The sequence below is a fragment of the Streptomyces sp. NPDC056479 genome (genome assembly GCF_042795335.1).
GTDB lineage: Bacteria > Actinomycetota > Actinomycetes > Streptomycetales > Streptomycetaceae > Streptomyces.
Window position 1 is genome coordinate 289,897 of record NZ_JBHTRZ010000006.1, and the last position, 115,343, is coordinate 405,239.

Annotated in this window: 97 protein-coding genes (1 of these 97 running past the window's edge); 37 read left to right on the forward strand and 60 right to left on the reverse strand. The window is 71.0% G+C overall.

Annotated features, from left to right (window positions below):
* Positions 1–112: 112 nt before the first annotated feature.
* Entirely contained in the window at positions 113–307 is a 195-nt protein-coding gene (locus ACFQ6S_RS24760; protein WP_383413676.1) for a DUF397 domain-containing protein, read from the forward strand.
* On the opposite strand, the gene ACFQ6S_RS24765 is transcribed toward ACFQ6S_RS24760, so the two are convergent.
* Positions 258–2,738: a tetratricopeptide repeat protein gene (locus ACFQ6S_RS24765; RefSeq protein WP_383413679.1), complete on the reverse strand. Its 2,481-nt coding sequence runs from the start codon at positions 2,736–2,738 to the stop codon at positions 258–260. The genes ACFQ6S_RS24760 and ACFQ6S_RS24765 overlap by 50 nt on opposite strands.
* A gap of 216 nt (positions 2,739–2,954) precedes the next feature.
* Here ACFQ6S_RS24765 and ACFQ6S_RS24770 point away from each other — a divergent pair, with 216 nt between their 5' ends.
* On the forward strand, positions 2,955–3,452 hold the full coding sequence (locus ACFQ6S_RS24770; RefSeq protein ID WP_383413682.1) for a DUF2165 domain-containing protein: 498 nt from the start codon (positions 2,955–2,957) through the stop codon (positions 3,450–3,452).
* 6 nt (positions 3,453–3,458) lie between these two features.
* Here the strand turns inward: ACFQ6S_RS24770 and ACFQ6S_RS24775 are convergent, their stop codons facing one another.
* The 4 genes from ACFQ6S_RS24775 to ACFQ6S_RS24790 all read right to left on the reverse strand — a co-directional run bounded on the left by ACFQ6S_RS24775 (position 3,459) and on the right by ACFQ6S_RS24790 (position 8,849).
* Entirely contained in the window at positions 3,459–4,619 is a 1,161-nt protein-coding gene (locus ACFQ6S_RS24775) for a DUF418 domain-containing protein (RefSeq protein ID WP_383413685.1), read from the reverse strand.
* 91 nt (positions 4,620–4,710) lie between these two features.
* Positions 4,711–5,262, reverse strand: a complete 552-nt coding sequence (locus tag ACFQ6S_RS24780; protein WP_383413687.1) for a hypothetical protein — start codon at positions 5,260–5,262, stop codon at positions 4,711–4,713.
* Positions 5,263–5,343: 81 nt separating this feature from the next.
* A complete protein-coding gene (locus ACFQ6S_RS24785; RefSeq protein ID WP_383413690.1) occupies positions 5,344–7,941 on the reverse strand; it encodes a bifunctional FO biosynthesis protein CofGH in 2,598 nt (865 codons plus the stop codon).
* 59 nt (positions 7,942–8,000) lie between these two features.
* Positions 8,001–8,849: an LLM class F420-dependent oxidoreductase gene (locus ACFQ6S_RS24790; RefSeq protein ID WP_383413693.1), complete on the reverse strand. Its 849-nt coding sequence runs from the start codon at positions 8,847–8,849 to the stop codon at positions 8,001–8,003.
* 221 nt (positions 8,850–9,070) lie between these two features.
* Here ACFQ6S_RS24790 and ACFQ6S_RS24795 point away from each other — a divergent pair, with 221 nt between their 5' ends.
* Complete coding sequence (locus tag ACFQ6S_RS24795; protein WP_383413696.1) at positions 9,071–10,588, forward strand: CehA/McbA family metallohydrolase; 1,518 nt, start codon at positions 9,071–9,073, stop codon at positions 10,586–10,588.
* A 46-nt stretch (positions 10,589–10,634) separates the two neighbouring features.
* On the opposite strand, the gene ACFQ6S_RS24800 is transcribed toward ACFQ6S_RS24795, so the two are convergent.
* Complete coding sequence (locus tag ACFQ6S_RS24800) at positions 10,635–11,516, reverse strand: LPXTG cell wall anchor domain-containing protein (RefSeq protein WP_383413699.1); 882 nt, start codon at positions 11,514–11,516, stop codon at positions 10,635–10,637.
* Positions 11,517–11,636: 120 nt separating this feature from the next.
* The gene (locus tag ACFQ6S_RS24805; RefSeq protein ID WP_383413701.1) at positions 11,637–12,464 is read right to left on the reverse strand and encodes an endonuclease/exonuclease/phosphatase family protein; all 828 of its coding nucleotides are present in this window, start codon (positions 12,462–12,464) and stop codon (positions 11,637–11,639) included.
* Between the two features lie 111 nt (positions 12,465–12,575).
* Here ACFQ6S_RS24805 and ACFQ6S_RS24810 point away from each other — a divergent pair, with 111 nt between their 5' ends.
* Entirely contained in the window at positions 12,576–12,968 is a 393-nt protein-coding gene (locus ACFQ6S_RS24810) for a nitroreductase/quinone reductase family protein (protein WP_383413704.1), read from the forward strand.
* 15 nt (positions 12,969–12,983) lie between these two features.
* On the opposite strand, the gene ACFQ6S_RS24815 is transcribed toward ACFQ6S_RS24810, so the two are convergent.
* From ACFQ6S_RS24815 to ACFQ6S_RS24840, 6 genes are all read right to left on the reverse strand, one after another.
* Positions 12,984–13,781 carry an alpha/beta fold hydrolase gene (locus tag ACFQ6S_RS24815; RefSeq protein ID WP_383413707.1) on the reverse strand — a complete coding sequence of 266 codons (798 nt, stop codon included), beginning with the start codon at positions 13,779–13,781 and terminating at the stop codon, positions 12,984–12,986.
* A 62-nt stretch (positions 13,782–13,843) separates the two neighbouring features.
* A complete protein-coding gene (locus ACFQ6S_RS24820; protein ID WP_383413710.1) occupies positions 13,844–15,307 on the reverse strand; it encodes an aldehyde dehydrogenase family protein in 1,464 nt (487 codons plus the stop codon).
* Positions 15,304–17,034, reverse strand: coding sequence for an amidohydrolase family protein (locus tag ACFQ6S_RS24825; protein WP_383413713.1), 1,731 nt, complete (start codon positions 17,032–17,034; stop codon positions 15,304–15,306). Before ACFQ6S_RS24825 ends, ACFQ6S_RS24820 begins: the two co-directional genes overlap by 4 nt.
* A 94-nt stretch (positions 17,035–17,128) precedes the next feature.
* On the reverse strand, positions 17,129–18,247 hold the full coding sequence (locus tag ACFQ6S_RS24830; protein ID WP_383413716.1) for an LLM class flavin-dependent oxidoreductase: 1,119 nt from the start codon (positions 18,245–18,247) through the stop codon (positions 17,129–17,131).
* A gap of 98 nt (positions 18,248–18,345) precedes the next feature.
* The gene (locus ACFQ6S_RS24835) at positions 18,346–19,116 is read right to left on the reverse strand and encodes an SDR family NAD(P)-dependent oxidoreductase (protein WP_383413719.1); all 771 of its coding nucleotides are present in this window, start codon (positions 19,114–19,116) and stop codon (positions 18,346–18,348) included.
* Positions 19,117–19,126: 10 nt separating this feature from the next.
* Complete coding sequence (locus ACFQ6S_RS24840) at positions 19,127–20,065, reverse strand: TIGR03619 family F420-dependent LLM class oxidoreductase (protein WP_383414534.1); 939 nt, start codon at positions 20,063–20,065, stop codon at positions 19,127–19,129.
* 284 nt (positions 20,066–20,349) lie between these two features.
* Between ACFQ6S_RS24840 and ACFQ6S_RS24845 the strand changes: the two genes are divergently transcribed.
* A complete protein-coding gene (locus tag ACFQ6S_RS24845; protein ID WP_383413722.1) occupies positions 20,350–21,240 on the forward strand; it encodes a hypothetical protein in 891 nt (296 codons plus the stop codon).
* Between the two features lie 49 nt (positions 21,241–21,289).
* Here ACFQ6S_RS24845 and ACFQ6S_RS24850 read toward each other — a convergent pair whose 3' ends face one another.
* A complete protein-coding gene (locus ACFQ6S_RS24850) occupies positions 21,290–22,522 on the reverse strand; it encodes an amidohydrolase family protein (protein ID WP_383413725.1) in 1,233 nt (410 codons plus the stop codon).
* A gap of 410 nt (positions 22,523–22,932) precedes the next feature.
* Between ACFQ6S_RS24850 and ACFQ6S_RS24855 the strand changes: the two genes are divergently transcribed.
* The 3 genes from ACFQ6S_RS24855 to ACFQ6S_RS24865 all read left to right on the forward strand — a co-directional run bounded on the left by ACFQ6S_RS24855 (position 22,933) and on the right by ACFQ6S_RS24865 (position 27,846).
* Complete coding sequence (locus ACFQ6S_RS24855; RefSeq protein WP_383413728.1) at positions 22,933–25,902, forward strand: BTAD domain-containing putative transcriptional regulator; 2,970 nt, start codon at positions 22,933–22,935, stop codon at positions 25,900–25,902.
* Positions 25,903–26,119: 217 nt separating this feature from the next.
* Positions 26,120–26,299, forward strand: coding sequence for a hypothetical protein (locus tag ACFQ6S_RS24860; protein ID WP_383413731.1), 180 nt, complete (start codon positions 26,120–26,122; stop codon positions 26,297–26,299).
* Between the two features lie 188 nt (positions 26,300–26,487).
* Positions 26,488–27,846, forward strand: coding sequence for an O-antigen ligase family protein (locus tag ACFQ6S_RS24865; protein ID WP_383413734.1), 1,359 nt, complete (start codon positions 26,488–26,490; stop codon positions 27,844–27,846).
* A gap of 30 nt (positions 27,847–27,876) precedes the next feature.
* Here ACFQ6S_RS24865 and ACFQ6S_RS24870 read toward each other — a convergent pair whose 3' ends face one another.
* A complete protein-coding gene (locus ACFQ6S_RS24870; RefSeq protein ID WP_383413737.1) occupies positions 27,877–29,442 on the reverse strand; it encodes a FadD3 family acyl-CoA ligase in 1,566 nt (521 codons plus the stop codon).
* A 91-nt stretch (positions 29,443–29,533) separates the two neighbouring features.
* Between ACFQ6S_RS24870 and ACFQ6S_RS24875 the strand changes: the two genes are divergently transcribed.
* From ACFQ6S_RS24875 to ACFQ6S_RS24885, 3 genes are read left to right on the forward strand one after another with little or no spacing between them, the layout of a single operon-like run.
* Positions 29,534–30,682 (forward strand): lipid-transfer protein, encoded by a 1,149-nt coding sequence (locus ACFQ6S_RS24875; protein ID WP_383413739.1) that lies wholly within the window; start codon positions 29,534–29,536, stop codon positions 30,680–30,682.
* 7 nt (positions 30,683–30,689) lie between these two features.
* Positions 30,690–31,106, forward strand: a complete 417-nt coding sequence (locus ACFQ6S_RS24880) for a Zn-ribbon domain-containing OB-fold protein (protein WP_383413742.1) — start codon at positions 30,690–30,692, stop codon at positions 31,104–31,106.
* Positions 31,103–31,873, forward strand: coding sequence for an enoyl-CoA hydratase/isomerase family protein (locus tag ACFQ6S_RS24885; RefSeq protein ID WP_383413744.1), 771 nt, complete (start codon positions 31,103–31,105; stop codon positions 31,871–31,873). The genes ACFQ6S_RS24880 and ACFQ6S_RS24885 overlap by 4 nt, the downstream gene beginning before the upstream one ends.
* A gap of 1 nt (position 31,874) precedes the next feature.
* On the opposite strand, the gene ACFQ6S_RS24890 is transcribed toward ACFQ6S_RS24885, so the two are convergent.
* The 3 genes from ACFQ6S_RS24890 to ACFQ6S_RS24900 all read right to left on the reverse strand — a co-directional run bounded on the left by ACFQ6S_RS24890 (position 31,875) and on the right by ACFQ6S_RS24900 (position 35,974).
* Positions 31,875–32,387 (reverse strand): hypothetical protein, encoded by a 513-nt coding sequence (locus ACFQ6S_RS24890; RefSeq protein WP_383413746.1) that lies wholly within the window; start codon positions 32,385–32,387, stop codon positions 31,875–31,877.
* A 236-nt stretch (positions 32,388–32,623) separates the two neighbouring features.
* On the reverse strand, positions 32,624–34,990 hold the full coding sequence (locus ACFQ6S_RS24895; protein ID WP_383413748.1) for a PQQ-binding-like beta-propeller repeat protein: 2,367 nt from the start codon (positions 34,988–34,990) through the stop codon (positions 32,624–32,626).
* 225 nt (positions 34,991–35,215) lie between these two features.
* Positions 35,216–35,974, reverse strand: a complete 759-nt coding sequence (locus ACFQ6S_RS24900) for a VOC family protein (RefSeq protein ID WP_383413751.1) — start codon at positions 35,972–35,974, stop codon at positions 35,216–35,218.
* 122 nt (positions 35,975–36,096) lie between these two features.
* Between ACFQ6S_RS24900 and ACFQ6S_RS24905 the strand changes: the two genes are divergently transcribed.
* The gene (locus tag ACFQ6S_RS24905; protein ID WP_383413754.1) at positions 36,097–36,744 is read left to right on the forward strand and encodes a TetR family transcriptional regulator; all 648 of its coding nucleotides are present in this window, start codon (positions 36,097–36,099) and stop codon (positions 36,742–36,744) included.
* Between the two features lie 111 nt (positions 36,745–36,855).
* Here the strand turns inward: ACFQ6S_RS24905 and ACFQ6S_RS24910 are convergent, their stop codons facing one another.
* Positions 36,856–37,308, reverse strand: a complete 453-nt coding sequence (locus ACFQ6S_RS24910) for an Lrp/AsnC family transcriptional regulator (RefSeq protein WP_383413757.1) — start codon at positions 37,306–37,308, stop codon at positions 36,856–36,858.
* Positions 37,309–37,390: 82 nt separating this feature from the next.
* Here ACFQ6S_RS24910 and ACFQ6S_RS24915 point away from each other — a divergent pair, with 82 nt between their 5' ends.
* On the forward strand, positions 37,391–38,014 hold the full coding sequence (locus ACFQ6S_RS24915) for a LysE family translocator (protein ID WP_383413760.1): 624 nt from the start codon (positions 37,391–37,393) through the stop codon (positions 38,012–38,014).
* A gap of 21 nt (positions 38,015–38,035) precedes the next feature.
* Here ACFQ6S_RS24915 and ACFQ6S_RS24920 read toward each other — a convergent pair whose 3' ends face one another.
* Together ACFQ6S_RS24920 and ACFQ6S_RS24925 are read right to left on the reverse strand one after the other, a co-directional pair.
* Entirely contained in the window at positions 38,036–38,521 is a 486-nt protein-coding gene (locus ACFQ6S_RS24920; RefSeq protein ID WP_383413762.1) for a nitroreductase/quinone reductase family protein, read from the reverse strand.
* Positions 38,518–39,711, reverse strand: coding sequence for an acyl-CoA dehydrogenase family protein (locus ACFQ6S_RS24925; protein ID WP_383413765.1), 1,194 nt, complete (start codon positions 39,709–39,711; stop codon positions 38,518–38,520). Before ACFQ6S_RS24925 ends, ACFQ6S_RS24920 begins: the two co-directional genes overlap by 4 nt.
* Before the next feature lie 105 nt (positions 39,712–39,816).
* Here ACFQ6S_RS24925 and ACFQ6S_RS24930 point away from each other — a divergent pair, with 105 nt between their 5' ends.
* The 3 genes from ACFQ6S_RS24930 to ACFQ6S_RS24940 are packed head-to-tail and all read left to right on the forward strand — an operon-like array spanning position 39,817 to position 42,142.
* Positions 39,817–40,995, forward strand: coding sequence for an acetyl-CoA acetyltransferase (locus ACFQ6S_RS24930; RefSeq protein WP_383413768.1), 1,179 nt, complete (start codon positions 39,817–39,819; stop codon positions 40,993–40,995).
* A 34-nt stretch (positions 40,996–41,029) separates the two neighbouring features.
* A complete protein-coding gene (locus ACFQ6S_RS24935) occupies positions 41,030–41,455 on the forward strand; it encodes a pyridoxamine 5'-phosphate oxidase family protein (protein ID WP_383413771.1) in 426 nt (141 codons plus the stop codon).
* A 27-nt stretch (positions 41,456–41,482) separates the two neighbouring features.
* Entirely contained in the window at positions 41,483–42,142 is a 660-nt protein-coding gene (locus ACFQ6S_RS24940) for a pyridoxal 5'-phosphate synthase (protein ID WP_383413773.1), read from the forward strand.
* On the opposite strand, the gene ACFQ6S_RS24945 is transcribed toward ACFQ6S_RS24940, so the two are convergent.
* From ACFQ6S_RS24945 to ACFQ6S_RS24965, 5 genes are all read right to left on the reverse strand, one after another.
* Complete coding sequence (locus tag ACFQ6S_RS24945; RefSeq protein WP_383413776.1) at positions 42,139–43,713, reverse strand: alpha/beta hydrolase; 1,575 nt, start codon at positions 43,711–43,713, stop codon at positions 42,139–42,141. The genes ACFQ6S_RS24940 and ACFQ6S_RS24945 overlap by 4 nt on opposite strands.
* Before the next feature lie 185 nt (positions 43,714–43,898).
* Positions 43,899–44,771 (reverse strand): GNAT family N-acetyltransferase, encoded by an 873-nt coding sequence (locus ACFQ6S_RS24950; RefSeq protein WP_383413779.1) that lies wholly within the window; start codon positions 44,769–44,771, stop codon positions 43,899–43,901.
* 148 nt (positions 44,772–44,919) lie between these two features.
* A complete protein-coding gene (locus ACFQ6S_RS24955; protein ID WP_383413783.1) occupies positions 44,920–45,546 on the reverse strand; it encodes a GNAT family N-acetyltransferase in 627 nt (208 codons plus the stop codon).
* 35 nt (positions 45,547–45,581) lie between these two features.
* A complete protein-coding gene (locus ACFQ6S_RS24960) occupies positions 45,582–46,019 on the reverse strand; it encodes a Zn-ribbon domain-containing OB-fold protein (RefSeq protein ID WP_383413786.1) in 438 nt (145 codons plus the stop codon).
* Positions 46,019–46,465 carry a DoxX family protein gene (locus tag ACFQ6S_RS24965; protein ID WP_383413789.1) on the reverse strand — a complete coding sequence of 149 codons (447 nt, stop codon included), beginning with the start codon at positions 46,463–46,465 and terminating at the stop codon, positions 46,019–46,021. Before ACFQ6S_RS24965 ends, ACFQ6S_RS24960 begins: the two co-directional genes overlap by 1 nt.
* A gap of 159 nt (positions 46,466–46,624) precedes the next feature.
* Here ACFQ6S_RS24965 and ACFQ6S_RS24970 point away from each other — a divergent pair, with 159 nt between their 5' ends.
* On the forward strand, positions 46,625–48,265 hold the full coding sequence (locus tag ACFQ6S_RS24970) for a subtype B tannase (protein WP_383413792.1): 1,641 nt from the start codon (positions 46,625–46,627) through the stop codon (positions 48,263–48,265).
* A gap of 200 nt (positions 48,266–48,465) precedes the next feature.
* Here the strand turns inward: ACFQ6S_RS24970 and ACFQ6S_RS24975 are convergent, their stop codons facing one another.
* From ACFQ6S_RS24975 to ACFQ6S_RS24985, 3 genes are read right to left on the reverse strand one after another with little or no spacing between them, the layout of a single operon-like run.
* Entirely contained in the window at positions 48,466–48,999 is a 534-nt protein-coding gene (locus tag ACFQ6S_RS24975; protein WP_383413795.1) for a hypothetical protein, read from the reverse strand.
* A gap of 21 nt (positions 49,000–49,020) precedes the next feature.
* Entirely contained in the window at positions 49,021–49,899 is an 879-nt protein-coding gene (locus ACFQ6S_RS24980) for a hypothetical protein (RefSeq protein WP_383413797.1), read from the reverse strand.
* Positions 49,900–49,916: 17 nt separating this feature from the next.
* A complete protein-coding gene (locus ACFQ6S_RS24985; RefSeq protein WP_383413800.1) occupies positions 49,917–51,020 on the reverse strand; it encodes an AAA family ATPase in 1,104 nt (367 codons plus the stop codon).
* A gap of 509 nt (positions 51,021–51,529) precedes the next feature.
* On the opposite strand from ACFQ6S_RS24985, the gene ACFQ6S_RS24990 reads away from it, so the two are divergent.
* From ACFQ6S_RS24990 to ACFQ6S_RS25015, 6 genes are all read left to right on the forward strand, one after another.
* Positions 51,530–52,723: a flavin-containing monooxygenase gene (locus ACFQ6S_RS24990; RefSeq protein ID WP_383413803.1), complete on the forward strand. Its 1,194-nt coding sequence runs from the start codon at positions 51,530–51,532 to the stop codon at positions 52,721–52,723.
* Between the two features lie 152 nt (positions 52,724–52,875).
* Positions 52,876–54,402: a flavin monoamine oxidase family protein gene (locus ACFQ6S_RS24995; protein ID WP_383413805.1), complete on the forward strand. Its 1,527-nt coding sequence runs from the start codon at positions 52,876–52,878 to the stop codon at positions 54,400–54,402.
* Between the two features lie 159 nt (positions 54,403–54,561).
* The gene (locus tag ACFQ6S_RS25000; protein ID WP_383413808.1) at positions 54,562–56,787 is read left to right on the forward strand and encodes an acetate--CoA ligase family protein; all 2,226 of its coding nucleotides are present in this window, start codon (positions 54,562–54,564) and stop codon (positions 56,785–56,787) included.
* 46 nt (positions 56,788–56,833) lie between these two features.
* Positions 56,834–57,673, forward strand: a complete 840-nt coding sequence (locus tag ACFQ6S_RS25005) for an enoyl-CoA hydratase/isomerase family protein (RefSeq protein WP_383413811.1) — start codon at positions 56,834–56,836, stop codon at positions 57,671–57,673.
* A 149-nt stretch (positions 57,674–57,822) separates the two neighbouring features.
* Positions 57,823–60,135: a hypothetical protein gene (locus ACFQ6S_RS25010; protein ID WP_383413814.1), complete on the forward strand. Its 2,313-nt coding sequence runs from the start codon at positions 57,823–57,825 to the stop codon at positions 60,133–60,135.
* Between the two features lie 72 nt (positions 60,136–60,207).
* Entirely contained in the window at positions 60,208–60,819 is a 612-nt protein-coding gene (locus ACFQ6S_RS25015) for a flavin reductase family protein (RefSeq protein WP_383413817.1), read from the forward strand.
* Positions 60,820–60,866: 47 nt separating this feature from the next.
* Here ACFQ6S_RS25015 and ACFQ6S_RS25020 read toward each other — a convergent pair whose 3' ends face one another.
* On the reverse strand, positions 60,867–62,174 hold the full coding sequence (locus tag ACFQ6S_RS25020; protein WP_383413820.1) for an MFS transporter: 1,308 nt from the start codon (positions 62,172–62,174) through the stop codon (positions 60,867–60,869).
* A 71-nt stretch (positions 62,175–62,245) separates the two neighbouring features.
* On the opposite strand from ACFQ6S_RS25020, the gene ACFQ6S_RS25025 reads away from it, so the two are divergent.
* Complete coding sequence (locus ACFQ6S_RS25025) at positions 62,246–63,289, forward strand: GlxA family transcriptional regulator (protein WP_383413823.1); 1,044 nt, start codon at positions 62,246–62,248, stop codon at positions 63,287–63,289.
* A 56-nt stretch (positions 63,290–63,345) separates the two neighbouring features.
* Here the strand turns inward: ACFQ6S_RS25025 and ACFQ6S_RS25030 are convergent, their stop codons facing one another.
* The 3 genes from ACFQ6S_RS25030 to ACFQ6S_RS25040 all read right to left on the reverse strand — a co-directional run bounded on the left by ACFQ6S_RS25030 (position 63,346) and on the right by ACFQ6S_RS25040 (position 66,587).
* Complete coding sequence (locus ACFQ6S_RS25030) at positions 63,346–64,395, reverse strand: alcohol dehydrogenase catalytic domain-containing protein (RefSeq protein ID WP_383413826.1); 1,050 nt, start codon at positions 64,393–64,395, stop codon at positions 63,346–63,348.
* The gene (locus ACFQ6S_RS25035; protein ID WP_383413829.1) at positions 64,395–65,546 is read right to left on the reverse strand and encodes an acyl-CoA dehydrogenase family protein; all 1,152 of its coding nucleotides are present in this window, start codon (positions 65,544–65,546) and stop codon (positions 64,395–64,397) included. The genes ACFQ6S_RS25030 and ACFQ6S_RS25035 overlap by 1 nt, the downstream gene beginning before the upstream one ends.
* 126 nt (positions 65,547–65,672) lie before the next feature.
* On the reverse strand, positions 65,673–66,587 hold the full coding sequence (locus ACFQ6S_RS25040; RefSeq protein WP_383413832.1) for an SDR family oxidoreductase: 915 nt from the start codon (positions 66,585–66,587) through the stop codon (positions 65,673–65,675).
* A 97-nt stretch (positions 66,588–66,684) separates the two neighbouring features.
* Here ACFQ6S_RS25040 and ACFQ6S_RS25045 point away from each other — a divergent pair, with 97 nt between their 5' ends.
* Entirely contained in the window at positions 66,685–67,611 is a 927-nt protein-coding gene (locus tag ACFQ6S_RS25045) for a cyclase family protein (protein ID WP_383413835.1), read from the forward strand.
* A gap of 448 nt (positions 67,612–68,059) precedes the next feature.
* Here ACFQ6S_RS25045 and ACFQ6S_RS25050 read toward each other — a convergent pair whose 3' ends face one another.
* The 3 genes from ACFQ6S_RS25050 to ACFQ6S_RS25060 form a co-directional block, all read right to left on the reverse strand.
* The gene (locus ACFQ6S_RS25050; protein ID WP_383414537.1) at positions 68,060–68,521 is read right to left on the reverse strand and encodes an ATP-binding protein; all 462 of its coding nucleotides are present in this window, start codon (positions 68,519–68,521) and stop codon (positions 68,060–68,062) included.
* 508 nt (positions 68,522–69,029) lie between these two features.
* A complete protein-coding gene (locus tag ACFQ6S_RS25055) occupies positions 69,030–69,905 on the reverse strand; it encodes an acyl-CoA dehydrogenase family protein (protein WP_383413838.1) in 876 nt (291 codons plus the stop codon).
* Positions 69,906–69,908: 3 nt separating this feature from the next.
* The gene (locus tag ACFQ6S_RS25060; RefSeq protein ID WP_383413841.1) at positions 69,909–71,042 is read right to left on the reverse strand and encodes an acyl-CoA dehydrogenase family protein; all 1,134 of its coding nucleotides are present in this window, start codon (positions 71,040–71,042) and stop codon (positions 69,909–69,911) included.
* Positions 71,043–71,166: 124 nt separating this feature from the next.
* On the opposite strand from ACFQ6S_RS25060, the gene ACFQ6S_RS25065 reads away from it, so the two are divergent.
* On the forward strand, positions 71,167–72,675 hold the full coding sequence (locus ACFQ6S_RS25065) for a class I adenylate-forming enzyme family protein (RefSeq protein WP_383413844.1): 1,509 nt from the start codon (positions 71,167–71,169) through the stop codon (positions 72,673–72,675).
* Between the two features lie 216 nt (positions 72,676–72,891).
* On the opposite strand, the gene ACFQ6S_RS25070 is transcribed toward ACFQ6S_RS25065, so the two are convergent.
* Positions 72,892–73,404 (reverse strand): EF-hand domain-containing protein, encoded by a 513-nt coding sequence (locus ACFQ6S_RS25070; RefSeq protein WP_383413846.1) that lies wholly within the window; start codon positions 73,402–73,404, stop codon positions 72,892–72,894.
* Between the two features lie 162 nt (positions 73,405–73,566).
* Complete coding sequence (locus tag ACFQ6S_RS25075; protein WP_383414539.1) at positions 73,567–73,947, reverse strand: STAS domain-containing protein; 381 nt, start codon at positions 73,945–73,947, stop codon at positions 73,567–73,569.
* 356 nt (positions 73,948–74,303) lie between these two features.
* Between ACFQ6S_RS25075 and ACFQ6S_RS25080 the strand changes: the two genes are divergently transcribed.
* Both ACFQ6S_RS25080 and ACFQ6S_RS25085 read left to right on the forward strand, forming a co-directional pair.
* Complete coding sequence (locus ACFQ6S_RS25080; protein ID WP_383413849.1) at positions 74,304–74,888, forward strand: sigma-70 family RNA polymerase sigma factor; 585 nt, start codon at positions 74,304–74,306, stop codon at positions 74,886–74,888.
* Entirely contained in the window at positions 74,885–76,276 is a 1,392-nt protein-coding gene (locus ACFQ6S_RS25085) for a maleylpyruvate isomerase N-terminal domain-containing protein (protein WP_383413851.1), read from the forward strand. The genes ACFQ6S_RS25080 and ACFQ6S_RS25085 overlap by 4 nt, the downstream gene beginning before the upstream one ends.
* A gap of 165 nt (positions 76,277–76,441) precedes the next feature.
* Here ACFQ6S_RS25085 and purU read toward each other — a convergent pair whose 3' ends face one another.
* Positions 76,442–77,323 carry a formyltetrahydrofolate deformylase gene (purU, locus tag ACFQ6S_RS25090; protein ID WP_383413853.1) on the reverse strand — a complete coding sequence of 294 codons (882 nt, stop codon included), beginning with the start codon at positions 77,321–77,323 and terminating at the stop codon, positions 76,442–76,444.
* Between the two features lie 93 nt (positions 77,324–77,416).
* Complete coding sequence (locus ACFQ6S_RS25095; protein WP_383413856.1) at positions 77,417–77,917, reverse strand: hypothetical protein; 501 nt, start codon at positions 77,915–77,917, stop codon at positions 77,417–77,419.
* 117 nt (positions 77,918–78,034) lie between these two features.
* On the opposite strand from ACFQ6S_RS25095, the gene ACFQ6S_RS25100 reads away from it, so the two are divergent.
* Positions 78,035–79,342, forward strand: a complete 1,308-nt coding sequence (locus tag ACFQ6S_RS25100; RefSeq protein WP_383413859.1) for an ABC transporter substrate-binding protein — start codon at positions 78,035–78,037, stop codon at positions 79,340–79,342.
* A 40-nt stretch (positions 79,343–79,382) separates the two neighbouring features.
* Here ACFQ6S_RS25100 and ACFQ6S_RS25105 read toward each other — a convergent pair whose 3' ends face one another.
* Positions 79,383–81,143 (reverse strand): hypothetical protein, encoded by a 1,761-nt coding sequence (locus tag ACFQ6S_RS25105; protein WP_383413862.1) that lies wholly within the window; start codon positions 81,141–81,143, stop codon positions 79,383–79,385.
* Between the two features lie 201 nt (positions 81,144–81,344).
* Complete coding sequence (locus ACFQ6S_RS25110) at positions 81,345–82,730, reverse strand: transcriptional regulator (protein WP_383413864.1); 1,386 nt, start codon at positions 82,728–82,730, stop codon at positions 81,345–81,347.
* 316 nt (positions 82,731–83,046) lie between these two features.
* On the opposite strand from ACFQ6S_RS25110, the gene ACFQ6S_RS25115 reads away from it, so the two are divergent.
* The 3 genes from ACFQ6S_RS25115 to ACFQ6S_RS25125 all read left to right on the forward strand — a co-directional run bounded on the left by ACFQ6S_RS25115 (position 83,047) and on the right by ACFQ6S_RS25125 (position 86,153).
* The gene (locus ACFQ6S_RS25115; RefSeq protein WP_383413866.1) at positions 83,047–83,709 is read left to right on the forward strand and encodes a bifunctional DNA primase/polymerase; all 663 of its coding nucleotides are present in this window, start codon (positions 83,047–83,049) and stop codon (positions 83,707–83,709) included.
* Positions 83,710–83,790: 81 nt separating this feature from the next.
* Positions 83,791–84,564 (forward strand): ABC transporter ATP-binding protein, encoded by a 774-nt coding sequence (locus ACFQ6S_RS25120; protein ID WP_383413869.1) that lies wholly within the window; start codon positions 83,791–83,793, stop codon positions 84,562–84,564.
* The gene (locus ACFQ6S_RS25125; RefSeq protein WP_383413872.1) at positions 84,561–86,153 is read left to right on the forward strand and encodes a transporter; all 1,593 of its coding nucleotides are present in this window, start codon (positions 84,561–84,563) and stop codon (positions 86,151–86,153) included. Before ACFQ6S_RS25120 ends, ACFQ6S_RS25125 begins: the two co-directional genes overlap by 4 nt.
* A 23-nt stretch (positions 86,154–86,176) precedes the next feature.
* On the opposite strand, the gene ACFQ6S_RS25130 is transcribed toward ACFQ6S_RS25125, so the two are convergent.
* Positions 86,177–87,064 carry an alpha/beta fold hydrolase gene (locus ACFQ6S_RS25130; RefSeq protein WP_383413875.1) on the reverse strand — a complete coding sequence of 296 codons (888 nt, stop codon included), beginning with the start codon at positions 87,062–87,064 and terminating at the stop codon, positions 86,177–86,179.
* 686 nt (positions 87,065–87,750) lie between these two features.
* On the reverse strand, positions 87,751–88,443 hold the full coding sequence (locus ACFQ6S_RS25135) for a metal-dependent transcriptional regulator (RefSeq protein ID WP_383413878.1): 693 nt from the start codon (positions 88,441–88,443) through the stop codon (positions 87,751–87,753).
* Positions 88,444–88,720: 277 nt separating this feature from the next.
* Here ACFQ6S_RS25135 and ACFQ6S_RS25140 point away from each other — a divergent pair, with 277 nt between their 5' ends.
* Positions 88,721–89,476 (forward strand): SIS domain-containing protein, encoded by a 756-nt coding sequence (locus ACFQ6S_RS25140; RefSeq protein ID WP_383413881.1) that lies wholly within the window; start codon positions 88,721–88,723, stop codon positions 89,474–89,476.
* 37 nt (positions 89,477–89,513) lie between these two features.
* Here the strand turns inward: ACFQ6S_RS25140 and ACFQ6S_RS25145 are convergent, their stop codons facing one another.
* From ACFQ6S_RS25145 to ACFQ6S_RS25155, 3 genes are all read right to left on the reverse strand, one after another.
* Positions 89,514–90,959, reverse strand: coding sequence for a PAS domain-containing protein (locus tag ACFQ6S_RS25145; RefSeq protein ID WP_383413884.1), 1,446 nt, complete (start codon positions 90,957–90,959; stop codon positions 89,514–89,516).
* Between the two features lie 514 nt (positions 90,960–91,473).
* Positions 91,474–92,856: a serine/threonine-protein kinase gene (locus ACFQ6S_RS25150; RefSeq protein ID WP_383414541.1), complete on the reverse strand. Its 1,383-nt coding sequence runs from the start codon at positions 92,854–92,856 to the stop codon at positions 91,474–91,476.
* 250 nt (positions 92,857–93,106) lie between these two features.
* Positions 93,107–94,207, reverse strand: coding sequence for a citrate synthase 2 (locus ACFQ6S_RS25155; protein ID WP_383413886.1), 1,101 nt, complete (start codon positions 94,205–94,207; stop codon positions 93,107–93,109).
* A 318-nt stretch (positions 94,208–94,525) separates the two neighbouring features.
* On the opposite strand from ACFQ6S_RS25155, the gene pdxH reads away from it, so the two are divergent.
* Complete coding sequence (pdxH, locus tag ACFQ6S_RS25160) at positions 94,526–95,215, forward strand: pyridoxamine 5'-phosphate oxidase (RefSeq protein ID WP_383413889.1); 690 nt, start codon at positions 94,526–94,528, stop codon at positions 95,213–95,215.
* A gap of 103 nt (positions 95,216–95,318) precedes the next feature.
* On the opposite strand, the gene ACFQ6S_RS25165 is transcribed toward pdxH, so the two are convergent.
* The 8 genes from ACFQ6S_RS25165 to ACFQ6S_RS25200 all read right to left on the reverse strand — a co-directional run bounded on the left by ACFQ6S_RS25165 (position 95,319) and on the right by ACFQ6S_RS25200 (position 105,441).
* Positions 95,319–95,942: a TetR/AcrR family transcriptional regulator gene (locus ACFQ6S_RS25165; RefSeq protein ID WP_383413891.1), complete on the reverse strand. Its 624-nt coding sequence runs from the start codon at positions 95,940–95,942 to the stop codon at positions 95,319–95,321.
* Complete coding sequence (locus ACFQ6S_RS25170; RefSeq protein WP_383413894.1) at positions 95,930–96,664, reverse strand: enoyl-CoA hydratase family protein; 735 nt, start codon at positions 96,662–96,664, stop codon at positions 95,930–95,932. The genes ACFQ6S_RS25165 and ACFQ6S_RS25170 overlap by 13 nt, the downstream gene beginning before the upstream one ends.
* On the reverse strand, positions 96,661–98,238 hold the full coding sequence (locus ACFQ6S_RS25175) for a 4-coumarate--CoA ligase family protein (protein WP_383413897.1): 1,578 nt from the start codon (positions 98,236–98,238) through the stop codon (positions 96,661–96,663). Before ACFQ6S_RS25175 ends, ACFQ6S_RS25170 begins: the two co-directional genes overlap by 4 nt.
* A 36-nt stretch (positions 98,239–98,274) precedes the next feature.
* Positions 98,275–99,414, reverse strand: a complete 1,140-nt coding sequence (locus ACFQ6S_RS25180; RefSeq protein WP_383413899.1) for an acyl-CoA dehydrogenase family protein — start codon at positions 99,412–99,414, stop codon at positions 98,275–98,277.
* Positions 99,415–99,496: 82 nt separating this feature from the next.
* The gene (locus tag ACFQ6S_RS25185) at positions 99,497–101,341 is read right to left on the reverse strand and encodes a biotin carboxylase N-terminal domain-containing protein (RefSeq protein WP_383413901.1); all 1,845 of its coding nucleotides are present in this window, start codon (positions 101,339–101,341) and stop codon (positions 99,497–99,499) included.
* Between the two features lie 10 nt (positions 101,342–101,351).
* Positions 101,352–102,950 carry an acyl-CoA carboxylase subunit beta gene (locus ACFQ6S_RS25190; protein WP_383413903.1) on the reverse strand — a complete coding sequence of 533 codons (1,599 nt, stop codon included), beginning with the start codon at positions 102,948–102,950 and terminating at the stop codon, positions 101,352–101,354.
* Complete coding sequence (locus ACFQ6S_RS25195; protein ID WP_383413906.1) at positions 102,947–104,650, reverse strand: acyclic terpene utilization AtuA family protein; 1,704 nt, start codon at positions 104,648–104,650, stop codon at positions 102,947–102,949. The genes ACFQ6S_RS25190 and ACFQ6S_RS25195 overlap by 4 nt, the downstream gene beginning before the upstream one ends.
* Entirely contained in the window at positions 104,647–105,441 is a 795-nt protein-coding gene (locus ACFQ6S_RS25200; RefSeq protein ID WP_383413908.1) for a TIGR03084 family metal-binding protein, read from the reverse strand. Before ACFQ6S_RS25200 ends, ACFQ6S_RS25195 begins: the two co-directional genes overlap by 4 nt.
* Before the next feature lie 246 nt (positions 105,442–105,687).
* Between ACFQ6S_RS25200 and ACFQ6S_RS25205 the strand changes: the two genes are divergently transcribed.
* Positions 105,688–106,629 carry a hypothetical protein gene (locus ACFQ6S_RS25205; RefSeq protein ID WP_383413911.1) on the forward strand — a complete coding sequence of 314 codons (942 nt, stop codon included), beginning with the start codon at positions 105,688–105,690 and terminating at the stop codon, positions 106,627–106,629.
* Positions 106,630–106,674: 45 nt separating this feature from the next.
* On the opposite strand, the gene ACFQ6S_RS25210 is transcribed toward ACFQ6S_RS25205, so the two are convergent.
* From ACFQ6S_RS25210 to ACFQ6S_RS25220, 3 genes are all read right to left on the reverse strand, one after another.
* Entirely contained in the window at positions 106,675–107,682 is a 1,008-nt protein-coding gene (locus ACFQ6S_RS25210) for a DMT family transporter (RefSeq protein ID WP_383413913.1), read from the reverse strand.
* A 132-nt stretch (positions 107,683–107,814) separates the two neighbouring features.
* Entirely contained in the window at positions 107,815–108,948 is a 1,134-nt protein-coding gene (locus tag ACFQ6S_RS25215; protein WP_383413916.1) for a lipid II:glycine glycyltransferase FemX, read from the reverse strand.
* 142 nt (positions 108,949–109,090) lie between these two features.
* A complete protein-coding gene (locus ACFQ6S_RS25220) occupies positions 109,091–111,994 on the reverse strand; it encodes an FAD-binding and (Fe-S)-binding domain-containing protein (protein WP_383413919.1) in 2,904 nt (967 codons plus the stop codon).
* Positions 111,995–112,155: 161 nt separating this feature from the next.
* On the opposite strand from ACFQ6S_RS25220, the gene serC reads away from it, so the two are divergent.
* Positions 112,156–113,274 (forward strand): phosphoserine transaminase, encoded by a 1,119-nt coding sequence (gene serC / locus ACFQ6S_RS25225; protein ID WP_383413922.1) that lies wholly within the window; start codon positions 112,156–112,158, stop codon positions 113,272–113,274.
* 92 nt (positions 113,275–113,366) lie between these two features.
* Here serC and ACFQ6S_RS25230 read toward each other — a convergent pair whose 3' ends face one another.
* Both ACFQ6S_RS25230 and ACFQ6S_RS25235 read right to left on the reverse strand, forming a co-directional pair.
* Positions 113,367–114,188, reverse strand: coding sequence for an ABC transporter permease (locus ACFQ6S_RS25230; protein ID WP_383413925.1), 822 nt, complete (start codon positions 114,186–114,188; stop codon positions 113,367–113,369).
* Complete coding sequence (locus ACFQ6S_RS25235; RefSeq protein WP_383413928.1) at positions 114,185–115,159, reverse strand: ATP-binding cassette domain-containing protein; 975 nt, start codon at positions 115,157–115,159, stop codon at positions 114,185–114,187. Before ACFQ6S_RS25235 ends, ACFQ6S_RS25230 begins: the two co-directional genes overlap by 4 nt.
* An 87-nt stretch (positions 115,160–115,246) precedes the next feature.
* Here ACFQ6S_RS25235 and ACFQ6S_RS25240 point away from each other — a divergent pair, with 87 nt between their 5' ends.
* A protein-coding gene (locus tag ACFQ6S_RS25240; protein WP_383413931.1) for a TetR/AcrR family transcriptional regulator crosses the window boundary here: on the forward strand, positions 115,247–115,343 show its start. It continues 695 nt past the right edge of the window; 97 of the gene's 792 nt are visible here — the first part of the coding sequence; it begins with the start codon at positions 115,247–115,249; its stop codon lies off the right edge, out of view.

Consider the following 115,343-nt stretch of genomic DNA (forward strand, 5'->3'; position numbering starts at 1 on the left):
CGCCTTCACGGACGATTCGTGGGCGGCGTTCGTCCGGTCCACAGCGCGCCGTTGATCGTGTTGGCAGGCATATGGTCCGGCCAGACGGGCATGTCACCCCTGGGAAAGAGACATGAGCCCCAAGCCTGAGTGGTTCAAGAGCAGCTACAGCAGCAACGACGGCCCCGATTGCGTCGAGGTCGCCATATCCCCCGCCCCGACCAGCCCCACCGTCCACGTCCGTGACTCCAAGGACAAGGACGGCGGGCGGCTCGTGTTCACGGACGGTTCGTGGGCGGCGTTCGTCCAGTCCACGGCCCGCCGTTGATCAAGCGGGCCGCGAGAGTCTCGTCCGCCACCGCCCTGTCGTCCGCACCGAGCCGGCGGTGCACGGTCGCCCGCCGTTCCAGTGCCCACGCATATGAGGGGTTGAGCTCCAGAGCGCGGTCCAGGTCGGCCAGCGCCTCCTCGTAGCGGCCGAGCTTGGACAGGGAGGCACCACGGCTCGCGAACGCCGACGCGTACTCGGGGTCCAGAGCCAGGGCTCGGTCGTAGTCGACGAGAGCCTCCTCGTCACGGCCGGCCCCGCGGAGTGCGTCACCGCGCTCACAGCGGCCCCAGGCCCAGTCGGGTTGCAGGGCGAGAGCCCGGTCGAGGTCCGTCAGCTGGCTGACACGGTCCCCGTGGGCGCGCCACAGGCGGGCTCGGCGGGCCAGCGCCCAGGCGTAGTCCGGCTTGAGTTCGAGGGCGCGGTTCAGATCCGCGAGGGCCTCGTCGAGTTCACCGCGCTTGAGGCGGGCAGCGCCCCTGGAGGCCCAGGCGAATTCCTGGTTCGGGTCGAGCCGGATGCCCCTGTCCAGGTCCTGGATCGCCTCGTCGTAGCGGCCCAGGATCCGTTGGTGCTCACCGCGCAGGAACACGTTGTACGGGTTGTCCGGCTCCAGTTCGAGAACCCGGCGGAGGTCGTCGAGGGCGCCTCGGTAGTCGCCGAGCGCGCTGCGGGTCAGGACCTTGCCTCGGTAGGCCCGCACCAGGTCCGGATCGAGAACGAGGGCGTGGTCGTACTCCTCCAGCGCCATCGGGTGGTCACCACCCCGCGCCAGTGCATCGCCCCGCGACGCCCGCGCCTGCGCCAGCCACGCCTCGTCGCCGCGGGCGCGGCTCAGCAGCAGCCGGAGCACTTCGGCCGCCCCACCCGTCGCATGTGCCTCCGTCAGCCCGTCTCCCCACATCCGTACCGCCGGGACGTCCGCGTCCTCACCCACCTCGACGAGGAGCCGCACCCACGGCCGCAGAATGTCGTCTCCGTGGTCACAGGCGGTGGCGATGTCCGTCAGGGCCGTGGTCATCGCGGCACGAGGCCCTGCGCACAGGGAGTGATACGACTCCGCGAGCCGAAGCTCCCGCCAGTCCACCTCTGTCCAGAACTCGCTCGGGTCCAAATGGGCTTCGGCCTGTTCCCGCCACCTCGTGAACGTCTGCGCGATACGTCGGTGGTGTTCTGTCCAGCCCCTGGGTGACTGCCTGCGCTGCAGCCGCAGCATCGGCACGCGTACGAGGTCGTGGTACCGCATCCGGTTCCCCCGCTCGCTGACGAACGGCATCCCCTGCAGCCACGCGTACAGCTCGTCGAACTGCTCTTCCGGGCAGTCGACCACCGCACGGAACACATCCGCGTCCAGTGTCCGCGGCAGGGCACAGGCCAGTGCGGCCGCCCTGCGCAAGGGATCCGGCTCCCACTTCAGGAACCGCTCCACGGCCGTTCCGCTCGGATCCCCCACATCCGCCGGTTCGGCGGGGTGCGTCTCCGCGAGGGTGGAGACGAGTACCGGGAGCCCTCCGGTGAGCCGCAGCACCTCCGCGACGACCGGCTCATCGCGCACGCCCCTGTCCGCGAGCAGGTCCCGCGCCTCCGCTTCCGTGAAGGGCCCGAGCGGTATGTCCGCCACGAAGTCCGCGAAGCCGCCCCAGCGGGTGGCGAGGGGGAGCTGTCCGGCGGTGACCACGACGACGTCGGCCGACAACTCGCCGTACCGGTGCGTCGTCATCAACTCGTGGAGCCATCTGTCGAGAAAGGGTCCTGTTCGCTCGTACGTGTCGAAGAACAGGACGATCGGCACGGCCGACGCGGTCTGTGAGAGCTCACTCAGGAGCACGGGCGTGAGGATGGTCTCCGGTGACAACACCAGCTGGAGATCCTCCTGGTTGCGGAAGCGTGCGCTGAGGCCCGCTCTCAACCGGTCGGCGCCGCGCGCGAGTTGTGCGGCATCGAGGACACCCGCGAAGGGACCGACGCCCGGCACCATTCCCAGCCCCACCAGACCGGCCCGCGCCACCGCCATGCCGGTCGCCGACACTCCCTCCGGTTCCGATTCGAGCAACGCGACGGCGGCAGCCTCCGCCTCGTGCCGCCGTTCCCGGTGCGCGGCGAGCAACCGGTCCAATTCCTTGAACCGATGCCCGTGGGCGCCGAACTGACGGCTGAGTGTCGCCATGGCCTCCGGCACGCTGCCGACACCTTCGTCGACCCACGCCGTGAGCGCCCCCCGCTCACCGGCGATGTCCTCCAGCTCCCGGATCAGGAAGGTCTTTCCGACCCCGGCGTTGCCGTGCACATGAAACAGAAACCGGTGCCGCTCGTCCTCCGGCGGCACGTCGAAGTTCTCCCGGAACGCGGCCCGTTCGGCTCCTCGCCCCACGAACCCGGCCCGTCTGCGCTGCCGGATCAGCTCCTGCATCGACGGCCGCGCCTGCGCCATCCCGCGTCCCCTCTCCTCGGCCGACCGCTGCGCCCATTCTGTCTCAACTCCCTTGACGGGGCCGATGAGTGGGGAGCCGGCAGCTTCGGAGGATCGCGGACCGAAGCCTTCCAAAACCGAAACATCGAGCCCGGCTCCCACTGTGTTGCGCCAACTCCCGACGGAAGTGGCGCGAGGCGTTCCGAACACAGCGCCCGCACAGGGAAGATGACCATCATGCCTATGACACCCCCACGCCCCGCCCTCCACCTCGCCGCCGCCCTCCTCACGGCGTCCGTCGCCCTCTACATCGCCCTGGTCGCCTTCGGGAACATCACCGACTTCGGGACGAATCAGCAGTTCGTGCAGCATGTGCTGGCGATGGACACCACGTTCAAGGACGACGACCTGATGTGGAGAGCCGTCACCAGCAAGGGACTTCAGGACGCGGCGTACGTCGCGATCATCGTCTGGGAGACCGTCGCCGCCCTCGTGCTCATATTCGGGACCTGGCTGTGGTTCCGCCGGGACGACGCCCGCGCCCGCCGCTTCTCCACGTACGGCCTGCTGATGCTGATGCTGCTCTTCGGCGCCGGGTTCATCGCGATCGGCGGTGAGTGGTTCTCGATGTGGCAGTCCGGGGACTGGAACGGGCTCGACGCCGCGACCCGGGTGTTCCTGTTCAGCGGAGTCGTGCTGATCGTCAACCACCTGCCGCAGCAGCCGTCCGCCTGACGCGTATCAGTGGCGCAGGGCCCATTTCTGGACGGTCTCCAGGGGCCCTGCCGAGAACCGCCTCAGCCACAGCGTGGAGCCCACCATGAGCACGGCGCAGACGCCGGCCCACAGGCCCACCACCCACCACGGCCCCGAGTCGCCCAGCCGTTCCGCCAGGCCCAGCCCGATGCCGTAGGAGACCAGGGCACACAGCAGGTTCTGCAGGACGTAGCCGGACAGGGCGGTCCGGCCGACGGAGGTCAGGCCCGTCATCAGCGGGCCCGGCCGCCGCACCCGGTCGACCACGGCACCGATCAGCCCGATGTACCCGAGGGCCAGCAGCGGGGCGGTGCCGTACCTGGCCAGCAGGAACAGGTCCGGGCCGGCCAGCGTCGCCGCCACGTTCAGGGGCAGCCCGAGGCCGATTCCCCACACCAGGAGGCGGGAGCGCAGCCGGCGCCCCGTCTCGTCCGCGCCGAACGCGCCCGCCCGGAACAGCCGTACGCCCAGGAGGAAGAGGAAGACGAGGAGGAAGAAGGTGAGCACCGGTTCCATGCGCAGGACGATCGCGTTCTCCAGGCGGAAGGCGATCTGGTCCAGGTAGCTGCCGTGCGCGTACAGGTCGACGACTTCCCCGGAGACCGCTGCGCCGTCGCCACTGTCGGCGAGCGTGAGGGCCGCCGTCAGCAGGCCGATCACCGTCAGATGGATCCCCGCCGCCCACCACATCACCCGCCGCTGTGCCCGCTCGGAGCGGGTCAGCAGCCGGGCGACGAGCAGCGCGGTGACCGCGTACCCCATCAGTACGTCCCACGCGAAGACCAGCACGAAGTGCACCGTGCCCTCGCCGAACAGGAACAGCGCCCGCCACCGGTAGCGCCCCGGCCACGGCTGCCCGCGCCGCTCCGCAGACGCGTACTGGATGGCCAGGCCGACCCCGAACAGGATCGTCAGCAGCGACAGGAACTTGCCGTTCGCCAGCACGCCGAAGGTGCCTTCGACGGCCCCCGTGGACATCCCGGATTGCTGGGCTCCCCACTCCGCGCCCGGTCCGGTGAAGATCCACACGTTCGTCATGAGGGTGCCCAGGATGGCGGCACCGCGCAGTACGTCGAGGAGGGGAAGCCGGCGTCCGGCGGGCGTGGCCTGCGGTGTCTGCGGGACTCGCGCGTCCGTGTGTGTCATGCACTCATCGTCTCGGCGGTATCACCCGGGATCGTCATGAGCGAAGGCGAACCTGTCGTACATCGAAGGATGCAGCGGGCTCCCGCGACTCCTACTCGACCACGACCACGGTCGTACCCGTCTCCCCGAACGTCCACAGCGCCGCCCCGTCGGCCGCGCGCATGCGGACCCCGCCGGTCTGCTTGCCCTCGGCGGGCGGGGGCGAGGAGCCGTCCACGGCGTTGGAGAAGGCGATGGAGATACCGGACTTCGCGGCGAAGTAGACGATGTTCTCGATCTGCACGCCGTCCGAGCCCGTGGTGGCCATGGTCCGCGACGACACCGCGTAGCTGCCGGGGTCCGGGCTCACCGTGCCCGGCCAGACGGCGAACGTACGACGGGCCGCCTCACTCGCGTCGACCAGCCAGACCCGCTTCTGGCCGACGGCGTAGACGATCCGGCGACCCGTGCCCGAGCCCTTGGGCACGGCGGCGGGCGCGGCGGACTTCGTCGGGGCGGGGCTCGCGCCGTCGGACGCCGACGCGCTCGGGCGGGCCGACGCGGCCGTGGGATGCGGCCCCTTGTCGGCCTGCACGGCGAGGACGGTGACGGCGGCTATCGCTCCCACCGTCAGACCGGTCACCCAGACCTTGGGAGCAGGCACGGGCACGCATCTCCTCAGCTAAGGCACCCCTCCAGCGGGGGTCGGATCATCGTACCGAGCCCCGCGGCAGGGTCTTCCTCCTCAGTCCAGTACCGGCAGCAGCTCCGGCAGATGCCCGTCCGAGGCGGTCGCCGCCCGCTGCCGCTCCTGGGGCACCTCGCCGTACAGCGTGGTGCGGGGTTTCGCCGGGCGTCCGGCGGCCTCCGCGACGGCCACCAGGTCACGGACCGACTTGTAGGAGCCGTACGACGAACCCGCCATCCGCGAGATCGTCTCCTCCATCAGTGTGCCGCCGAGGTCGTTGGCGCCGGAGCGGAGCATCTCGGCCGCGCCCTCGGTGCCCAGCTTGACCCAGCTGGTCTGGATGTTGGGGATGTGCGGGTGCAGCAGGAGCCGGGCCATGGCCGTCACCGCGCGGTTGTCGCGGATCGTCGGGCCGGGGCGGGCGATGCCGGCCAGGTACACCGGTGCGTTGGTGTGGATGAACGGCAGGGTCACGAACTCCGTGAAGCCGCCCGTGCGTTGCTGGATGCCGGCCAGGGTGCGCAGGTGGCCGAGCCAGTGGCGGGGCTGGTCGACATGGCCGTACATCATCGTCGACGACGACCGGATGCCCAGTTCGTGGGCCGTCGTGATCACCTCGATCCAGGTCGCCGTCGGCAGCTTGCCCTTGGTCAGGACCCAGCGGACCTCGTCGTCGAGGATCTCGGCGGCGGTCCCGGGGATGGAGTCCAGGCCCGCTTCCTTCGCCGCCGTCAGCCACTCGCGGATGGACAGGCCGGTGCGGGTGGCGCCGTTGACGACCTCCATGGGCGAGAAGGCGTGCACATGCATGCCGGGGACGCGCTCCTTGACCGCCTTCGCGATGTCGAAGTAGGCCGTGCCGGGCAGGTCCGGGTGGATGCCGCCCTGCATGCAGACCTCCACCGCGCCCACGTCCCAGGCCTGCTGGGCGCGGTCGGCGACCTGGTCCAGGGAGAGGGTGTAGGCGTCGGCGTCCGTCCTGCGCTGGGCGAACGCGCAGAAACGGCAGCCCGTGTAACAGACGTTGGTGAAGTTGATGTTCCTGGTGACGATGTACGTCACGTCGTCGCCGACCGCCGACCTGCGCACGTCGTCGGCGATGCGGGTGAGCGCGTCCAGTGCCGGGCCGTCCGCGTGCAGCAGCGCCAGCGCCTCGGCGTCGGTCAGCCGGGTCGGGTCGTCGGCGGCGACCCGCAGGGCCTGGCGCACGTCGGTGTCGATGCGCTCCGGCGCCATCCCGGGGGCGGCCGCCTCGCGCAGGGCGCCCCAGTCGCCGTACACCTCGTCGAAGTCGTCGCGGCGGTCGGACGTACGGCCCTCGGTGTCGATGGTGGCGTGCAGGTCCGTACGGCCGGCCGACACGAAGGCCTCTTCGGGCTCCTGCCACGGGTGGCCCTCGACCACGGCGTCGGGGCGCGCGAGGCCCGTCTCGGGGTCGGCGAGGGCCCGTACGTGCGGCAGCAGCCGGGGGTCCATCCAGGGCTCGCCGCGCTGGACGAACTCGGGGTAGACGCACAGCCGTTCCCGCAGCTCGAAGCCGGCGTCCGCCGACTGCCGCGTCAGCTCCTCGATCTGCGGCCAGGGGCGCTCGGGGTTGACGTGGTCGATGGTGAGCGGGGAGACGCCGCCCCAGTCGTCGATGCCGGCCGCGATCAGGCGGGCGTACTCGCCCTCGACGAGGTTGGGCGGGGCCTGGATGTTGCCGGCCGGGCCCATGATGAGCCGGGCCACCGCGACCGCCGCGACCAGTTCGTCCAGCTCGGCGTCCGGCATGCCGCGCATCGCGGTGTCCGGCTTGGCGCGGAAGTTCTGGATGATCAGTTCCTGGACGCCGTGGTACGCCCGCGAGACCTTCCGCAGCGCGAAGAGGGACTCGGCGCGCTCCTCGTACGTCTCGCCGATCCCGATCAGGATCCCGGAGGTGAAGGGCACGGAGGAACGGCCCGCGTCCTCAAGGACGCGCAGGCGGACGGCGGGTTCCTTGTCCGGGGAGCCGTGGTGCGGGCCGCCGGGCTCGGACCACAGGCGGGTGGCCGTCGTCTCCAGCATCATGCCCATCGACGGGGCGACGGGCTTGAGGCGCTGGAAGTCGGTCCAGGACATGACGCCCGGGTTGAGGTGCGGGAGCAGCCCCGTCTCCTCCAGGATCCGGATGGAGATGGCGCGGACGTAGGCGATGGTGTCGTCGTAGCCGTGCGCGTCGAGCCACTCGCGCGCCTCGGGCCACCGCTCCTCGGGCTTGTCGCCGAGGGTGATGAGGGCTTCCTTGCAGCCGAGGGCCGCGCCCTTGCGGGCGATGTCGAGGACCTCGTCCGGGGACATGAACATCCCGTGCCCGGCGCGGCGCAGCTTGCCCGGGACGGTGACGAAGGTGCAGTAGTGGCACTTGTCCCGGCACAGCCGGGTGAGGGGGATGAAGACGCTCTTCGAGTAGGTGATGACGCCGGGCCGGCCGGCGGCTTCGAGGCCCGCGTCCCGTACCCGGCCGGCGGACGCGGCGAGGTCGTCGAGTGCCTCGCCGCGGGCCTGGAGCAGCACCGCCGCCTCGGCGACGTCGAGCGCGACGCCGTCCCGGGCGCGTTTGAGGGCGCGACGCATGGAGTTCTCGGTCGGGCCGGGTGTCGAGCCGGTTCCGGAGGTCGCGGAAGTCGTCATCCTTCGAGCATACGAGCGGGGTGAACGGGACAATTGAGCACCGGGGGCCTATCGCTCTCTCACAGGAACGGGGCGTACTCGTCCAACACCCGCAAAACCTCCGCCTCCCCCGCCGGAGGCAACTGCACCACGACCTCCTCGATCCCGAGCTCCGCGTAGTGCGCGAGCTTGCCGGGGTTGGGGAACACGGCGTACGGCACGACCTGAAGCGCGTCCGCGTCGCGTCCGGCGTCGGTCCAGACGGTCCGCAACCGGGGAATACTTTCGGACAACCCCCGCCCACCGATCGGCATCCACCCGTCCGCGTACTCGCTGATGTGCGTGAACAGCTTCGGCCCGGCCGCTCCACCGATGAGTGTGCGCGGACCGTTGACCTTCGGACCGCGCGACTTCTGTATGGGTTTGGGGTAGGCGAAACTGGCGCGGACCGACCCGAACTCCCCCTCGTACGAAGCGGGTTCGTCGGTCCACAGGGCCCGCATCAGGGCCATCCGGTCCCGGACGAGTTCACGCCGGGTCCGCCACTCCACCCCGTGGTCGGCGGCCTCCTCGACGTTCCAGCCGAAGCCGAGGCCGAGGGTGAAGCGCCCGCCGGAGAGGTGGTCCAGGGTCGCGATCTGCTTGGCCAGGTCGATCGGGTCGTGCTGGGCGACCAGCGTGATGCCGGTGCCGAGGCCGAGCCGTTCGGTGACGGCGGCGGCCTGGCCGAGGGCGACGAAGGGGTCGAGGGTCCGGCCGTACTCGGGCGGCAGCTCACCGCCGGCCGGGTACGGGGTGGCCCGCTCGACCGGGATATGGGTGTGCTCGGGCAGGTACAGCCCGGCGAACCCGCGCTGCTCCAGCTCACGGGCGAGCCGGAGCGGGGTGATGGTCTCGTCGGTGAGGAAGATCGTCACGGAGATGCGCATGACCGCATCTGTACCGCGAGAACGTCACGATGTCGATACCGACCGGTCGGCCTAAATCGATCCCCCGCGACCGGCCGGGTTACGTCAGCTGACGATCGGCTGCTGATTGGCTGCCGATTCCCTTCCCTTGCCCGGCCGTTCACGGCTCAATACGAAAGTTGCACGCACCACCACTGCACCACCCATGCCCTGTCACGCACGACGACCTGGGGAGCAGCAGCATGTGCGAGGACGACCACGCCGGCCTGGGCAGACGCGCCCTGTTCGTGACGGGCGCCGCGGCCGCGCTTACGTTGGGAAGCGTGACCTTTGCGAGAGGGGCGGACGACATGCACGACGCCGAGACCCGTACGGTCCGCGGGACTCTGCCGCCCGGAGCGCCCGACTTCGTGTACCTGCCCGTCGAAGTCCCCGAAGGGGTCAGGGAGATCAAGGTCTCCTACACCTACGACCGGCCCTCCGTCCCGGCCGGCACCACCGGCAACGGCCTCGACATCGGCATGTTCGACCAGCGCGGCACCGAGCTCGGCGGCAAGGGCTTCCGGGGCTGGTCGGGCGGTGCGCGCACGGAGTTCTTCATCCGCGCGGACGAGGCGACGCCGGGCTACCTTCCCGGGCCGATCGAGGAGGGCACCTGGCAGATCGCCCTCGGTCCCTACACGGTGGCCCCGCAGGGCCTGGCCTACGAGGTCACGATCACGCTGACGTACGGCGAGCAGGCCGAGGCCGTCGAGCCGACGTACCCGCCGGAGCGGGCGAAGGGCCGGGGCCGCGCCTGGTACCGGGGCGACTGCCATCTGCACTCCTGGTACTCCGACGGCCGCCGCACCCCCGCAGAGATCGCGGCCCTCGCGCGTGAGGCCGGGCTGGACTTCATCAACAGCTCCGAGCACAACACGAACTCGGCGCACGCGCACTGGGCCGACGCGGCCGGCGACGACCTGCTCGTGATGCTGGGCGAGGAGGTCACGACGCGCAACGGCCATGTGGTGGCCCTCGGTGTCGAGCCGGGCACGTTCATCGACTGGCGCTACCGGGCCCGGGACAACCGCTTCGGCAAGTTCGCCCGCCAGATCCGCCGCTCCGGCGGCCTCGTCGTGCCGGCCCACCCGCACGCCACCTGCGTCGGCTGCAACTGGAAGTTCGGCTTCGGCGAGGCGGACGCGATCGAGGTCTGGAACGGGCCGTGGACGCCGGACGACGAGGTGGCCCTCGCGGACTGGGACGGCATGCTGGTCGCATCGGTGCGCGAGGACGCCCGCGACTGGATCCCGGCGATGGGCAACAGCGACGCCCACCGCAGCCCCGACCCGGTCGGCTCCCCGCAGACCGTCGTCCTCGCCGACGACCTCTCGCGCGAGGCGATCCAGGAGGGCATCCGGGCGGGCCGCTCCTACATCGCCGAGTCCAAGAACGTCTCCCTCACCTTCACGGCGTCCGGCGGCCGGGGCCGCCAGGCGGGCATCGGCGGCCGCCTGGAGGTCGACCGGGACACCCCGGTCACGATCCGCCTGGAGGCCTCGGGCGCCCCACGCTGCACGGTCCGCTTCGTCACCGACCAGGGCGTGCTGTTCACCAGCGCCCCGCTGCCGGTGGCGGGTTCGGGCGTCGTGGAGTGGCGCACGACGCCTTCGTACGCGGCGTACGTAAGGGCGGAGCTGCGCCACGAGGCCGCGGCGGGCCCGCTGCCGGGCGCACTGGCGGCGTTCACGAACCCGATCTTCCTGGGGCGTTCGTAGACCGGAGGTCATCCCGACGCCGGGGCAGGCCGGACTCACCTCGCGGTCAGCCCCGGCCTTCGCCCGCCCTGCGACGCCGTACCGCGTACACCGAGCCGACCCCCACGGCGACGGCCGCACCACCCGCGAGAGCGAACAGCGGGAGCGCGGAGGAGGAGCCTGTCTCGGCGAGGCCGCCCGTAGGGGCGGTGCCCGCGCCCGTGGAGACGGTGGCGGTCGGCGGCGTCGAAGGTGCCCCGTCTCCATTGCCCGCGTCGGACTCGTAGATGCCGAAGCCCTCCCAGTCTCGCGCCCATCTGCACTCGCCGTTCGCGTCCAAGCGCCTGAGGTGGGCCATCACATCGCCCTCCCCCTTGCCCTCGTCCTTCGGAAGCCCCGAGTTACCGAGGGGTACGCCCTCGTTGACGCGCAGGCGGAGCCGGAACGTCAGCGTCTCGTGCGGGGCGATGTCGGCCGTGGCGAGGACGCCCTCGTAGTCGTCCGGGAAGGGAATGTCGACCCAGGCCCGGGACTTCGGATCCTGACGCTGCATGTCCACATACTCCGGACTTTCCGTGGGCATATCAGGCATCTTGTCGTATGCCACCTTGTTGAGACTGACCTCGACGTCCTCCAAGGCCTTGTCCGTGATGTTCAGGACCTTGAGGGTGAGGCCGTGCCAACCACTGCCGACGCCTATCCGTCCAGGCAGGCCGTCGAGCGTCGCCCGCATGCTCGGGTCCTCTTGATCGCTGTAGCAGTCCCACGGGTCGTTCGACGCCTGGGGTGAGGACGGGGACGCCGAAACGGACGCGGAAGGCGAGCCCGTAGCGGGTGTCGCCGATGCCGACGCCGAGGGTGTCGGCGACTCGGCGGCGTATGCCGTGGCGCCGGTCAGCAGCGCTGTCGGAACCAACGCGGCGGCGAGCAGAGTCTGACGGGTTCTCATGTGATCAACCTCGGAAGCAGGGGCCATTGGTACCTGTGTGACCCTCGTGATCACCCGTCCGTTGTGACGGCCCACCATTCCGTCATCAGATGTTTCCCTGAGCCTCGACTTCGAGCGCGGTCAGGGCGTCGGTGTGTCCCCCAGATCGGCGACGACCGCCGCGTGGTCGGACGGCCAGACCCCGTCGACCGGCCCGTCCCCCGCCCGCCGAACGGCCCGCACATGCCCCAGCCCGCCCCTCCCCGGCGGCCCCACATGGATGTAATCGATCCGCGCGCCCGGCAGCAGGGCCGCCGCGGCATACGGGTTCGCGGGATCCCAGGTGACGGCGGGTGCGTTCGGGGCGGCGTACTGCCAGGCGTCGAGGAAGACTTGGCGGGGGACGACCGGGGCGGTGCGGTAGCCGCCGAAGAGGCGGATCTCGTCGGAGTCCGGCCAGGCGTTGAAGTCGCCGGTGACGATGGCGGGGAAGGGCGAGTCGCCCCGGTTCTCCGAGACGAACTCGGCGAGGGCGCTGACCTGGCGGCAGCGGACGGCCGAGGCGTGCGGGGCGGAGGTGAGGTGGGTGGTGAAGAAGGGGATGTCGTAGGACGGGGTCGCCAGGCGGGTGAAGAGGGCGAGGCGGCCGTCGTCGACGTCGGAGGGGGCCGGCAGGCGCAGCGTGCGCCGGTCCGTGACCGGCCAGCGGCTCAATACGGCGTTCCCGATGTCGACCGTGGGGTCGCCGATCCGGCGGCGCCAGCGCTCGGGGGCGGGTGAGGGGGCCCAGGTCCAGTGCAGGCCGAGTTCGCCGGCCAGCCACTCGGCCTGGTTCTCACCATCGGCGGCCCACACCTCCTGCAGGCCCACGACGTCGGGCCGCAGATCGCGCAGCGCGGCGAGCACGGCCTTCTGCCGGGCCTCCCAGGGGCCGAAGCGCCACCACAGGTTCCAGGTCACCACGCGCATGGGCCACCGTCTCTCGTAGAGGAACCGTTCGAGGTTCCGCTGCCCGTTCGATCCCCTGTGAGAGACATTGAAGAGCATCAGCCTCACTACGAGACAGGAGAACCGCAAACCATGTCCGACCGCGCAGAGACCAGGTACCGGACCGTCAGGGCCTTCCAGCGCCGGCTCAACGCCGTGATGCGCCGCCTGCCGACCCAGACCCTGCTGGAGACCACGGGCCGCACCTCCGGTCTGCCGCGCCGCACGCCGCTCGGCGGACGCCGGGTCGGCAACGCCTTCTGGCTGGTGTCGGAGTTCGGGGAGCGATCCCAGTACGTGCGCAACATCAAGGCCGATCCGCGGGTGCGGGTGCGGATCAAGGGACGGTGGCACACCGGCACGGCACAGCTGCTGCCCGACGACGACCCGATCGCCCGCCTGCGCACCCTGCCCCGGTTCAACAGCGCCGGCGTGCGGACGTTCGGGGCGGATCTGCTGACGATCCGGGTGGACCTCACCGACTGACGCGTACGGCGCCGGTCAGGCCGGCGCCCGCTCGCACAGCTCCGTCACCAGCCGTCCGACGTCCCGCGGCGCCCGCAGCGTCGGGAAGTGGTCGCAGTCCGGGTGCCGGACCAGCCGGCAGCCGGGGATACGGGCGGCCATCGCCTCGTTGCAGCGGATCACCTCGGGCTGGTCCCGCTCCCCGAGCAGAAGCGTGCAGGGCAGGTCGAGTTCGCCCAGCCGGTCGAAGGCCCGCCCGCCCTCGGTCTCGTGGCCGTAGGTCGTGAACCACGCGGGAATCGCCGCCCGCAGCAGGGACTCGGCCTCGGTGTCGGGGTCGGGGCCCGCCGCGCCCCAGGTCCGCAGTGCGAAGGCGACCAAGCCGTCCATGTCACGGGCGGTGGCCAGCCGGCCGATCTCCTCGGTCACCTCCGGCGCCTCCAGGCCGTCGTAGCCGTTGACGCCGGGCACCAGCAGCCCCAGAGCCGCCACCCGGCCGGGGTCGCTCAGGGCCAGGTCGATGGCCGTCCTGGCGCCCATGCTGGAGCCGACCAGGACCACCCGGGGCAGTTCGAAGTGGTCCAGGACGCTCCTGAGGTCGTCGAGCTGGGTGTAGGAGCCGGTGGGCGCCGGCGACCGCCCGAAGCCGCGGGCGTCGTACCGGATCACCCGAAGACGTCCGGCCGCAAGACCGGGCAGTACCGGCTCCCACAGCCGGGAGTCGCCGACCCCCGAGTGCAGCAGCACCACGGGCGGTCCGGCCACGTCCCCGCCGTCCGCGCCCGCGTCGTCCACCCAGACCTCGCCGCCCTTGACCTGCACCATGTGTCCCATACGGAAGACTCTGCCCGGCACACGGCTCCCGTGACAGCCTGCGTCCGGTCAATCCGCGCGGCTCACCCCGGCCACACGATCGCCTGCACCTCGCTGTACGCGTGCAGGGCGTACGACCCGACGTCCCGCCCGACCCCGCTCCTCTTGAACCCGCCGAAGGGCGCCTCCATGTTGCGCCCGACGGTGTTCACGCCGACCCCGCCGGCCCGCAGGCGGCGGGCCACCCGGAAGGCACGGGCCACGTCGCCGGACCAGACGTAGTCGATCAGGCCGTAGTCCGTGTCGTTGGCGAGGGCGATGCCCTCTTCCTCCTCGTCGAAGGGGATCACGGAGACCACCGGCCCGAAGATCTCCTCCCGGGCGACCCGCATATCGTTGGTGCAGTCCGCGAGCAGCGTCGGAGCGACGTAGAAGCCCCGTTCGTACGGCGGCCGTTCACCCCCGGCCACCACCATCGCGCCTTCCTTCCGGCCCGTCTCCACGTACGACTCCACCCGCTCCCGGTGCTCCGCCGAGATCACCGGCCCGACGACCGTGGACGCCTCGCGCGGATCCCCGAGAGGCAACCGGCGGGCGTACGCGGCCAGTTGCTCGACCAGCCGGTCGTACACGCCGCGCTGGGCCAGCACCCGCGTCGGTGCGGTGCAGATCTGCCCGCTGTAGAAGGAGAACGTCGTGCCGATCCCGGCCACCGCCGACCCGAGGTCCGCGTCGTCGAAGACGACCGCCGCCCCCTTCCCGCCGAGCTCCATCAACTGCCGTTTCATGTCCCGCCCGCACGCCTCGGCGATGCGCTGCCCGACCGCGGTGGACCCGGTGAAGCTCACCATGTCGACGTCCGGGGACGACACGGCCGCCTCGCCCACCTCCGCCGATCGCCCGGAGACCACGTTGACCACACCGGCCGGCACCCCGGCCGCCTCCAGCGCCTCCGCCATCCGGTAGACGGACAGCGGATCCTGCGGGGCGGGCTTCACCACCACGGTGTTGCCCATCGCCAGCGCGGGTGCGATCTTGCCCGCCGGATTGGCCCACGGGTTGTTGTACGACGTGATGCAGGTGACGACCCCGACGGGCTGCCGTACGGCCAGCGCACCCATCACACCGGCCTTCGCTATCGGTCCGGCCTCGTTGATCTGCGGCGCGATCGCCCACTCGGCGGGCTCCACCTGTGCGTACCGCCGGAACCGGGCCGCCCCGACGCCGACCTGCATGCCGCGGGCCGTGCCCATCGTCGCGCCGGTCTCGGCCTGGGCGAGTTCGGCATACGGCACGAGTTGGGCGTGGATGATGTCCGCCGCCCGCGCCAGCACGGCCGCCCGCTCCTGAGGCGTCGTACGCGACCACGGCCCGAAGGCCTCGCGGGCCGCGGCACAGGCCGCGTGCACCTGGTCCCGCGAGGCCTCGGGAGCCCGGCCCACGGTCTCCTCGGTGGCCGGATCGACGACGGCGTAGTGGCCGCCGTCCGGCTCGACCCAGGAACCGCCCACGAACAACCGCTGCCGGTCGGGCCCCTTGAAGCTCACCGTGTCGCCACCGTCCTGGTGTCCCGCCCCGAGCGCAGCACACGCCCCGGCACGGCCCCGGTCACCACGTCGTCCCGGATCGCCTCGACCCCGTTGACCCACACCGCCCGCACCCCGATCGCCCTGGAGTCCAGCCGCGGGCTGTCACCCGGCAGGTCGTGCACCAGGGTGGCCGTGCCGGCGTCGATCCGCTCCGGGTCGAAGAGCACCAGGTCCGCATGGAAGCCCTCCTGGATCCGGCCGCGTTCGCGCAGCCCGAAGAGCCGTGCGGGGTCGTCCGTGAGCATCTTCACGGCCTGCTCCAGGCTCGTGAGCCTGCGCCCGCGCAGACAGTCCCCGAGGAACCGGGTGGTGTACGGCGCCCCGCACATCCGGTCCAGATGCGCCCCGGCGTCCGAGCCGCCCAGCATGACGTCCTCGTGCTGCCAGGCCTCGGCGCGCAGGGCCCAGGAGGCGGGGTCGTTGTCGGTGGGCATGGGCCACAGGACCGTACGCAGACCGTCGGCGGCGCAGATCTCGACGATGCACTCGAAGGCTTCCTGGCCGCGCTCGCGTGCGATGTCCTGCACGACCCGTCCGCTCAGCCCTCGGTTCGTCTCGCTGTAGGTGTCGCCGATGACGTACCGCCCGAAGTTGGTCAGCCGCCGGAAGACGCCTGCCTCCTTGGACCCGGCGTGCCGCAGCAGCTCGGCCCGCACGTCGGGATCGCGCAGCCGGGCGATCCGCTCGGGCACCGGCAGCCCCAGGACCGGCCCCCAGCCGGGGATCAGGTTCAGCGCGCAGAAGGTGCCCAGCGACATGTTCATCGGCGTCAGGATCGGCATGGTCAGCGCCACGACCCGGCCGCCCGCCTTGCGCGCCCGCTCACTGGCCAGCAACTGGCGGGGCACCCGCTCCGGTACGGCCGAGTCGATGGTCAGCACGTTCCAGTTCAAGGGCCGCCCGGCGGCGGCGCTCATCTCCACGAACAGATCGATCTCGGCGTCGCTGAACTGATCCAGACACCCGGCGACGATCGCCTCGATCTGCGTCCCCTCGTGCTCCCCGACGGCTTTCGACAGCGCGAGCAGCTCGGCGGGCCCGGCATGCCGGGAGGCCACGGGCTTGCCGTCCCCGTCGGAGTGGGTGGACGACTGGGTGGTGGAGAACCCCCAGGCGCCGGCGTCCATGGCGTCGTGCAACAGCCGCACGATCTGGGCGAGCTGCTCCTTGCTGGGCTGCCCCCCGACGGCGTCCGCCCCCATCACGTACCGCCGCAGCGCGCAGTGCCCCACCATGAACCCGGCGTTGACCGCGATCCGCCCTTCGAGCGCGTCCAGATACTCCCCGAACGAACTCCAGCTCCAGGGCGCCCCTTCTTCGAGCGCGACCAGCGACATGCCCTCGACCTTGGACATCATGCGCCGGGTGTAGTCGGCGTCGGCGGGACGGTCCGGGTTCAACGGCGCCAGCGTGAACCCGCAGTTGCCGCCCGCCACGGTGGTCACCCCGTGGTTGAGCGACGGAGTCGCGTACGGGTCCCAGAAGAGCTGGGCGTCGTAGTGGGTGTGGGGATCGACGAACCCGGGGGCGAGAACGAGCCCACCGGCGTCCTCACTGCTACGGGCATCTTCGGTGACGGTGCCGATGACGGCGATACGACCGTCGCGTATGCCGACGTCGGCGGTGTAGCCCGGCGCGCCCGTCCCGTCGACGACGGTCGCGCCTTGGATGACGTGATCAAGCATGGGTGCACCTCTTGGAGTTGCGGTGATCCGACCTACCCAGGGGCGCGGGGAACTGCGCGACCAGCCCCCACACACCCGCAGCCGCCGTACGACCTCAGACAGCCCCCCGGAACCGCGAAGTCCGATGAACAGGATCCGTGTCGATCTTGGGAATGACGTGCTCCCCGATTAACCGAATCGTCTGCAACGTCTCCTCCTTGGGCACCCCCACCGGCAACCCGAAACTCAACTGATCCGCCCCGGCCTGCTCCCACCGTTTGCACTGACGCAGCACCTCGTCCGGATCCCCGCAGATCACGAGCTCCTCTTCGATCAGCAGCTCGACGAACTCCGCGGTGTACTCGGGCAGCGTCTCCGGCCACTCGGGGAAGCCCTCGGGCCGCGGGAAGGTGTCGTGGTAGCGGAAGACGAGGGACGGCAGGTAGTGCAGGCCGCCGTTGACCGCGATCTCGATCGCCTCGGCGTGCGTCGGCGCACAGATCGCCGTGGTCGTCACCATGACGTTGTCGTTGACGAAGTCGCCGATCGGCTCCGCGTTCACGATCGCCGTCTTGTACTGCTCCAGCACCCACTCCATGTCGGAGACCTTCTGGATGCTGAAGCCGAGGACTCCGAGCCCCTTCTTCGCGGCCATCGAGTACGAGGGCGGCGACCCGGCGGCGTACCACATCGCGGGGTGCGACTTCCCGTACGGCTTCGGCAGGACCTTGCGCGGCGGCAGCTGCCAGTGCTTGCCCTGGAAGCCGACGTACTCGTCCTGCAGCCACATCTTGGGGAACTCAGCGATCGTCTCCTCCCAGATCTCCTTCGTGTAGTTCATGTCGGTGATCCCGGGGAGAAAGCCGAGGATCTCGTGCGACCCGGCACCGCGCCCGCTGCCGAACTCGAAGCGGTTGCCGCTGAGATGGTCGAGCATGGCCACCTTCTCGGCGACCTTCACCGGGTGGTTGACCTGCGCGAGCGGGTTGAAGATCCCGGAGCCGAGGTGGATCCGCTCGGTCGCGTGGGCCAGGTATCCCAGGAAGACGTCGTTGGCCGAGAGGTGCGAGTACTCCTCCAGGAAGTGGTGCTCGGACGCCCACGCGTACTTGAAGCCGGACTTGTCCGCCTGGATGACGTACTCGGTCTCCTCCATCAGCGCCTTGTGCTCGGCGAGCGGGTCGGTCTCGGCACGCTTGCCCACGTATCCCTGTACAAAGAGCCCGAATTCCAAGGCGGTTCACCGTCCCCGGTTCCGAAGTTTTCTGACACACCGTCAGTTTTGAACGACTGTGGCACCACCCACATTGAGGGTCAATACCTGATGACCAGTCAGATGACGCTGACCCCCGCCAGCCACCCTCCGTCGATCACGAACGGCTGCCCGGTGATGTAGGAGGAGTCGTCGCACGTGAGGAAGAGGGCGAGGCGGGCCACCTCCTGAGGGCGCCCGATCCGGCCGAGCGGCACGAGCTTGCGGTACAGCTCATCCAGCGCGCGACCGGTCTCCTCCGCGTCCGCCGCCGGGTCGAGCTGGGCCGGATTGGACATCGCGGTGTCGATGGCGCCGGGGCACATCGCGTTGACCCGGATGCGCCGGTCCGCGAGTTCCAGGGCGGCGACGCGGGTGAGGCCGAGGATGGCGTGCTTGGTGGCGGCGTAGGAGCCCACGGCCGCCATGCCGGTCACGGCCGTGTAGGAGGCGGTGTTGACGATCGTGCCGCCGTCCTCCATCACCGGCGCCACGGTCCTGATGCCGAGGAAGCAGCCGACCTGGTTAACCTGCACGACCTGCATGAACTCGTCGAGGGGTGTGTCCAGGAGGGAGTTGAAGCGCAGGATGCCGGCGTTGTTGACCAGGCCGTCGATGCGGCCGAAGGCGTTCTTGACGGCGCTCACCGCCGACCGCCACTGGTCCTCCTGGCGCACGTCCAGGTGGACGTAGCGGGCGCCCAGCTCCTCGGCGAGCGCCTCGCCCTGCTCGTCCAGGACGTCGGCGAGCACGACCTCGGCCCCTTCCGCCCTGAACAGACGGGCCTCCTGCTCCCCCTGTCCGCGCGCCGCCCCGGTGACGATCACGACGCGCCCGTCCAGCTTGCCCATGCCGTACTCCTCAGAGATGGGGCGCCACGTCGGCACCGAAGGCGGCGATCTGGTCGATGAGTTCACCGCGGCCGCGGCAGCGGAACCGCACCTGGATCTGGTGCACGCCCATCGCGCGGTACGCCCGCAGGGACTCCGCGAGCCGGTACGGGGAGCCGGCGAGGGTGCGCCGGCCGACGTCCCAGGCGGGCACGCCGACATACAGCGGCTCGGTGATGGCGCCGACGGTGATCGGCTCCTCGACTCCGGCCTCGGCACGCAGCCGTTTCAGCTCGGCGATCTGCTGGGGCAGCCGGTCGCGGGGGTCGCCCTGGGGCAGCCATCCGTCGCCCTTCAGCGCGGCCCGGCGCACGGCGGCCGGGGACGATCCGCCGACCCAGACCGGGACGCGTTCCTGGGCGGGTCGGGGCAACTGGCCGAGCCCCTCGAAGTCGTAGAGCTTGCCGTGGTGTTCGGGGAACTCCTCGGGCCCGAGGGCGGCGCGCAGGGCGTCGATCGACTCGTCCAGCACGGATCCACGCCGCTCGAAGTCGACGCCGAGCACCTCGAACTCCTCGCGTACGTGCCCCGCTCCGACGCCGAGGATCAGCCGACCGCCGGAGAGGTGGTCGAGGGTGGCGTACTGCTTGGCGGTCAGGAGGGGGTGCCGCAGCCCGACCACGGCCACATGGCTGAGCAGGCGTATGCGCTCGGTGGCGGCCGCGAGGAAGGCGAGGGTGGCGACCGGGTCGTACCAGACCGTACTCATGGCGGAGGCCAGGCGGCGCGGGATGGCGACGTGGTCGCAGCTCGCGAGGTAGGCGAAGCCGGCGCGGTCCGCGGCGCGGGCGATGGCCACCAGGTCCTGCGGGCCGGCGGCGGCCTCCCAGGGCTCGGCGTAGATCGTGCTCTGCGACTGGACGGGGAGCTGGATGCCGCACAGCGTCCGCCCGTCCGGCGGGACTTGGATGGACACACACCCTCCTCGATCTGACGATCCGTCACATTCAGGCTCGGGCGCCATCGTCCGGGCTGGCGCCGCAAGAGACAAGGGGTGGGGTCGGACAAGGGGACGGACAAGGGCGGTTCACTCCGTGCCGAAGATGCCCCGAATATCGCGATCTTCGTGCGATTGGTCGCAGGTCGTCGCGTTCATGTCTCAGGCATGTCACCGGGTGAGGGCGGCCCGCGGGGGGTTCGTACTGGGTGGCGGCTGCCCGGGAGGTCCGGGCACCGAGACACGGGGAGACCGAAATGATCCGCAACCGCATCGCCGCGATCGCCGCCACCACAGCCGCCGCGGCCCTGCTGCTGACCGCCTGCAACGGCACCGGCGGCGACACCTCCGCGGGGGCCGCCGCGGGGTCCGCCCTGGCGAACCTGAGCTTCAACAGCGGTACCGCGGAGAAGAACAACGCGGCCCCCGGCACCGGCGACTGGGCCACCACCCCGGGCAAGCCCGCGAGCAAGCCGGTCGCCAAGAAGTGGGTGCAGCTGAGCGCGTCGCAGGCGGGCGACCTGAACCCGGTCGTCGTCAACGGCGCCGGCTTCACCCTCTACCGCTTCGACAAGGACACCGCGAACCCGTCCAAGTCGAACTGCGCCGGCGAGTGCGCCACCACGTGGCCGCCCGTCCTCGTCGCCCCCGGCGGCAGGATCTTCATCGACGGCGTGAACAAGTCCGACGTCGGCGTGGTCAAGCGCGACGACGGCAATCTGCAGGTGACGATCGGCGGCTGGCCGGTCTACCGCTTCAGCAAGGACCTGAAGCCCGGCGACACCAACGGGCAGGGCGTGGGCGGCACCTGGTTCGGCGTGACGCCGGACGGGCAGAAGGCCGGCGCCGCCGAAGCGCCGGAGCAGGAGCAGGAGCAGGAGCAGGGCGACGGTGGCTCCGCTGCCCCGGCGAGCAGCGTCACCCTCTCCGACGAGGTCAACTTCGGCGACCCCTCCGAGGGTCTGGCCGGTTCCGGGTGCCAGAACGTCGGCCGCGACGACTCGGCCTCCTCCCTCCAGGCCTCCGGCACGCTGAAGATCTGGTCCGAGAAGGACTGCAAGGGCGAGTCCAAGGTGGTTCAGGGCAACATCGCCGACCTGAACTCGATCGGCTTCGACGACGAGATCTCGTCGGTGTTCCTCGGCTGACGCCACCGCTGCGCACGGGCCGCGGACCCCCGCCGGGACCGCGGCTCCCTCATGCGCCGCCCGGCCACAGCCCGTCGTCCGTGAGCCCCAGCAGCTCGATCGCGTTGCGCCGCACGATCCGGTCGACGACGTCGGCGTCCAGGTGCCCCATCTGCGCCTCGCCGACCTCACGGGACTTCGGCCAGGTCGAGTCGGAGTGCGGGTAGTCGGTCTCGTAGAGCACATTGCCGATGCCGATGGAGTCGAGGTTCTTCAGCCCGAAGGCGTCGTCGAAGAAACAGCCGTAGACATGGTCGGCGAAGAGCTCGGACGGCGGCCGGTGCACCTTGTCGGCCACCCCGCCCCAGCCCCGGTTCTCCTCCCACACCACGTCCGCGCGCTCCAGGATGTACGGGATCCAGCCGATCTGGCCCTCCGCGTACATGACCTTGAGGTTGGGGAAGCGCTCGAACTTGCCGCTCATCAGCCAGTCGACCATCGAGAAGCAGCAGTTGGCGAAGGTGATCGTCGAGCCGACGGCGGGCGGGGCGTCGGCGGAGGTGGAGGGCATCCGGCTGGACGAGCCGATGTGCATGGCCACGACCGTGCCGGTCTCGTCGCAGGCGGCGAGGAAGGGGTCCCAGGCGTCGGTGTGGACGGAGGGCAGCCCGAGGTGCGGGGGTATCTCGGAGAAGGCGACGGCGCGCACGCCCCGTGCCGCGTTGCGGCGGACCTCGGCGGCGGCCAGCTCGGCGTCCCAGAGGGGGATGAGGGTGAGGGGGATCAGCCGGCCCCGCGCGTCCGGGCCGCACCACTGCTCCACCATCCAGTCGTTGTAGGCCTGGACGCACAGCAGGCCCAGCTCGTGGTCGGCGGCCTCGGTGAAGGTCTGGCCGCAGAAGCGGGGGAAGGTCGGGAAGCAGAGCGCGGACTGGACGTGGTTGACGTCCATGTCGGCGAGGCGGGCGGGGACGTCGTACGAACCCCGGCGCATCTGCTCGTAGGTGATGACCTCGAGCTTGATCTCGTCCCTGCTGTAGCCGACGGCGGTGTCGAGCCGGGTGAGGGGACGTTGCAGGTCCTCGTAGACCCACCAGTCGCCGACCGGTCCGTCGTCGCCCGGCCGGCCCATGACGGGCTTGAACCGCCCGCCCAGGAAGGTCATCTCCTTCAGCGGCGCGCGGACGATCCGCGGACCGATGTCCCGGTACTTCTTCGGAAGCCGGTCCTGCCACACGGTGGGCGGCTCCACCGTGTGGTCGTCGACGGAGATGATCAGGGGAAACGTCGTCTCGGTGTCCATGGCGCTCACGGTAGCGCCGATCTGACGGTCCGTCAGCTACGCGCGAGCGGCCGCCGTCGTGCGAAGAGCGCGTGAGGGCCTTGTGATATCCCGCGCGTCCAGCTGTGATCACCCTCTCCGGAGCTGACGCATCTGCCATGAACAAGGCAAACTGGCGGGGATGTAAACGGGTCCTGGGCCCTGCCGTTTGGATCAGCCCGGCTGCGAGGATCGGTTTCCTCCTGGCCGAGCCGAGCGGGGGCATGGGGGTGCCCCCGCGTGAGCCGGTTCGAGCGTGGGGGAGCGTGCAGCCGCAAGGCGGAGGAGGGAGTCGACGCGGAGCGTCGGCGACCGACGACAACGCGGCGAATGTGCGTGCCAGGGCCCGCGACGCCGGGATGATCCAAACGACAGGGCCTAGGGGGACTGCGATGGACGGAGTACCGCGAGTGCCGGAGCAGAGGCGTCCCGGCTCCGCGCAAGGTGCGGCGGAGCCGGCGGCGGACTTGTGCTTCGGCGTGCTCGGTCCGGTGCGTGCCTGGCGCGGCGAGGAACAGCTGGCCACCGGGTCCCCCCAGCAACGCGCCCTGCTCGCGGCCCTGCTGCTGCGCGAGGGCCGCACGGCGACCGCGGCGGAGCTGATCGACGCCCTGTGGGGCGAGGAGCCGCCCTCGCAGGCGCTGGCGGCGGTACGGACGTATGCCTCCCGGCTGCGCAAGGCGCTGGACGCCGGGGTCCTGGTGAGCGAGTCGGGCGGCTACGCGGTGCGGGGCCTGGCCGAGGGCGCGCTGGATCTGGCGGTGGCGCAGGACCTGGCGACGCAGGCGGAGAAGGCCCGGGGCGCCGGGGATCTGTGCCATGCGCGGGAGGTGCTGGGGCGGGCGCTGGCGCTGTGGGACGGCGAGGCGCTGGCGGGGGTTCCCGGGCCGTACGCCGAGGCCCAGCGGGTCCGTCTGGAGGAGTGGCGGCTCCAACTCCTCGAATCCCGCCTCGACATGGACCTGGAGCAGGGCTGCCACGCGGAGGCGGTCTCGGAGCTGACCGCGCTGACGGCGGAGCACCCGCTGCGTGAGCGGCTGCGCGAGCTGCTGATGCTCGCGCTGTACCGCAGCGGCCGGCAGGCGGAGGCGCTCGCCGTGTACGCGGACACGCGGCGGCTGCTCGCGGACGAGCTGGGCGTGGACCCGCGGCCGGGTCTGCGGGAGCTCCAGCAGCGGATCCTGCAGGCGGACCCCGGCCTCGCGGAACCGTCCGCGCCGGTGGCCGAACCGGCGGCGGCCCCGGTACGCCCGGCCCAACTTCCGGCGACCGTCCCGGACTTCACCGGGCGTTCGTCCTTCGTGCGCGAGCTGGGCGAGGTGCTGGCGTCCGCCTCCGGGACCGAGGGCCGGGTGATGGCCGTGTCGGCGCTGGCCGGCATCGGCGGGGTCGGCAAGACGACGCTCGCCGTGCATGTGGCGCACCAGGCCCGCGCGGCCTTCCCCGACGGGCAGCTCTACGTCGACCTCCAGGGCGCCGGTCCACGCGCGGCGGAACCGGAGACCGTGCTGGGGTCCTTCCTGCGGGCGCTGGGCACCGCGGACTCGGCGATGCCGGATTCGCTGCAGGAGCGGGCGGCGCTGTACCGCTCGCTGCTGGACGGCCGCCGGGTGCTGGTCCTGCTGGACAACGCCAGGGACGCGGCCCAGGTGCGGCCGCTGCTGCCCGGCACGGACGGCTGTGCGGCGCTGGTGACGTCCCGGGTGCGGATGGTGGACCTCGCGGGCGCCCATCTCGTGGACCTGGACGTGATGTCCCCGGACGAGGCGCTCGCCCTCTTCACGAAGATCGTGGGCGAGGAGCGGGTGGCGTCCGAGCGGAAGGCCGCGCTGGACGTGGTCGCGGCGTGCGGCTTCCTGCCGCTGGCGATCCGCATCGCGGCGTCCCGGCTGGCGGCCCGCCGCACCTGGACGGTGTCGGTGCTGGCGGCCAAGCTCGCGGACGAGCGGCGCCGGCTGGACGAACTCCAGGCCGGGGACCTCGCGGTGAAGGCGACCTTCGAGCTGGGGTACGGCGCCCTGGACGCCGCCCAGGCACGCGCGTTCCGGCTGCTGGGACTTGCCGACGGCCCGGACATCTCGCTGGCCGCGGCGGCCGCGGTGCTGGATCTGCCGGTGGACGAGACGGAGGACCTGCTGGAGGCCCTCGTCGACACATCGCTGCTGGAGTCGGCGGCGCCGGGGCGGTATCGGTACCACGATCTGGTGCGGCTCTACGCGCGTGCTTGTGCGGAACGGGATGAACAGCCGCCGAGCGAGCGGGACGGGGCGTTGTCCAGACTGCTGGACTTCTACCTGTCCACAGCGGCAGCGATCTATGCGATCGAACGTCCAGGGGACCGCCTGGTGGATCATCTGGAGCCGACGGAACGCGAGGGCCTGCGCTTCGAGGAGGGCACGGCCGCCCTGGACTGGCTCTACACCGAAGGCGAGTCCCTGCTCGCCTGCGTACGGCAGTCCGTGGCCACGAACCGGCTCCGGCGCGGAGTCGACCTGTTGTGGGCGGCCAAGGACCTGGCCGAGTCGGGGGCCAACGCACGGCAGTACGAGGCCACCGCCGTCGCGGTGTGCGAAGCCACGAAGGCCGCGGGTGACCCCCGCGCGGAGGGCCGCGCACGGACGACGCTCACCAACGTCCTGTTGGTTTCCGGCCGAATCCAGCAGGCAGCGGACGAGGCGCGACTTGCCATGGACCGGGCTGCCACCGCCCAGGACGTCGCCGCGGGCAGCTGGGCAGCCAATGACCGGGGGCTCATCTCGCTGCACCAGCACCGGTACGCGGACGGAAAGGTGTTCTTCGATCAGGCCATCGAGGGCTGGACCGCGGCGGGCAACCAATCGGGCTCGGCGACCACGCTGTTCAACCTCTCGCGGGCCCACCTGGCCATGGGCAACGTCACGAAGGCGGTCGACATCGCCCAGCACGGACTCACCCTGCTCGCCGCGTTGGGCAGAACCATGCGGCTCGCCAACGGCCATTACGCCCTTGGCATGGCGCTGACCAAGGCCGACCGGCACGCGGACGCCCTCGACCAGTTCGGCGAGGCTCTGACCATCTTCGCGGACCACCGGCAGCGGCTCTGGGAAGGGACCACGCACTTCAGGGTCGCCGAGGCGCATACCGCCGCCCGCCGCCCGGCCCAGGCAGCGCTCCACGCCGAACAGGCCCTTGCCATCGGGTGCATCGGCGGCGACCGGATGCGAGGCAATGTACTCACCCTGCTGGGGCGTGCGCTGTCGACCCTCGGCCAGGTGGATCGGGCGAAGGCCTGCTGGCGCGAGGCGCTGAAGCTCTTCGAGGAGAACAGCGTCCCCGAAGCCAACGAGGTGCGCGTCCTGCTCAGGCCCGCCGCCGCGACCTGAACAGCGCACTGGGCACTCGACCCGCGGACGTTCAGCGTTCGTTTATCTCCGCCCGGCAGTCTCGTACCCGTCGGACCGTCGCGTCGGGGGGCAGACGGTCTGCAACGGAGCCGGTCAGGCTAATGTGCGGCTCCGAGCACCCGTCCGGTAACCCTCGGGGGAGTTACCGGACGGGTGTTCTCACTCAGCATTCAGCGTTGCAGAGGAGTACGAGTCGATGAGCGAGCAGAAGGCCAAGCCCATCAAGCCGCAGGACAACCAGATGCCGGTCCCGCCCGCGGACGCGGCCGTCGTCGCGAAGGACAACCAGATGCCCGTCCCGCCCGCGGACGAGCAGATCGTCACCATGGACAACCAGATGCCGGCCCCGCCCGCCCTGGACCTGGACAACAAGTAAGCCTCATTTCACGGGGATCGGCCGCGGCGGCCCGGAGGGGAGTCGCCGCGGCCGAGGTGTGTCCGGGGGCTCCCGGCCGGCGTACGGGCCGCGGTGAGCGGAGCGCAATGGCGCGTCCCCACACCCTCTGCGCGCCGTTCCCCCTCCCGACACCCGGCCGTCGCACCCGACCACCACGCTCGGGTGTCATGGCATCCGAGCAGAGCGTGACGGCGGGCGCCGGACAGCCGTCGGCGCTCGTCAAGTTCGTTCAGTTCGTCCCGCTGGGTGCGGCGGCCGTCGTGCTGCTCGACTCCGCCACGGACTTCTTCCCCGACGACCCGCTCGCGGGGATCCTGACGCCGACCCGGCTCGCCCTGCTGCTCGGGATCATCGCCCTGGTCATCCCCGTTCGCGGACGCCCACGGGCGCGGCTGCGGGACTTCCGGACGCGGCTGGATCTGCCCATCGGGCTGCTGGTCGCGGTGTCGGCCGCGACGACGTACCGCGGCGGACACGCGACCGCACCCCTGCGCGGCCTGCTCACCGTCATCGCCTGCTACTACCTGGTCGTCGCGGTGCGCCGCACCCAGCCCGAGTCATGGCGTGCGCTCGGCCTCCTCGCCCTGACCGGCGTCGCGGCCGCCGCCACCAGCGCGTTCTCCCAGGTGACCAACGAGACCCCGACCGGTTTCTGCCGCACCGGCCTGCTCACGGACATCGCCTGCGACGCGGGCGGCGACGGCATCCTCATCCGCGCCACCGGCACCTTCTCCAACCCGAACCTGCTGGCCGCCTTCCTCGTGCTGCTCCTGCCGTTCGCGCTGCTCGCCGCCGTATGCGTCGACGAGCGCACGGCCCGTACGGCGATCGTCGTGCTCGTGGTGATCGGATACGGCGCCCTGCTGACCACCTTCTCGCGGGCCGGCTATGTCGCCGCCGCGGCCGGGCTCCTCGTCCTCGGCGGCGCCTACTGGCTGGCGCCCAGGATCGCCGACCGCGCGCAACGCCGGCTCTTCACCGCCCTCGGCACCCTCGCCCTGCTCGGCGCGGCCGGCGCCATCTGGGCCGTGTCCCGGGCCGGGAACTCCCTGGGTGTGCGGGGTCAGGCCTGGGAGGCGGCGCTCCAACTGGCCGCCGACAACCCCCTGGGCGTCGGACTCGGCCGCTCCGGCGTCGTCATATCCGCCACCGCGCCCGGCGACCGGACCTTCGTCCACGCCCACAACCTGTGGCTCAACTGGCTGGTGGAGGCCGGCCCGCTCGGGTTCCTCGCCATCACCGCGACAGCCGTGATCGCCGTGTCCTGCGCGGCCCGTGCCGCCCGCGCGAAGTCGGTGATCGGAACGGTCGGCCTGGCGGCCCTCACCGGCTTCTTCCTGATGAGCATGATGGACCACCCGGCCAACCTGGACCGGATCGACGCCCTGCTCTGGTACGCCCTCGCGGTGGTCATGGCGGAGGCCCCGGCCACCTGGCGCAACCGCCAGGGCGCCGCCCTCACCCCCGTCCCGACCCAGCTCAAGCGGCCCCGCCACGGCCCGCAGCGCGTCGGAGCCGCCAGCTGACGACCGCGGGGGGCTTCCCCGGCCGGCTCGTCAACTCCTCCCCCGCAGCTCCCCCTTGACCACCTTCCCGCCGGCGTTCCGCGGCAGCTCAGCCACGAACTCCACCACCCGCGGCACCTTGTAGTTCGCCATCTCCCGCCGGGCCCAGGCGATCAGATCGTCCCCGGTCAGCACCGCCCCCGGCCGGCGCACCACGAACGCCTTCCCGGCCTCCCCCAGCCGCGGATCCGGTACGCCGATCACCGCGACGTCCGCGACCTCCGGGTGCAGCCCCAGCATCTGCTCTATCTCGGCCGGGTACGCGTTGAAGCCGCCGACGATGAACATGTCCTTGATGCGGTCGGTGATACGCAGGTGGCCCGCTTCGTCGAGCACCCCCACATCGCCGGTCCGCAGCCACCCCTGCTCCGTCAACACCTCGGCGGTGGCCGCCTCGTCCTCGTAGTAGCCCCGCATGACGTTGAAGCCGCGGACCAGGACCTCGCCGGGTTCGCCGACCGGCGCCTCCACGCGCACCTCCGTGCCCGGGATCGCGCGGCCCGACGTCGAGGCGATGACCGAGGGGTCGTCGCCGCGCCGGCACATCGTCACGATGCCGCTGGCCTCCGAGAGGCCGTACGCCGTCAGGACGGTCTCCACGCCCAGTTCCCCGCGCAGCCGCTCCACGAGCCGCAGGGGCACGACCGCCGCGCCGGTCACCACCAGCCGCAGCGCCGAGAGGTCGTAGGCGTCCCGCGCCGGGTGGTCCAGCAGCGACTGGTGCAGCGTCGGCGGGCCCGGCAGCACCGACACCCGTTCCGCGGCGATGTTCGCGAGCGCCGTGTCCACGTTGAACACCGGCTGGGGGATCATCGTCGCGCCCCGCATCAGACAGGCGATCACCCCGGCCTTGTAGCCGAAGGTGTGGAAGAAGGGGTTCACGATCAGATAGCGGTCGCCCTGCCGCAGTCCCGCCAGATCGCTCCACACCTCGTACGCCCGCAGCGTCTGGGCATGCGTGATCACCGCGCCCTTGGGGCGGCCCGTCGTGCCGGAGGTGAAGACGATGTCCGAGGGCCAGGAACCCTCGACGGCCTCGGCCCGCGCCCGCACCTCGGCCGCGCCCACCTCGTCCCCGCTCGCCAGGAAGTCCTTCCAGGTGCGGAAGTCCGCCGGGGCGTCGTCCGAGAGCACCACCACCTGCTCCAGCTCCGGCAGCCCCGGCCCCTCCGCGACCGCCCGCCGCAGCGACGCGACATACGACGTCCCCAGGAACGTGCCCGTCACGAACAGCAGCCGTGCCCCGCTCCGGCGCAGCACATCGGCCGCCTCCCCGCCCTTGAAGCGCGTGTTCAGCGGCACCAGCACCGCCCCCGCCGACACCGCGCCCAGCGCCGCGACGATCCAGTCCAGGGTGTTAGGGGCCCAGATGGCGACCCGGTCGCCCGGCGCGATCCCGTTGGCCACGCAGGCCGCCGCCGAGCGCTCGACTCGGGCGCCCAGTTCGGCGTACGAGATCCTGGTGCGCCCCTCCACCACCGCCTCGACGTCCGGGTAGCGCTCGGCCGCGGATCGGACGAGTTCCGGAACGCTGCCCCACTCCAAGTCACCGCGCACAACAGCCTCCAGACCACTAGCTGACTGTCCGTCAGATTAGCTGTAGCCTGACGCCCTGTCAGCAGCCGCTTCATCATGCGGAGGTGCGCACATGGCCGGACTCAAGGACGCCACCGCCGTCGTCGGCATCGGACAGACCCCCTTCGCCAGGCACCTCCCCGACGACGAGCGGACCCTCGCCTGTCGTGCCGTCCTCGCCGCCCTCGACGACGCCGGCATCGCACCCGGTGAGGTCGACGCCCTCGCCTCCTACACCATGGAGGAGACCGACGAGGTGGAGCTGGCGAAGGCGGTCGGCCTCGGTGACCTCACCTTCTTCAGCAAGGTCGGGTACGGCGGCGGCGGTTCGTGCGCCACCGTCGCGCACCTGGCCGCCGCCATCGCCACCGGGCAGGCGTCGGTCGGCGTCGCCTGGCGCTCCCGCAAGCGCGGCAGCGGGCCCCGGCCCTGGCGCAACACCACGGCCCAACTGCCCACGCCGGCCCAGTGGACGCGGCCGTACGGCCTGCTGCGCCCCGCCGACGAGATCGCGATGCTCGCGCGCCGCTATATGCACGAGTACGGCGCGACGCGGGATCACCTGTTCAATGTCGCCCTCGCCTGCCGGAACCGGGCCAACCAGAACCCTGACGCGATCATGTACGACCGGCCCCTGACCCGCGAGATGTACATGACCTCCCGGTGGATCAGCGAGCCGCTCTGCCTCTTCGACAACTGCCTGGAGACCGACGGCGCCCTGGCCTGCGTGATCGTCAGCCGGGAGCGTGCCCGCGACTGCCGCCACACTCCCGCCTACGTCCACTCCGCCGCCCAGGGCCTGCCCGCCCAGCACCATGGCATGGTCAACTACTGGAACGACGACCCGCTCACCGGCCCCGCCTGGACCGCCGCCCGGCATCTGTGGAAGAACGCCGACTTCACTCCACAGGATGTGGATGTCGCCCAGATCTACGACGCGTTCACGGCACTGATACCGCTCTCGCTGGAGGGCTACGGCTTCTGCGGACGGGGCGAGGGAGGGGCGTTCACCGAGGGGGGCGCGCTGGAGATCGGCGGGCGGCTGCCCCTCAACACCGGGGGCGGCGGGCTCAGCGAGGCCTACGTCCACGGCTTCAACCTCATCAACGAGGGCGTCAAGCAGCTCCGCGGCACCAGCACCGCCCAGGTCCCGGGCGCCGCCACCTGCCTCGTCACCGCCGGCGAAGGCGTCCCCACCTCCGCGCTGCTCCTGAGGAGTTGATCGAAGGATGCTCTCCCCCGTCCCCGACCCCGACGGCGCCCCTTTCTGGCGGTACGCCGCCCAGGGCGAGCTGCGCGTCCAGGCCTGCGGCGACTGCGGCGAACCCCGCTTCCCGCCCCGCCCGTGCTGCCCGCACTGCCAGTCCTTCGCAGCCGAGTGGCGGCGGATGAGCGGGCACGGCCGGATCTGGTCGTACGTGGTCCCCCATCCGCCCCTGCTGCCCGACTACGCCGCGCAGGCGCCGTACAACGTCATCGTCGTCGAACTCGCCGACTCCCCCCGCATCCGCCTGGTCGGCAACCTCGTCACCGGCCCCGACGCGGCCCTCGACTCCTTCTCCCCGGACCGGATCCGCATCGGCGCCAAGGTCCAGGCCGTCTTCGGCGGCACCGGTCTGCCGCAGTGGGTCCTGGAGCGGCCATGAGCCTCGACGTCACCGCCGACAAGGACACCGGCGTCGCCGTCGTCACCCTCGACCGGCCCGACCGCCTCAACGCCATCGACCTCACGACGCGGGACGAACTCGTCGCGGCCTGGCGGGCGTTCCGGTTCGACGACGCCGTACGGGCCGTCGTCCTCACCGGCGCCGGTGAGCGGGCCTTCTGCACCGGGCTTGACCGGGACGCCGTGGTCCCGCAGCCCGGATCGCCGTACATGACGGACGATCCGCTGCTGCGGGTCGGGCCCAAGTCCAACGACCTGTGGAAACCGGTCGTCGCCGCCGTGACGGGCATGGCCTGCGGGGGCGCCTTCTATCTGCTCGGCGAGGCGGACTTCGTCGTCGCCGACCCGACCGCCGCCTTCTTCGACCCGCACACCACCTACGGCATGGTCAGCGCCTACGAGTCGATGCTGATGGCGCTGCGCATGCCGTACGGGGAGGCCGCGCGGATGGCGCTGATGGGGAGCGCCGAGCGGCTGTCGGCGCGGCGGGCCCATGAGATCGGGCTGGTCTGCGAAGTCACCGAGCCCGGTGCGGCGTTGGCGGCCGCCGTCGACTGCGCGACGGTGATCGCCGGGTATCCGGCGCAGGGTGTGCAGGGGACCGTACGGGCGCTGTGGGCGGCCAGGGAGGCCGCCCTGGCGCAGGCGTTCGCGCAGGCGCCGCACCTGATCGCGCTCGGGAACCTGCCGGGCGAGCGGCAGGAGGAGCTGTTCCGGGCGCGGCGCCGTGCGTTCAGGACACGGTGACCTAGTACGAGTCGGACATGCGCATCGCGTCGCTCAGTTCGCAGGTACCGCCGGCGGCACTCTTCCGGGCGACGACGTCGGTGGTCTCGGTGGCGCCGGCGTCGACGGTCAGGATCCCGGAGGTGGCGGTGTCCAGCACCGTGCCGCTCGAATCCTTGAAGGTGACGGTGAAGGTGTAGGAGTACGTCGTGGTCGCACTGCTGTTGGTGGCGCGGACCCGCGCGACGAGCCCCCTGGCCGCGTCGTACTCGCACTCCTCGATCTTCACGTCACCGGTGTCCTCAGCGGACGGCCCCTCGCTCGTGTCCGCACCGCCGCCCGAGGACGACCCCGTGTCGTAGTCGTCGTCATCGTCGTAGTGCGTGCTGCCCCCGTAGTTCCCGCCCGAACCGCTCGAGGAGCTGCTGGAGTTCGAGTTGCTGTCGCAGCCGCCGCCGCTGGAGTGCCGCGCGCCCGTCAAGGCGACGACGACTCCGACGAAAACGGCCACAGCGCGGACATGGCGAAGCTTCACGGCGTTTCAACCCCCGTTGTCGTGATCGTGAGCACGTCACGCTAGCAGTGCCCGCGTGGCGGGAACCGCTTACCCGGCGTAGCGTCTCGTGCAAGAGCGGTGAAGATGGCCGCTCGCTCGGGACGGCCGCCGTCCGGTTCCCTTCCGTGCGCCGGCACGACGGCCGTCACACACCCGCGGGGAACTGCGCGACCAGCCACGACGGCGCTGCAGACACACGACGGCCCTTTACCGCACTACCCAGCGGAGCGCGCCGTGCCCGTGCCCTTCTCCGCGTCCAGCGCGTACACACAGCGGTCCTTGCTGCACGCGTACACGACCCCGTCCTTCACCACCGGCGAGCCGGTGATCTCGCCGCCGGTGGCCAGCTTCCATCTGAGCCGGCCGTCGTCGGCCTTCAGGGTGTAGAGCAGATGGTCGGTGGAGCCGAAGTGGATCCGGCCCTCGGCCACCGACGGAGCGCCCACGAGGTCGCCGCCCGCCTGGAAGCGCCACTTCGGCGTCCCGGTGACCGCGTCCAGCGTGTACAGGCCCTTGCCGCTGCCGACGTGCACATGGCCCGCGGCCACCAGCACCGGCTCGATCGAGGACCGGGACTCGGTGGCGATGCGCCAGCGGTCGCGGCCGTCGACGGCGTCCAGGGCGTAGACCGTGCCGAGGTAGTCGGCGAGGTACACACCACCGCCGGTCACCGCCGGGCCGGGCACGAAGGTCGGCGGGCACAGGAAGACCGCGGGGGCCTCGAAGTGCCAGCGCACATGGCCGCTCATCACATCGAGCGCGAGCACACGCGTCCCTGCGGAGACGTACACATGGCCGTCGTGCGCCTGCGCCACCCGTACGGGCACCCCGCCGCAGGAGGCGGCGTCGCCGATCGGGTACGACCAGCGCTCGTCGCCGGTCCGGGCGTCCAGGGCCTTCAGCCGGGCGTCCTGCCAGACGTACACCGTGCCGTCGTACAGCGCCGGGCCGGCCTCCGGGGACTCGAAGTCGGTCTGCGCCCCGGTGATCTCCCACAGCTTCTGCCCGTTCGAGGCCTCCCAGGCCTGGACGCCGCCGCCGCGCGTGCCGGTGATGACCGTGCCCCGCTCGGCCTTGAGGGAGTACACCCAGGCGTCCGTCTGCAGCCGCCAGAGGTCCGCGCCCTCGCGGCACTCCAGGGCGAACAGGGTCGGGCCGTCGGAGGCGTGGATTCGGCCGTCCGCGACCGCCATCGACCAGGCCACGTCCCGCGTCTTGAAGCGGCGGCGGCCGGTGGCCACGTCGAGCGCGTGGACCTCGAAGGAGGTGACGTAGACGAGGTCGTCGGCGACGGAAGGGGTGCCCCAGACGTCGTTCGACATACGGAAACGCCAGGGCCGCCAGCCGGCCGCGGGCTCGGGGTGCGCCGACGGCGGCGCCGCCACTGCGCCGCCCACGGCAGGGTCCGCGCCATTGACGCCGGGGCGGGGCTTGGCCCAGGAGGCGACCAGGCCGGCCTCCGGCGGGGGCGCCTGCATGGCGGTGGCACGGGCGTCGGCGACACGGGGACCGGGGCCGATCGGGACCGCGGCGCCGGCCAGGTGGACGGGGCCGGTGTCGGGGGCGCCGACCGGGACGGGCGCGGGCTGCGGGATCACCGGGTCGTGCGAGGGCGGGGGCGGCAGGGGCGCGGGGGCGATACGGCCACCGCTGCGGCCGGAGGACGGCGAGGGCTTGGTCGCCGGGCGGCCGCCCCGGCGCGACTCGATCAGGCCCACGGCCCGCTCGGGCAGCCACGCGGAGGCCGTGCCGCTGTCGTCGGAGCCGGAGCCGAAGAGATGCGGGGCGAGCTGGGACTGGAGGTCGGCCGGGTTGGGGCGGGCCGTGGCCTCCATCTGCATGCAGGACTCGATGAGCGGGCGCAGCTCGTCCGGGAGGCCTTCGAGGTCCGGGCCCTCACGCAGCAGCATGAAGACCGTCTCGACCGGATTGGCGCCGTGGAACGGGGGGTGTCCGGTGGCGGCGAACACCAGCATCGAGCCCAGCGAGAAGACATCGCTCGCGCCGGTCACGCTGCGGGAGTCCTTCGCCTGCTCCGGCGACATGTAGGCGGGTGTGCCGACGGCGACATTGGTCATCGTCAAACGGGTGTTCGAGACGCCGGACGCGATACCGAAGTCGATGACGCGGGGGCCGTCCTCGACCACGAGCACGTTGGACGGCTTCAGGTCGCGGTGCACCAGCCCGGCGCCGTGGATCGACTGGAGCGCCTCGGCGACACCCGCCGCCAGCCAGCGCACCGCCTGGGCCGGCATCGGCCCGCACTCGTTCACTATCTCCTCGAGGGAGGGCGCGGGGACGTACGCGGTGGCCAGCCACGGCACGGCGGCGCGCGGGTCGGCGTCGACGACCGCGGCCGTGTAGAAGCCGGAGACCGCCCGGGCCGCCTCCACCTCACGCGTGAAGCGGACGCGGAACAGCTGGTCCTCGGCGAGTTCCGTCCGCACGGTCTTGATCGCCACGCGCCGGCCCGAAGCCGAGCGCGCGAGATAGACCAGCCCCATGCCGCCGGCACCCAGCCGTCCGAGCACCTCGAACGGCCCGATCCTGCGCGGATCGTGCTGCGTCAGCTGATCCACCACTCTGCCTGCCACCTCCCCGTACGGGCCCCGTCACCCAGATATGTACGCGACCCCGTGCAGCGTCTCACCACCGCACCGCCTTGGCGGCACGCACCCCGATTCTTCCTGTCCGAGGGCGTGGTTGCGAACCCGACGGCGGAACGGGGTGTCTTGGGACAAAACCACACTCCGGCTGCCGCGGAAAGCGCCGGTTCGCATAGTGGGACGCCGGAGATAAGAGTGCGGTCAGGGTTCCATGGGTTCCACTCGGCGCTCCAGAACCGCGAAGGACGCCCCCTGATCGTCGGTGACCACGGCGACCTTGCCGTACGACGTTTCGAAGGGCGGCACCTGCACCCGTCCGCCGAGCCGGGTCACCGTGCCGAGGATCTCCTCGCAGTCCGCCACCCGGAAGTGGACGACGAAATGGGGCGGCATCATCTCCGGGAAGACCTCGGAGACGGCCGCGCGGCCGAAGTCGGGCTTGGCGTCCGCCCCGAACAGGGCGTCCTGGAAGAGCTCGCCGTAGAAGGCGTTGGCGCCCTCGGTGTCGCGGGCGTACAACTGCACCCAGGCGAAGGTGCCGGTCTCGTGCCGCCGGCCGAAGCCCTCGTGACTGCCCGGCTGCCAGAGCGCGAAGACGGCGCCCTCGGGGTCGGTGACCAGCGCGGCGGTACCGAGGTCCGCCCCGATCTGCACGGACGGGACGACCACCTGTCCGCCCGCCCCGCGGATCCGCCGCCCGAGCGCCCAGGCGTCCGGGGTGGCGAAGTACACCGTCCACACGGAGGGCAGCCGCCCGTCCGGCTTCCGGGCGAGCGCGGCGACGCGATCACCGTCCAGGAGGGCCCATACGGTGGAGTCGTACGCCTCCTCGAAGTCCCATCCGAAGAGCTCACCGTAGAACCGCTTGCCCGCGGCGACGTCCGAGAGCTGTGCGTCCACCCAGCACGGAACGCCCTCCGTGTATCCCGTTCCGTTCCTGGATGCCCTGTTTTCGGCCATGCGGCAAAAGTAACGGCCTCTTACGCACCCCGCAGACCAGGCACACCAGCCTCGCGGTCCCCGTGCACCCCATTTGCACTCGGCCGAATCGCGCCCCGATCACGCCTCGGTAAGCTGACGGCATGACAGGACAAGTGCGTACCGTCGACGGCCGTGTGGCGGGTCGGCGTGGGCAGGCGACCCGGCAGAAGCTGCTCGACTGCCTCAGCGAGATGCTCAGCTCCTCCCCGTACCGGGACGTCAAAGTCATCGATGTCGCCCGGAAAGCGGGCACTTCGCCCGCGACCTTTTACCAGTACTTCCCGGACGTCGAGGGCGCCGTCCTGGAGATCGCCGAGCAAATGGCCGCCGAGGGCGCCGGGTTGACCGAGCTCGTCGAGGGCCGCAGCTGGGTCGGCAAGGCCGGCTGGCAGACGGCGCAGGAACTCGTCGACGGATTCCTGGAGTTCTGGCGGAAGAACGACGCGATCCTCAGGGTCGTCGACCTCGGTGCGTCCGAGGGCGACAAGCGGTTCTACAAGATCCGCATGAAGATCCTGAACACCGTCAACAACTCCCTGGCGGACGCGGTCACTCAGTTGCAGGCCAAGGGCAAGGTCGACAAGGACGTCAGCCCGGCCGCGGTCGCGGGCTCGATCGTCGCGATGCTCGCGGCGGTGGCCTCGCACCAGAAGGGCTTCCAGACGTGGGGCGTCAAACAGGCCGAACTGAAGCCGAACCTGGCGCTGTTGGTACACCTGGGCGTGACCGGCAAGAAGCCGACGAAGTGACGCCGCGCGAGCGACCGCCGGCCTGAGCGGCGCCGGTGTCCCAAGTCCTGTCTGCCAGGCGGTGGTCCACTCGTGTGGGCCACCGCCTGTCGCGTGTCCCGGCGTTCCGTGTCAGGCTGGGAGCGGCCGGTCGTGCACGACGTGCTTCATCACCAGGGTCGACGTCAGCCGCTGCACGCCCGGCAGGGTGGCCAGCCGCTCGTCGTACAGCCGCTGGTACGCGGCGAGGTCGGCGGCGACCACCCGCAGCAGATAGTCCGGCTCCCCGAACAGCCGCTGCGCCTCCAGCACGTGCGGAATGCCGGCCAGCGCGCTCTCGAACTCGGCGACCGTGTCCCGGTCCTCCTGCCGCATGGAGACGAAGACCAGCGCCTCGAAGTTCAGCCCGACGGCGCCCGGCTCCACGACGGCCCGGTACCCGCTGATGGCACCGGCCCGCTCCAGCTCCCGCAGCCGGCGATGGCACGGCGAGACGCTGAGCCGCACCCGCGCGGCCAGCTCGGTCACGGTCAGCCGCCCGTCCTGCTGAAGCTCGGCAAGAATCTGTCTGTCCACCTCGTCCATGAGGCAGATCTTCCCCCATAACTCGCGATCATGGGCAAACTTCGACAACACTTTCGGGCCATTCCCGCCTAATGTCGCCACCATGGACTCCGGACTGCTCCTCTCCTTCCTCGCCATCGACCTGCTCCTGGTCTGCGTACCGGGCGCCGACTGGGCGTACGCGATCTCCGCCGGCCTGCGCGACCGCTCGCCGTTGACGGCGGTGGCGGGCCTGGTCACCGGGTACGCGCTGCACACGGTCCTCGCGATGGCCGGCCTCGCGGTGCTGGTGGCGGGCGAGCCGGGCCTGCTGACCGCGCTGACGGCCGCGGGCGCCGCGTATCTGGTCTGGCTGGGGTGGGGCGTACTGCGCCGGCCGGGCACCCCGGGCGCGGCCGAGGAACCGGTGGCCACGAGCCCGGGCCGGGCCTTTCTGCGCGGCGCCACGATCAGCGGCCTGAACCCCAAGGGTCTGCTGCTCTACCTGTCCGTGCTGCCGCAGTTCCTGCTGATGAAGGGCGAGCACATCCCGGTCCCCGCCCAGACCGCCGTACTGGGACTGCTCCACATGGCGTGCTGCGCCGCCGTCTATCTCACGGTGGGCCTCGGCGCCCGCGCGGTCCTCGGCGCCCGCCCGGCGGCGGCACGGGCGGTCACCCGCACTTCGGGGGCGGCGATGCTGGGGATCGGCGCGTTCCTGCTGGTACAGCGCCTGGCGACGCTGTAGCAGGCGGCTCGCACTCGCGACTCATCCCCGCCGCACGATCCGGAACAGCCGGATCTCCCGCTCCACCCGCGCCTGATACGTCGCGTACGGCGGCCAGAACGCCAGCGCCGTCTTCCACACGGCCGCCCGCTCCTCGCCCTCCAGCAGCCGGGCCGTGACCGCGATGTCCTGCCCCTTCCAGTTGACCTCGGCGTCGGGCCGGGCAAGGAGGTTGTGGGTCCAGGCCGGGTGTCCCTCGCGGCCGAAGTTGGAGCCGACCAGGATCCAGGAGCGGCCGTCCTCCTCGGGCATACAGGCGAGCGGCGTACGGCGGGGCAGTCCGCTGCGGGCGCCGGTGGAGGTCAGGATCACGCCCGGCAGCATCTGTGCGCTGAGCAGCACCTTCCCGCGGGTGAGCCGGTGTACGGCACGGTCGAGCGCGGGAATGACATGCGGGGCGACCTTGGCGAAGCCACGGGTGGAGGACACCTTCTGCACCGCTCGCACGACCACGGGAACGCCGATCACACCGCCACCTCCTGGGCGTCGAAGAGCCGGGTGGTGTCGGCGGCGTACGCCCGGAGCCGGTGGACCGGCCCGAAGAGCAGTTCGTCGCCGGCGGCCCGTTTGAAGTACAGGTGCGCCTCGTGCTCCCAGGTGAAACCGATGCCGCCGTGCAGCTGGATCCCCTCGGCGGACGCGATGCGCAGTGCTTCCAGGGCCTGCGCGAGGGCGAGCCCGCCGACCGGCCCACCGGTCTCGTGCGGGACGGCCCAGGCGGCGTAGTAGGCGGCCGAGCGCGCCGCCTGCACCGCCACGTACACGTCCGCCAGCCGGTGCTTCACCGCCTGGAAGGACCCGATCGCCCGTCCGAACTGCTCCCGCTGCCGGACGTACTCCACCGTCCGCTCCAGCGCCCGGCCGGCGGCCCCCACGGCCTCACAGGCGAGGACGGCGGCGGCGGTGTCGCCGACCGCGGCGAGGGCCGCGAGGACGTCCTCACCGTCCTCCTCTCCGAGCAACTGCGCCGCCACGTCCCGCAGTTGGACCCGCCCCTGCGGCCGGGTGGCGTCCAGCGCCGTCTGCCGTACGCGGACGACCCCGGCCGCGTCCCCCGCCACCAGGAAGAGCAGCGTCCGCGACCGCGCGAACCCCCCGGCATGCGCGGCGATCACCAGCAGCCCCGCGCTGTGCCCGTCCAGCACCTGGTCGACCTGCCCGTACAGTCGCCAGCCCCCGTCCACCCGCCGCGCCTGCACACCCCCGGCCCGCCCGCCGCCGGCCCAGTCGCCGCCGCCCGTACCGGTGAGGGCGAGTGCGGTGGCGAGCGCGGTACCGGGGACGGCGAGGGTGGCGGTGAGCGCGCCGGAGGCGAGACGGGGCAGCACCTCGGCGCGCTGGGCCCCGGTGCCGAGGGCGGCGATCAGCGGGGCGGCCAGGACGCAGGTGGGGAACAGCGGCAAGGGGGCGAGTACCCGTCCCGTCTCCTCGCAGGCGAGGGCGAGTTCGGTCGCCGAGCAGCCGACACCGCCGTACGTCTCGGGAAGGGCGAGTCCGGGCAGGCCGAGCTGTTCGGCGAGGGCGGTCCACAGGGCCGGGTCGTGCCCGGTGGGGGCGTCGACGGCCGTGCGCAGCTCGCGGGGGCCGCAACGGCTGTGCAGCAGCTCGCGGAGGGTGCGGCGGATCTCGTCCTGCTCGGGGGTGAAGCTGGCGTCCATGGGGTCTTCCCTCCGGCTCTTCCCTCCGTATCTGACGGACCGTCATATTAGGAGGAGCGCAACGAGATGCCCAGAGGTTGGACGCACAGGGGTTGGAGGCCTCTCATGACTCCCGGGAGCCGGAAAGTCGCCGTCGTCGGAGTGTCCCTCTCCGACTGCGGCCGGGTGGACGACGCGACGCCGTACGCCCTGCACGCCCAGGCGGCGCGCCGCGCGCTGGCCGACGCGGGACTGGGCCGGGAGGTGGTGGACGGCTTCGCCTCCGCCGGTCTCGGCACCCTGGCCCCGGTGGAGGTGGCCGAGTACCTGGGCCTGCGCCCCACCTGGGTCGACTCCACCTCCGTCGGCGGTGCCACCTGGGAGGTCATGGCGGCCCACGCGGCGGACGCGATAGCCGCCGGGCACGCGAGGGCGGTGCTGCTGGTCTACGGCTCGACCGCCCGCGCGGACATCAAGGCGGGCCGGCGGACGGGGAACCTGTCCTTCGGCGCACGCGGCCCGCTGCAGTTCGAGGTCCCCTACGGCCACACCCTGATCGCCAAGTACGCCATGGCCGCCCGCCGGCACATGATCGAGTACGGCACGACGATCGAGCAGCTCGCCGAGGTGGCGGTCCAGGCGCGGGCGAACGCGGCCCTGAATCCGGAGGCGATGTTCCGTGACCCGATCACCGTGGACGACGTCCTGTCCGGCCCGATGATCGCGGACCCCTTCACCAAGCTGCACTGCTGCATCCGCTCCGACGGCGGCGCGGCGGTGCTGCTGGCCGACGGGGAACTCGTACGGGACTGCCGTAAGGCACCCGTGTGGATCCTCGGCACCGGGGAGCATGTCTCGCACTCCGCGATGTCCGAGTGGCCCGACTTCACCACGGGCCCGGCGGCGGTGAGCGGGCGGCTCGCCTTCGAGCGGGCGGGGGTGCGGCCGCAGGAGATCGACTTCGCGGAGCTCTACGACGCCTTCACCTACATGACCCTGGTGACGCTGGAGGACCTCGGCTTCTGCCGGAAGGGCGAGGGCGGGGCGTTCGTGGAGAAGGGGCGGCTGCTGGTGCGGGGCGGGGAGCTGCCGGTGAACACGGACGGGGGCGGTCTTGCGGCCCAGCATCCCGGGATGCGGGGGCTGTTTCTGCTGGTGGAGGCGGTACGGCAGTTGCGCGGGGAGGGCGGGGAGCGTCAGGTGTGGGGGCGGGGCGGGCCGGGGGAGCTGCCCCGGTTGGGGGTGGCTTCGGCGACCGGGGGATGGTTCTGCTCGTCGGGGACGTTGGTGATGGCGAGGGAATGAGACGATCTTTGAGCCGTTCGAGAGGACACAGGCAATGGCCCTGACCCGCGAAGAGCGTGAAGAGTTCCTGGCCGAACCCCATGTCGCCGCGCTCGCGGTGGACGCGGAGGCGGGGCGCGCACCGCTGACCGTGCCGATCTGGTACCAGTACGAGCGCGGTGGCGACGTATGGATCATGACCGGGCTGGATTCCCGCAAGAACCGGCTGATCCAGCCGGCGGGCCGCTTCTCCCTGATGGTCGACCGACTGGATCCCACGATCCGGTACGTGTCCGTCGAGGGGCCGATCATCAGGACGACCCCCGCCACCATCGAACAGCTCCGGGAGATCTCGGCCCGCTACCTCCCGGCCGAGAAGGTCGACGGCTATGTCGACTTCGCGTGGAAGAACCACGGCGAGCAGGTGGTCGTCCACATGCGGCCCGAGCGGTGGGTCTCGTCGGACCTCGGGCAGCTGTGAGCCGGTCCGGCACGTGACAATCGGGGCATGGGAACGGATCTTCATGAGTTGCTGAGGTCATTGCGGGTGTGGGACGTGGAGCTGCCCTCCTTCGACCCGGCGGCGGCACCCGCCGACCCGCTCGCCCTCTTCACGGCCTGGTTCGCGGAGGCGGTCGCGGCCGGGCAGGTCGAGCCGCACACGATGTCCCTCGCCACCGCGGACGACGAGGGCCTGCCGGACGTACGGACCGTGATGCTGCACGGCGCCGACACGTCCGGCTGGTCCTTCGCGACACACGCCGGCAGCCGCAAGGGCCGCCAGCTCGCCGCCCGGCCGCACGCGGCCCTCGGCTTCTACTGGCCCGCGCAGGGCCGCCAGGTGCGTCTGCGGGGCCCCGTGACGGCGGCCCCGTCCGCCGACTCCCAGGCCGACCTGCACGCACGCTCGACCGGCGCGCTGGCGGCGGCCCTGACCGGCCGCCAGAGCGTGGTCCTGTCCTCCCTGGAGGAGTTGGCGCGGGAGTCACAGGCGGCCTGGGAGCGGGCCCAGCACGAACCGGACGCCCCGGTCCCGTCCTGGACCCTCTACCGGCTGCGCCCCGAGGAGGTGGAGTTCTTCCAGGGGGACGCCGCGCGCAGGCATGTACGGCTGCTCTATCGCCGTACGCAGGACGAGGGGTGGGTCAGGGAACTGCTCTGGCCCTAGCCGGCCAACCCCGGAAGGCCCTGAGGCGTCGGCAGGGGCAGCGGGTTGGTGCCGGCGCGCTCGCGGGCTGCCGGGGCGGCCTTGCAGGTCGTGTCCTTCACCGGCAGCTTTCCGGTGGTGAGGTAGGTCGTGGCGGTCTTGTCCGCGCAGGACTTGGAGCCGTAGATGCCGTGGCCGACGCCTCCGAGGACGGTGACCATCTTGGCGCCCTTCATGACGCGTCGCAGGCCCTGTCCGCTGGCCAGCGGGGTCTGGGAGTCCCACTCGTTCTGCAGGATCAGCGCGCCGACCTTGTTGTCGACGGTGGTGGCGGGCTCGGCGCCGTTCTTCTTCCAGAAGGCGCACGGCTTGATGTTGGAGACGAAGTCGCCGTACAACGGCCACTTGGCCTTGTCGCGGATCGCGTCGGCGCGGTACTGCTCGGGATCGCGCGGCCAGTTGCGGGTGTCGGCGCAGACGACGGACCAGAAGCCGGCGTCGCCGTTGTCCTCGGGCACGGCGCGGGCGAACGACGGCGGTGCCGGCGTGGGGGTCCTGTTCTCCCGGGCGCCGGACGCGGGCCTGCTCTCGGCGGCCTTCTTCAGCTCGACGACCGCCTCGGCGGCGTCGCGCACGCTGAAGAACGTGGCGCGGTTGTAGGCGCGGATGTCATCACCGGTCAGCTTCGTGCCGTCGAGGTCGATCGGCTTGCGGTCGGCCTGGGCGACCAGGTCGTAGAAGGTCTTGCGGACCGCCTCAGGCGTCTTCCCCAGCTTGTACGTGGTGTTGCGCTCGGCGGTCCACTCGGTCCACCTGGTGAACGCGGGCTCGGTGCCCTCCGCCCAGATCTGGATCATGCCGCGCCAGACCCTGGCCGGGTCGACGGCGCTGTCCAGGACGAAACGGTCGGAGCGCCCCGGGAACATCTGCGTGTAGACCGCGCCGAGGTAGGTGCCGTACGAGTACCCCAGGTAGGAGATCTTCTTCTCGCCGAGCACGGCCCGGATCACGTCCATGTCCCGGGCGGTGTTGCGGGTGGTGATGTGACGCAGTTTGTCGCCCTGCTTGGCGTCGCACTTCTCGGCGACGGTCCGCGCCCACTTCACGTCCTTGGCGAACTTCTCGGCCTTGTACGGCCGTTCCCAGTTCGCCTCCTCGGGCGTCAGGCCGCAGCTGACGGGGGAGCTCTGGCCGATGCCGCGCGGGTCGAAGCCCACGAGGTCGTACTTGGCCTTCACGGACTTCGGCAGCTCGCCCGCCAGCTGCTGCGGCATGTCGACACCCGGGCCGCCGGGGCCGCCCGGATTGAGCAGGAGCACGCCCCGGCGCTCCGTCCGGGTGCTCGTCTTCAGCTTGGATATCGCGAGGTCGAGCTTCTTGCCGCCGGGGCGGCTGTAGTCGAGCGGCACCTTGATGGTCGCGCACTGGAAGTTCGCCGGCATCGCTCTGTCACAGCGGTGCCAGGAGGGCCTCTGCTGGAGGTACTGGCTCAAGGGGTTCGCCGCGGCGGACGCCGTGGCCGGCGCGAGCGCGGGTACCAGCGCGGCGACGGTACTGGCCGCCAGGAAACAAGCTATTCGACTGCTTCGCACGTGGGGGGTTCCCTTGGGTCGGTGCGTATGAGACGCACCAACCCTTTCGGGTAACACAGTTGGGCGAATCCATCGACGAGACGGAATTGGTCCCACCGTGGAGGGACGGCCGGGCGGGGCAGATGGTCCCGGAGTCGGACAACCACGACCGGCTCCACGCCGTCTTGCTCTGGAGGTACGCGAGGCTAGAAGCCCCGCGCCCCCCGGAAGTCGTACGCGGCGAAGTCGGCCACCGCCCGGTACCCGATGCGCTGGTAGAGGCCGTTGCTCGTCTGGTTGGCCAGGTCGGTGAAGAGCAGCAACTCACGGATCCCGGAGGCGAGTACGGTCCGGCTGACGGCCGCGGTGACCGCGCCCGCGTAGCCGCGTCCACGCAGGTGCGCCGGGGTGTAGACGGGGGCGATCCGGACCTGGCCGGCGACGACCGGGGTCACGCCGGCCATGGACAGGGGGCTGCCGTCCTCGCCCTCCCAGAAGGTGATGCCTCCGTAGGCGATGCGCGAGTCGGCCCAGGCGGCGGCCTCACGGGAGGCATGATCGCCGACGGCCTCGCCGAACTCGCCGTACCAGCGCATCAGCTGCTCCCGGTCCTCCTTGCCGACGATCCGGGCACGGCCCGCCGGGACGGGCTGCGGCACGGTCAGGTTGCCCAGCCGGTACAGGCGTTGGCGCTGGCCGACCGTGCCCCGGGCGCCCGTCTGCCGGCGCCAGGCGGCGGCGAAGGCCTCGGCGGTCTCGCGGGCCGCGATGACGCCGGGGACCTGATGGCCGAGGGCGACCAGGTGGGCGGCGAGCGCTTCGGCCTCTTCGGGGGTGAGGGGCGTGATGTTCAGCCGGTAGGGCGGGGTGCGGAAGTACGCGGCCCTCACCTGCCCGTCCAGCTCCAGCGCACCGAAGACGGGTGCCTCGTCGCCGTACGCCCGCAGCCCGCCCGTGCGCAGCGTCTCCGTCACCGTCAGGATGACGGTGTGCAGATCGGGGCGTGAGCGCAGGAAGCCGCCGGCGTGGGAGAGGAAGGCGGTGAGGTCCTGGGTGCAGTACCAGTCGTCCGGGCGCATAGCTCATGATCCCGCGCCCGCGCCGGGGATGTGCACGAATTTCCGCCGTGGACACGAAGCCGCCACAAGAGCCCACCCCCAGGCGGGGGTTGGAAGGCGTCGGGTTCACGGGGAGACGGGCCTTCGGGTTGACGTCCCGTTCCGTGATCTATGCCTCGACGTCCGGGTCGGTCGCCAGCCGCGCGTGCATGTGCATGTCCCGGTACGCGTCCTGCCGCCCCGCCTCCCACATCGCGCCCCGCAGGGTCCCCTCGTACCGGAAACCGCAGCGCTCGGCGATATGGCACGAGGAGTCATGACCGACGGCGTGGTCGAGTTCGAGGCGGTGCAGACCGAGGCCGTCCGGCTCGGCGAGGGCCCAGCGGGCGGCGATGACGAGCGCGCGGGTGGCGACGCGGCGGCCGCGGGCCTCGGGCAGCACCCAGTAGCCGACGCGGGCGGAGCTCATGACCCGGTTGATGACGTTGACGCCGATGTGTCCGAGGGGTGCGCCGGTCGCGGCGTCGGTGACGCAGTACGCCGCCGAGGTGCCGTTCGCCGTGTTCTCGGCCGCGCCGCGCAGTGCGTCGCGGGCGCTGTCGAGGTCGGTGGTGATGCTCAACGGGGTGTTCCAGCGCCGGAATTCCGGGTCCGTACGCCCCCGGAACCAGACCTCGGCGTCGGCCTCGGAGTCCGCGTCCCAGGGCCGCAGACGCAGACCGTGACCGTGCAGGTCGGGAAGGCGGGGGGAGTCGGGGTGGGACGAGGAGTGATGGGATCCGCCGGCGATGGTCATGCGCCCATTAAGACCTAGCCAGGGGACGCCCCGCTTTAGCGGGGGTGGGGAATGGCTTCTCTGGGCTGCTCTGACCTCAGGGGCGGCCGGAACACCGGCACCCCGTCCCGAAAGACGACCTCCAGCTCCGTCCCGGCCCGCAGCAGCCCGGCGTCCGCGCACTCCACGACCTCGGTCATCATGCGGGGCCCTTCGGCGAGATCGACGACGGCGGCGACGTACGGCGTCCGCTGCCCGAAGGGCGGCAGGTCGTTGCGATGGACGACGGACCAGGTGTAGAGGGTGGCGAGGCCGCCGGCGGTCTCCCAGTCGACGTCCTCGCTCCAGCAGTGGGGGCAGAACTCGCGGGGGTAGTGGTGGGCGCGTCCGCAGTCGCGGCACCGCCGGACGAGCAGCCGCCCGCTCGCGGCCGCGTCCCAGTACGTGCGGGTGAAGGCGTCGGCCTCCGGAACGTCGTAGCGCTGCCCGCCCATCAGAACAGGCCCAGCGCGCTGTCCACCGACCACGACTGCCACGACATCCCGAACAACGCGACGACCGAGATCAGCGCCATCATCGAGTTCTGCCCCTGCTCGGCCCAGTCGTGGATCATCAGGGCGAAGTAGAGGACGTTGAGCAGCAGCCCGCCGACGAGGGCGATCGGGGTCAGGACTCCGAGGACGAGCCCGAGGCCCAGTGCCAGTTCCGCGTACAGGACGACGTAGGCCATGGTCCGTGGCCGGGGCTTGACGACGACCTCGAAGCCGGAACGAACGGCGTTCCAGCGGTGCTTGCCCGCCACATCGGCCGCCCAGGCGATCCCCGCCCCCTCCAACCAGCTCTTCTTGTCCTTGTGGCGCCAGCTCTCCAGCCACCACAACCCGAGGCCTATCCGGAGCACGGCCAGCCATTCCGCACCTGTGAGCCAGATCGCGTCCATGGATCTGACGGTACGTCAGATAAAGCGGACCTGACAATCGCCTGTGCGTCCTCGATGAATCCAACAGAATTGTTGGCAATTTCGTCGGCACCCCATTACGTTCGCTGACGCAAGGACCGAGGAAGGCCGGAAGTCGCAGCAGCGGAGGAGTGTCACGTCGTGAAGCACAGGGCAGTCAAGCGCAGGAGCGTGGTCATCGGGATCGGGGCGACCGCCGGGGCCGCGGCGGCAGGGGGCATCGCACTGACGGCCCAGGCGTCGAGCGGGACGGGCACCTCGGGGTCCGCCTCGTCGGACACCCTGGTCTTCGACAAGGACGCCTTCTCGACGCTGACGACGACCATCACGGACGCCGACGGCGCCGACCACGAGGTGGAGTACCGCTTCTACCAGGCGATCACCTACGTCACCAAGCCGGTCGACGAGAAGTACCAGAGCCTGAACGTCAGTGTCCCGGTGAAGATCGACGGCACCGCGGTGGACGCGACGAGCGCCCCGATCCTCTTCGCGAACTCGGTGGGCGGTTACATGCCGTCGTCGGTTGCGGACGCGACGGGTGTGGGCGGGGGCGGGGCTACGGGGATGCCGGGCGGCGGCGGTCCCGGTGTGTCGGCCTCCCCCAGCGCCTCGGCATCGACCTCGGCCTCGGGTGGGGTCGCGTCCGGCGGCAACGGCATGGTGAACGCCCAGGGCGGGATGGTCAGCCTTCCGAAGCTGGCGCTGGCGGCGGGGTACGTGGTCGTCGAACCCGGCGCGCGCGGCCGCACGCTGGTCGACTCGAGCGGCACGTACTACGGCGTCGCCCCCGCCGCGATCGTCGACCTGAAGGCGGCGGTCCGCTATGTGCGGTCCAACAAGGGCCGCATACCCGGCAACGTGGACCGCATCGTCTCGTCGGGCACCAGCGCCGGTGGCGCACTGTCCTCCCTGCTCGGCGCGTCCGGCGACAGCCCGCTCTACGACAAGCTCCTCGCGGCGATCGGCGCGGCCGACGCGAGCGACGCGATCTTCGCGACGGGGGCGTGGTGCCCGATCACCGACCTGGAGCACGCGGACGGCGCCTACGAATGGAACTGGGGCGCGAACCCGACGAGTTCCGGCTCCTCGGTGGACCAGACGGTGTCGAAGGAACTCCAGTCGCAGTTCGCCGAGTACCAGGCGTCCCTGCGGCTGCAGGGCCTGGGCGGCTTCGGCACCCTCACCGCGCGCAACTACGACGCGTACTTGGCCGAGCAGTACATGGAGCCGTCGGCGACGAGGTACCTGGCGGCGCTGTCGGAGTCGGACCGCGCCTCGTATCTGACCGCGAACCCGTTCATCACCTGGTCCGGCGGCAAGGCGGCCTTCTCCTGGGCGGACTTCCTCACCCACGTCGGCGCCCGCAAGAAGTCGACGCCGGCCTTCGACGCCTTCGACCTGTCCACGGGCGAGAACAACCTCTTCGGCAAGGGCACGACCCAGGCCCGCCACTTCACCCTCTACAGCCTCCGCCACGCCTCCGGCAGCAGTGCCCGCCTCGACGGCGACCTCCCCGGGACGCTGCGCCTGATGAACCCGATGCCCTTCCTGACGGAAAAGCCCAACCCGCACCGCACCAAGCACTGGTGGATCCGCCTGGGCACCAAGGACTCCGACACCTCCCACACGGTCTCCGCCAACCTCGCGGCCGCCGCGCACGGCCTCGGCGACGAGGTCGACCACCTCTACTACTGGGACGAGGGCCACGGGGCCAACTCCGACCCCGGCGACTTCATCGAGTGGATCGCGAGAATCAGCGGCCACGGGCCTGGGAAGAAGTAGCCCGGCCGTCAAGGCCCTTGAGGCCCATGCGGCTCCTGAGGCCCTTGCGGCCTTGAAGCCCTTTCTGCCCCCGAACGCGGTCCCGGTTTCCCGTCATGACACCGGCCACCGCCCACACGACGCCGGGCTCCCACGATGGCTATGGAGGCTCGGCGTCGTGGCACACGGTAGGTACCAGATTCAAGATTACCCATGCACTGCTAGCTTGATTTCACCTTCACATTCATCCCGACATCTCGAACATGACTCACGTTCGCGCTTATCTTGAATGAATGCGTGAACTCGTACTGCACCGCCATGACGTCAAAGCATTCAATGACAATGCTCATGTCGTTCTGAAAGTTCTCTCTCGCGCCGAGGCCATCGACAGCCGTCGCAACAAACTTACGTGAGTCACCTGGCCGTATGGCGCCATACGCCTCGTCATCCGAATCCGTGGCCCACTGGACGAACCAGGCGCGGCCAAGCGCCGAAATCCGCGTTTCCAGGTTGAAGCACGACCCCTGGCCCGAGTTGCTCACAGAGAACTGTATCTCCCGTAAGTGACTTGACGGCCCCCAGACGAGCTTGATGCGTTGCACGCTGAGAAGTGGCCGAGACTGAACCACAGTTGTCAGCTCCACCTGACGCTGGGTCGCAATCGCCTGCGCCGCAGTCGCTCGCGCGAGCCGCACAGTGAGGAGCAAGGTGATTGCCAAAATGGCGACGTTTGCGAGCTGCAGCGCCAGCGACACCGATGTCTCCTTTCCTGAGAGCTATGGAAGAGAGCTCGCCGTCGTTTCAAATCGATACCCCTCACACAAGGTACCGATGAAATGATTGATGAACTTATCCAGAAAGAAGTCTCGATACACGCCGAGTCCGCGGTCCGACGTGAATCGAGAAAAGTCGAACCCGCGGCGCACAAGTTTCCCGTTGCTCTCGACCTCTTCGAACGTCTCCCCCACGACACTCAAGGTGAACCAGAGCGTGGTGTATCCCAGATTTCCTGGCGCGGAGACGTCGTACACCTGGCGCACTTTGAGTTTCGGGGCGAAATTTGTCCACCGCGAAACCTTGTAGTCGACACGACCTGAATGCCGAGTCTGATCTCCTTGCTCAATGATCGATCCATCGTCCCCGGGGATGCCGGCAATGAGCTTGGAGATGATACGGGAGTTTTCGATCGGCCCATCCCCCTCACCGTCCACTCGATGAAAGTCGAAGGCGATGATGTTGAAAACGTACTGGGCCCGAAGTACGGGAACGGCAGACCAGCCCGAACACTCCTTCAGCTTGGTGAGGAGCGAACTGATGAGAACACCCAGCGAAGGCATGAGGTTCTCATACCACTGCTCAAATCTGCTGAGACTGCTTCCCTGCCGACTCAAGAAGATTTGATTTCCCACCAGACCGAACCTGAATCCCAGATCGGCATCACTGAAATTCACTTCGAACCCGCTGTCCCGCATCAGCAGATCCAGGTCGCTCTCATGATGAAATCCAGAAACGTCCAGGACTTCAAGAGTGCGGACGTAGACCGCCTGAGCCACATCCACAATGCCCTCAGAATTCATACCGGACATAACCGGTGGTATATAGGCGATGAAGTCGAATTGATTGACGTTCCGTACAAGTGAATCATTCTGCTTCACCTTGAGCACCCACCCGGCTAGAGATCTGCGGCAGTTACCTGAATGTCGCCCTCACCGTCGGAGGTAAGTCGGTCTGCGATCAACTTGGAGATCCGAGGAAAGAGTACCTGCTGAAGTCCACGGGCCCCCAGTCCGAGCTCTGACGCCTTTTGTGCAAAATGAGACTCGGCATCCCTCGAAATAGAGAGCTCAGTACCGAGGCTTCGCACATAGTTTCGCCATACGGTGAGCGGCGAAATGTTCTCGTTCCGGAGGATCTTGACGAGATCATCCGCCGACAGCTCGGAATACTGAATGAGTGCGGGAAATCGCGCGACTAGCTCCTTCACAAATCCATAGTTCGCCAGATCTTCTGGGAGGACCTCGTCGGGGCCGTGCTCGAGAGATAGCTGTGCAGGCCGCATGGCAAGGGTGCGGCCGATGTCCGAGAATGCTCCTGATGCAAGGATCAGAATTCCCGCAGTGTTCACCGTGGACTGCTTGGGAACGAAATCTGAATGCGAACGGACGCCCACAGATACTGGCGCACCCTCACAGAGTTTGAGCAGCCTACGCTGCACGCCCAGGTTGAGACCGGCGTCCCCCTGGTCCGGCGAGTTGTAGTTGATCTTGTCGAACTCGTCGAAGAGAATGACCCCCCGCTCCGCCAGCCGCAGGCTGTCTTCCTTTGTCCGAGGGACATCCGATTCATCAAGGATTGCATCAGCAAGATTGACTAGGTCCTGCAATACATCCTCGACCTGAAGCCCGACGATTCCGGCCGGCACAAGGGACGTCGCATCCACGGTCACGAAGGGGATGCGGAGAAAACGGGCTGCGACTTGCATGGTGAATGTCTTACCTGACCCCGTGGGCCCGATGACTACCGCGTTGGGGGGAGGATGGAGCGGATCTGGATTCTTGGCCCATTGAAGGTGCATGGAAAGCAGCACGCTGATCTGACGAAGCCGCTCCTCTTGGCCATGAATAAATCTCGCCAACTCCGCACGGATTGCTTCGAAGCCACTGTCTTGAGGAAGCAGACGATTCAGGTCCAGTGATCGATGCTCGGGAGGATCCCCCTCCCGGCGGGTATGCAGCCATTCATCAAGCCGGCTCATGGATGTTGGATCTTCGCTCACCCCGTACCCCCCACCGCACTCCTTTAAGAGTCAGGCATCAACGGACTGTACTGCCAACTCCCCTTAACTGGAAGGAGTTTGACGGAACCGGGACGCAAACGCGAGGTGACGTAATCGAACACCCATACTCTCCCCAGAGAGTAGCCCGAACAGGCTTCCGATCCGAGGGGAACCGGAATCCATTTCTCCTGCTTACGTGGTTCGAGCATCAGAAAAGTTCCAGGAAAGGAGGTGCTGAAGCATGTCGGTTTGTGGGTGATAACGCACTCATTGCTGACTGAGCGGGGAGTGTGAAAGACGGTGCTACTGCGCCACGGTGCAGTATGGGTCGGTCCTGGAAGGGCGTGGACCGATGCCATCCCTGGGCTCGCGCCCTCTCCACCCCACCCCCACAACCAGGAGACCTACGCCACAGACCCCACCCACCCCTCCTACAGCCGTGATCGATCCGCAACCAATTCCGGGCTTGACCGAGACCCATCAACCGGATGCGTGATTACGCTCCGACCATGGCCGACACCCCCCAGCACCCGGACAACCCCGCCACGGACCGCCCCGTCTACGTCATAGGCGGCGGCCCCGGCGGACTCTCCGTCGCGTACGCCCTGCGCGCCAAGGGGCTGCGGGCCGTGGTGCTGGAGAAGTCGGACCGGATAGCGGCCCCTTGGCGACGGCACTACGACCGGCTTCATCTGCACACCACCCGGCGGCTGTCGGCCCTGCCCGGGCTGCCGATGCCACGCCGTTTCGGGCGCTGGGTGTCGCGGGACGACGTGGTGCGGTACCTGGAGAAGTACGCCGAGGTCCACGAGCTGGAGATCGTCACCGGCGTCGAGGTCTCCCGCGTCGAGCCCTCGCCCGACGGCTCCGGCTGGCTGCTGCGCGCCACCGGCGGCCGTGAACTGACCGGCGCCGCAGTCGTCGTGGCCACCGGGCACAACCACACCCCGCGTATCCCGGACTGGCCCGGACGGGACGGGTACACCGGCGAGTTCCTGCACGCCGGCGAGTACCGCGGCCCCGCGCCCCACACCGGCCGTGACGTCCTCGTCGTCGGCGTCGGCAACACCGGTGCCGAGATCGCCGTGGACCTCGTGGAGGGCGGAGCCTCCCGGGTACGGCTGGCGGTCCGCACCGCCCCGCACATCGTGCGCCGCTCCACCGCCGGGTGGGCCGCCCAGTTCACCAGCATTCTCGTACGGCGCCTGCCGGTCGGGCTCGTCGACCGGCTCGCCAGACCCATGGCCAAGATCAGCGTGCCGGATCTCACCGCCCAGGGACTGCCGCGCCCCGACACCGGTCTGTACAGCCGGGTCAAGGACGGGGCGATCCCGGTGCTCGACGTCGGGCTCGTCGACGCCGTGCGCAAGGGGCGGATCGAGATCGTGGCCGCCCTCGAGGCGTTCGAGGAAGGGAAGGTCCGCCTCGCCGACGGCAGCCTCGTCTCGCCGGACGTCGTCATCGCCGCCACCGGATACGTCCGTGCCCTGGAGGACCTCGTCGGCCACCTCGGTGTGCTCGACGAGCGGGGCAGACCCGTCGTCCAGGGCGCCCGCACCCCCGCCGACGCACCCGGCGTGTACTTCACCGGCTTCACCAACCCCATCAGCGGCAACCTCCGCGAGATGGCGATCGACGCACGGAAGATAGCCAAGGCCATCGCCGGTGACCGCCGGCGGCAGGTCTCGCGGTTGCCCGTCTGACCTCCGCCCCCATCAACTCCCTTACCTAGAGCTCCCGTTACTTGTGAGTCAGAAGTTGCGGGATAGCTGTACCGCGCCCTCGTCCGGAGACAGAATGTGAGCCCTGTTCAACTTTTCGGCTCCGCTCCCTCTCACTACGACGGAGGACGCACGTGGCACGCGAAAGACAGCTCCCCCAGCCATCCGAGAACTCCCGGATCACCCGCATCACCCGGCGCTCACTCCTCGGCGGTGCCGCCGCCACCGTGGGTGCCGCCACCCTCACGGCCACCGCCGCCGGGCCGGCCTCCGCCGCCGCATCCCGCGACGTAGACGTCGCCATCGTCGGTGCCGGGCTCGCCGGTCTCACCGCGGCCCGTGACCTGGTCGCCGCCGGCAGGACGGCCGTGGTCCTGGAGGCCCGTGACCGCGTCGGCGGGCGGGTGGTGGGCCTCGGCCTCCCAGGCGGCGGTGTCACCGAGGGCGGTGGTGAGTTCATCGGCCCCACCCAGGACCGCATCAAGGCCCTCGCCGACTCCCTCGGCGTGGCGACCTTCGCCACTTACAACACCGGGGACAACCTCCTCTACAAGGACGGCAAGAAGACCCCCTACGCCACCGACGGCATCCTCGGCTCGGTCCCGCCCATCGACGCCGCCGGGCTCGCCAACGCCGCGATCGTGCAGGCCAAGCTCGACGACCTGGCCAGGACGATCCCGGTCGACGCGCCCTGGACCGCCGCGAAGGCCGACGAGTGGGACCGGCAGACCTTCGAGAGCTGGCTGCGCGCCAACGCCGTCATCCCCTCCGCCAAGTTCCTCTTCGACGTGGCCTGTACGTCGATCTTCTCGGCCGAGCCCCGCGAACTCTCGTTCCTCTTCGTCCTCTTCTACATCGCCGCCGCCGGCAACGCCGCCACCCCCGGCACCCTGGAACGCCTCACCGAGACCGCGGGCGGCGCCCAGGAACTGCGCTTCGTCGGCGGCTCCCAACTGGTGCCGATCAAGCTCGCCGCCTCGCTCGGCGACCGGGTGGTACTGAGTGCCCCGGTGCGCACGATCGCCAAGTCCGGCAGCAGGTACGTCGTGACGGCGGACGGCATCACCGTCAACGCCCGCAAGGTCGTGGTCGCCGTACCCCCGCCCCTCGCCGCCCGCATCACCTACGACCCCCTCCTCCCGGCCGCCCGCGACCAGCTCACCCAGCGCCTGCCGATGGCCTCGGTCGGCAAGGCGATCGCCCTCTACGACACCCCCTTCTGGCGTGCCGACGGGCTCAACGGCCAGGTCGTCAGCGACACCGGCGTCGTCAGCTCCACCTTCGACAACTCCCCGCCCGACGCCTCCTACGGCGCCCTGATGGGCTTCATCGAGGCCGACGAGGCCCGAAAGCTGGACGGGGCGAGCGAGGCGGAGGTCAGGGCCGCCGTACTGAAGGACTACACGACGTACTTCGGCGCGAAAGCGGCCTCCCCCACCTCCTTCGTCCTGCAACGCTGGAACAACGAGGCCTACACCCGCGGCGGCCCGGTCTCCATCGCCGCGCCCGGCGTCCTCACCCAGTACGGCCCGGCCCTGCGCGAACCGGTCGGCGGCATCCACTGGGCCGGGACGGAGACCTCCACGCACTGGATGGGCTTCATGGACGGGGCGGTGCGGTCGGGCGAGCGGGTGGCCGAGGAGGTACTGGGGGTGCTGTGAGCGGCACCGGCCGAGCGGCCGGCCGAGCGGTGCCGACCGAGGGGAGCCGAGCGCACATCCTGTTCAACTTTGCGTGCACAGCCGTTCCTGACATGGCGTCAGTTCCTTTAATCTGACACTGCGTCAGTTAATCGCTGTCACACAGGAGCGGGCGGACCGATGCTTGGATCAACCCACGGCACCCTCACCACCGACTCCCGCCGGGCCCGGGTCATCGCCTGTGGCGAGCAGCCCGGGCCCGCCGTTCACGGCCGGCCCGCCGAGGTCGACGATCTCGACGTCAGCGGCCGTCCCCTCTACTCCGACGTGCCCGATCTGGACCGCTTCTTCCGGCCGGAGTCGGTCGCCGTGATCGGCGCCTCGGACGCCGAGGGCCGGCCGAACACCGGCGTCACCCGCCAGCTGATCGCCTGGTCGGAGCGGGTCGGCGCCCGGCTCCACCCCGTGCACCCGCGCCGCCCGTCCGTCTTCGGCATCCCCTGTGCTCCTTCCGTCGCCGACCTGCCCGAACAGGTCGATCTGGCCGTACTGCTGGTCGCCGATCCGCTTCCGGTGATCGAGGAACTGGCCGAGACCAAGGTGAAGTTCGCCGTCGTCTTCGCCTCCGGGTTCGCGGAGACCGGCGAGCAGGGCGCCGCCGCACAGGACCGGCTCACCGCCGCCGTCGAGCGGTCCGGGATGCGGCTGCTGGGCCCCAACACCAACCTCAACGCCTTCGAGCGGTTCCGGGAGGACCTGGACGGGCCCGCCATCGCCCTCATCACCCAGTCCGGCCACCAGGGCCGCCCCGTCTTCGCGCTCCAGGAACTCGGCATCCGTCTCTCCCACTGGGCGCCCACCGGAAACGAGGCCGACCTGGAGACCGCCGACTTCATCTCCTACTTCGCCGAACGACCCGAGGTCGGCGCCATCGCCGCCTACGTCGAGGGCCTCAAGGACGGCCGCGCCTTCCTGCTCGCCGCCGACCGCGCCGCCCGCCGCAAGGTGCCGGTCGTCGCCGTGAAGGTCGGCCGCACCGAGACCGGCGCCCGCACGGCCGCCTCACACACCGGCAAGCTGACCGGAGCGGACGCGGTGGTGGACGCGGCGATGCGGCAGTACGGGGTGATCCGGGTCGACGGTCTGGACGAACTCCAGGACACCGCCACCCTGTTGGCCCGCGCTCGACCGCCCCGCGCCGAGGGCGTCGTCGTCTATTCGATCTCGGGCGGCACGGGCGCGCACTTCGCGGATCTGGCGACCGAGGCGGGGCTCCGGCTGCCGACCCTGGCCGCCGCCAGGCAGGCCCAGCTGCACGAGTGGATACCCGAGTACCTGAGCGTGGCCAACCCGGTCGACAACGGCGGTCACCCGGTCGGCGACCACCGCGGCCGGAAGATCATCGACGCCATCCTCGACGACCCCGAGGTGGGCGTGCTGATCTGCCCGATCACCGGGCCCTTCCCGCCGCTCAGCGACCGGCTGGTGCGGGACCTGGTGGACGCCGCCGAGCGGACGGACAAGCTGGTCTGTGTGGTGTGGGGGTCGCCGGTCGGCACCGAGCCGGCGTACCGCGAGGTCCTGCTCGGCTCCTCGCGCGTGGCCACCTTCCGCACGGTGGCGAACTGCATCACCGGCGTCCGTGCCTACCTCGACCACCACCGCTTCGTCAGCGGCTACCGCTCCCCCTTCGACGAGGCCCCGCGCACCCTCTCGCCGTCCTACCGCAAGGCGCAGGCACTGATGCGCCCGGGACAGCAGCTGAGCGAGCACGCGGCGAAGCAGCTGCTGCGGGCGTACGGCATCCGTGTCCCGCGCGAGCAGCTGGTGACCAGCGCGGCGGCGGCCGTACGGGCGGCCGGGCTGGTGGGCTACCCCGTGGTGATGAAGGCGTCCGGCGCCCGGATCGCGCACAAGACCGAGCTCGGCCTGGTCAAGATCGAGCTGACCTCGGCCAGCCAGGTACGGGACGCCTACCGCGAACTGACCGACATCGCCCGCTACGAGGACGTCGCCCTGGACGGCGTCCTGGTCTGCCAGATGGTCGAGCGGGGCGTCGAGATGGTCGTGGGCGCCGGGCAGGACGAGCTCTTCGGGCCGACCGTGACGGTCGGGCTGGGCGGGGTGCTGGTCGAGGTGCTGAACGACACCGCCGTACGTGTGCCGCCCTTCGGTGAGGAGCAGGCCCGGGACATGTGTGCCGAGCTGCGCGGGCGGGCCCTCCTCGACGGGGTCAGGGGGCGGCCGCCGGCGGACCTCGAAGCGCTCGTGGAGGTCGTCCTGCGGGTGCAGCGCATGGTGCTGGAACTCGGGGACGAGCTCGCGGAGCTCGACATCAATCCGCTGATGGTGCTGCCCAGGGGGCAGGGCGCGGTGGCGCTGGACGCGTTGGTGGTGTGCCGCTGACATGAAGGCCGACGACGCCGACAAGAAGGCCGATGATGAGATGAACATGCCCAATTCCCCCCGTGCACACGGAAATTCCGTCGGTTCCGTCAGTTCCGTTGATTCATTGGTACTGCACGCCACTGACAATCAGGTCCGCCGGATCACCCTCAACCGCCCCGACGCTCTCAACGCCATCACACCTGACCAGCGCGAACGCGTCATCCAACTGCTCGCCGACGCCTCCGCGGACCCCGACGTAAGGGCCGTCGTGATCACGGGCACGGGCCGTGGCTTCTGCGCCGGGGCGGACCTCCGGGGCACCTCCACGTCCGGCGAGCGGGTCCCCGGCGACGTCGCCCGCACGATCCGCCTCGGCGCCCAGCGGCTGATCGCGGCCGTACTGGACTGCGAGAAGCCCGTCATCGCCGCCGTCAACGGCACGGCGGCCGGCCTCGGCGCGCATCTGGCGTTCGCCTGCGACCTCGTACTGGCCGCGGAGTCCGCACGGTTCATCGAGGCGTTCGTGCGACGCGGTCTCGTCCCCGACGGTGGCGGCGCCCATCTCCTGCCCCGCCTCATCGGCCCGCAGCGCGCCAAGGAGCTGATGTTCCTCGGCGACGCGCTCAGCGCGGCGGACGCGGAACGGCTGGGCCTGGTCAACCGGGTCGTGCCGGACAGCGAGTTGGACAAGACGGCCCGCGAGTGGGCCGAACGCCTCGCCGCCGGACCGACCCGCGCGCTGGCCCTCACCAAGCAGCTCGTCAACGCCTCCCTCGACACCGACCGCGCCACCGCCTTCGCGGCGGAGGCGGCCGCCCAGGAGATCAACATGACGACGGAGGACGCACAGGACGGCGTGCGGAGCTTCGTGGAGCGACGCGAGCCGCGATTCCGCGGCCGTTGAACGCTGCGCCGGAGCCGGACCGGGCACTGAACTCCCCTTTCCGCACATGGAGTTCAGGTGAAGGGACGCGAGTGGCCAAGGGTGTCGGGGACACGACATGTCACGCTGAGTGTGCGACGTGAGTTCTCCTCCGGAAGGCCATGGGCATCATGAATCGCATTGCCTCGCTCACCGATCATGTGCCCCTGCGACGCTGGGTGGCCTGTCTGGTCGCCGCCGTCCTGGCCGTCACCTGCCTGAGCGCGAGCGGCGGCGACGCCGTGGCACAGCCGGCGGCCTCCCAGTTCGGCGGCGACTGCGCCCCCGGGAGCGGGAAGGCCGACTACGCCACGGACCGGCTCATGCTGATGCTCTATGGAGTCCGGGAGCGCGCGAGCATCCATCAGAAGTGGAAGGCCAAGCACGAGTGGTCCAACGCGGCCCTCGTCCTGGTCGATCCGAAAGGCCTGAGCGAGGACGACCTCGATTCGCTGGAGGCGCGGGAACCGGCCCGCAGCGGGCCGATCGTCGTCCATCAGAAGGTGCCGCTGGAATACGTCAAGAACTGCCTGCCCGAGGGCGAGTACGACCGGCTGTACAAGAACGGCACCGCGGATCTGCTGATGATCGGCGCCATGAGTTTCCCGGGTGAGGGGCGCAAGAAGTACGAGGCGACGGACGAGAGGACCGGCCTCCATTCCGAGGAACTCGCCCTGAAGGCCGTGGAGACTCTGCGGTCCGAGCATCCTGAAGCCTCGCTCAAGCAGCTGACCTGGGGATCCGAGCGCTACTACTGCGAGGAGTGCCGGGAGCTCGTCGATCCGGACGCGCGGCGCTATCACGCCTTTGACTTCGCGCTCACCGAAGCGGAGATCGCGCAGTGGAAACAGGAGCTGAAGCAGGCTCAGACGCTCCCGGCCAACCAGCGGGCCGCAGCGAAGAAATCGATCAATCACAAGTACAAAACCCGTAGCGAGCTGCGGAGCAAGGCAGCCGGACCGAGCCTCAAGCAGGCAATGAAGAAGGCGGGCGAGAACTACGCGGAGGAAAGGGAGGTCCTGCGTTCCTACCGGAATGAGACGTCCGACATCATGACCACGGCACCGTCGTCCCCTTGCCCCACGCCCGCCACGGGCACCGTGAACCAGGCGGCCTTCAGCACCGCGCGGACGGCGCTGGCCGTCCCCGACTGTGACGAGTCGGAGCGGCACGCGAGCGGCCTGACGCGCGCGCTCGCCGATCCCGGTGCGGCGCCCGGCGGAATCGACTTCTCCACCCTTGAACTGCGTTATCTCTCCGACCCGGGCAACGGACTGCGGTACGCCTTCGGCGCCGACACCGGCGGGATCGACGCCGCGCGGCGGTCCTCGACGGGCGTACGGACGGCGCGGGAGGCCTCCGACTCGTTCTTCGTGTGGCTGGCGCTGCCCGCCTCCACGTTCTGGGTGAACCTCAACCCGAACGAGCCCGACCGCATCGTCGACGCCGAACTGGGACGTACGGACGCGGGCCGCATCCTGCTCCAGGCCGACCTACGCCTGAAGAAGACGACGGCCCGGCTGATCCATCCGAACACCTCACCGGGGCAACGCTTCTGGGACCGGATCTCCGGGCAGTGCATGTCCTTCCGCACCTGGATCGTCCCCGGTCCGGCCGAGGTCTCCACGAAGGGCGACGAGCTGTACATCCTCGACGCTCCGCTCTCGGTCAAGATGGAGTCCCAGTACCTCGCCGCAAGGGGGAACGACGACGCCGGCGCGGCGTCCTGCGGGAAGCAGAGCAAGGCGACGCAGGCACGCAACGAGAAGGTCTTCCGCGACCTGATCCTGCCGGGCATCGAGAAGGCGGTGAACGAGGGGCCCGAGTACGCCGAACTGCGCCGGGTCTATCTCAGCCGGGTCGCCGCCGAGTGGTACCGCGAACGGGCCGCGAGCTCGCCGACCGCCTACAGCGACCTCATCGACCGGGGTGACGTGAACGACTGGGTCACAGGAACCCGCTGGAAGCCCGAGGACACCTTCAAGCAGTACGTACGTTCCTACCGGGACGGCGAGTTCAAGGTCACCCGTCGTACCCGCAACGGCGACTACATCGAGACCCGGACGTACATCTTCGGCGGCGTCGACTTCGGCCGCGTCCAGTTCGAGCGGGTGAGCGACGAGAAGGCCTTCACCGGCCGTTGGTCCGGTATGCCGCAGGACACCTCGATGGCCGCCGAGTCGGTGGTGACGGGTGCGGGTGAGTCACGTGTCTGGATGGGCGCCGACAACACACCGCGCGGGGCCGCTCCCGACTCCTCGCGGCCCGGCGGCACGCAGGAACAGAACGGCTCCGGCCCGCCCGGGGATCCGAGGCCGTCGTCGGACTCCGCCGCCGGCGAGAGCGGCACTCCCGGCCACCTGGTGTGGCTGCTCGCGGGCCTCGGCGGCTTCTGCGCAGTGCTTCTTCTCAGGAGCCGCGGCAGGAGGGCACGGCGACGGTGACGGTCGCGGGGCCCCACTTCTGAGTCGCGGGGCTTCACTTCTGACGATGCGTCAGTTTCAATGGGTTCTGTGATGGGACACGCAGGGATGGCGGCCGCCGCCGTCCGCTACCTCAGGTCGGCCGACGCGCCGCCCGTAGCAGCCCTCCCGCGCCCGGAACTGCGGTGTGTCGGCGAGGACGAGCGGGCGCCGATCCCGCAGGCCGAATTCCGGCGGGTGCTGGGGAACTTCGCCACAGGCGTGGTCGTTGTCACGGCACCGGCAACCACCGACGACCCTGCCGCCTCCTCCCCGTCCTCCCCCGCCGGCTTCGCCTGCCAGTCCTTCTCCTCCCTCTCCCTCGACCCGCCCCTGATCGCCTTCATGGTCGGCCGCACGTCGACGACTTGGCCGCGCATCGCCCGCGCGGGCGTCTTCTGTGTGAACGTCCTGAGCGCCGGCCAGGGCGAGTTGTGCCGCGGCTTCGCGGTGAGCGGCGCGGACAAGTTCGCGGGGGTGACATACGACGCGGCACCCGTGTCGGGCTCCCCGCGCCTCGCCGGCACGCTCGCGTGGATCGACTGCACGATCCACGCGGTGCACACGGGGGGCGACCACCTCATCGTCGTAGGACGCGTGGACGCGCTGGGGACGGCCGACGGGGACGCGGCGCCGCTGCTGTTCCACAAGGGGCGGTTCCTGTAGGCCACCGCCCGCCACGGGGCCGTCAGTCCGCCACCCGGCCGTCAGGGTCAGGCCGCCATCGCCGCCACCGGCACGGTCCGCCGCCGGATCACCAGCGCCATCAGCGCCGCCGCCGCGCACAGCGCCCCGGACGCGTACCAGACCATGTCGTACGTGCCGAAGACGTCCCGCGCGACTCCGCCGAGGAAGGCCACCAGCGCCGCGCCCACCTGGTGGGAGGCGAGGACCCAGCCGAAGACGATCGCGCTGTCGTCGCCGTACTGCTCACGGCACAGGGCGATGGTGGGCGGGACGGTGGCGACCCAGTCGAGGCCGTAGAAGACGATGAAGAAGATCATCGGCGGGTGGACCGAAGGGGCGAGCAGCATCGGCAGGAACAGCAGCGAGATGCCGCGCAGGGCGTAGTAGACCGCGAGGAGACGACGCGGCTCGAAGCGGTCGGTGAGCCAGCCGGAGGCGATCGTCCCGACGACGTCGAACACGCCGATGACGGCGAGCAGTGAGGCGGCGGCCGGGACGGCCATGCCGTGGTCGTGGGCGGCGGGCACGAAGTGGGTCTGGATGAGGCCGTTGGTGGAGGCGCCGCAGATCGCGAAGGTGCCGGCCAGCAGCCAGAAGGGGCCGGTGCGGGCCGCCGAGAAGAGCACCGTCACCGCCCGGCGGGCGGCACCCCGGGCGGGGGGCGGCTTGTGCACGAACTCCTTCGCGCCGTAAGGCTTCTGGCCCACGTCGGCCGGGTGGTCGCGCAGCAGCAGCCAGACGAAGGGGACCACCGCGAGGGCGGCGAGGGCGACCGTGACGGAGGCCGGGCGCCATTGGCCGGCGTCGACCATCAGGGACAGCACGGGCAGGAAGATCAGCTGGCCGGAGGCGGAGGCGGCGGTGAGGATGCCGGTGACCAGACCGCGGCGCTCGGTGAACCAGCGGTTGGTGACGGTCGCGGCGAAGGCCAGCGCCATGGACCCCGTCCCCAGGCCCACAAGGAGGCCCCAGCACAGCAGCAGTTGCCAGGCCGCCGTCATCCACACCGTCAGACCCGAGCCGAGCGCGATCACGGTCAGGGCGACCGCGACGACCCGCCGGATGCCGAAGCGGTCCATCAGGGCGGCGGCGAAGGGGGCGGTCAGGCCGTACAGCGCGAGGTTGATGGAGACGGCGGCCGCGATCGTGCCGCGCGACCAGCCGAACTCCTGGTGCAGCGGGTCGATGAGCAGCCCCGGCAGGGAGCGGAAGGCGGCCGCGCCGAGGATCGTCACGAAGGCGACGGCGGCGACGAACCAGGCACGGTGGATACGAGTACGGCGTGGCCCCGGCGAGGACTGGTCGACGGCGGCGGCTTCGGTTGTCTGCGTCACGACAACGAGCTTCGGGCCTCCGCGACCGCGGATCCATTGGCCCGTAGGACAGCATTCGTTAGGATCGGGCCATGAGCGAGGTACCCGAGCGTCATGAGTCAGAGCCCGAGTCCGACCCCGGGACCGGGTTCCGCCCGCACCGCGTGGTCGTCCTCGCCCTGGACGGGCTGCTCCCCTTCGAGCTGGGCATCCCGCACCGGATCTTCGGCCGCCCCAAGGACGCGCTGGGGCGCCATCTGTACGAGGTCGTCACCTGCTCGATCCGGCCGCCGGGCCCCGTCCAGACCGACGCCGACTTCGCCATCCAGGTGGAGCACGGCCCGCAGGCCCTGGCCACCGCCGACACCGTGATCATCCCGGCGTCCTACGAGCTCGGCCCGGTCTACGACGAGGGCGTGCTCACCGACGAGCTGGCCGCCGCGCTCGCCCACATCCGCCCCCACACCCGTGTGGCCTCCATCTGCACCGGTATCTACGTCCTCGCCGCGGCCGGCCGGCTCGACGGGCGCCCGGCGACCACGCACTGGGCCGACGCCCAGCGCTTCCAGCGGCTGTTCCCGAAGATCAAGGTCGACGCGGACGTGCTGTTCATCGACGACGGGGACGTGCTGACCTCGGCCGGGGTCGCGGCCGGGATCGACCTGTGCCTGCACATGGTGCGCCGCGACCACGGCACGGCGATCGCCAACGAGGTGGCCCGCCGCACCGTCGTACCGCCGCACCGGGACGGCGGCCAGGCACAGTACATCCATCGCCCGGTCCCCGACCCGCAGCAGTCGTCCACGACCACGGCCCGCGCGTGGGCCCTGGGCCGCCTCCACGAGCCGATCCAGCTGCGGGACATGGCCGACCAGGAGGCCATGTCGGTGCGCACCTTCACCCGCCGCTTCCGCGAGGAGGTCGGCATCAGCCCCGGCCAGTGGCTCACCCAGCAGCGTGTCGAACGCGCCCGCCACCTCCTGGAGTCCACCGACCTCTCGGTCGACCAGGTGGCCGGCCAGGCGGGCTTCGGCACGGCCCAGTCGATGCGCCAGCACCTCCAGGCGGCCCTGGGCGTGACACCGACGGCATACCGGCGCACGTTTCGCCGCACGGCGAGCGTGCGGGTGTCCTGACCCGAGAGCCCCACGGCCGGGCGCTCTCGTCCCGTCGCGCTCAGAAGGCCGGAAGGTCAGAAGGTCAGAACCCCCCGAGCCACCCGCCCCGCCTCCGCATCCGCCCGCGCCTTCTCGAAGTCCTCCACCGGATACGTCGCTGTCACCAACTCGTCCAGCAGCAACCGCCCGGTCCGATACAGCTCGGCATACAGCGCGATGTCCCGCTGCGGTCTCGACGACCCGTACCGGCAGCCCAGGATCGACTTGTCCAGATACATCGAGGAGACGAGGAAGGACGCCTCCGCCGTGGCGGCGGGGACGCCGAGGAGTACGGCCTGACCGTGGCGGTCGAGCAGATCGACGGCCGCCCGGATCAGCTCGACGCGTCCCACGCATTCGAAGGCGTGGTCGGCCCCGGTCGGCAGCAGCTCGCGCACTCCCTCCACCGACGTCAGGAAGTCCGTCGCACCGAACTGCCGGGCCACCGCCTCCTTCGCCGGATTGGCGTCCACCGCCACGATCCGCAGCGCCCCCGCGATCCGGGCCCCCTGGATGACGTTGAGCCCGATCCCGCCGGCGCCGATCACCACCACCCGGTCCCCGCGGTCGACCCGCGCCCGGTTCAGCACGGCGCCCACACCCGTCAGCACCCCGCACCCGATCAGCGCGGCGGACGGCAGGGGAATGTCCTTCGGGATCCGGACCGCCTGCACCGCCTTCACCACGGTCCGCTCCGCGAAGGCCGAGTTGGACGCGAACTGGAACACCGCCTGCTCACCACGCCGGAACGGCCGCCCCGGCCGCCCTATGGCCTGCCGGCACATGGTCGGTCGCCCCCGGTCGCACTCAGGGCACACACCGCAGTTGGCGAGCGTGGACAGTGCCACATGGTCCCCGGGTTCGACATGGGTGACGCCCACACCGACCGCCTCCACCACCCCCGCCCCCTCATGGCCCAACACCACAGGAACGGGGAAGGGTATGGTCCCGTCCACCACAGACAGATCGCTGTGGCACAACCCGGCGGCAGAGATGGCCACCAGCACCTCACCGGGCCCCGGTTCCCGTACCTCCAGATCGTCAACGACCTCGACCCGCTTGCCGTCGTACATCACACCGCGCATCAGACGACTCCCTTGGGCTCCCTGGGCAGACCGAGCACCCGCTCGGCGATGATCGTGCGCTGAACCTGGTCCGAGCCCCCGTAGATCGTGTCGGCGCGGGAGAAGAGGAACAGCTGCTGCGCGGCGTCGAGTTCGTACGGCGATGAGGGCGCCCACTCCCGCGGCCCCACGCTCGCCTCGGCACCCCGCACCTGCATCGCCAGCTCCCCCAGCCGCTGATGCCAGCCACCCCACAGCAGCTTGGCCGCACTGGGCGCACCCGGGTCGCCCGAACTTCCCAGCGTCCGCAGGGCGTTCCACCGCATCACCCGCAACTCGGCCCACTGCCGCACCAACCGCTCCCGTACGACGGGATCCGCCACGGCTCCGGACCGCACGGCAGCGCGCACGACGCTCTCCAACTCCTGTGCGAAGCCGACCTGCTGGGCGAGCGTGGAGACTCCCCGTTCGAACCCGAGGAGGCTCATCGCGACCTTCCACCCCGCGCCCTCGTCCCCGACGAGATGCTCCGCGTGCGCGTGCGCGCCGTCGAAGAAGACCTCGTTGAAGTCGCTGGTGCCGGTCATCTGCCGGATCGGCCGGACCTCGATCCGCCCCGGCTGGTCCATCGGGACGAGCAGAAAGCTCAGGCCGTGATGGCGCCGGGACTCCGGCTCGGTACGGACCAGCACGAAGCACCAGTCGGCCTCATGGGCGAGGGAGGTCCAGATCTTCTGTCCGGTGATCCGGTACGTCCCGTCCGAGGCCCGCTCGGCCTTCGTACGCACCCCCGCCAGATCCGACCCCGCCCCGGGCTCGCTGTACCCCTGACACCACAGCTCCTCACCGACGGCGATCGCCGGAAGAAACCGCGCCTTCTGCCCCTGGCTCCCGTGCGCGAGCAACGTCGGAGCCAGCAGCTTCTCCCCAATGTGCCCAGACCGCGCCGGCGCCCCGGACCGCGCGTACTCCTCGGCCCACACGACCTGCTGGGTGAGCGTGGCAACCCGGTTCCCGTATCCGCCCTCGGACCAGCCCAGCCCTATCCACCCGGCTTTGCCGAGGGTGCGTTCCCAGGCGCGGCGATCCTGCGCCCCCTCTCGATGCTCGGAGAACCACGCCCTGACTTCCGCACGAAACGCCTCGTCCTCAGCGGTGAATCCAAAGTCCACGGCAACCTCCCAAGCGACGGTCGGATCTCCAACTCAGGGGCGCGGGGCTGTGTCGATCTGCGGCTCCGCCACGTGGGCGCGATCAGCCACAACGGACCCGCACCCGCCGTCCCGGCCCCCCCCGAGCTATTGGGCGTTCGGCCGAGCCCCGTCCCGCGCGGCCTTCTCCATCGCCTCCAAACGAGCCAGCATCGGCATCGGATCCACCCCCACCGACCCGGGCAACGCCGCCGCGATCGACTCCGGCGTCCACCCGCCGGAGGCATACGCCGAGCGCAGCTCCCTCGGCTGCGCCCACACCGCGATCTTCGGCCCGGCGACGGTGTACACCTGCCCCGTCACCCCATGCTCCCGGGCCGCGTCCGACAGCAGATACACCACCAGGGCGGCAACGTCCTCCGGCTCCCCGATCTCCGCCAACTCCATGGGCACGTTGGCCGACATCCGCGTACGAGCGACCGGCGCGACGGCGTTCGCGGTCACCCCGTACTTGTTCAGACCGAGCGCGGCACTCCGCACGAGCGAGATGATCCCGCCCTTCGCCGCGCTGTAGTTGGCCTGCGACACCGACCCCTGATGGTTGCCGCTGGTGAACCCGATCAAGGTCCCCGCCCGCTGCTTGCGCATCACCGCCGACGCGGCCCGGAACACGGTGAACGTCCCCTTCAGATGAGTGGCGACCACCGGGTCCCACTCCTCCTCGGACATGTTGAACAGCATCCGCTCCCGCAGGATCCCGGCCACACACACCACCCCGTCGATCCGCCCGTACGACGACAGCGCCGTGTCGACGATCCGCTGTCCGCCCGCCATCGTGGACACGTCGTCGGCCACCGCGACCGCTTCGCCGCCCGCCGCCTCGATCTCCTTGACGACGGCCTCGGCGACCTCGCTCGTGGGCGAGGACCCGTCCATGGACACCCCGTAGTCGTTGACGACGACCCGCGCCCCCTCGGCCGCGGCGGCCAGCGCCACCGCCCGTCCGATGCCCCGCCCGGCGCCCGTCACGGCGACGACCTTGCCTGCCAAGAAGTTCCCCACGCCCCGGCCCCTTCCCGCGGTTTCTGACGGTCCGTTAGATTCGACTCAGATTCTACGACCCGTCAGATACACGGAGACAAGCCCCCGGGGAGGACCGATGTCACTGCCGGCCGCGTTCCACGAGATCGCCAAGCGCGTGAACAACTGGGGCCGTTGGGGCGCCGACGACGAGCGGGGCACCCTGAACCTGATCACCGACGAGGTCGTCCGCGAGGCGGCCCGCTGCGTGCGCACCGGACGCCGCATCCCGCTCGCCCTGCCGCTCCAGCAGGACGGCGTGCAGACCGGGATGATCCCCGGGCGGGTCAACCCCCTGCACGCCATGGTGCAGATCAACCAGGAGCTGTTCGGCCCGGGGACCGTCGCGTGCAGCGACGACGCCGTGACGATGGGCCTTCAGGCGGCCACCCACTGGGACGCGCTCACCCATGTCTCGCACTCGGGCCGGCTCTACAACGGCCGCCCCGCCGACACCATCACCCCGCACGGCGGGGCCGAGTTCGGCGGCATCGACAAGGCGCGTCACATCGTCTCGCGCGGGGTGCTCCTGGACGTGGCACGCGCGCGTGGCGTCGCGCGCCTCGACGGCGGTCACGCGGTCACGCCGGAGGACCTGGAGGCGGCCGAGGAACTCGCGGGCACACGCGTGCGCGCCGGCGACATCGTGCTCGTACGGACGGGGCAGATCCAGGTCTGTCTCGCCGGTGACAAGCATGGGTACGGCTACCCCTCGCCCGGCCTGTCGATCCGCACGCCGGAGTGGTTCCACGCGCGCGATGTGGCGGCCGTGGCGAACGACACCCTCACGTTTGAGATATTTCCGCCCGAGACAGAGGACTTGTGGCTGCCCGTGCACGCGCTCGACCTGGTGGAGATGGGGATGCTCCAGGGCCAGAACTGGAACCTCGAAGAGTTGTCCACAGCCTGTGGACAAGAAGAGCGCTACGCGTTTCTGCTGTCGGCGATGCCCGAGCCGTTCGTGGGCGCCACGGGGACTCCCGTCGCACCCGTGGCCGTGCTCTGACTCCCGGCTCTCCGACGGACGGCGGCACTCCCCGCGCCCGTCGAGGCCGGCTGGCGGCGCGGCTTCCCCAGCTCCCGGCCGCGCCCGAAAGAGGCGAAGCCCCATCCGCCCCGAGCACGACACAGCGCGCCGCCATCCGGCTCCGGCGTACCCGCCCCGGTCTCTCCTGGCCCGGGGAGAGACCGACGCCGATCACGACCCACGCTCGGCAAGGGCTCCCGTCACCGAAGTCCTCGCCGTCCCCTCACGGCGAATCGCTGACCACAAGCGTGATCAGACCAACACGCGGCGTCAACACCCACTCGTGGATTTGCTACTTACGCCCCGATTTATAGGAGCCGCGCACAGAAGCATGCCCGGGCGCATCGATACTCACCCGAGCTGAAGGAGACAGCGCTTTCTGCAACCGTGCACCGAAGCCCGGCGCAACAGCCGCGCCGTGCGCCCGTCACACCGCCTCGTACGCAAGCCCTTCATAGGCGGACGCCCCGCTCCCGTAGGCGGCAGCGGCCCCCTGCGACTGCGCGCTCCGGTCCAGTTCGCACCAGATCCGCTTGCCGCCGCCCTCGGTGCACCAGCCCCAGCGGTCCGCGAGTCCGTCGACGAGGGCGAGTCCGCGGCCGCCCGTCGCGTCACCGTCGGCACAACGGGGCACGGGGGCGCGGCCACTGCGGTCGGCCACCTCGAGGCGCACGGTGGCACAGTCCTGAGCCGCTCCGGGCAGGGACAGTCGCAGCACGGCCGGACAGCCGGTGTGGACCACGGCGTTGGTGACGAGTTCGGAGACGAGCAGGATCAGCGTCTCGGCGAGCGGCTCGTCGGCACCTATCCCGGATCCGGCGAGCCGCGAGCGGGCCCACCGCCGGGCTCGCCCCACTTCAGCGGGGTCGGGCCGGATCTCCAGCTGCACTTGAAGCACCTGCACCGCTCACACCATCCGAACCGGCGGACACATAGCCCCGCGCCTCACGAGGGCCACGATCCTAGCCATTCTTTTCATGGCCAGATCAATGGCCAAAGCCAGGGTCACAGAACGTGAATCCCTTAGCTGACAGCATGGTTGACGTACAGTCACCCCAACAAGCGCTTCGGGCATATTCCAGCGTGAAGGAGTACCCGTGCGGCATACTGTGCGACGCTTGTCGCGGGGAGTCGAACAGGCGGGGACAGACCGCCCTCCCGCCTTGCGAGCAGCGGCGCGCACCGCCGGATCCGGCGCCGCCCCAAAGGCAACTCCGGCATGGCTCGTGCTCGGAACCACTCGCATCTCACACAAGGTACCGGAGCGAACCGCCGACTCCAGGCCGTGACGAGTCACGCGTAGGACACAACCCGATATCAACGCTCCGTAATTCCGGTATGCCACAATCCGCGACATCCGTACGGGCGTCGACGGAGAGACCGCAGACCAGAGTGCTTTAGTTCGGGTGTGCGAGAAGTTCGGCGGCCAGACACTCCTCACTTTCCGTCACCTCACCGGCACGATGCGTTCGCACCCAGGCGCGCTTCATATGCAGATGGAGCTCGAACTCCCAGGTGAATCCCATGCCGCCGTGCACCTGGAGACAGTCGCGCGCACCGCGCACGGCGGCCTCGTCGGCGAGCAGCCGCGCCGTGTGGATGTCGGCGGGGTCGGCCGTGACGGCCGCCGCGTAGAGGGCGACACGGGCCGTCTCCGTCCGCACCAGCATCTCCGCGCACAGATGCTTCACCGCCTGGAAGGCCCCGATCGGCCGCCCGAACTGCTCGCGCGTCCGGGCGTGTTGCGCCGCCATTTCGCACACGCGCGTGGCGCTGCCCAGTTGTTCGGACGCGGTGAGCAGAACGGCCACGGGATCGACGGCGCCGGCCGTGGAGACCTGGTGCAGGGGCGTCAGCGGGTCGACCGATCTCAGCGGTACGGCCCCCGCCGCATCCCCCTGAACGACGTCCGCCTCCTCGAGCCACTCCACGAGCCCGTTGCCGACGGTCGTCACGACCGCCTCCCCCGTGGCCGCTCCGGGCACCGCCCCCGCCGCGAGATGGGTGGCCACCAGCGGCCCGGGCACCAGCGCCCGCCCCGCCTCCTCGAAGGCCAACACCGTCTCGGGCAGACCGAGTCCGACACCGTCCCGCGACTCGGGCAGCCGTAGCGCGAAGAAACCGGCCGTGCCGAGCTCCCGCCACAGCGCCCGGTCCAGCCGGCCGGGCTTGTCGACGGCCGCCCTCAGCGCCTGCGCCCCGAAGCGCCGGCCCAGCAGCCCGCGCACGCCGTCCCGCAACGCCCGCTGGTCCTCCGTGAGTTGGAACCGCATCCGTCATCGCCCCTTCGGCAGCCCGAGGATCCGCTCCCCGACGATGTTCCGCTGGATCTGCGAGGTCCCGGCGGCGATGGTGTACGACAGCGACGACAGCCGGTCGAGCATCCACGGACGGTCCAGGTCCAGCGAGGTGGGACCGAGTACGTCGGCCGCCGCGTCGTAGAGCTCCTGGCGGGCGTGCGAATACCTCAGTTTGAAAACCGAACCCCCCACACCGGGCACCCCGCCGGTGGCCTCCGCCTCGCTCACGTTCCACTGCGTCAGCCGCCACAGCGCCCGGAACTCGGCGTTCAGCCGCCCCAGCCTCCGCCGCAGCGCCGGATCGTCCCAGCGCCCGTTCTCACGCGCCTCACCTGCGAGTTCGCGCAGCACTCGGCGGCAGGCGACCACCTCGCCCACGAAAGCCGTGCCACGCTCGAAGGACAGGGTCACCATCGTCACGCGCCAGCCGTCGTTCTCGTCCCCGACCCGGTTGGCGACCGGCACCCGCACCTCGTCGAGGAAAACCTCGGCGAACTCGGCCGACCCGGCGAGCGTCCTCAGCGGCCGCACGGTGATGCCCGGCGCGTCCATGGGCATGGCGAGCCAGCTGATTCCGCGGTGCTTCGGCGCCTCGGGGTCGGTGCGCACCAACAGCTCGCACCAGTCGGCCACTTCGGCGTGGGAGGTCCAGATCTTGGACCCGCTCACCACATAGTCGTCGCCGTCCCTGCGCGCGCGGGTGCGCAGTGCCGCGAGGTCGGATCCGGCGTCCGGTTCGCTGAAGCCCTGGCACCAGACCTCCTCGCCGCGCAGGATCGGCGGCAGCCAGCGTGCCCGCTGTGCGGCGGTGCCTTCGGCCGCGATGGTAGGCCCCGCGTGCAGCAGCCCGACGAAGTTCGCGCCGACATAGGGGGCGCCCGCCTTCTCCGTCTCCTCCAGGAAGATCAGCCGTACGGTCGGGGAGGCGTCCCACTGCACATCGGCGTACCCGGCGTCATGGAGCATCCGCTGCCAGCCGAGGTCGTAGGCGCGACGGCCCGGCCAGTCGTCCGGGGACGGCTTCGGCGGCAGCGCGGGCAGCGCCTTGGCCAGCCACTCCCGCAGCCGCGCCCGGAACTCCTCCTCTTCGGGCGTGTACGTGAGATTCATCCACCACCTGCCTGACGGTCCGTCAGATTCCTTCGCAGGCTAACCCCGCACCCCTGGACCGGCAAGGCGCCGAGTCCTACGCTCTCCGCACGATCTGACACACCGTCAGCATGAGGGGGATGTCGTGAACGACACCGCGCACGCCCTGAGTTCCTCCCGCACCCTCTGGGACCTGCTCGCCCGCCGCGCCGACCTCACCCCCGGCCGACCGGTCCTCCTCCAGGACCGGCGCTCCCTGTCCTTCGGCGAGCTGCGCGCGCGTGCCGAGCGCGTCGCGGCCGGGCTGTACGACCTGGGCGTACGCCCCGGCACGGTCGTCGCCTGGCAGCTGCCCACCCGTATCGAGACGGCGGTGCTGTCCTTCGCGCTCGCCCGCCTCGGCGCCGTGCAGTCGCCGGTCATCCCCTTCTACCGGGACCGCGAAGTCGGCTTCGCGCTGCGGGAGTCGAAGGCGGAGTTCTTCGCGGTGCCCGGCGAGTGGCGGGGCTTCGACCACACCGAGATGGCACGGCGCCTGGGCGCGAAGGGGATCTTCGAGGCGTACGACACCCTGCCCGACGGCGATCCCTCGGTACTGCCCCCGCCGCCCGCCGAGGGCACCTCCGTGCGCTGGATCTACTGGACCTCGGGCACGACGTCCGACCCCAAGGGCGTCCTGCACACCGACCGTTCCCTGCTCGCGGGCGGCTCCTGCCTGGCCCACGCCCTGCGCCCCACGTCCGCCGACGTCGGCTCGATCGCCTTCCCCTACGCCCACATAGGCGGCCCGGACTACATGGTGATGGTGCTGCTGTACGGCTTCCCCGCGGTGCTGTTCGAGCAGTTCGCGCTGCCGGAGGCGCTGGCGGGGTACCGCGGACACGGCGTGACGATCGCGGGCGGGTCGACGGCGTTCTACTCGATGTTCCTGGCGGAGCAGCGCAGGCATCAGGGCGGCGGGAAGGTCGTCCCCTCGCTGCGACTGCTGGCGGGCGGCGGGGCGCCGAAGCCGCCGGAGGTCTATCACGCGGTGGTGCGCGAGATGGGGGTGCAGCTCACCCACGGATACGGCATGACCGAGGTGCCGATGATCACGATGGGGGCGCCGGACGACACGGTGGAGAACCTGGCGACGACGGAGGGGCGGCCGCCGGAGGGGATGGAGATACGGATCGTGGAGGGCGAGGTGCGGCTGCGCGGGGAGGCGGTGTGCCGGGGCTATCTGGATCCGGCACAGACGGCGGCGGCCTTCGACGAGGAGGGCTTTCTGCGCACCGGTGACCTCGGGCAGCTGACCGGCACCGGCCATCTGGTGCTGACCGGCCGTCTGAAGGACGTGATCATCCGCAAGGGCGAGAACATCTCGGCGAAGGAGATCGAGGACCTGCTGCACCGGCATCCCGCGGTCGGGGACGTGGCGGTGATCGGGCTGCCGGATCCGGAGCGCGGGGAGCGGGTCTGCGCGGTGGTGGAACAGCCGGCCGGCGCTCGGCCGCTGACGCTGGAGGCGCTGACGTCGTACTTGCGCGGGGAAGGGCTGTCGACGCACAAGCTGCCGGAGCAGCTGGAGGTGGTGGACGCCTTTCCGCGCAACGAGACCCTGCGGAAGGTGCTCAAGTACAAGCTCAAGGAGCGCTTCTCGGGAACGGCCTAGGTCGTGTCCGCAAAGTCCCGTCGTCCGCCCGCAGGGCGGGCCCCGCGGCGGCGATGGGGGTCCCCCCGCGCGAGGTTGTTCGAGCGTGGGGGAGCGTGCTCTCGGCGTGCCGGGCGGAAGCCCTCGTACTGGACGTACTTGGGCTTCGCCCGGTGCGGCGAGAGCACGTGCCAGGCGTCGCGGGGCGGGCGGGACTTTGCGGGCGCGGCCTAGACGTCACTCGGGGACCGTGAAGTAGCGGGCGAACGCCGTCACGATCTCGCTCTCCGCCACATTGCCGTCGCCGTCCGTGTCGAGCGTGGCGGCGGCCGCCCGGGCGAGGTCCTGCGGGACACCGAGGCAGACCAGCACCCGTGCGGTGTCGGTGACGGTGGCGGCCCCGTCACCGTTGGGGTCGGCCACGGCGAGGGCGGCGTGCAGGAAGGGGCGGGCGATCTCGGCGAACCGGTCGGGGTTGTCCCGCAGTCGCTTGAGGGCGCCGTTCACGAACTCGTCACGGGTGATGCGCTGGTCGCCGTCACGGTCCGCGATCCCGGCCATGCCCTGCCAGAACGCCTCGGCGCCGATGTACAGGGCCTGCCCCTTGTCGGAGCGGGCGGTGGTGCCGAACTCCGCGAGCAGCGCCTTGGCCGCCGCGCTGAAGTCCTCCCGGTCGATGTAGCCGTTGCCGTCCTGGTCGAAGGTGGCGAACCGGGCGGCGATCCTGCGCTCGTACTCGCTGCTGACCATGTCTTATCGGGCCGCCTTACGTCATGTGGGGTGCATCTGCCACGGAGCGTACGACGCCGGGGGCCGCGCGGGCGCGGGAAAGCGGCGGTTGTGCCAAGACCGGGGGAATTTTGGGACAACGATGTGGCAGAGCGGTCCTGCCGGGCGCATCCTGCGCGACGCTCACGCCGACAGCGGGCCGGCCTCGTCCTCGACGGCCGACGCCAGGTCGGGGTGGACGTCGAACAGCCTGCGTACCCCCAGCGCCCCCAGGACCCGGTTGACGTGCGACCCGTCCGCCGCGCCCTGCGCCGGCAGTATCAGCCGCAGGCTGCCCTGGCAGGAGCGGATCAGGCGGCGGGCCGCTATGAGGACGCCGACGCCGCTGGAGTCGCAGAACATCACATCGGAAAGGTCGAGGACGAGGCTGTGGCGCCCCTCGGCGACCACGTCATGGATGTGCTGACGCATCACCGGCGAGGTCACCAGATCCAGCTCGCCCGACACCTGGAGCACGGCCCAGTCGCCTCGCTCGCCGCCGGTCACTTTCACCGTCACCACCACGCCCCTCGCTAGCCGAAACGGAAGCGACACCTACGCTTCCTTGCAGCGCGGCTGCCCAGCGGCTGTTCCCTGAAACACCCGCCAAAAAACGGTCCCCGATCAGAAAAGGCTTGTTTCAATCGGATTCGATCCTGTTCGATCGTGTCTGATCGGGGGTGGCCGGGTAGTCAAGCGAATGCGAGGCCGCTGTCGGGAGTGCCGCGGGCCCTCTACCACGAGTGCGAGGCGCGTCACCAGCCATGGCGCTACAAGGGGCGCACATTGCGACAAAGGGGCGTGCGCTGTCGGGAGTGCCGACTACATTCGGGGAGACGGCAGACGCACGCTGGACCGGGACGCACCGGTGAGGGGGCTTCATGGCGAAGAAGGACGCACCGCCCCGCTGGGACCGCAAGATGCAGCAGCGGCTCGCGCGCGGCGAGGCGGCCGCCCTCGGCGAGCTCTACGACAGGTTCGCCTCGCTCGTGCACGGCCTCGCCCACACCGTGCTGGGCGACGAGCGGGCCGCCGACCACATCACACGCGACGTCTTCGCACACGTCTGGGAACACCCGGACAGCTACGACCCCAAAGAAGGCCCGCTGCGCTCCTGGGTCGCCACGCTGACCCACCGCCTCGCCGTGCAGCGGCTGCGCGCCACCGAGACCGCCGCCCTCGCCCAGGCCGGCCAGGGCCCCACGGACGAGCTGGAGCGCAAGGTGCGGCACGCCTCGGTCGCCGCCCGCGCCGACTACATCGTCCAGGCCATGCCCGTACCGCTGCGCGCCGCCCTGGAGCTGGCCTACTTCCAGCGCCGCGACTACCGCCAGACCGCAGCCGACCTCGGCGTCACCGAGGACGAGGCCCGCCGCCGTCTGCGCCTGGGTCTGCAGCTGCTGGCCACGGCCCATGACGCCGGCGCCTCCCCGGGGGCACCGCCGGGATACGGAGGTGCGGCGTGACCGAGGCCGGGCGTTTCGGGGCGTACGACGAACACGAGGGGCAGACACCTCACGACGGCTCCTCCCAAGGCGATGAGCACCACAAGAACGAGGGGGAGCATGGTCCCTCGGACCCCAACCGAGGCACCGACGGCATGAACAGCGGCAACGGCGACGACCGGCACCCCACCCCGAAGCCGAGCCCGGACCAGCCACCCCGGATACCCCTGCCGCGTGCCTCCGTGGAGGACACCGGACGCCCCCTGCCGGACCCGCCGGCGCCGCGCCCCGCGCCGCTCGCGCTGGAGCACCGCGTCCTGAAGTCCCTGCTCGGAGCGTGGGCGCTGGCCGCCTGCTCGCCGGAGGAGACGGCGGCCGTGGAGGAACACCTCGGCGACTGCGGTTCCTGCGCGGACGAGGCGCGGCGGCTGCGCGAGGCCGTCGGACTGCTGCACCCCGCGGAGAGCCTCGACCTGGACCCGTCCCTGCGCGCCCGCGTCCTGCGGGGCTGCCTGGAGCGGCGCCCGCCGCGTATCCCGGTGCCCGCCTGGGCGGCGCCGTACGACGCCGAGACGGCCCGCCTCGACGCCCTGCTCCAGGACTTCGGGGACGCCGAGTGGCACGCGCCCGTGCGGTTGCGGTGGTTCCGCAAGGACGAGCCCACGAGCCGTCGTACGACGGTCGCCGGGGTCATCGCTCATCTGCTGACGGTCGACGGACTGGTGGCGGTCGCGCTGGGGCTCACGGACCCGATGGGCGAGGTGGCCGTGGACCGGCCGACCCCGTCCGGGCGCACGGAGGCGTACTGGCGCGCCTCGCACTACCCGCCGACGCGCGCCGTCCGCGCACCCTGGCGGGAGCAGACCCACGACCTGGTCCGCACGGTGTCCTTCACGGGCGGCGGCACCGGCAAACTGTCCGTCCCCTACGGCGAATTCGAGCTGCCGCTGCGCGACGCGATGCTGGACCGCGCCTTCGAGTGCTGGGTGCACGCGGAGGACATCGCGGAGGCGGTGGACTACCCGTACGAGGCGCCGTCCGGCAGCGATCTGCACCACATGGTCGACCTGGCGGCCCGCCTGCTCCCCACGGTCCTGTCGGCTCGCCGCCGCTCGGGGCTGGCGGCCCCGCCGCCGCGCCGGCACCTCGTCCCCGCGGGAGAGCCCGGCCGTAGCCTGCGCCTGGAGATCGAGGGCTCGGGTGGCGGTGAGTGGCTGATCCCGCTGGATTCCCCGGCGGCGGTGGGCTCCGCGGAGCACGAGGTGGCGCATGTGGCCCTGGACGGCGCGGAGTTCTGCCGGCTGGCGGCGGGACATGTGTCTCCGTCGGAGGCCGCGGCGGGGCAGGTCGGTGACCGGGAGGCGATCAGGGACGTGCTGTTCGCGGCGGCGAGTTTGAGCCGGATGTAGGGGGCGGTTGCGGTTTCGCGGGCGGCTGCGGGTGGTTGGGGGCTGGTCGCGCAGTTCCCCGCGCCCCTACAGGTACGTCCCCTGCACGTCCCCTCAAGGGGCGCGGGGAACTGCGCGAACGGCCACAGACGACCGCGGCCGCCCTCGCACAGATGAACCGAGCTACTAGGCGAAGACGACCGTCCGCCGCCCGTTCAGCAGAATCCGACGCTCCGCATGCCACTTCACGGCCCGCGCCAGCGCCTGGCACTCCACATCCCGCCCGATCGCCACCAGCTGATCCGGCGTGACGTCATGCCCGACCCGCTCGACCTCCTGCTCGATGATCGGCCCTTCGTCGAGGTCGGCGGTCACATAGTGCGCCGTCGCCCCGATCAGCTTCACACCCCGCGCATGCGCCTGGTGATACGGCTTCGCACCCTTGAAGCTCGGCAGGAACGAGTGGTGGATGTTGATGATCCGGCCACTCAGCTGCTTGCAGAGGTCGTCCGAGAGGACCTGCATGTAGCGGGCCAGCACGACCAGCTCCACGCCCTCCTCGCGCGCGATCTCCAGCAGCTGCGCCTCGGCCTCGGACTTGTTGTCCTTCGTCACCGGGATGTGGTGGAAGGGGATGTCGTACGACCCCACGAGCTCGGTGAAGTCGGTGTGGTTGGAGACCACGGCGGCGATCTCCACCGGAAGCGCTCCGATGCTGGCGCGGAACAACAGGTCGTTCAGGCAGTGCCCGAACTTGCTGACCATCAGCAGGACCCGCATCTTCTCCTCGGCCCGATGGATCTGCCAGTCCATCTGGAAGGAGTCCCCGATCGCCGCGAAGCTCGCCCGCAGCTTGTCCACCGTCACCGGCGACTCCGCCGAGAAGTGGACGCGCATGAAGAACAGTCCCGTGTCGTGGTCACCGAACTGCTGGCTGTCCTCGATGTTGCAGCCCGTCATGAAGAGGTAGCTCGACACGGCGTGCACGATGCCCTGCTTGTCGGGGCACGACAGGATCAGGACGTACTGGTCGGCGGGGACCGCGGCTCGGGTGGACTGCTCATTCATGCAGCACAGGGTCCCATATCCGGGCCCCGCGGCGGACAGCCGTCCCGTCACCCGGACCGCCGCCCGGCCCGCTCGCCCGACCCGCCGGGATCCCTACGCGGACCGCGTCATGATCCGCAGCACCTCGAGCGTGCGCGGCGGGGCGTCCGGGTCGTCGCCGTCGGCCATGGCCATGCGCACATGAGCGTCCCTGGCCGCCCGCACCGCCTCCGGCCACGCCTGGTGGTCGACGTACGCGGAGACCTGAGCGTCCGGACCCACCTGGTGCATGATCCGCAGCACCCGCAGCACGGCGGTGTCGACGAGCGCCGCCTCCTGCGAGTCCCGGAATATCGTGCCGACGTATTTCTCGGCGGACCAGTTGTCCAGCCAGGTGTCCTCGACCAGGCGGTAGACGGCGTCGGTGACGTCGCCGTACCCGTCGACGCCGGCCAGCCAGACGTCGCGCTGGAACACCTGGTCGGAGAGCATGTGCAGCGCGGAGCGCACATTGCTGCGCCAGCGCCACCACGGCATGTCGTTGAGTGGCATGCCGCCCATGGTGGATGAGCGACGGCCGCGACGGGAAGAGCTATCCGAACCTTGCACGGTCATCGATCGTACGTTCCTCTTCACACGCGCATCACTGGCCCCCGTAATTCACCTTCCCGTCACCTTCAGGTAACCGAGGGTCACGCGCAGGTTTGTTGTGTGGCGGAATCGTGCGTGTCCATGACCGGCAGGCCACGTATGCGCAGCACTCACCTCCCCATGATCACCGACCGGCCCGTCAGAGCAGCCGCTCGGGCGGCGGCGGCGCTGGTGGCATGTGCGTCGCTGGCCGTCGGATGTGGTGTCATCCCCGGTACCACGGGGGGTTCCGGGGACGACACCATCACCGTCATGACCTGGGCGCCGGAGAACACCAAGGCGACCAACAAGCCCGGCATGCCGGCCTTCGCGCAGGCGTACGCGCGCTGGATCAACTCCCACGGCGGCCTCGGCGGCCGCAAGCTGAAGGTCCTCACCTGCAACGACCACAACGACAGCGTGGCCGCGGCGAAGTGCGCCGACCGCGCGGTCGAGGAGAACGTCGTCGCGGTCATCGGCTCCTACAGCCAGTACGGCGACACCTTCCTGCCCTCCCTGGAGGGCGCCGGCATCCCGTACATAGGCGGCTACGGCGTCACCAACGCCGAGTTCACCAGCCCCCTCTCCTACCCCGTCAACGGCGGCCAGCCCACCCTGCTGGCGGGCCTCGGCAAGGAGCTGGCCCGCACCTGCGGCCCCGTCGCACTGGTACGGCCCGACAGCATCGCGGGCGACGAGCTGCCGCCGCTGCTCAACTCCGGCCTGCGAGCGGGCAGGCACACGTCGTCCGCCGACCAGCTGGCCGACGAGGACGCCACCGAGTACGGCGGCCAGGCGGTGCGGGCGCTGGAGTACTCCACCACCGACGCGTCGGAGGCCGGCTGTGTGGTGCCCGCCCTCGGCGACCGCACCAGCACCTTCATGGACTCCTTCCGGCGCTCCCGCGAGGAGTACCCCGAGGTGCGCACCGCCACCGTCCTCGGCAGCGTCGACCAGACCGTGATCAACGCGACTGGCGGTGCGTCGACGTACGACGGGTCGTACATCACCGGCTGGTACCCCGTCGCGAGTGACCCGCGCTGGGACCCGATGAAGAAGGTCATCAGCGAGCAGGCCTTCGGCGACAACCGCATCGACCCCGCGGACGCCGGGGTGCAGACCACGTGGATCGCCTACACGGTGTTCAAGAGGGTCGTCGAGTCGCTGGGCGACGGCGAGGTGAACGCCGACTCGGTGCGAGAGGCACTGAACGGCGGCCTGAAGGTCTCCACGGGCAACCTCACGCCGACCCTCCAGTGGAAGTTCCAGGACGTCCTGGCCGCCGTCGGCTACCCCCGGCTGGTCAACCGCGCGGTGACCCTCCAGGTCGTACGGGACGGTCGGCTGGTGGCGGCCCGCAAGAGCTTCATCGACGTGACGAAGACGCTCGAGAACGCCGACCTGAACTGACCGCCCGACCCGCGCGGGCGGTCCGCACCACGGCTCCGCACTACAGCTGGGTCGGCTGGCGCTCCGTCAGGCCGTACTTCTTGGCGATGGTGTTCCACAGCTGCGCGGCCGTCTTCTTCTGCTGGCTGGCGGTGCCGCTGTCGCGGTTGCCGGCCTGGGTCTGACCGGTGGAGCGGGCCTGGCCCTTCTTGCACAGCTTCTTGTTCCCGTTGACCTGGTCGGCCCACCCCGCGTAGTGGTTGTCGGCGGACGCCGACGCCTGCCAGGCCTTGGTCAGCGCGGTGGTCAGCGCGGCGTGGTTCGGGAGCTGGTCGACGCTGAGCTTGGACAGGTCGGTGACCAGCTGGTTGCGCTGCTGCGCCGCGCCGCGCAGGTCCTGGGCGGCCTGGGGGAGGTTGTCGCAGGACTTCACGTCTGCCACCGCGTTGATCACCGCGGTACGGCTGTCGCCGCTGTCGGCCAGCAGCTTGTCCAGGGCGATCGCCTGCTGCTCGGCCGGGTCGGCGGACGGCGAGGAGGAGCCCTCGGTCGCCGGGGCGGTCGCGGAGACGGGCTTGTTGTCGTCGCTCTTCTGGTCGTCGTCGCCCCCGGCAGAGAGGAGCGCGCCCGCGCCGATGCCGAGCACGGCGATACCGACGCCGACGGCGGCGATGAGCGGCAGCCTGGAGCCCGTACGGCCACCGCGGCCGCCCCGGCCGCCGTCGTCACCGCCGGGGCCGTGTCCGCCGTGCGAGCCGGGCGGGAAGTACCCCTGCTCGTGCGAGCGTTGCGGCTGGGGCTGGGGCTGCTGGAAGTGCGGCAGCTGCTGGGTCGCCCCGGCCGGGTGCTCGCCGCCGGCCGGCTCGCTGCGGAAGAGGCTGTCGAAGTCGGAGAGCGGCTGCCGCTGCCCGCCGTGCGGCGCCGCGCCCGGCTGTCCGGTCACGGGCGGGATGAACTGCGTGGCGTCCGCGTCGGTCCCCGAGGCCGGCGGCATCGGTCCGGCGCCGCCCGTCTGCCGGGCCCGTCCCAGCACCTGGGTGCTCTCGTTGGGCACCTCGGGCGGCAGCGCCCCCGGGCCGACCGGCGGTATGTACTGCGTCGCCCCTTCGTCGACGGCGGGCGCCGCGACGGGCGGTATGTAACGGGTGGCCTGGTCGTCCACGCCCGCGGGGGCGCCGACGACCGGCGGTATGAACTGAGTGGCGCCTTCGTCGGCGGGCGGCAGCGGGGCCCCGAAACCACCGGCACCGGCGGGCGGCAGAGCACCGCCCTGGCCGGGAGCGCCGTACGCCTGCGCCCCGGCGGGCGGCAGCGCGCCGCCCTGCCCGTACGTCGGCTGCGGCGCGGGCATCGGTGAGCCACCGGCCGCGGCGCCATGGCCGTACGACGGCGCACCGGCCGCCGGACCCTGCCCGCCGTACATCGCGCCGTCCTGCGGCGTCGGCTGGGACGGTATGCCCCCGGCGGCGTCCGGCGCCGTGCCCCAGGGGGCCGGCGGCTGGTACGACTGCTCCTGCTGGGGCGCCTGGTACTGCTGCTCCGGCCCGCCCCAGGCCTGTCCGGGCTGCGCGCCCCAGGCCTGGCCCGGTGCCGCGGGCTGTGCGGGCGGGTTCTGCTCAGGTCCCCAAGGGGTGCCCCATGCCTGGCCGCCCGGCGGCGCCGAGGGCGGGGGTGCGGTCGGCGCGGCCGGCACCGGCGTCGGCCGGCCGACCTGCCCGCCCGTCATCCCCGGCAGCAGCGGCTCACCGCCGTCGGAGGGCAGCACGATGCCTTCGCGCGCGGGGCGCGCCGAGGGCTCCTCGCCCTGTCCACTCTGCGTCACCGGGACTCCTACTAATGGGGGACCTTGTGAATCGTCGGGTCACGCTACCGGCTCCGCCGATCCGGGTGCTACGCAGCCCAGGAGGTGACCTGCGTCCCTATGACCGCGCTAACACTCCGGTCCCCCACCCGCTATATACGCCCTCCGTTCCGCATCGGCGCCTTCATTTCCCTGCCGTTCACGCCCCGGTACCCCGCGGTTTCACGCCGCGGTCTGAAGATCCAGTCGGGCCCCGAACTCCCTGACCACCGGCTCGTCCCGGAACGGCTCCAGCCGCTGCTGGAAGTCCTCCAGGTATTCGGCGCCCCGGTTGGAGCGCAGGGTCTCCAGAAGCTCGACGGCCTTCAGTCCGGTGTGGCAGGCCTGTTCGATCTCGCGCTGCTGCACCTGTGCTGTGGCGAGCAACACATATCCGATGGCTCGACGCCGCGCCTTCGTCTCCGGAAGCCCGGCCAACGACTCCTCCGCCCGCCGCGCCGCTCCCTCGGCCTGACCGAGATCGCGGTGGCAGTGCGCCAACTCGTCGGCGAGATAGGCCTCGTCGAAGTGCTTGATCCACGCCGGGTCGTCCCCGGACTCCGCGTCCGCCGACTCCAGCGCGCTCACCGCGCGCCCGGACGCCACCTGGGCGGCCCGAACGTCGCCCATCAACGCGTGCCCGCGAGCCTCGGCCGCGTGGAACATGGCCTCTGCGCGCGGCGTCACGCGCCCCCGCGCCCCCTCCTGCGCCGCCCGCGCCAACTGCGCGATCTCACGCGGGTTTCCGAGCTGTGCGGCGAGGTGGCTCATGGAGGCGGCCAGCACATACCCGCCGTACCCGCGGTCCCCGGCGGCCTGCGCGAGCCGCAGCGCCTGGATGTAGTACCGCTGCGCCAGCCCCGGCTGCCCGGTGTCGATGGCCATGTACCCGGCGAGCTCGGTCAACCGCGCGACGGCGGCGAAGAGTTCCCGTCCGATCGCCTCCCGGTACGAGCCGGCCAGCAGCCCGGAGACGACGCTGTTGAGGTAGTGCACGACGACCGGGCGCACATGCCCGCTGCCGTACTGGTGATCAAGGTCTACGAGCGCCTGCGTCATCGCCCGCACGGCCGCCACGTCGGACGGCCCCACCCGCGGGCCCGCCGCGCGGGCCACCTGCGAGTCCGGGGACGAGATCAGCCAGTCGCGGCTCGGCTCGACCAGCGCGGACGCGGCGACGGACGAGCCGGACAGGAAGTCCCGCCGCCCGACGTCGCTGCGCCACAGCTCGCAGACCTGCTCGATGGCCCCCAGTACCGTCGGCGAGAACTGGAGACCGACGCCGGACGCGAGGTTCTTGCCGTTGGCCATGCCGATCTCGTCGATCGTGACCGTACGGCCCAGCTTGCGGCCGAGCGCCTCGGCGATGATCGCGGGCGCCCGTCCCCGCGGCTGCTGTCCGCGCAGCCAACGGGCCACGGACGTCTTGTCGTAGCGCAGATCGAGTCCGTGCTCGGCACCGCACATGTTGACCCGGCGGGCCAGCCCGGCGTTCGAGCAACCCGCTTCCTGAATGAGCGCCTGTAGCCGTTCGTTCGGCTGGCGTGCGACGAGAGGCCTTGCGGCCATGGCTTACCCCCTGTGGCTGCGGTGCCTGCCCACGCACCGAGTTGACGTTCTTCCACCGCCGAATCCGGCTCGGGGCACTGGCTGTGCACCGCGAAATTCCGGCCGTGAAGATCAATGCCCCGTCGGTATACCGAAAATGCGAGGCTTGCGAGGATTGCCGGGGTAAAGGCACAAGCCGACCCCACAGGTGGCTACCCAGCCCGAGCCGCGGATCCTCCCACGCGCCCCCACACGTGCACCCATGCGCCCCAAATGAGAAAACAATGCTCCTCCCCCGCGCACGCGACGCCCGTAACCGGAGGTGGGTGCGGGAGTTGTGTTCAGCGTGGAAGAGACGATCCCGGCCACCGAAGCCGCACAGATTCCGAAGCAGCGCGGCGAAACGCTGCTGGAGACCGCCGTTCGCTACGCCGAGGAACGCCACTGGGACGTGTTCCCCGGGACCTGGCTGGAGGCCGTCGACGGCGTGCAGTACTGCTCCTGTGGCGATGCCGCCTGCCCCGCGCCCGGGGCGCACCCCGCGCGCCCCGACTGGGCGACGCAGGCGACGGGAAGCGCGACCGTCGCGCGCCGGATGTGGCAGAAGCAGCCCACCGCGTCGATCCTGCTGCCGACGGGGCGGACCTTCGACGCGATCTCCGTCCCGGAGACGGCCGGGTTTCTGGCGCTGGCCCGGATGGAGCGGATGGAGTTGTCGCTGGGGCCGGTGACGTTGACGCCGGACCGCCGGATGAACTTCTTCGTCCTGCCGGGTGCGTCGGTGAAGATTCCCGATCTGGTGCGCAAGCTGGGGTGGTCGGTCGGGTCGCTGGACCTGGTGGCGCTCGGGGAGGGGGCGTATGTCGCCGGGCCGCCCACCCGGTTCGGGTCCCGGGGGGCTGTGCAGTGGGCCTGCCGGCCGACGCCGGCGAACCGGTGGCTGCCGGATGCGGAGGAGTTGATCTCGCCGCTCGCCTATGCGTGTGGGCGGGACAGGTAGTTCGGCGGCTACCGGTCGTACGTGGTTGCTCACGCGGTTCCCCGCGCCCCTGGGTGGGCCACCTGACCGTAGGGTTCGTGCATGACGTCAGCCGCCGTACGCGTTCACGGGCTCTGGAAGCGGTTCGGGCAGCAGGTCGCTGTCGCCGGGATCGATCTGGAGTTGCCCGCGGGGAAGTTCATCGGGCTCGTGGGGCCCAATGGCGCCGGGAAGACCACCACTCTCTCCATGGTGACCGGGCTGCTGCGGCCCGATCAGGGGTCCGTCGAGGTGGTCGGGCGCGATGTGTGGCGGGACCCCGTCGAGGTGAAGGCCCGGATCGGGGTGCTGCCGGAAGGGCTTCGGCTCTTCGAGCGGCTGTCCGGGCGTGAACTCCTCGGGTACACCGGGCGGTTGCGCGGGCTCCCCGGGGCCGAGGTCGACAAGCGGGCCACTCAGCTGCTCGACGTGCTCGACCTGGCCGGGGCCCAGCACAAGCTGGTCGTCGACTACTCGACCGGGATGCGCAAGAAGATCGGGCTCGCTGCGGCGCTTCTGCACAACCCGGAAGTGCTCTTCCTGGACGAGCCGTTCGAGGGCGTCGATCCCGTCTCCGCCCAGACGATCCGGGGCGTCCTGGAGCGCTACACCGCCTCCGGCGCGACCGTCGTCTTCTCCTCCCATGTCATGGAGCTCGTCGAGTCGCTGTGCGACTGGGTCGCCGTCATGGCAGCCGGACGCATCCGGGCCCACGGCCCGCTCACCGAGGTGCGCGGCGAGGCCGCCTCGTTGCAGCAGGCGTTCCTCGAACTCGTCGGCGCGAACGGCCGCGACACCACCCTGGACCTCGACTGGCTGGGCGGCGGGTCGCGATGAGCACCGACGTGACCGCAGTCGTCGTACGGCTGAAGCTTTCGCTGCTCAGGAACGGACTGCGGCAGTCCGCAGGCCGACGGGCCGCCTACGTCGCGTCGGCGGTCGTGGTTCTCCTCTTCGCCGCGCTGCAGCTCCTCGGGCTGATCATGCTGCGCGACACCGTGCACGCCGAGTCCGTGGTCGTCATCCTGGTCGCCGTCCTCGCGCTCGGCTGGGCCGTGATGCCGCTGTTCTTCCCCGGCGGGGACGAGACCCTCGACCCGACGCGGCTGGTGATGCTGCCGCTGCGCCCCCGCCCCCTGGTCCGGGCACTGCTCGTGGCCTCCCTGGTCGGCATCGGCCCCCTGTTCACGCTCTGCCTGTTCACCGGTTCGGTGATCGCCCTCGCACACACCGGCGCGGCCTACGTCGTCGGCGTCATCGCCATCGTCCTGGCCCTGTTGGTGTGCGTGGCGCTCGCGCGGGCCGTCGCAGCCGCCAACATCCGGCTGCTGACCAGCCGTAGGGGCCGCGATCTCGCGGTGCTGAGCGGACTGGTCATCGCGGTCGGCGCACAGGTGGTCAACTTCGGGGCGCAGCGGCTCGGTTCCTCCGGCCTGGCCCAGCTCGATCCGGCGGCGGACGTGCTGCGCTGGGTGCCGCCCGCGTCCGCGATCGGCGCGGTGCGGTCGGCGAGCGAGGGGTCGTACGGGGCCGCGGCGCTTCAACTCGCGTTGAGTATGGGCGCGTTGCTGGGCCTGATCGCCGTATGGTCCCGTCATCTGACCCGGCTGATGACGTCCCCCGACGGCTCCACACTCCAGGCGGTCACCGAGTCCGCCGTACGGGAACGCGCCCAGAGCGGCCTGGCCCGTCTCCTGCCGGCCGGCCGCACCGGCACCGTCATGGAGCGCAGCCTGCGCTACGTCTGGCGCGACCCGAAGACCAAGGCGGCCTGGGTGACCTCGCTCGCGATCGGTCTGATCGTGCCGCTGTTCAACGCGCTTCAGGGCACCGGCTCGATCTACTTCGCCTGTTTCGCCGCCGGGATGCTCGGTATCCAGATGTACAACCAGTTCGGGCAGGACACGTCCGCGTTCTGGATGGTCGCGATGACGATCTCGTCCCCCCGGGACGCCTACGTCGAGCTGCGCGGCCGGGCACTGGCGCTGCTGCTGATCACGCTGCCCTACGCCGCCCTCGTCACCGTCCTGACGACCGCCCTCCTCGGCGACTGGCCCAAGCTTCCCGAGGTGCTGGGCCTGTCCTTCGCGCTGCTCGGCGCGATGCTGGCGACCGGCGCCTGGACGTCGGCCCGATTCCCGTACTCCATCCCGCAGGAGGGCTACAAGAACGTCGCCCCCGGCCAGGCCGGCCTGGCCTGGATCTCGATCTTCGGCGGCATGATCGGGGCCGCCCTGCTGTGCGCCCCCGTCATCGCGGTGGCGATCTGGCTGAACGTCAGCGAGGACGGGGACGCCTGGACCTGGCTGCTGCTGCCGGGCGGGGCGGCGTATGGGGCGGCGATCACGCTGCTGGGGCTGAGGCTGGCGGCGCCGCGGACGGCGGCCCGGCTGCCGGAGATCCTGACGGCGGTCAGCAAAGGCTGACGGTTCTCACCGACGTACCGAGCTCATAGGCGCCCGGCGTCACCCGCGGACCGCACCGCCTCGAGGAAGGGTTCGATGGCGGCGCGCCAGCCGTCAGGCTGGTCGTAGTGCACCAGGTGCCCGGCATCGGCCACCTCCGCGTACTCCCCGCGAGGCAGCACCCGCACCATCTCCTGGGCCTCGGCCCGCCCGAGCTCCCCGTCGAGGCCGCGGACGACGAGCGCGGGGCACTGCACCTGCGCCAGCTCCTCCCAGTGCGCGTCGTACACCCATGTCTCGCGGGACCGCAGCATCTGGTCCGGGACGAAGACCGGCCGCCACCCGTCCTCGCACTCGTGCATCACCTCGGCGTAGAACTCGCCCCGTGCGGGGTTCGGCCGCTCGACCCACGGGTCGTCCTCGCCGAACCATTTCCGCACATCGGCGAGGGTGGCGAAGGGAACGGGCCAGGCCCTGAACCAGTCCGACCACTCCCGCTGCGAGGCCGCGCCGAGCGCCGACGCCCGCATGTCGCAGATGATCACGCCGCGCACCAGGTCGGGCCGCCTGGCGGCGAGCTGCCAGGCGGTCAGCGCGCCCATGGCGTGGCCGATGAGGACGGCCGGGGCGAGGCCGAGCTGCTCCAGGGCGGCCTCGGCGTCGTCGACGTAGGCCTCGCGCGTGAAGGCGGCATCCGTGGGCTTCTCGCTGCGACCGTGGCCACGCTGGTCCAGCGCGACGGCGCGGTGCCGCTCGGAGAGCCGGCGGGCGGTGGAGGCCCAGTGCGAGGCGCGGCCCATCAGGCCGTGCAGTAACAGGACGCCGAGGGTGCCGTCGTGCTCTGTACTGGGGTCGGTCTTGGGAGGGTCGCCGAACTCCCAGGCCGCGAGACGTACGCCGCCGGTCCCGGTCACGTCGATGCGCCGCGCCATTGGTCTGGCCCCCCTAGCTCCGCTCGGACCGCTCGTGCCGGCCGGTCCTGTCATCCGCGTCCTGCTTGCCCTGCCTGCCGTATCTGGCGTTTCTGCCGTCGCTCGCGCGAGCACCGTGCGCCACCTGCGCCGCACGCGTCGCCGATGCCCTCGCACGCGATGTGCATGTCCTGTGTCTCTGACGTGATCTTATGCGCACATACCTGAAGCGCACGTTCCGCCCGACCCGTCACCCGCAGACTATCGAACCCCTATTCGAAAGAACCGGCTCTGCGGACAACACCCCTCATTCGAGTGACCCCCTCCAAGGATTGATCGCCATCGCCGAGGGGAGACCTTCAGCGGGAGGCGGACCGCTCGGGGAAAACGGTCCGAAGGGGATGACCTTGAGAGCTCGGGGCTCCAGGTCAGCACAGGGGAGGACAGGCCCCGGCGCCACACAGCGCCGGGGCCCTCTCCATGTTCACGGCACATCCTCGCGCCCCCTCCCCGGCCGGACGCATCACTGTCGGTCACGGCCGAGAGCCCTCAGGCCATATGCCTCACGCGACAGCCTGGCACGCGAATCCGCCGGGCGCTGTGATTCCGCGCACTGAATCTTGGAATGCAAAAGATCGACGGATCACCACAACTCCCGCTCCTTTATCAGGAATTGCACGGGAGAGAACTAAAGATGGACAGCGTGCTCAGCGCTTGGCGACGAACACATGCGAGGCCACGTCCGCCACCAGCTCGGCCGCCTCGCCACCACTGCCCACCAGCACACCGCCCGCGGACTCGGTCACGCTCACCACCGAGCCGGGCTGCACACCGGCCCGACGCAGCGTGTACATCAGCTGCGCGTCGGTCTGGATCGGCTCGCCGATCCGGCGCACCACGACCGTCTTGCCCTCGACCCCGGGGTCCAGGTCGGCCAGCGAGACCATGCCCTCGTCGAGGAACGGGTCGGCACCGTCCTTCTCGCCGAGCTCCTCGAGGCCCGGGATGGGGTTGCCGTACGGCGACTCGGTCGGGTGCCGCAGGAGCTCCAGCACCCGCCGCTCCACGGCCTCGCTCATCACGTGCTCCCAGCGACAGGCCTCGGCGTGCACCTGCTCCCACTCCAGCCCGATCACGTCGACGAGCAGACACTCGGCGAGGCGGTGCTTGCGCATGACGCGGGTGGCCAGCCGCCGTCCCTCGTCAGTGAGCTCCAGGTGCCGGTCGGTCGCGACGGACACCAGTCCGTCACGCTCCATCCGCGCCACCGTCTGGCTCACGGTCGGCCCACTCTGGTCCAGCCGCTCGGCGATCCGGGCGCGCATGGGGACCACACCTTCCTCCTCCAGCTCGAGGATGGTGCGGAGATACATCTCCGTGGTGTCGATCAGTCCGGACATACGTGCCCCTCGATTAGCTCTGCGATTAGCTCAGCCGGAAGCGAGACAGCTCCGCGGCGCGTGCGCTGGCCCTGCACTCAATTCTGCCGGATACCACTGACAACCGTGCCGAGCCGTTGAAACGAACGGGTTTCACGCCCCGGGCGGCACCCGCACCCCGACGCCCCGCGCAGGCCGCCGCGGGCACCTGACGCCGTATTGACACCGCACTGGTCCAGACCGCACGGTGATCCGCGACACACCCCCAGCCACAGCCGCCACCCCGGAGGGGCCTCGCATGAGCGACAGCAAGCCGGCCGACCAGTTCTTCGACGCCGCCATCGGCCTGCTCCAGCGGGTCCGTGCCGAGGAGGCCGAGAACATCGAGGCGGCCGGCACCCTGCTCGCCGACACGGTCGCCGACGGCGGCCGGCTCTTCGCCTTCGGCGCCGGCCACTCCTCCCTCGCCGCCCAGGACATCGTCTACCGCGCCGGCGGCCTCGCTCTGATGAACCTGCTCGCGGTCCCCGGCGTCGTGGGCGTGGACGTCATGCCCGCCACCCTCGGCTCCGCCCTCGAACGCGTCGACGGCCTCGCGAGCGTGGTCCTGGACAGCTCCCCGCTGCGCGCCGGCGACACCCTCGTCATCATCTCCCTCTCGGGCCGCAACGCCCTCCCCGTCGAAATGGCCATGACCGCCCGCGCCCTCGGCGTCAGGGTCATCGGCGTGACGTCGGTGGCGTACGCCTCGGAGACGAAGTCCCGCCATGTCTCCGGCACCTACCTCAAGGACCACTGCGACATCGTCCTCGACTCGAGGATCGCGATCGGCGACGCGGAACTCACCCTCGACACGATCCCGGCCCCCTTCGCCCCCGCGTCCACGGTCGTGACGACGGCCCTGCTCCAGGCCGTGATGGCCACGGCAGCGGCCTCCCTGGCCGCACGCGGCATCGAGCCCCCGCTCCTGCGCTCGGGCAACGTCGACGGCGGCCACGACTGGAACGGCAAGGTGTTCGAGCAGTATGGCGACCGGATCTTCTACCGGCGCTGAGCCGGCACCCCGAACCCGGGACCACTGGAGCCCGGTCCTACTCCGGGCCCAGCGCACCCGCCAGATCCAGAGCCGAGGCGATCCGCACCGCCACATCCTCCGCGTACACGGCGTCCTTACGCCCGAACGCACTGCGCCCGGCTCCCCGCAGAAACGTCACGACGCCCAGCGTCCGCCCCCGGCTCCGCAACACCGCACACAGCGCGTGCACGGCATCGGCCGGCCACTGCCGGCCTATCGCCCACTCCCGCGCCCGCTCCGCCGGCACATCCCCCGCATCGGCCCGCACCGACCCGGACCGCGCCACGCACTGCAACGCCGGATGCCCCTCCGCGTACCGCACGGGCAACCCGGCCTCCCCGCCCAGCCGGCTCGGCCCCGGCGCCCCGGAGGGCGTCATGGCGACCCGAACGAGCCGTACCGGATCGGCGGCCACCCCACCCGTCGTCGCCTCGTCGGCCACGGACCCGCCCGCGACCCGGTCGATCAGCGCGTGATCGGCGAACCCGGCCAGCGCGAAGTCCAGATGCACGGTCGCCGCCTCCGCGGGGTCCTCGCACTCCGCCGCGGCCCGCGCGGCGCGGTGCAGCTGGTTGGTCCGGAACCGCAGCAGCGCAGCCTCCTGCTCCGCGTGCTTGGCCTCGGTCGCGTCCTGGAAGAGCCAGCCCACCCCCAACGGCACGGGCTCCTCCGCGAGCGGCGAGGCCAGCCGTACGAAGCCGCACCGCCAGCAACGACGCCGCTCACCGTCCGGTGTCCGCACGCTCACCCAGATCTCGGCCGGCGCGGGCGGCGCGCCCTCCGCCAGCACATGCGTCAGCGCGCTCTCCAGCTCCTCGACCCCCTGGGCCAGCAGCTCACCCAGCGGCCGCCCCAGCACGGACGTACGCCCGATCCCCAGGGCCCGGGCCGCGTGAGCGTTCACAACGGCCGGCCGCAGATCCGCGTCGACGAGCACCACACCCCACGACGCGTCCTCGAACAACGCCTCGCTCAACGCGATCGACCGCTCCAGATCGATCTGCGCGTGCACCTCGCTGAAGGCGCAGTACACCCCGGCGGGCTTCCCGTCGGGGCCCCGTACGGCCGCCGACTGCGTACGGACGAGCACCCGCCCGCCGTCCTTGGTCAGCAGCGCGAACTCATTCACCTGCCGTCCGGGAGCGTCCATGGCGGACATCAGCCGCCCCTCGACCTCCTCGGCGTCGGCCTCGCGCACCGCCCACCCGGCGAACCCGTGCCGCCCGACGGCCTCGGCCGCGGTCCATCCCAGGATCCGCTCGGCCTCACGGTTCCAGTGCGTGACGACCCCGTCCCCGTCGAAGGCGCACAGGGCCGCGTCCATCCCGTCCAGCAGCGCGGCCAACAGATCCGAGCCGCCTGCCGAACCCTCCGAACCAGCCGACGAACCGGCCGGACCGTCCCGCTCGGGCTCGTCCGGCCCCAGCTCGTCGGTGGTCCCACTACGCCGGGAAGCACTCACATGGACCCCCTGCCAAGCTGCGTCCGCACGTACGACGCGTCGGTTCGCTCACTCGCAATCATCTAACTGGAACGTGACCCAGCACACACCGAGTTCCCCAAGATTGAAGGAATCGTTGTACGAGCCGTTGATGCGACTACTCGGTCGGGTTGCTGCTTTGTCATGCACGGAACGCTAGGTGACCAGCGCCAACAGTTCCAAGAAAAAAGTGGTTGATCCGCGGCGGCCCGCTTCCTAGTGTGTGGTGCACACGAGAAGGGAGGTGGTTCGGCAGATGTATGAATACCGGACGCGTGAGGTGACTGCGGGCTAGCGGCCCGTCACCACACCCAGTGCGGTGCCGGACCAGCACGTGAGAGAAGCGTGCAGCCGGCCCAATCCCAGCAGTCACCCGACCCGCGAGCTCGCCGGTACGTCCGGCCGGCTCCTCCGCCACGGGCGGAGGAACCCGAGCTCGCGGGTCGTCTGCGTATCCCGGGACCGGTGGCCGTCGAAGGCCGCAAGCCGGACGAGTTCAGTCGTCATCGTCGCTCTCGTCACCGTCGTCGTCCTGCTGCGCCTGGCGTCGCTGCTGTTCTTCCCGCTCCTGCTCGCGCCGCTGTTCCCGCCTCTCCTGCTCGCGGGCCTCCTCCTCTGCCTTCCTGTCCTCGTCCTGCCCCTTGCGGTGGGCGGATGTCTCCGACGCCGGGCTCGCCGAGGTGACCGGTGACGGGCTCGAATCCAAGGGGGACACGGAGGCGGAGACGCTGGGGCCGGGCGCGCCATCGGGCTTCGTGCCGTCCGCCGCGGTGTTGTCCGGCGAGAACCACAGCATGCCGAGAAGCATCGCGGCCACGAAGAGCGCCGCCGCGGCGATCGTGACCGCCACCCGCCGCGTCCCGTCCCCGGAGCGCGCCCGCGCCCTGGCACGGGACCGGGATCGGGCTCCGGAGGCGGCGCGCTGGGTCGGGCGGCCCTGCGCGGACGGCAGCATGTACGTGGTCGGGTTGCTGATCTCCCCCACCTGCTGAGACCCGGCCGTGGACGCCGCGACGGCCGTCGGCCGCCGGGACGGCGGGGCCGCGGCCGGCAGCGGCTCGGGGCGGCCCTGCCAGGCGCCCTCGGCGAACCAGTCGGCCGCCTGCTGGGCGGCAGGGCGGTGTTCGGGTTCCTTGGCGAGCAGGCCGAGGAGGTAGCTCTCGAACGCGGGCGGCAGGTCGGCCACGCCCAGTTCGCGGGGCGGCACGGGGGCGGCGTCGAGGTGCTGGTGCAGGATGGCGACGGCGGTGTCGGCGTGGAACGGCGGGCGTCCGGTGAGCAGTTGGTAGAGCACACAGCCCAGCGCGTAGACGTCGGAGGCCGGGCTCGCCGGCTTACCGAGGGCCCGCTCGGGGGCGAGGTAGAGGCTCGTGCCGACGATCTGCCCGGTGGCGGTCAGCGCGGCGCCGGGGTCGTCCATGAAGCGCGCGATCCCGAAGTCACCGATCTTGAGGGTGCCGTCGGCGTCCAGCAGCAGGTTGCCCGGCTTGATGTCGCGGTGGACGATGCCCTGCCGGTGCGCGGCGGCCAGCCCCGCGGCGGCCTGGGCGGCGACCAGGGCCACGCGCTCGGCGGACTGCGCGCCGGACAGCGTCAGCAGCCGCGCGAGGCTGTCGCCCTCGACGAGCTCCATCACCAGGTAGAGCCGGTTGTCGTGCTCGCCGAAGTCCCGTACGCCGACCACGTTCGGATGGTCGATGCGGGCGGCGGTCTGCGCCTCCAGCCGGAACCTGGACGTGGCGGTGGGGTCGGAGTCCTGGGGCAGCAGGAGCTTGACGGCGACATGCCGGGCGAGCGTCTCGTCGTAGGCCCGCCAGACCTCCCCCATCCCGCCGCGCCCGATCGACTCGCCCAGCCGGTAGCGGCCCGCTATCAGCACCAAGTCCCCATCCCCCATGCCCTAAGACGTCTCGATCGCCGCAGGCCGTAACTCACCACGTAGGGACGGGTGATGGTGGGATGCCGCAGCCGCCCCAGCATACTGGCGGAGCGGATCAGTCACGTTCCGTACGCACTCTTCGCCGGCACGTCGCCTGGCGGCGTCACGCGGGCCGGACCGGCCCGCGTGAGCCGCTCGACGAACTCGGCGAACTCAACGAACTCGGCGAGCGACTACGCGCGCGTGGGTCTCAGTGCGCGATGTCCGCGTAGCCCTCGACCTCGCGGGGGTTGCGCGGGCCCGGGCCCACGTAGCGCGCGGAGGGGCGCACGAGGCGGCCGGTGCGCTTCTGTTCCAGGATGTGCGCCGCCCAGCCCGCCGTACGGGCACAGGTGAACATCGAGGTGAACATGTGTGCCGGGACCTCGGCGAAGTCCAGCATGATGGCGGCCCAGAACTCCACGTTCGTGGCCAGGACCCGGTCCGGACGGCGGTTGTGCAGCTCCTCCAGGGCCGCCTTCTCCAGGGCCTCGGCGACCTCGAAGCGGGGCGCGCCGAGCTCGCGGGCGGTGCGGCGCAGGACGCGGGCGCGGGGGTCCTCGGCGCGGTAGACGCGGTGGCCGAAGCCCATGAGGCGTTCGCCGTTGTCGAGGGTCTGCTTCACATAGGCCTCGGCGTCGCCGGTGCGCTCGATCTCCTCGATCATGTGCAGCACACGGGAGGGCGCGCCGCCGTGCAGCGGGCCGGACATGGCTCCTACGGCGCCGGAGAGGGCCGCGGCCACATCGGCGCCGGTGGAGGCGATGACGCGGGCCGTGAAGGTGGAGGCGTTCATGCCGTGTTCGGCGGCGGACGTCCAGTAGGCGTCCACGGCGGCCACGTGCTTGGGGTCGGGCTCGCCGCGCCAGCGAATCATGAAGCGCTCGACCACGGACTGGGCCTTGTCGATCTCGCGCTGCGGGACCATCGGCAGGCCCTGCCCGCGCGCGGACTGGGCGACGTAGGACAGAGCCATGACGGCGGCTCGCGCCAGGTCCGCCCGCGCCTGCTCCTCGTCGATGTCCAGCAGGGGTTTGAGGCCCCACACGGGGGCCAGCATGGCGAGCGCGGACTGGACGTCGACGCGGATGTCGCCGGAGTGCACGGGAATCGGGAAGGGCTCGGCGGGCGGCAGTCCGGGCCGGAAGGCACCGTCGACGAGCAGCCCCCAGACATTGCCGAACGAGACGTGGCCGACCAGATCCTCGATGTCGACGCCTCGGTACCGGAGAGCGCCGCCCTCCTTGTCCGGTTCGGCGATCTCCGTCTCGAACGCGACGACTCCTTCGAGCCCGGGTACGAAATCGGACATCAGGCGGCTCCTCGTGATGTGTGGGACGGATGGGGTTGTGGGTGGAACGAGAACATGTCAATCGGCAGATGGGCGTATGCCGGTGGATCCACGGTCACGGACTCGGATTCCGGGTGTGCGAAATCCGGGCCTCGGCGGACTCGCGGTCCGGGGCGTACCCCTGTGATGCCCCGTGCGGCCGACGGTCATCCAACCCGAACGACATCAGAACGATAACCCTGAGTGCCACCCTTGGGGAGCCTTTGCGGCACTGAGTGCCACGCGTGACGCAGGACACCGTGCCGGACGGCGTCCGTTCGGATACGGCAAGATGACCGCGTGACCGACCGAGACGCCGTCGCCTTCGATCCCGCCCAGCCCGTCCCCGACCCCGCCGCGATGCGCAAGCACTACCGGGCGCAGGGCCTCGCCGAGACCGATCTGGCAGCCACTCCGGTGGCCCAGTTCGCGCGCTGGTTCAAGCAGGCCGCGGCCGAGGCCCATCTCTTCGAGCCGAACGCGATGATCGTCTCCACCGCGGACGCCGAGGGGCGGCCCAGCTCGCGCACGGTGCTGCTGAAGCAGTTCGACGAACAGGGCTTCGTCTTCTTCACCAACTACGACTCCCGCAAGGCCCGCGACCTCGCCGACAACCCGTACGTCTGTCTGCTCTTCCCCTGGCATCCGATGGCCCGCCAGGTCATCGTCACGGGCGTGGCGCGACGCACCGGGCGCGACGAGACGGCCGCCTACTTCCGCACCCGCCCGCACGGCTCCCAGCTCGGCGCCTGGGCCAGCGCCCAGTCCTCGGTCATCGCCACCCGCACCGACCTCGACGCCTCCTACGCCGAGCTGACCGCCCGCTATCCCGAGGGCGAGCAGGTGCCGGTGCCGCCGAACTGGGGCGGCTTCCGGGTGGCCCCGCAGACCGTGGAGTTCTGGCAGGGCCGGGAGAACCGGCTGCACGACCGGCTGCGGTACGTGGCGGAGCAGGACGGCGGATGGCGGGTGGAGCGGCTCAGCCCGTGACCCGACCCGCCCTCGGGCTCTGATCTTGCCCGAGAGATGGGCCGTGCGGTGTCCGCCCAGCAGCCCGGCACTGACAGTCCCGGCCCTCGCGCGGTCGACCCCCTCAGCCCAGCGCCTCCCCCAGCAACCCCGCCCACTGCGCCACCACCCGGTCGCGGCGGGACGTGTCGTCCGTGAGGAGGTTGGCCAGGCCCAGGCCGCGGGCCATGTCCAGGAGGCCCTGGACCGTCTCCCGGACTCCGGGTTCTGACTCGTCCGCGCCCAGCAGGTCCACCGCGATCCGGTGGGTCTCGCGGCCGACGCGGGCCTCCAGTTCGGTGACCCGGGGGCGGAGCTGGTCCTCGTTCGAGGCCGCCACCCACAGATGCAGGGCCGCGCGGAACAGCGGGCCGGTGTAGAGGTCGACGAGGGCGGAGACGACCGCGCGGCGGTCGCCGGCGGCACCCTGCGGGAACAGGGCGCGCAGGGCCGTCGAGCGTTCCTCGGCGACGTATTCGACGGCCGCCGTGAAGAGGTCCTCGCGGGTCGGGAAGTGGTGCTGCGCGGCGCCTCGGGAGACGCCGGCGCGTTCGGCGACGACGGAGACCGTGGAGCCGGCCCAGCCGTGTTCGGCGAGACAGGCCACGGCGGCTTCCAGGAGCCGCTGCCGGGTGGCGCGGCTGCGGTCCTGCTTGGGCACGCGGTCCACTCGGTCCGCACGGTCGCCGACTGTGCTCACACCACCCATTCCGGATCCCGTCGTTCGAGGAAGGCCGTCATCCCCTCGCGGGCCTCGGCGGAGGAGAACAGCCGGGCCGAGAGCGCGGTCAGGCCGGCCGCGTCCCGGTCGAAGGTTTCCAGCACCTTAGCCGTGAGCAGCGCCTTCGTCTCGGCCAGGGCCTGCGGGGAGGAGCGGCGCAGGCCGTCGAGGAGGGGGGCGAGGGTCTCGTCGACGTCCTCGCCCTCGGCCGTGAGCAGGCCGATGCGGGCCGCCTCCGGCGCGCTGAAGCGTTCGCCGGTGAGGTAGTAGCGGGCCAGGGCACGGGGGTCCGTGCGGGGCAGGAGGGGCAACGAGATCACCGCGGGGGCCACTCCGATGCGGACCTCCGTGAAGGCGAAGGTGGCCTCGCGGGACGCCGCCGCCAGGTCGCAGGCCGCGAGCAGGCCGAGGCCGCCCGCGCGTACGTGGCCGGTGACGCGGGCGACGACCGGTTTGCGCAGTTCGACGATCTGCCTCAGCAGGGCCACCAGCCCGTCCGGGGGCGGCGGGTCCCGCAGGTCGGCGCCCGCGCTGAAGGTGTTGCCGGCGTGGGTGAGGACGATCGCTCGTACGTCGGTGTCCTTGGCGCAGTCCGTCAGCGCGTCGGTCAGCTCGCCCACGAGGGCCGCCGAGAGCGCGTTGCGGTTGTGCGGGGAGTTCAGGGTGAGGGTTTCCACGGCACGCGCGCGTGCCCGGTCGATCAGCGTCATGTGCTCTCCTTGGGCGCCCGCAGTTCGCGGCGCAGGATCTTGCCCGAGGCCGCGCGCGGGACGCCGTCGATGAAGGTGACCTGGCGGACGCGCTTGTACGGGGAGACGCGTTCGGCGACGTACATCATGACCTCGCCCTCGGAGAGGTCGGTCGCGGACGGCTGGCGGACCACATAGGCGTGCGGCACCTCGTTTCCGTCGTCGTTGTAGGCGCCGACCACAGCCGCGTCCGCGATGCCGGGGTGGGTGAGCAGGAGTGCCTCCAGTTCGGCGGGCGCCACCTGGAAGCCCTTGTACTTGATGAGCTCCTTGACGCGGTCCACGACGAACAGCCAGCCGTCGGCGTCCGCATGGCCCACGTCCCCGGTGTGCAGCCAGCCGTCGGTGTCGATCATCGCCGCGGTGGCGTCGGGGCGGCCGAGGTAGCCCTTCATGACCTGCGGACCGCGGATGAGGATCTCGCCGGACTCGCCGACGCCGAGGTCCTTGTCGGGGTCGTCGAGGGAGACGATGCGCATCTCGGTGCCGGCGATGAGCCTGCCGACGGTGCCCGCGGGCGCGTCGTGCATGTCGGCGAGCGGGACGACGTGGGTCCCGGGGGACAGTTCCGTCATGCCGTACGCCTGGCCGACCGGCGGCAGTCCGAGGCGCTCGGAACAGGCGGCGGCGAGGGCCGCGTCCAGGGGCGCGGCGGCGCTGATGATGTACCTCAGCGACGACAGGTCGTACTGCGCGACCAGCGGGTGCTTGGCGAGGGCCAGGACGATCGGCGGGGCGACGTACAGGCCGGTGATGCGGTGGTTCTGGAGGGCCGCGAGGAAGGTCTCCAGGTCGAAGCGGGGCAGCACGACGACGGTGGCGCCCACCCTCAAAGGGGCGTTCATCAGTGCTGTGAGGCCATAGATGTGGAAGAAGGGCAGTACGGCGAGGATGCGGTCGCCCGGGCCTGCCGAGATCGCGGGTTCCAGCTGGGCGAGGTTGGTGGCGATCTGGCGGTGGGTGAGCATCACGCCCTTGGGGATGCCCGTGGTGCCGGAGGAGTACGGCAGGGCCGCGACGTCCGTCACGGGGTCGATGTCGACCACCGGCTCCGGGGCGGCGGACGCCAGCATGTCGATGAGCGAGCGGTGTCCCGGTGCGCTGTCGCACACGAAGATCTCCTGGACGCCGCCGGCGAGTTCGGCGGCCCGGCGTGCCGCCTCCAGCAGCGGCGACACGGTGACGATCCAGCGGGCCGCCGAGTCCTTCAGCTGCTTGGCGAACTCCTCGGGCGTGGCGAGCGGGTGCACGGTCGTGACGGAGGCACCCGCGCGCGTGGCGGCGTAGAACGCCGTCGGGAAGGCGACCGTGTTCGGGCTGTGCAGGGCGAGCACGTCGCCCTTGCGCACGCCCGCCTCGGCTAGACCGGCGGCGACGCGCCGGTGGAAGCGGTCGAGCTGCTCGTAGGTGAGGGTGGTGCCGTCCGTGCCGTCCACGAGCGCGGGCGTGTCCCCGAACTCGGCGGCCCGGCCCAGCACGGCCTCGTGGATGGGGAGTTCTACGGCCGGGACGTCTGCGTACTCGCTGCGGAACACGGTTCCTCCTCGCGACACGGCGCCGGACGGCGCCGGTCAGTACGACTTGGGCAGGCCCAGGGTCTGGTGGGAGACGTAGTTGAGAATCATCTCCCGGCTCACCGGAGCAATACGAGCCACGCGCGCCGCCGTTATCAACGAGGCGAGCCCGAATTCGCGGGTGAGGCCGTTGCCGCCGAGGGTGTGCACGGCCTGGTCGACCGCCTTCACACAGGCCTCCCCGGCCGCGTACTTGGCCATGTTGGCGGCCTCACCGGCGCCGACGTCGTCCCCTGCGTCGTACAGGTAGGCCGCTTTCTGCATCATCAGGCGGGCCAGTTCCAGGTCGATGTGCGCCTGCGCGAGGGGGTGCGCGATGGCCTGGTGGGCGCCGATGGGGGCCTTCCAGACGGTGCGGTCGCGGGCGTACTCGAGGGCGCGGGCGAGGGCGTAGCGGCCCATGCCGATCGCGAAGGCGGCCGTCATGATGCGTTCGGGGTTGAGGCCGGCGAAGAGCTGGAGCAGGCCCGCGTCCTCGTCGCCGACGAGGGCGTCGGCCGGGAGCCGTACGTCGTCGAGGGTGAGCTCGAACTGCTTCTCGGCGGCGTTCAGTTCCATGTCGATCTGGCGGCGCGTGAAGCCTTCGGCGTCGCGCGGGACCATGAACAGGCAGGGTTTGAGATTGCCGGTGCGGGCGTCTTCCGTGCGGCCGACGATGAGGGTCGCGTCCGCGATGTCGACGCCGGAGATGAAGACCTTGCGGCCGGTCAGGAGCCAGTCTCCGCTGTCCGGGTCGCGGCGGGCCGTGGTGGTGATGCGGTGGCTGTTTGAACCGGCGTCCGGCTCCGTGATGCCGAAGGCCATGGTGCGGGTGCCATCGGCGAGGCCCGGGAGCCACTGTCGTTTCTGTTCCTCGGTGCCGAAGCGGGCGATGACCGTGCCGCAGATCGCCGGGGACACGACCATCATCAGCAGGGGGCAGCCCGCGGCGCCGAGTTCTTCGAGGACGATGGAGAGTTCGGCTATGCCGTCGCCACCGCCTCCGTACTCCTCGGGGAGGTTGACGCCGAGGTAGCCGAGTTTGGCTGCCTCCGACCAGAGGGTCTCGCGGTCGTAGGTGCGGCCGTGGCGCTTGCCGAGGGCGGCTACGGCGGATCGCAGGGCCTTGTGTTCATCGGATTCGAGAGAGAGGGGCATGGGGGCTCCTTCCGGCTGCGGGTTGTGTGTGGTTGCTCGCGCTCACGCGGCGGTAGCCGCAAATTGATACAGCCCCGCGCCCCTAAGGGGTCGGCTGCACTACTGCCAGTAGGGCGCCGACCGTCACCTGTTGTCCGGGCATGGCGTGCAGGGCCGTCAGCGTTCCTGCGCCCGGCGCCGTGATCTTGTGTTCCATCTTCATCGCCTCCAGCCAGAGCAGGGGCTGGCCGGCCTCCACTGCCGTGCCCTCGGTCAGGCCGTCGGCTACGCGGACGACCGTGCCCGGCATGGGGGCCAGGAGGGAGCCCGGTGCGTGCTGGGCCGTGGGGTCGGGGAAGCGGGGCAGTGCGGTGAGGCGGGTGGTGTTCACGTGGATCTCGTCGCCGTACCTCGCGACCTCGAAGTTCCTGCGTACGCCGTCCACTTCGAGTACGACGAGGGCGGCGTCGGCGTGCAGGACGCGCACTCCGTCCGCCTCCAGGCCCGCGCGGGTGTGGCGGTAGTGGACCTCGATCTCCTCGCCGGCCGCCTCGTAGCGCTTGGTCTGGGGCTGGGAGGGGACGTTGCGGAAGCCGCCGAAGCGGGAGCGGGCGTGGGCGTCGGCGAGGGCCGCGGCGAGCGGGGCGTGCGGGTCGGGGGCCGGCTCGGTGAGCTCGGTGAGGTGGCGGTCGTAGAAGCCGGTGTCCATGCGGGCGGTCGTGAACTCCTTGTGCCGCAGGGAGCGGACGAGGAGGTCGCGGTTGGTGGGCGGGCCGTGGACGGCGGCGCGGGCCAGGGCGCCGGCCAGGGCACGGATCGCCTCCGCGCGCGTGGGGGCGTGTGCGACGGCCTTGGCGAGCATCGGGTCGTAGTGGACGCCGATCTCGTCGCCGTCGGTGAAGCCGGTGTCCAGGCGGATGCCGTCGGGGACGGCGAGGCGGTGCAGGGTGCCGGTCTGCGGGGCCCAGTCGCGGGCCGGGTCCTCGGCGTACAGGCGGGCCTCGACGGCGTGGCCACGCGCGCGGGGCGGCTCCTCGTCGAGGGCGTGTCCCTCGGCGACGCGGAGCTGGAGGGCGACCAGGTCGACGCCGTACACGGCCTCGGTGACGGGGTGTTCCACCTGGAGGCGGGTGTTCATCTCCAGGAAGTGCGCGGTGTCCCCGGCGACGAGGAACTCGACGGTTCCGGCGCCGACGTAGCCGACGGCCCGTGCGGCGCGTACGGCCATCTCGTACAGGGAGTCGGTGAGTTCGGGGGGCAGGCCCGGCGCCGGGGCCTCCTCGATCACCTTCTGGTGGCGCCGCTGGAGGGAGCAGTCGCGGATGCCGAGCGCCCAGACCGTGCCGTGGGTGTCGGCGACGATCTGCACCTCCACGTGCCGGCCGTCCTCCAGGTAGGGCTCGACGAAGACCTCGTCGTCGCCGAAGGCGCTGTGGGCCTCGGCGCGCGCGGCCTCGAGTTCGGCGTCCAGGTCCGCGAGCCGCCGTACGACCCGCATGCCACGCCCGCCGCCGCCCGCGGCCGCCTTCACCAGGACCGGCAGGTCCGCCTCGGTGACCTCGCCCAGCGGCTCGACGCCCATCAGCTCCTTGGCGCGCGTCTTGGACGCCATCGCCTCGATCGCCTCCGGGGCGGGACCGATCCAGGTGAGTCCGGCGTCGAGGACCGCGCGCGCGAAGTCGGCGTTCTCGGAGAGGAATCCGTAGCCGGGGTGCACCGCGTCCGCGCCGGCCGCGAGTGCCGCCTTCACGATCAGGTCACCGCGCAGATACGTCTCGGAGGGCGCCGATCCCGGCAGCCGTACCGCCGTGTCGGCCACGCGCGTGTGGAGGGCGTTCGCGTCGGCGTCCGAATGCACGGCGACCGTCCGGATTCCCCACTCACGGCAGGTGCGGAAGACCCGGCAGGCGATCTCGCCCCGGTTGGCCACGAGCACAGAAGTGATCACTGGTGATCCCTCACATCCGGAAGACGCCGAAGCCACCGCGCGCGCCCTCGTACGAAGCGGTGTGGATGGCGGACAGACACATACCGAGGACCGTGCGGGTGTCGCGCGGGTCGATGACCCCGTCGTCGTACAGCCGCCCGGACAGGAACATCGGCAGCGACTCGGACTCGATCTGCTGCTCCACCATCGCCCGCAGCGCCGCGTCGCCCTCCTCGTCGTACGGCAGTCCCTTCGCGGCCGCCGACTGGCGGGCGACGATCGAGAGCACGCCGGCGAGCTGCTGGGGCCCCATGACGGCCGACTTGGCGCTGGGCCAGGCGAAGAGGAAGCGGGGGTCGTAGGCGCGGCCGCACATGCCGTAGTGGCCGGCGCCGTAGGACGCGCCCAAGAGGACCGAGAGATGGGGCACGCGGCTGTTGCTGACCGCGTTGATCATCATCGCGCCGTGCTTGATGATGCCGCCCTGCTCGTACTGGCTGCCCACCATGTAGCCGGTGGTGTTGTGCAGGAACAGCAGCGGGATGTCACGCTGGTTGGCGAGCTGGATGAACTGGGCGGCCTTCTGCGACTCCTCGCTGAACAGGACCCCCTGGGCGTTCGCCAGCACGCCGATCGGATAGCCGTGCAGGGCCGCCCAGCCGGTGGTCAGGCTCGTGCCGTACATCGGTTTGAACTCGTCGAAGTCGGAGGCGTCGACGATCCGGGCGATGACCTCGCGCGGGTCGAAGGGGGTACGCAGGTCGCCGGGCACGATGCCGAGCAGCTCGTCGGCGTCGTACTTGGGCGGCTCGGCCGGGCCCGGATCGCCGTACGCCTTGCGGTGGTTGAGGCGGGCGACCACACGCCGTGCCTGGCGCAGCGCGTCCGGTTCGTCGACGGCGAAGTAGTCGGCGAGACCCGACACGCGCGCGTGCATCTCCGCGCCGCCCAGCGACTCGTCGTCGCTCTCCTCGCCGGTCGCCATCTTCACCAGGGGCGGGCCGCCGAGGAACACCTTGGCGCGCTCCTTGACCATGATCACGTGGTCGGACATGCCGGGGACGTACGCGCCGCCGGCCGTCGAGTTGCCGAAGACGACCGCGACGGTGGGGATCCCGGCCGCCGACAGCCGCGTCAGGTCCCGGAAGATGGCGCCTCCGGGGATGAAGATCTCCTTCTGGGACGGCAGGTCGGCGCCGCCCGACTCGACGAGGTTGACGACGGGCAGCCGATTGGCCAGGGCGATGTCGTTCGCGCGCAGGGCCTTCTTCAGCGACCAGGGATTGCTCGCTCCGCCGCGCACGGTCGGGTCGTTGGCCGTGATCAGGCACTCCACGCCCGCGACGACCCCGATACCGGTCACGAGGGACGCCCCGACCGCGTAGTCGCTGCCCCACGCGGCCAGCGGGGACAGCTCCAGAAACGGTGTGTCGGGGTCGAGGAGCAGCTCGATGCGCTCGCGGGCCAGCAGCTTGCCGCGCTTTCGGTGCCGTTCGACGTACTTCTCCCCGCCGCCCGCGAGGGCCTTGGCGTGCTCGGCGTCGAGTCCGGCGAGCTTGGCGAGCATGGCCTCGCGGTTGGCCGTGTGTTCGGGGCTCTTCGGGTCCAGGGAAGAGGCGAGGACGGTCACAGGAGGATCTCCGGTATGTCGAGGTGGCGGCTGCGCAGCCATTCGCCGAGGGCCTTGGCCTGCGGGTCGAAGCGGTGCTGGGCGGCCACGCCCTCGCCGAGGATGCCCTCGACGACGAAGTTGAGGGCGCGGAGGTGCGGCAGCGGGTGCCGGGTGACCTTCAGCCGACCGCTCTCGGGGATGAGCTCCCGGAACCGGTCGGCCGTGAGCTCGTGCGCGAGCCACCGCCAGGCGTCGTCCGTGCGCACCCAGACACCGACGTTGGCGTTGCCGCCCTTGTCGCCGCTGCGGGCTCCCGCGACGAGACCGAGGGGTGCGCTTCGGGTGGGCCCGGTCGGCAGCGGCTCCGGCAGGGGTGGTTCGGGCACGTCGTTGAGTACGGCGGTGTCGTGGGCCGGCGGCACAGGGACCCGGCGTCCGTCGTGGAGGACGGCCATATGGTCGACGGCACCATGGGGGACGTACACATCCTCGAAGACCCCATAGGGTGAGCCCTTTCCGGGTGGCGCCAGCACATGGAAGCCGGGGTAGCTGGCCAGCGCCAGTTCCACGGCCGCCCCGCCCAGCGCTCGCCCGACGGTCTCCTGATCCCGGTCGCGCACGACGAGCCGCAGCAGCGCGCTCGCCGTCTCCTCGGTCGGTGCGTCGGGCCGGTCGGTGCGGACGAGGTCCCAACGGATGTCGGCGGGCGGTGACTTGGCGAGCGCGTCCGTCATCTGCTCGCGCACGAGAGCGGCCTTGGCCTCGATGTCGAGGCCGGTGAGCACGAAGGCGACCTCGCCCCGGAAGCCGCCGAGACGGTTGACGCCGACCTTGAGGGTCGGAGGCGGGGCCTCACCGCGTACGCCCTCGACGCGGACGCGATCGGGGCCGTCCTGGGTGAGCCGTACGGTGTCCAGGCGCGCGGTGACGTCCGGTCCCGCGTACCGGGCACCCGCCGTCTCGTACAGCAGCTGGGCCGTGACCGTGCCGACGTCGACGAAGCCGCCGGTGCCGGGGTGCTTGGTGATGACGCAGGTGCCGTCCTCATGGAGCTCGGCGAGCGGGAAGCCGGGGCGGCGCAGGTCGCCACCGGTCTTGTGGAACTCGTGGAAGAAGGCGTAGTTGCCGCCGGTCGCCTGTGCCCCGCACTCCAGCACATGTCCGGCGACCACAGCACCCGCGAGCCGGTCGTGGTCGCCGGGCGCCCACCCGAAGTGGGCGGCGGCGGGCCCGGTGACCAGGGCCGCGTCCGTCACCCGCCCGGTGACGACGATGTCCGCGCCCTCCCGCAGACAGGCGGTGATGCCGAAGCCGCCGAGGTAGGCGTGCGCGGCGAGGCTGCCGGGGTGGGCGGCGGTGAGGTCGTCGCCCTCGACGTGGGCGACACGGACGGGAACGCCCAGCCGGTCGGCCAACTGCCGTACGGAGTCCGCCAGTCCGGCCGGGTTGAGGCCGCCCGCGTTGGCGACGATCCTGACGCCCCGCTCGTGGGCGAGGCCGAGGCATTCCTCCAACTGCCGCAGGAAGGTGCGGGCGTATCCGGCGCCCGGGTCCTTCAGCCGGTCGCGGCCGAGAATGAGCATCGTCAGCTCGGCGAGATAGTCGCCGGTGAGGACATCGAGGTCGCCGCCGGTGAGCATCTCGCGCATGGCGTCGAAGCGGTCGCCGTAGAAGCCGGAGGCGTTGCCGATCCGCAGCGGTCGGGGAGCGGACGTCACTGCGCAGCCCCCTTCGCCGCGCGGCCCTCGCCCGGCGGACCGGCGAAGACCTGGGCGATGTCGAACCAGCGGTCGGCGTCGGCGCCTTCGGCGCGCAGGGCGAGGTCGGAGCGGTGGGCGCGCTGGGTGACCAGGAGGCAGAAGTCGAGGGCGGGGCCGGTCACGCGCTGCGGGGCGTCCTCGGGGCCGTAGGTCCACAACTCGCCCGAGGGGGAGACGAGCTCGACGCGGAAGGCGTCGAGGGGTGCCGGGAGTCCGTGCACCCCGAAGGCGAAGTCCCTGGTCCGCACCCCGATCCACACCACATGCCTGATCCGATCGGTGGGTGTGCGCACCACACCGAGTGCTTCGGCGACATCCAGACCGTGGGCCCAGGTCTCCATGAGCCGGGCCGTGGCCATGGAGGCGGCGGACATGGGTGGGCCGTACCAGGGGAACTTCGCGCCGCGCGGCGCCTCACGCAGTGCCGTGTCGAGCGCGGCCCTCCCCTCGCGCCATCCCGCCAGCAGCTCGGCGGGCGGTCGCCGGGCCCCCTCCTCCGCTCCCTCGTCGACGAAGGACCCCGGCGTCGTCAGGGCCTTCTCCACCAGCGTGTGGAACGCCTCCACGTCGGTCACCGCCAGCAGCGCCGAGTGGTCCGTCCACCCGAGGTGCGCGATCTGGTGGGCGACGCTCCAGCCTGGCGCCGGAGTGGCGAGCGCCCACTGCTGCGGGCTCAACCCGGCGACGAGCCGGTCGAGTTCCTCGCTCTCCTCGCGCAGATCGTCGAACACGGGCGTCGGATCGGACACGGTGCGCTCCCCTCGGGGCACGGCGGTGTGCGGTGCGGTGCGGCGTGGTGAGGAGCATGGCAGCGCGCACGAAAACAAGCAAGCATGCTTGCATTAATTGAGAAGTGTTCACCCTGGGCAGGGTGTCGGTGTGGCGTGCGGTGTGGCGTGCGCTCAATACACTCGGCCGTCGCGTCTGTTGCATCAGCAACGCGTCGATCACACACACCGGTCGCGCGCATCGGTCATATCGGGGGAGACACACGGATGAGCAACTGGAATCCGGGCGGGCAGCCGCCCTACGACCCGAACAGCGGGCAGCCGTATCCGCCGACACCCGGCCCGTATCCGCCCCAGGTCCCGCACCCCTACACACCTCAGCCCTACCCACCCCACCCCCAGCCGCCGTACCCGCTCCCGCAACCGGCGCCCGGCCCGCTGGCTCGGCTGTGGCAGAGGTTCGGCCCCATCCACACCGCGCGCCGGGTGTTCAAGCCGTCCCGGCCGGGCATCGTCGAGGACCCCGTGGTGGTCCAGATGCAGAAGGTCCGCACGGTTGTGGGTCTGGCCGCCATGGTGTGGATGTCGGTCACCTACAAGATCGCGGACTCCATCGGGGACGCCGTCGACAAGCGCGCCGACCAGTCCTGGATCAGTGTCCTGATGCTGTCCGTGACGTTCCCGGTCGCCGTGGGCATCCTGCTCGCCCTGGTGCCGGACACGGCCCGGCGGGAGCTGCTGCGCCGGGCCGCCAAGCCCTTCGGCGCGATCGTGGCGCTGATCGGCGCGGTGTTCGTGTTCCCGGTGGTCGTACTCACCGGCTTCGTCGAGGGACGTTTCGCGACCAACCCGTTGATGACGGCCGTGACGGTCATCGTCTGCCTGGTCATCTTCGTATGGGTGGTGCCCTTCATCGTCTGGGGCGTCGGACTGGCCCTCGTCCACGTCTTCCGCACCGCCGACATCCACGAGACGATGCCGCCGCTGCTGGCCATGACGCTGGTGTGGGAGCTGGCCCTGGTCGACCTGTTCACGGGTGCCTACGCGGGTGTGCCGACCCCGGTCCGGATCCTGTTGATGCTGGGCGCCCCGGTCTCGGTGACCGTGGTGGGACTGGTGGAACTGAGCCGACTGCGCTCCCGGCACGGCCTGGTCGTCCGGGATCTGCTGATGCGCGAACAGACGCCGGGGCCCGCACCCTCGGCGTGATCCGGAAGTCGCCGCCGGCTCCGGGGTGACAGCCCGGGAACGCGCCTAGCCTTTCTCGGGCTCGACGGCGTTCATGGGGACCCCGGATCCGGCGGCCGCCATGTGCTCGGCCTCCACGAGCTTGGCCTTCCCCCGCCCCACCTGAGTACGCACCGCCCCCATGCTCGCCGCGATGACCAGGGCGATGGCCAGGGCCTGGACGGCGGAGAGGGCCTGGTCGAGGACGAGGAAGCCGGCTGTGGCGGCGACGGCCGGCTCCAGGCTCATCAGGATCGCGAAGGACGCCGCGGGCATGCGGCGCAGGGCGAGGAGTTCGAGGGTGTAGGGCAGCACCGAGGAGAGGATCGCCACGGCCGCGCCCAGGCCGATTGTCACCGGGTCGGTGAGCTTCGTACCCGACTCGACGAGGCCCAGGGGCAGGAACAGTACGGCCCCCACCGCCATCGCGAGCGCGAGCCCGTCGGCTTGGGGGAACCGTCGGCCCGTACGGGCGCTGAAGACTATGTAGGCCGCCCACATGGCGCCGGCACCCAGGGCAAAGGCGACACCTACGGGGTCAAGGCTGTCGAAGCCTCCGCCGCCGAGAAGGAAGACGCCGCCGAGCGCGAGCCCGGCCCAGACCGCGTTGATCGCGCGACGGGACGACAGCACGGAGAGGGCGAGCGGGCCGAGGACTTCCAGGGTGACCGCGGCGCCCAGCGGGATGCGGGCGACCGACTGGTAGAAGAGGCCGTTCATCGCGGCCATGGTGATGCCGAAGACGATCACCGTGCCCCAGTCGGTACGGGAGTGACCGCGCAGCCGGGGACGGCAGACCACCAGCAGGACGACCGCCGCCACCAGCAGCCGCAGCGCCACCACGCCGAGCGCACCGGCCCGCGGCATCAGGCTCACCGCCAGGGCGCCGCCGAACTGCACCGAGACGCCTCCGGCGAGCACCAGGCCCACGGGGCCGAGCGCGCCCCAGCGCCGCGGGCCACCGGCGGTCGGCTCGGCGACGGCCGGTGCGGCGCGGGTCGGTGAGGGTGTGGTGGCGGTGTCAGGGGTGCTCACGGGCGTTCCAAGGGCTTGGCTCGGATGCGTGCATCATGCTGTACTTCCAAGTCCAGGGTAGTGGACTTCGTCAGGTGTGTGAACCTGTTATGCCACTGTCCCAGAGTATGGACGGAGCGGGTCCGGGTGGGGCTACCGCCGGGCCATGTACAGATCCAGCGCCTTGTGCAGCATGCGGTTGAGCGGGAAGTCCCACTCCCCCAGGTACTCGACGGCCTCACCGCCCGCGCCCACCTTGAACCGCAGCAGGCCCAGCAGGTGGTTGGACTCCTCCAGGGTGTCGGTGATGCCGCGGAAGTCGTAGACGGCGGCGCCGAGTTCGTGGGCGTCGGTCATCATGCGCCACTGCATGGCGTTGTTGGGCTGGACCTCGCGCCTGCGGCCGGTGGAGGCGCCGTAGGAGTACCAGACGTGGGTGCCGACGGTCAGCATCGTGGCGGCGGCGAGGGTGTCGCCGTCGTGATGGGCGAGGTAGAGCCGCATGCGGTCGGGGTGCTCGGCGGTGAGGGCGTTCCACATGCGCTGGAAGTAGGGCAGCGGGCGGGGGATGAAACGGTCCCGCTCGGCGGTCTCGGCGTAGAGGTCGTAGAAGACGGGCAGGTCGTCGTAGCCGCCCCGCACGACCTTCACGCCCGCCTTCTCGGCCTTCTTGATGTTGCGCCGCCACTGCTGGTTGAGGCCGTGCTGGATGTCGTCCAGCGACCGCCCGGCGAACGGCACCTGGCAGACGTACCGCGGCTGTCCGGCGGCGAAGCCGTCCTCGCCGCCCGGCTCGGTCTGCCGCCAGCCGGACCGCCGCAGCCGTTCGGCGATGTCCTGCGCTCCCGGTTCGTACGACGTCGGCTCCGCGTCCCCCAGTCGCCGGGCGGCCGGGTCGGCGATGGCCGCCTTCACCGCGTCGGGGCTCCAGCGCCGCGCGACCACGGGCGGGCCCATCTTCACGGAGAAGGCGCCCTTGCCCTTGAGATACGCGAGCATCGGCGCCAGCCACCGCTCGACGAGGTCGGGGGCGTGCCAGTCGAGAAGCGGCCCCTCGGGCAGATACGCCAGGTACCTCTTCAGCTTCGGCAGCGGGCGGTAGAGCACGAGTCCCGCCCCCACGAGTCGCCCCTCCGCGTCGAACCAGCCCAGGCTCTCCGCCGTCCAGTCCGGCTTCACATCGCCCCAGGAGGGGAGCTGGGTGTGGCTGGCGGAGGGGCGGGACGCGACGAAGGCGAGGTGCTCGTCGCGGGTGAGGGGCTGAAGACGCAGGGGCGGCTGGGTCACGGGCTGGACTCCTTGTGCGTTGCCGGGTGGGGTCAGCCTACGAAGCGGCCCCGCGCCCGAAGCGGACCAGGATGCACTGGTCGTGAAGGCTCACCCCGGTGGCCGTGAGGCCGGCCCGGACGACGGCGTACGTCGGGGAAACTCACGCACTCCCCGGCCGCGCGACCCCGTCCGCCTCCTCGGCCCTCTCCAACCCGTCCGCCAGCACCTCCGCCAGATGCCGCCCCCGCACCCCCGCCAGCTGCTCCAGCTGCGTCCGGCAGGAGAACCCGTCCGCCAGCACCACGTCGCTCTCCCCCGCCTCCCGGACGGCCGGCAGCAACCGCTCCTCCGCACACGCCACCGACACCCCGAAGTGCCCCTTCTCGAAGCCGAAGTTGCCCGCGAGACCGCAGCAGCCGCCGCTGAGTTCCCCGGACAGCCCCGCGGCCTCGCGCAGCCGCCGGTCGGGCGCGTCGCCCAGTACCGCGTGCTGATGGCAGTGGGTCTGCCCGACCGCCGCCCGGTCCACGCGGGGCGGCGTCCACTCGGGGGCGAGCCGCTCCAGCGCCTCCGCGAAGGTCAGGACACGGTCGGCCAGCCGGCGGGCCCGGGGATCGTCGTGCAGCAGCTCCGGCAGGTCCGCGCGCAGCGCCGCCGCACAGCTCGGCTCCAGGACGACGACCGGGGCGGCCGTCTCCAGCACCGGTTCCATGAGGTCGAGCGTGCGGCGCAGCACCGCGCGGGCACGGTCGAGCTGGCCCGTGGAGACGTACGTCAGCCCGCAGCAGACGCGCTCGCGGCCCCGTAGCAGGGACACCGGATCCATCGCCACGGTCACCCCCGCCCCGCCCGACGGCGTCCTCAGACGCAGTGTCGGCGGCAGCGCCACCCGCAGCCCGGCCGCCTCCAGCACATGTACGGCCGCCTGCCCCACGGACGGCGAGAGGTGCTCGGTGAAGGTGTCCGGCCACAGGATGACCAGCTCGCCGGCACCGCCGACGGGGGCCTTCGCCCTGCCCTCCCACCACCGGCTGAACGTCCGCGTCGCCAGCCGCGGAAGCTCCCGCTCGGGCGCGATCCCGCCGACCCGCTTCGCGGCCCACGCCAACGGCCGCACCCGGGCCAGGGCGTTGGCCAGGAACGCGGTACGCGTGCGTGCCACGACGCGCAGCCACTGCGGCAGCCGGCCCATGCTGTGGTGCGCGGCCGGGCGCCGCCGTCCCTCGTAGTGGTGGTGCAGGAACTCCGCCTTGTACGTGGCCATGTCGACCTCGACCGGACAGTCGGACCGGCAGCCCTTGCAGGCCAGGCACAGATCCAGCGCGTCGCGCACCTCGGTCGACCGCCACCCGTCGGTCACCAGTTCCCCGGCGAGCATCTCGTGCAGCAGCCGGGCACGCCCGCGCGTGGAGTGCTCCTCCTCGCCGGTCGCGCGGAAGGACGGGCACATGACGGCGGGGCCGGTGGCCGATGTCGTACGGCACTTGGCGACGCCCACGCACCGCCGTACGGCGGCGGAGAAGTCACCGCCGTCGGCCGGGTAGCCGAAGGCCACGTCCACCGGCTCGCGGGGCAGGACGGAGAAACGCAGGTCGGCGTCGAGCGGGGCCGGTCGCACCAGCATCCCGGGGTTGAGCAGATCGTCCGGGTCCCACACGCCCTTGGCCCGCTCGAAGAGCCGGACCATCTCCTCGCCGTACATCTTCGGCAGCAGCTCGGCGCGCGCCTGCCCGTCCCCGTGCTCCCCGGACAGCGAGCCCCCGTGCGCCACGACGACCTCGGCGAGTTCCTCCGAGAAGCGCCGGAAGCGGGCGATGCCTGCCTCCGTCAGCAGGTCGAAGTCGATCCGGACGTGGATGCAGCCGTCCCCGAAGTGCCCGTACGGCGTCCCGCGCAGCCCGTGCGCGGTCATCAGCGCCCGGAAGTCGCGCAGATACGCCCCGAGCCGCTGCGGCGGCACCGCGCAGTCCTCCCAGCCGGGCCATGCCTCGCTGCCGTCGGCCATCCTCGTCGCCGTACCGCTCGCGTCCTCCCGGATGCGCCACAGGGCCCGCTGCCCGGCCGGATCGGTGACGACGAGCGAGTCGACGACATCGGCGGCCCGCACGATCGCCTCCGCACGCGCGCGTGCCTCCCGCTCCGACTCCCCGCCCGTCTCCACGAACAGCCAGGCCCCGCCCCGCGGCAGCGCATGGGGCGAGGGCACGAGGTCGGCCGCCATGCCTTCCACCGTCAGCGGCCCGTACGGCAGCAGTCCGGCCGCCGCCTCCGCGGCCGCGCCCTCGTCGGCGTACGCCAGCACGGCGAGCGCACGCGCGCGTGGCGCCTCCACGAGGCCCACGACCGCCTCGGTGAGGATGCCGAGGGTGCCCTCGCTCCCGCAGAAGGAACGGGCGACGTCGGCGCCGTTCTCGGGGAGCAGCGCGTCGAGCGCGTATCCGGAGATGCGGCGGGGCAGTTCGGGGTAGCCGGTCCGCAGCCGGGCCAACTCCCCGTCCACCACCTCCCGCAGCCCCTGCGGCGCACCGGCCCACCCCTGTCCGAGCCGCAGCCGCTGCCCGCGTCCGCCGATCACGTCCAGCTCCCGCACGCTGTCCGCGGTCGTGCCCCAGGCCACCGAGTGCGAGCCACAGGAGTTGTTGCCGATCATTCCGCCGAGAGTGCAGCGGCTGTGGGTGGAGGGGTCGGGTCCGAAGCGGAGCCCGTGCGGGGCGGCGGCCTCCTGGAGGCGGTCGAGGACCAGGCCGGGCTGGACGACGGCGGTGCGGGTCTCGGGGTCCAGGGAAAGGAGACGGTTCATGTGGCGGGTGAAGTCCAGCACGACGCCGGTGCCGGTGGCCTGGCCCGCGATGGATGTGCCTCCACCCCGCGCCACGACCGGCACCATATGGTCCCGGCACACCTCCAGCACGGCTGCGACGTCGTCGGCGTCATATGGCGCCACCACACCCAACGGGACGCGTCGGTAGTTGGACGCGTCCATGGTCGTCAACGCCCGGGAGGTGACATCGAACCCGACCTCGCCCCGGACGACCCTGCGCAGCTCCGCCTCAAGTTCCGACATGCGTCCACTCAATCAGCCCGTCCGGCGATTGAGGACAAGGCCCGTTCGGGGCCGAAGCGGGGGTCTGGGAGCGCCGGCCCCCAGCTCACGGCCGCGACAACCCCGTCTCACCCGACGGACGAGGTTTCACCCAAGTTTCCCGAAACAGCTACGCTCCCACCGTGGCTGAGATCCAGATTCCCGCTGACATCAAGCCCGCCGACGGACGATTCGGCGCGGGCCCCTCCAAGGTGCGGACGGAAGCGCTGGACGCGCTGGCCGCCACCGGAACCTCCCTGCTCGGCACCTCCCACCGCCAGGCCCCGGTCAAGAACCTGGTCGGCCAGGTGCGCGAGGGCATCAGCGAGCTGTTCCAGCTCCCCGACGGCTACGAGGTCGTCCTCGGCAACGGCGGCTCGACGGCCTTCTGGGACATCGCGACCCACGGCCTGATCGAGAACAAGTCGCAGCACCTCACCTTCGGTGAGTTCAGCTCCAAGTTCGCCAAGGCCGCGAAGCTCGCTCCCTGGCTGGCCGAGCCGGACGTCATCACGTCCGACCCCGGCACCCACCCCGAGCCGGTCGCCCAGTCCGGCGTCGACGTCTACGCCTTCACCCACAACGAGACGTCCACCGGCGTCGCCATGCCGATCAAGCGCGTGGCCGACGCCGACGAGGGCGCGCTGGTCCTGGTGGACGCCACCTCGGGCGCCGGCGGCCTCCCGGTGGACGTGTCGGAGACGGACGTCTACTACTTCGCCCCGCAGAAGTCCTTCGCCTCCGACGGCGGCCTGTGGATCGGCGTCTTCTCCCCGGCCGCGATCGAGCGCGCCGAGCGCATCCACGCGTCCGGCCGTCACGTCCCGGAGTTCTTCTCGCTGCCCACGGCGATCGACAACTCCCGCAAGAACCAGACGTACAACACCCCGGCCCTGTCCACCCTCTTCCTGCTCAACCAGCAGCTGGAGTGGATCAACGGCCAGGGCGGCCTGGACTGGGCGGTCCGCCGCACGGCCACCTCCGCCCGCACCCTGTACGGCTGGGCCGAGGACATCAAGTACGCCAACCCGTTCGTCACCGACCCGGCCAAGCGCTCGGCGGTCATCGGCACGATCGACTTCACGGACGAGATCGACGCCGCCGCCGTCGCCAAGGTCCTGCGCGCCAACGGCATCGTCGACACCGAGCCCTACCGCAAGCTCGGCCGCAACCAGCTCCGCGTCGCGATGTTCCCGGCGATCGACCCGGCGGACGTCGAGGCCCTGACGAAGTGCGTCGACTACGTGATCGAGAAGCTCTGATCACTTCGCTACGACGATGAAGGGCGCCCGGCGAACACCGGGCGCCCTTTCTCGTGCCCGCCCCCCGACCGCGAAGCCCACCGGCCACCACGTCATCGGCTGAGCTTCTGGAACCTCCGCACCGCCAGCGGCAGGAAGATCGCCGTAAGGATCACCGGCCACACCCCGGCCATGAGCAGCGCATGCTGCTCGACCCAGGAGTCCCCGCCCCCGCCCGGCGTGCCGAACAGCTCGCGGCTGGCCGCGGCCGTGGAGGAGATCGGGTTCCACGCCGCCACCCAGCCCAGCCAGTCGGGCATCAGCTGCGGCGCGACGAAGATGCTGGAGATCATCGTGAGCGGGAAGGCGACGGCGAACAGGCCACCGGCGGCCTCCGGGTTGGGGACCAGCAGACCCAGCCACACGCCGATCCAGATCAGCGCGAACCGCAGCCACAGCAGCAGCCCGAAAGCGCCGAGGAAGCCGAGCCCGCCGTCCGGGCGCCAGCCCATCGCGAAGGCCGTCAGCATCATGATCGCCAACTCCGCGCAGGCGGCCAGCAGATCGGTGATCCCGCGCCCGGCGACCACCGCCGACGAGGCCATCGGCATCGAGCGGAAACGGTCGATGACCCCCTTCGTCGAGTCGTAGACGACGAGCGTCGCGGTGTTGATGAAGCCGAACGCCATGGTCATCACGAACATGCCCGGCATCAGGAAGTCCTTGTAGTCCCCGCCGCCGGGCACCTTCATGGCGCTGCCGAAGACATAGCCGTAGAGCAGGACGGACAGGATCGGGAAGCCCAGCTGCCAGGCGATGTTGACCGGTTGGCGCTGGTAGTGGGTCAGGCCGCGCCGGACGATGTTCCAGACGTCGGCGAGGGTCCAGTACAGGCGGCTGCGCGTGGCCGGGACGGTCAGGTCTACGGCGGTCATGCGACGGCCTCCTTGTCGGTCTTCTCGGTGCGGTGTCCGGTCAGGCGCAGGAACACGTCGTCGAGGCTGGGTCTGCGCAGCCCGATGTCCTCGACCTGGACGCCCTCGTCCTGCAGCGTCCGCGCGACCTCCGTCAGGGCGGACACCCGGTCGGTGACCGGGGCGTGCACCCGCGACTCCTCCTCGTCCGCCTCGGGTTCGCCGTCCGAGACCCGGGCGACCACCTTCACCACGCGCGGGATGTCGGACCGCTCGGCGACCACGACCTCGATACGGTCGCCGCCGACGAGGTTCTTCAGCCCGTCGGGGGTGTCGTCCGCGATGGCCCGCCCCTGGTCGATGACGGTGATGTGCGAGGCCAGCTTGTCGGCCTCCTCCAGGTACTGCGTGGTCAGCAGCACGGTCGTGCCGCCCGCCACCAACGCCCGCACCGATTCCCAGACTTCGCCCCGGCTGCGGGGGTCGAGCCCCGTCGTCGGCTCGTCGAGGAAGAGCACGGCCGGGGCGAGGATCATGGAGGCGGCGAGGTCGAGGCGGCGCCGCATGCCGCCGCTGTACTTGCCGACGCCCTTGTCGGCGGCGTCGGTCAGGTCGAACTGCTCCAGCAGTTCGGTGGCGCGCAACTTCGCGCGCCTGCCGCCCAGATGGAAGAGCCGGCCGAACATCTCCAGGTTCTGCCGGCCGGTGAGCACCTCGTCCACGGCCGCGTACTGCCCGGTGAGGCCGATCCGCGCCCGCACCTGGCGCGAGTGCCGGGCCACGTCCAGACCGGCCACCGTCGCCCGGCCGCCGTCCAGCCTGATCAGTGTGGACAGGATGCGCACGGCCGTGGTCTTGCCGGCGCCGTTCGGGCCCAGCAGCCCGTGCACCGTCCCCTCACGGACGGCCAGATCGAAGCCGTCGAGTGCGCGCTTCTCGCCGTAGCGCTTCTCCAGCCCCTCGGCCCGTACCGCGTATCCGTCGTCCCCCATGGGTCCCCCTCTCGGTAATTGAGTACACCGTACCCGATTACGCGTACGCCGTACCCAGTTTTTTCGGCAGGACTTAAGCTGAACCGCATGACGAGCGGCAAGGGCGGCACCAGCGGTACGGAGACCAGCGGCAGCGGCGACATCGTCCGCACGCTGGAGCTGCTGTGGGACACGGGCCGGCGCC

Bases quoted from the DNA above. Each gene is read 5' to 3' on its own strand.
- ACFQ6S_RS24760 (WP_383413676.1), top strand. From the start codon at position 113: ATGAGCCCCAAGCCTGAGTGGTTCAAGAGCAGCTACAGCAGCAACGAC.
- ACFQ6S_RS24765 (WP_383413679.1), bottom strand. From the start codon at position 2,738: ATGGCGCAGGCGCGGCCGTCGATGCAGGAGCTGATCCGGCAGCGCAGA.
- ACFQ6S_RS24770 (WP_383413682.1), top strand. From the start codon at position 2,955: ATGCCTATGACACCCCCACGCCCCGCCCTCCACCTCGCCGCCGCCCTC.
- ACFQ6S_RS24775 (WP_383413685.1), bottom strand. From the start codon at position 4,619: ATGACACACACGGACGCGCGAGTCCCGCAGACACCGCAGGCCACGCCC.
- ACFQ6S_RS24785 (WP_383413690.1), bottom strand. From the start codon at position 7,941: ATGACGACTTCCGCGACCTCCGGAACCGGCTCGACACCCGGCCCGACC.
- ACFQ6S_RS24790 (WP_383413693.1), bottom strand. From the start codon at position 8,849: ATGCGCATCTCCGTGACGATCTTCCTCACCGACGAGACCATCACCCCG.
- ACFQ6S_RS24795 (WP_383413696.1), top strand. From the start codon at position 9,071: ATGTGCGAGGACGACCACGCCGGCCTGGGCAGACGCGCCCTGTTCGTG.
- ACFQ6S_RS24800 (WP_383413699.1), bottom strand. From the start codon at position 11,516: ATGAGAACCCGTCAGACTCTGCTCGCCGCCGCGTTGGTTCCGACAGCG.
- ACFQ6S_RS24805 (WP_383413701.1), bottom strand. From the start codon at position 12,464: ATGCGCGTGGTGACCTGGAACCTGTGGTGGCGCTTCGGCCCCTGGGAG.
- ACFQ6S_RS24810 (WP_383413704.1), top strand. From the start codon at position 12,576: ATGTCCGACCGCGCAGAGACCAGGTACCGGACCGTCAGGGCCTTCCAG.
- ACFQ6S_RS24815 (WP_383413707.1), bottom strand. From the start codon at position 13,781: ATGGGACACATGGTGCAGGTCAAGGGCGGCGAGGTCTGGGTGGACGAC.
- ACFQ6S_RS24825 (WP_383413713.1), bottom strand. From the start codon at position 17,034: ATGCTTGATCACGTCATCCAAGGCGCGACCGTCGTCGACGGGACGGGC.
- ACFQ6S_RS24835 (WP_383413719.1), bottom strand. From the start codon at position 19,116: ATGGGCAAGCTGGACGGGCGCGTCGTGATCGTCACCGGGGCGGCGCGC.
- ACFQ6S_RS24845 (WP_383413722.1), top strand. From the start codon at position 20,350: ATGATCCGCAACCGCATCGCCGCGATCGCCGCCACCACAGCCGCCGCG.
- ACFQ6S_RS24850 (WP_383413725.1), bottom strand. From the start codon at position 22,522: ATGGACACCGAGACGACGTTTCCCCTGATCATCTCCGTCGACGACCAC.
- ACFQ6S_RS24855 (WP_383413728.1), top strand. From the start codon at position 22,933: ATGGACGGAGTACCGCGAGTGCCGGAGCAGAGGCGTCCCGGCTCCGCG.
- ACFQ6S_RS24860 (WP_383413731.1), top strand. From the start codon at position 26,120: ATGAGCGAGCAGAAGGCCAAGCCCATCAAGCCGCAGGACAACCAGATG.
- ACFQ6S_RS24865 (WP_383413734.1), top strand. From the start codon at position 26,488: ATGGCATCCGAGCAGAGCGTGACGGCGGGCGCCGGACAGCCGTCGGCG.
- ACFQ6S_RS24875 (WP_383413739.1), top strand. From the start codon at position 29,534: ATGGCCGGACTCAAGGACGCCACCGCCGTCGTCGGCATCGGACAGACC.
- ACFQ6S_RS24880 (WP_383413742.1), top strand. From the start codon at position 30,690: ATGCTCTCCCCCGTCCCCGACCCCGACGGCGCCCCTTTCTGGCGGTAC.
- ACFQ6S_RS24885 (WP_383413744.1), top strand. From the start codon at position 31,103: ATGAGCCTCGACGTCACCGCCGACAAGGACACCGGCGTCGCCGTCGTC.
- ACFQ6S_RS24900 (WP_383413751.1), bottom strand. From the start codon at position 35,974: ATGGCCGAAAACAGGGCATCCAGGAACGGAACGGGATACACGGAGGGC.
- ACFQ6S_RS24905 (WP_383413754.1), top strand. From the start codon at position 36,097: ATGACAGGACAAGTGCGTACCGTCGACGGCCGTGTGGCGGGTCGGCGT.
- ACFQ6S_RS24910 (WP_383413757.1), bottom strand. From the start codon at position 37,308: ATGGACGAGGTGGACAGACAGATTCTTGCCGAGCTTCAGCAGGACGGG.
- ACFQ6S_RS24915 (WP_383413760.1), top strand. From the start codon at position 37,391: ATGGACTCCGGACTGCTCCTCTCCTTCCTCGCCATCGACCTGCTCCTG.
- ACFQ6S_RS24925 (WP_383413765.1), bottom strand. From the start codon at position 39,711: ATGGACGCCAGCTTCACCCCCGAGCAGGACGAGATCCGCCGCACCCTC.
- ACFQ6S_RS24930 (WP_383413768.1), top strand. From the start codon at position 39,817: ATGACTCCCGGGAGCCGGAAAGTCGCCGTCGTCGGAGTGTCCCTCTCC.
- ACFQ6S_RS24935 (WP_383413771.1), top strand. From the start codon at position 41,030: ATGGCCCTGACCCGCGAAGAGCGTGAAGAGTTCCTGGCCGAACCCCAT.
- ACFQ6S_RS24940 (WP_383413773.1), top strand. From the start codon at position 41,483: ATGGGAACGGATCTTCATGAGTTGCTGAGGTCATTGCGGGTGTGGGAC.
- ACFQ6S_RS24950 (WP_383413779.1), bottom strand. From the start codon at position 44,771: ATGCGCCCGGACGACTGGTACTGCACCCAGGACCTCACCGCCTTCCTC.
- ACFQ6S_RS24955 (WP_383413783.1), bottom strand. From the start codon at position 45,546: ATGACCATCGCCGGCGGATCCCATCACTCCTCGTCCCACCCCGACTCC.
- ACFQ6S_RS24960 (WP_383413786.1), bottom strand. From the start codon at position 46,019: ATGGGCGGGCAGCGCTACGACGTTCCGGAGGCCGACGCCTTCACCCGC.
- ACFQ6S_RS24965 (WP_383413789.1), bottom strand. From the start codon at position 46,465: ATGGACGCGATCTGGCTCACAGGTGCGGAATGGCTGGCCGTGCTCCGG.
- ACFQ6S_RS24990 (WP_383413803.1), top strand. From the start codon at position 51,530: ATGGCCGACACCCCCCAGCACCCGGACAACCCCGCCACGGACCGCCCC.
- ACFQ6S_RS25000 (WP_383413808.1), top strand. From the start codon at position 54,562: ATGCTTGGATCAACCCACGGCACCCTCACCACCGACTCCCGCCGGGCC.
- ACFQ6S_RS25005 (WP_383413811.1), top strand. From the start codon at position 56,834: ATGCCCAATTCCCCCCGTGCACACGGAAATTCCGTCGGTTCCGTCAGT.
- ACFQ6S_RS25010 (WP_383413814.1), top strand. From the start codon at position 57,823: ATGAATCGCATTGCCTCGCTCACCGATCATGTGCCCCTGCGACGCTGG.
- ACFQ6S_RS25015 (WP_383413817.1), top strand. From the start codon at position 60,208: ATGGGACACGCAGGGATGGCGGCCGCCGCCGTCCGCTACCTCAGGTCG.
- ACFQ6S_RS25025 (WP_383413823.1), top strand. From the start codon at position 62,246: ATGAGCGAGGTACCCGAGCGTCATGAGTCAGAGCCCGAGTCCGACCCC.
- ACFQ6S_RS25030 (WP_383413826.1), bottom strand. From the start codon at position 64,395: ATGCGCGGTGTGATGTACGACGGCAAGCGGGTCGAGGTCGTTGACGAT.
- ACFQ6S_RS25045 (WP_383413835.1), top strand. From the start codon at position 66,685: ATGTCACTGCCGGCCGCGTTCCACGAGATCGCCAAGCGCGTGAACAAC.
- ACFQ6S_RS25055 (WP_383413838.1), bottom strand. From the start codon at position 69,905: ATGCGGTTCCAACTCACGGAGGACCAGCGGGCGTTGCGGGACGGCGTG.
- ACFQ6S_RS25060 (WP_383413841.1), bottom strand. From the start codon at position 71,042: ATGAATCTCACGTACACGCCCGAAGAGGAGGAGTTCCGGGCGCGGCTG.
- ACFQ6S_RS25070 (WP_383413846.1), bottom strand. From the start codon at position 73,404: ATGGTCAGCAGCGAGTACGAGCGCAGGATCGCCGCCCGGTTCGCCACC.
- ACFQ6S_RS25080 (WP_383413849.1), top strand. From the start codon at position 74,304: ATGGCGAAGAAGGACGCACCGCCCCGCTGGGACCGCAAGATGCAGCAG.
- purU (WP_383413853.1), bottom strand. From the start codon at position 77,323: ATGAATGAGCAGTCCACCCGAGCCGCGGTCCCCGCCGACCAGTACGTC.
- ACFQ6S_RS25095 (WP_383413856.1), bottom strand. From the start codon at position 77,917: ATGACCGTGCAAGGTTCGGATAGCTCTTCCCGTCGCGGCCGTCGCTCA.
- ACFQ6S_RS25100 (WP_383413859.1), top strand. From the start codon at position 78,035: ATGACCGGCAGGCCACGTATGCGCAGCACTCACCTCCCCATGATCACC.
- ACFQ6S_RS25110 (WP_383413864.1), bottom strand. From the start codon at position 82,730: ATGGCCGCAAGGCCTCTCGTCGCACGCCAGCCGAACGAACGGCTACAG.
- ACFQ6S_RS25120 (WP_383413869.1), top strand. From the start codon at position 83,791: ATGACGTCAGCCGCCGTACGCGTTCACGGGCTCTGGAAGCGGTTCGGG.
- ACFQ6S_RS25125 (WP_383413872.1), top strand. From the start codon at position 84,561: ATGAGCACCGACGTGACCGCAGTCGTCGTACGGCTGAAGCTTTCGCTG.
- ACFQ6S_RS25130 (WP_383413875.1), bottom strand. From the start codon at position 87,064: ATGGCGCGGCGCATCGACGTGACCGGGACCGGCGGCGTACGTCTCGCG.
- ACFQ6S_RS25135 (WP_383413878.1), bottom strand. From the start codon at position 88,443: ATGTCCGGACTGATCGACACCACGGAGATGTATCTCCGCACCATCCTC.
- ACFQ6S_RS25140 (WP_383413881.1), top strand. From the start codon at position 88,721: ATGAGCGACAGCAAGCCGGCCGACCAGTTCTTCGACGCCGCCATCGGC.
- ACFQ6S_RS25155 (WP_383413886.1), bottom strand. From the start codon at position 94,207: ATGTCCGATTTCGTACCCGGGCTCGAAGGAGTCGTCGCGTTCGAGACG.
- ACFQ6S_RS25165 (WP_383413891.1), bottom strand. From the start codon at position 95,942: ATGGGTGGTGTGAGCACAGTCGGCGACCGTGCGGACCGAGTGGACCGC.
- ACFQ6S_RS25170 (WP_383413894.1), bottom strand. From the start codon at position 96,664: ATGACGCTGATCGACCGGGCACGCGCGCGTGCCGTGGAAACCCTCACC.
- ACFQ6S_RS25180 (WP_383413899.1), bottom strand. From the start codon at position 99,414: ATGCCCCTCTCTCTCGAATCCGATGAACACAAGGCCCTGCGATCCGCC.
- ACFQ6S_RS25205 (WP_383413911.1), top strand. From the start codon at position 105,688: ATGAGCAACTGGAATCCGGGCGGGCAGCCGCCCTACGACCCGAACAGC.
- ACFQ6S_RS25220 (WP_383413919.1), bottom strand. From the start codon at position 111,994: ATGTCGGAACTTGAGGCGGAGCTGCGCAGGGTCGTCCGGGGCGAGGTC.
- ACFQ6S_RS25230 (WP_383413925.1), bottom strand. From the start codon at position 114,188: ATGACCGCCGTAGACCTGACCGTCCCGGCCACGCGCAGCCGCCTGTAC.
- ACFQ6S_RS25235 (WP_383413928.1), bottom strand. From the start codon at position 115,159: ATGGGGGACGACGGATACGCGGTACGGGCCGAGGGGCTGGAGAAGCGC.